109 protein-coding genes (2 of these 109 only partly in view) are annotated in these 115343 nt (G+C 52.4%); 43 read left to right on the top strand and 66 right to left on the bottom strand.

Features of this window, described 5'->3' with window-relative positions; translation table 11 throughout:
* Together ABLV11_RS00880 and ABLV11_RS00885 are read right to left on the bottom strand one after the other, a co-directional pair.
* Positions 1-349, bottom strand: the beginning of a protein-coding gene (locus ABLV11_RS00880) for a SmdA family multidrug ABC transporter permease/ATP-binding protein (protein WP_017146492.1). Its footprint begins 1424 nt before the window's first position; the window shows 349 of its 1773 coding nt (coding positions 1-349); it begins with the start codon at positions 347-349; its stop codon lies beyond the left edge, outside the window.
* A gap of 42 nt (positions 350-391) precedes the next feature.
* Positions 392-850, bottom strand: a complete 459-nt coding sequence (locus tag ABLV11_RS00885) for an Lrp/AsnC family transcriptional regulator (RefSeq protein ID WP_004099567.1) — start codon at positions 848-850, stop codon at positions 392-394.
* Positions 851-965: 115 nt separating this feature from the next.
* Between ABLV11_RS00885 and ABLV11_RS00890 the strand changes: the two genes are divergently transcribed.
* On the top strand, positions 966-2018 hold the full coding sequence (locus tag ABLV11_RS00890; protein ID WP_004099565.1) for a PLP-dependent cysteine synthase family protein: 1053 nt from the start codon (positions 966-968) through the stop codon (positions 2016-2018).
* A gap of 46 nt (positions 2019-2064) precedes the next feature.
* Here the strand turns inward: ABLV11_RS00890 and cof are convergent, their stop codons facing one another.
* Positions 2065-2883 carry an HMP-PP phosphatase gene (gene cof / locus ABLV11_RS00895; RefSeq protein WP_126488633.1) on the bottom strand — a complete coding sequence of 273 codons (819 nt, stop codon included), beginning with the start codon at positions 2881-2883 and terminating at the stop codon, positions 2065-2067.
* 126 nt (positions 2884-3009) lie between these two features.
* Between cof and ABLV11_RS00900 the strand changes: the two genes are divergently transcribed.
* Positions 3010-4710: an SgrR family transcriptional regulator gene (locus ABLV11_RS00900; RefSeq protein ID WP_049095964.1), complete on the top strand. Its 1701-nt coding sequence runs from the start codon at positions 3010-3012 to the stop codon at positions 4708-4710.
* A 66-nt stretch (positions 4711-4776) separates the two neighbouring features.
* Entirely contained in the window at positions 4777-5472 is a 696-nt protein-coding gene (gene queC, locus ABLV11_RS00905; protein WP_115239937.1) for a 7-cyano-7-deazaguanine synthase QueC, read from the top strand.
* Positions 5473-5736: 264 nt separating this feature from the next.
* Here queC and ABLV11_RS00910 read toward each other — a convergent pair whose 3' ends face one another.
* The 9 genes from ABLV11_RS00910 to bolA all read right to left on the bottom strand — a co-directional run bounded on the left by ABLV11_RS00910 (position 5737) and on the right by bolA (position 16182).
* On the bottom strand, positions 5737-6138 hold the full coding sequence (locus ABLV11_RS00910; RefSeq protein ID WP_024273845.1) for a YbgC/FadM family acyl-CoA thioesterase: 402 nt from the start codon (positions 6136-6138) through the stop codon (positions 5737-5739).
* 110 nt (positions 6139-6248) lie between these two features.
* The gene (locus tag ABLV11_RS00915) at positions 6249-6617 is read right to left on the bottom strand and encodes a helix-hairpin-helix domain-containing protein (protein WP_064344877.1); all 369 of its coding nucleotides are present in this window, start codon (positions 6615-6617) and stop codon (positions 6249-6251) included.
* Positions 6618-6765: 148 nt separating this feature from the next.
* A complete protein-coding gene (ppiD, locus tag ABLV11_RS00920) occupies positions 6766-8640 on the bottom strand; it encodes a peptidylprolyl isomerase (protein ID WP_016808683.1) in 1875 nt (624 codons plus the stop codon).
* 213 nt (positions 8641-8853) lie between these two features.
* Entirely contained in the window at positions 8854-9126 is a 273-nt protein-coding gene (gene hupB / locus ABLV11_RS00925) for a nucleoid-associated protein HU-beta (protein ID WP_002444653.1), read from the bottom strand.
* A gap of 208 nt (positions 9127-9334) precedes the next feature.
* A complete protein-coding gene (gene lon, locus ABLV11_RS00930) occupies positions 9335-11689 on the bottom strand; it encodes an endopeptidase La (RefSeq protein WP_004099539.1) in 2355 nt (784 codons plus the stop codon).
* Between the two features lie 183 nt (positions 11690-11872).
* On the bottom strand, positions 11873-13147 hold the full coding sequence (gene clpX / locus ABLV11_RS00935) for an ATP-dependent protease ATP-binding subunit ClpX (RefSeq protein ID WP_004099538.1): 1275 nt from the start codon (positions 13145-13147) through the stop codon (positions 11873-11875).
* Between the two features lie 132 nt (positions 13148-13279).
* Positions 13280-13903: an ATP-dependent Clp endopeptidase proteolytic subunit ClpP gene (gene clpP, locus ABLV11_RS00940; protein ID WP_003021624.1), complete on the bottom strand. Its 624-nt coding sequence runs from the start codon at positions 13901-13903 to the stop codon at positions 13280-13282.
* 315 nt (positions 13904-14218) lie between these two features.
* Positions 14219-15517, bottom strand: a complete 1299-nt coding sequence (tig, locus tag ABLV11_RS00945) for a trigger factor (RefSeq protein ID WP_004099537.1) — start codon at positions 15515-15517, stop codon at positions 14219-14221.
* A gap of 347 nt (positions 15518-15864) precedes the next feature.
* On the bottom strand, positions 15865-16182 hold the full coding sequence (bolA, locus tag ABLV11_RS00950) for a transcriptional regulator BolA (RefSeq protein WP_004133447.1): 318 nt from the start codon (positions 16180-16182) through the stop codon (positions 15865-15867).
* A gap of 305 nt (positions 16183-16487) precedes the next feature.
* Between bolA and ABLV11_RS00955 the strand changes: the two genes are divergently transcribed.
* From ABLV11_RS00955 to ABLV11_RS00990, 8 genes are all read left to right on the top strand, one after another.
* The gene (locus ABLV11_RS00955; protein ID WP_004111021.1) at positions 16488-17066 is read left to right on the top strand and encodes a lipoprotein; all 579 of its coding nucleotides are present in this window, start codon (positions 16488-16490) and stop codon (positions 17064-17066) included.
* A gap of 45 nt (positions 17067-17111) precedes the next feature.
* A complete protein-coding gene (ampG, locus tag ABLV11_RS00960; protein ID WP_004099531.1) occupies positions 17112-18587 on the top strand; it encodes a muropeptide MFS transporter AmpG in 1476 nt (491 codons plus the stop codon).
* 480 nt (positions 18588-19067) lie between these two features.
* Positions 19068-20015 carry a cytochrome o ubiquinol oxidase subunit II gene (cyoA, locus tag ABLV11_RS00965; protein ID WP_004099529.1) on the top strand — a complete coding sequence of 316 codons (948 nt, stop codon included), beginning with the start codon at positions 19068-19070 and terminating at the stop codon, positions 20013-20015.
* Between the two features lie 19 nt (positions 20016-20034).
* Entirely contained in the window at positions 20035-22026 is a 1992-nt protein-coding gene (cyoB, locus tag ABLV11_RS00970) for a cytochrome o ubiquinol oxidase subunit I (protein WP_004099527.1), read from the top strand.
* Positions 22016-22627 carry a cytochrome o ubiquinol oxidase subunit III gene (locus tag ABLV11_RS00975; protein WP_004099525.1) on the top strand — a complete coding sequence of 204 codons (612 nt, stop codon included), beginning with the start codon at positions 22016-22018 and terminating at the stop codon, positions 22625-22627. Before cyoB ends, ABLV11_RS00975 begins: the two co-directional genes overlap by 11 nt.
* Positions 22627-22956, top strand: a complete 330-nt coding sequence (locus tag ABLV11_RS00980) for a cytochrome o ubiquinol oxidase subunit IV (protein ID WP_004099523.1) — start codon at positions 22627-22629, stop codon at positions 22954-22956. The genes ABLV11_RS00975 and ABLV11_RS00980 overlap by 1 nt, the downstream gene beginning before the upstream one ends.
* Positions 22957-22967: 11 nt before the next feature.
* Positions 22968-23855: a heme o synthase gene (gene cyoE / locus ABLV11_RS00985; protein ID WP_004111018.1), complete on the top strand. Its 888-nt coding sequence runs from the start codon at positions 22968-22970 to the stop codon at positions 23853-23855.
* Positions 23856-24322: 467 nt separating this feature from the next.
* On the top strand, positions 24323-24655 hold the full coding sequence (locus tag ABLV11_RS00990; RefSeq protein WP_070557192.1) for a hypothetical protein: 333 nt from the start codon (positions 24323-24325) through the stop codon (positions 24653-24655).
* 100 nt (positions 24656-24755) lie between these two features.
* Here ABLV11_RS00990 and ABLV11_RS00995 read toward each other — a convergent pair whose 3' ends face one another.
* A complete protein-coding gene (locus ABLV11_RS00995) occupies positions 24756-25514 on the bottom strand; it encodes an IclR family transcriptional regulator C-terminal domain-containing protein (RefSeq protein ID WP_348855116.1) in 759 nt (252 codons plus the stop codon).
* Positions 25515-25667: 153 nt separating this feature from the next.
* Here ABLV11_RS00995 and ABLV11_RS01000 point away from each other — a divergent pair, with 153 nt between their 5' ends.
* From ABLV11_RS01000 to ABLV11_RS01045, 10 genes are all read left to right on the top strand, one after another.
* Complete coding sequence (locus ABLV11_RS01000) at positions 25668-26489, top strand: shikimate dehydrogenase (protein ID WP_126488625.1); 822 nt, start codon at positions 25668-25670, stop codon at positions 26487-26489.
* Complete coding sequence (locus tag ABLV11_RS01005) at positions 26486-28186, top strand: FAD-dependent oxidoreductase (RefSeq protein WP_126488623.1); 1701 nt, start codon at positions 26486-26488, stop codon at positions 28184-28186. The genes ABLV11_RS01000 and ABLV11_RS01005 overlap by 4 nt, the downstream gene beginning before the upstream one ends.
* Complete coding sequence (locus tag ABLV11_RS01010) at positions 28176-28496, top strand: NIPSNAP family protein (RefSeq protein WP_126488621.1); 321 nt, start codon at positions 28176-28178, stop codon at positions 28494-28496. The genes ABLV11_RS01005 and ABLV11_RS01010 overlap by 11 nt, the downstream gene beginning before the upstream one ends.
* Positions 28497-28506: 10 nt before the next feature.
* On the top strand, positions 28507-30210 hold the full coding sequence (locus tag ABLV11_RS01015) for an FAD-dependent oxidoreductase (protein WP_126488620.1): 1704 nt from the start codon (positions 28507-28509) through the stop codon (positions 30208-30210).
* 64 nt (positions 30211-30274) lie between these two features.
* Positions 30275-31093 (top strand): TIM barrel protein, encoded by an 819-nt coding sequence (locus ABLV11_RS01020; RefSeq protein WP_126488618.1) that lies wholly within the window; start codon positions 30275-30277, stop codon positions 31091-31093.
* Positions 31094-31103: 10 nt separating this feature from the next.
* Positions 31104-32468, top strand: a complete 1365-nt coding sequence (locus ABLV11_RS01025) for an aromatic acid/H+ symport family MFS transporter (RefSeq protein ID WP_004099507.1) — start codon at positions 31104-31106, stop codon at positions 32466-32468.
* 404 nt (positions 32469-32872) lie between these two features.
* Complete coding sequence (locus ABLV11_RS01030; RefSeq protein ID WP_126488615.1) at positions 32873-34273, top strand: MFS transporter; 1401 nt, start codon at positions 32873-32875, stop codon at positions 34271-34273.
* An 89-nt stretch (positions 34274-34362) separates the two neighbouring features.
* Complete coding sequence (locus tag ABLV11_RS01035; RefSeq protein ID WP_105889803.1) at positions 34363-35541, top strand: Gfo/Idh/MocA family oxidoreductase; 1179 nt, start codon at positions 34363-34365, stop codon at positions 35539-35541.
* Between the two features lie 156 nt (positions 35542-35697).
* Positions 35698-37083 carry an MFS transporter gene (locus tag ABLV11_RS01040; protein ID WP_105889802.1) on the top strand — a complete coding sequence of 462 codons (1386 nt, stop codon included), beginning with the start codon at positions 35698-35700 and terminating at the stop codon, positions 37081-37083.
* 794 nt (positions 37084-37877) lie between these two features.
* Positions 37878-38204: a hypothetical protein gene (locus tag ABLV11_RS01045; protein WP_016808674.1), complete on the top strand. Its 327-nt coding sequence runs from the start codon at positions 37878-37880 to the stop codon at positions 38202-38204.
* 150 nt (positions 38205-38354) lie between these two features.
* Here the strand turns inward: ABLV11_RS01045 and ABLV11_RS01050 are convergent, their stop codons facing one another.
* From ABLV11_RS01050 to ABLV11_RS01135, 18 genes are all read right to left on the bottom strand, one after another.
* The gene (locus ABLV11_RS01050; protein WP_126488613.1) at positions 38355-39341 is read right to left on the bottom strand and encodes a hypothetical protein; all 987 of its coding nucleotides are present in this window, start codon (positions 39339-39341) and stop codon (positions 38355-38357) included.
* Between the two features lie 10 nt (positions 39342-39351).
* Positions 39352-40284: an ACP S-malonyltransferase gene (locus ABLV11_RS01055; protein ID WP_023320443.1), complete on the bottom strand. Its 933-nt coding sequence runs from the start codon at positions 40282-40284 to the stop codon at positions 39352-39354.
* A gap of 9 nt (positions 40285-40293) precedes the next feature.
* Positions 40294-41682 (bottom strand): hypothetical protein, encoded by a 1389-nt coding sequence (locus ABLV11_RS01060; protein ID WP_126488611.1) that lies wholly within the window; start codon positions 41680-41682, stop codon positions 40294-40296.
* Entirely contained in the window at positions 41679-42407 is a 729-nt protein-coding gene (locus ABLV11_RS01065) for an outer membrane lipoprotein-sorting protein (RefSeq protein WP_348855129.1), read from the bottom strand. The genes ABLV11_RS01060 and ABLV11_RS01065 overlap by 4 nt, the downstream gene beginning before the upstream one ends.
* Positions 42408-42475: 68 nt before the next feature.
* Positions 42476-43786: an ABC transporter permease gene (locus ABLV11_RS01070; protein ID WP_126488607.1), complete on the bottom strand. Its 1311-nt coding sequence runs from the start codon at positions 43784-43786 to the stop codon at positions 42476-42478.
* Positions 43787-44431 (bottom strand): hypothetical protein, encoded by a 645-nt coding sequence (locus ABLV11_RS01075; RefSeq protein WP_126488605.1) that lies wholly within the window; start codon positions 44429-44431, stop codon positions 43787-43789.
* The gene (locus tag ABLV11_RS01080) at positions 44415-45122 is read right to left on the bottom strand and encodes an ABC transporter ATP-binding protein (protein WP_004099494.1); all 708 of its coding nucleotides are present in this window, start codon (positions 45120-45122) and stop codon (positions 44415-44417) included. The genes ABLV11_RS01075 and ABLV11_RS01080 overlap by 17 nt, the downstream gene beginning before the upstream one ends.
* A 13-nt stretch (positions 45123-45135) precedes the next feature.
* Positions 45136-46098, bottom strand: coding sequence for an ATP-binding protein (locus ABLV11_RS01085; protein ID WP_115239945.1), 963 nt, complete (start codon positions 46096-46098; stop codon positions 45136-45138).
* Positions 46099-47319, bottom strand: a complete 1221-nt coding sequence (locus ABLV11_RS01090; protein ID WP_126488603.1) for a beta-ketoacyl synthase N-terminal-like domain-containing protein — start codon at positions 47317-47319, stop codon at positions 46099-46101.
* 4 nt (positions 47320-47323) lie between these two features.
* The gene (locus tag ABLV11_RS01095) at positions 47324-49885 is read right to left on the bottom strand and encodes a beta-ketoacyl-[acyl-carrier-protein] synthase family protein (RefSeq protein WP_148407741.1); all 2562 of its coding nucleotides are present in this window, start codon (positions 49883-49885) and stop codon (positions 47324-47326) included.
* Positions 49886-49969: 84 nt separating this feature from the next.
* Complete coding sequence (locus ABLV11_RS01100) at positions 49970-51130, bottom strand: aminomethyltransferase family protein (RefSeq protein WP_148407742.1); 1161 nt, start codon at positions 51128-51130, stop codon at positions 49970-49972.
* Between the two features lie 31 nt (positions 51131-51161).
* Entirely contained in the window at positions 51162-51443 is a 282-nt protein-coding gene (locus ABLV11_RS01105; RefSeq protein WP_004099489.1) for a phosphopantetheine-binding protein, read from the bottom strand.
* A 19-nt stretch (positions 51444-51462) separates the two neighbouring features.
* A complete protein-coding gene (locus ABLV11_RS01110) occupies positions 51463-52011 on the bottom strand; it encodes a 3-hydroxyacyl-ACP dehydratase FabZ family protein (protein WP_148407743.1) in 549 nt (182 codons plus the stop codon).
* A 3-nt stretch (positions 52012-52014) separates the two neighbouring features.
* On the bottom strand, positions 52015-52770 hold the full coding sequence (locus ABLV11_RS01115) for a 3-oxoacyl-ACP reductase family protein (RefSeq protein ID WP_126488601.1): 756 nt from the start codon (positions 52768-52770) through the stop codon (positions 52015-52017).
* An 18-nt stretch (positions 52771-52788) separates the two neighbouring features.
* Complete coding sequence (gene acpS, locus ABLV11_RS01120; protein WP_126488599.1) at positions 52789-53157, bottom strand: holo-ACP synthase; 369 nt, start codon at positions 53155-53157, stop codon at positions 52789-52791.
* An 18-nt stretch (positions 53158-53175) separates the two neighbouring features.
* Positions 53176-54822 (bottom strand): ShlB/FhaC/HecB family hemolysin secretion/activation protein, encoded by a 1647-nt coding sequence (locus ABLV11_RS01125; protein WP_126488597.1) that lies wholly within the window; start codon positions 54820-54822, stop codon positions 53176-53178.
* 64 nt (positions 54823-54886) lie between these two features.
* Positions 54887-57613, bottom strand: a complete 2727-nt coding sequence (locus ABLV11_RS01130) for a filamentous hemagglutinin N-terminal domain-containing protein (protein WP_224329857.1) — start codon at positions 57611-57613, stop codon at positions 54887-54889.
* A gap of 1181 nt (positions 57614-58794) precedes the next feature.
* Positions 58795-59286, bottom strand: a complete 492-nt coding sequence (locus ABLV11_RS01135; RefSeq protein ID WP_004099480.1) for a YajQ family cyclic di-GMP-binding protein — start codon at positions 59284-59286, stop codon at positions 58795-58797.
* Between the two features lie 142 nt (positions 59287-59428).
* Here ABLV11_RS01135 and panE point away from each other — a divergent pair, with 142 nt between their 5' ends.
* The gene (panE, locus tag ABLV11_RS01140) at positions 59429-60340 is read left to right on the top strand and encodes a 2-dehydropantoate 2-reductase (protein WP_004099477.1); all 912 of its coding nucleotides are present in this window, start codon (positions 59429-59431) and stop codon (positions 60338-60340) included.
* The gene (yajL, locus tag ABLV11_RS01145) at positions 60303-60896 is read left to right on the top strand and encodes a protein deglycase YajL (protein ID WP_004099475.1); all 594 of its coding nucleotides are present in this window, start codon (positions 60303-60305) and stop codon (positions 60894-60896) included. The genes panE and yajL overlap by 38 nt, the downstream gene beginning before the upstream one ends.
* 29 nt (positions 60897-60925) lie before the next feature.
* On the opposite strand, the gene ABLV11_RS01150 is transcribed toward yajL, so the two are convergent.
* Positions 60926-61558, bottom strand: a complete 633-nt coding sequence (locus ABLV11_RS01150; protein WP_126488594.1) for a hypothetical protein — start codon at positions 61556-61558, stop codon at positions 60926-60928.
* A 23-nt stretch (positions 61559-61581) separates the two neighbouring features.
* The gene (gene thiI, locus ABLV11_RS01155) at positions 61582-63030 is read right to left on the bottom strand and encodes a tRNA uracil 4-sulfurtransferase ThiI (RefSeq protein WP_024273832.1); all 1449 of its coding nucleotides are present in this window, start codon (positions 63028-63030) and stop codon (positions 61582-61584) included.
* Between the two features lie 198 nt (positions 63031-63228).
* Here thiI and xseB point away from each other — a divergent pair, with 198 nt between their 5' ends.
* The 4 genes from xseB to ABLV11_RS01175 are packed head-to-tail and all read left to right on the top strand — an operon-like array spanning position 63229 to position 67286.
* The gene (gene xseB / locus ABLV11_RS01160; protein ID WP_004099468.1) at positions 63229-63471 is read left to right on the top strand and encodes an exodeoxyribonuclease VII small subunit; all 243 of its coding nucleotides are present in this window, start codon (positions 63229-63231) and stop codon (positions 63469-63471) included.
* Positions 63472-64371, top strand: coding sequence for a (2E,6E)-farnesyl diphosphate synthase (gene ispA, locus ABLV11_RS01165; RefSeq protein WP_004099466.1), 900 nt, complete (start codon positions 63472-63474; stop codon positions 64369-64371).
* An 18-nt stretch (positions 64372-64389) separates the two neighbouring features.
* Positions 64390-66252 carry a 1-deoxy-D-xylulose-5-phosphate synthase gene (gene dxs / locus ABLV11_RS01170; protein WP_004099465.1) on the top strand — a complete coding sequence of 621 codons (1863 nt, stop codon included), beginning with the start codon at positions 64390-64392 and terminating at the stop codon, positions 66250-66252.
* A gap of 59 nt (positions 66253-66311) precedes the next feature.
* Positions 66312-67286 (top strand): aldo/keto reductase, encoded by a 975-nt coding sequence (locus ABLV11_RS01175; RefSeq protein WP_004110982.1) that lies wholly within the window; start codon positions 66312-66314, stop codon positions 67284-67286.
* Between the two features lie 504 nt (positions 67287-67790).
* Here the strand turns inward: ABLV11_RS01175 and pgpA are convergent.
* The 6 genes from pgpA to nrdR all read right to left on the bottom strand — a co-directional run bounded on the left by pgpA (position 67791) and on the right by nrdR (position 71895).
* A complete protein-coding gene (pgpA, locus tag ABLV11_RS01180) occupies positions 67791-68306 on the bottom strand; it encodes a phosphatidylglycerophosphatase A (RefSeq protein WP_004099462.1) in 516 nt (171 codons plus the stop codon).
* On the bottom strand, positions 68287-69261 hold the full coding sequence (thiL, locus tag ABLV11_RS01185; RefSeq protein WP_004099460.1) for a thiamine-phosphate kinase: 975 nt from the start codon (positions 69259-69261) through the stop codon (positions 68287-68289). Before thiL ends, pgpA begins: the two co-directional genes overlap by 20 nt.
* Before the next feature lie 74 nt (positions 69262-69335).
* The gene (gene nusB / locus ABLV11_RS01190; RefSeq protein WP_004099457.1) at positions 69336-69755 is read right to left on the bottom strand and encodes a transcription antitermination factor NusB; all 420 of its coding nucleotides are present in this window, start codon (positions 69753-69755) and stop codon (positions 69336-69338) included.
* Positions 69756-69774: 19 nt separating this feature from the next.
* Positions 69775-70245 (bottom strand): 6,7-dimethyl-8-ribityllumazine synthase, encoded by a 471-nt coding sequence (gene ribE, locus ABLV11_RS01195; protein WP_003021575.1) that lies wholly within the window; start codon positions 70243-70245, stop codon positions 69775-69777.
* Positions 70246-70338: 93 nt separating this feature from the next.
* A complete protein-coding gene (gene ribD / locus ABLV11_RS01200; protein ID WP_017146519.1) occupies positions 70339-71442 on the bottom strand; it encodes a bifunctional diaminohydroxyphosphoribosylaminopyrimidine deaminase/5-amino-6-(5-phosphoribosylamino)uracil reductase RibD in 1104 nt (367 codons plus the stop codon).
* A 3-nt stretch (positions 71443-71445) separates the two neighbouring features.
* Complete coding sequence (gene nrdR, locus ABLV11_RS01205) at positions 71446-71895, bottom strand: transcriptional regulator NrdR (RefSeq protein ID WP_004099449.1); 450 nt, start codon at positions 71893-71895, stop codon at positions 71446-71448.
* A gap of 147 nt (positions 71896-72042) precedes the next feature.
* On the opposite strand from nrdR, the gene ABLV11_RS01210 reads away from it, so the two are divergent.
* Both ABLV11_RS01210 and ABLV11_RS01215 read left to right on the top strand, forming a co-directional pair.
* Complete coding sequence (locus ABLV11_RS01210; protein ID WP_004099446.1) at positions 72043-72585, top strand: DUF3251 domain-containing protein; 543 nt, start codon at positions 72043-72045, stop codon at positions 72583-72585.
* A gap of 295 nt (positions 72586-72880) precedes the next feature.
* Complete coding sequence (locus ABLV11_RS01215) at positions 72881-73765, top strand: nucleoside-specific channel-forming protein Tsx (RefSeq protein WP_049127581.1); 885 nt, start codon at positions 72881-72883, stop codon at positions 73763-73765.
* A gap of 43 nt (positions 73766-73808) precedes the next feature.
* Here ABLV11_RS01215 and ABLV11_RS01220 read toward each other — a convergent pair whose 3' ends face one another.
* From ABLV11_RS01220 to queA, 8 genes are all read right to left on the bottom strand, one after another.
* On the bottom strand, positions 73809-74498 hold the full coding sequence (locus ABLV11_RS01220; protein WP_004099434.1) for a YafY family protein: 690 nt from the start codon (positions 74496-74498) through the stop codon (positions 73809-73811).
* A gap of 14 nt (positions 74499-74512) precedes the next feature.
* Positions 74513-74878, bottom strand: a complete 366-nt coding sequence (locus ABLV11_RS01225; RefSeq protein ID WP_004099432.1) for a VOC family protein — start codon at positions 74876-74878, stop codon at positions 74513-74515.
* 64 nt (positions 74879-74942) lie between these two features.
* Entirely contained in the window at positions 74943-76334 is a 1392-nt protein-coding gene (locus tag ABLV11_RS01230) for a M24 family metallopeptidase (protein ID WP_126488591.1), read from the bottom strand.
* A gap of 117 nt (positions 76335-76451) precedes the next feature.
* Positions 76452-77423: a protein translocase subunit SecF gene (gene secF, locus ABLV11_RS01235; RefSeq protein ID WP_004099428.1), complete on the bottom strand. Its 972-nt coding sequence runs from the start codon at positions 77421-77423 to the stop codon at positions 76452-76454.
* 10 nt (positions 77424-77433) lie between these two features.
* Positions 77434-79281, bottom strand: coding sequence for a protein translocase subunit SecD (gene secD / locus ABLV11_RS01240; RefSeq protein WP_071530320.1), 1848 nt, complete (start codon positions 79279-79281; stop codon positions 77434-77436).
* A 27-nt stretch (positions 79282-79308) separates the two neighbouring features.
* Complete coding sequence (yajC, locus tag ABLV11_RS01245; protein WP_004099423.1) at positions 79309-79641, bottom strand: preprotein translocase subunit YajC; 333 nt, start codon at positions 79639-79641, stop codon at positions 79309-79311.
* A 22-nt stretch (positions 79642-79663) separates the two neighbouring features.
* On the bottom strand, positions 79664-80791 hold the full coding sequence (tgt, locus tag ABLV11_RS01250; RefSeq protein WP_004099421.1) for a tRNA guanosine(34) transglycosylase Tgt: 1128 nt from the start codon (positions 80789-80791) through the stop codon (positions 79664-79666).
* 196 nt (positions 80792-80987) lie between these two features.
* The gene (gene queA, locus ABLV11_RS01255) at positions 80988-82052 is read right to left on the bottom strand and encodes a tRNA preQ1(34) S-adenosylmethionine ribosyltransferase-isomerase QueA (RefSeq protein ID WP_004110978.1); all 1065 of its coding nucleotides are present in this window, start codon (positions 82050-82052) and stop codon (positions 80988-80990) included.
* Between the two features lie 258 nt (positions 82053-82310).
* On the opposite strand from queA, the gene acpH reads away from it, so the two are divergent.
* From acpH to fba, 7 genes are all read left to right on the top strand, one after another.
* Positions 82311-82892, top strand: a complete 582-nt coding sequence (gene acpH, locus ABLV11_RS01260) for an ACP phosphodiesterase (RefSeq protein WP_023320426.1) — start codon at positions 82311-82313, stop codon at positions 82890-82892.
* Positions 82893-83062: 170 nt separating this feature from the next.
* On the top strand, positions 83063-83665 hold the full coding sequence (locus tag ABLV11_RS01265) for a peroxiredoxin (RefSeq protein WP_348855119.1): 603 nt from the start codon (positions 83063-83065) through the stop codon (positions 83663-83665).
* Positions 83666-84123: 458 nt separating this feature from the next.
* Positions 84124-84567: a PTS sugar transporter subunit IIA gene (locus tag ABLV11_RS01270; protein WP_126489690.1), complete on the top strand. Its 444-nt coding sequence runs from the start codon at positions 84124-84126 to the stop codon at positions 84565-84567.
* A 5-nt stretch (positions 84568-84572) separates the two neighbouring features.
* Positions 84573-84860, top strand: coding sequence for a PTS sugar transporter subunit IIB (locus ABLV11_RS01275; RefSeq protein ID WP_004099415.1), 288 nt, complete (start codon positions 84573-84575; stop codon positions 84858-84860).
* Positions 84861-84880: 20 nt separating this feature from the next.
* Complete coding sequence (locus tag ABLV11_RS01280; RefSeq protein WP_004099414.1) at positions 84881-86272, top strand: PTS ascorbate transporter subunit IIC; 1392 nt, start codon at positions 84881-84883, stop codon at positions 86270-86272.
* A 68-nt stretch (positions 86273-86340) separates the two neighbouring features.
* Positions 86341-87303 (top strand): PfkB family carbohydrate kinase, encoded by a 963-nt coding sequence (locus tag ABLV11_RS01285; protein ID WP_004099413.1) that lies wholly within the window; start codon positions 86341-86343, stop codon positions 87301-87303.
* A gap of 29 nt (positions 87304-87332) precedes the next feature.
* Positions 87333-88193, top strand: a complete 861-nt coding sequence (fba, locus tag ABLV11_RS01290; RefSeq protein WP_224329855.1) for a class II fructose-1,6-bisphosphate aldolase — start codon at positions 87333-87335, stop codon at positions 88191-88193.
* Between the two features lie 74 nt (positions 88194-88267).
* Here fba and ABLV11_RS01295 read toward each other — a convergent pair whose 3' ends face one another.
* The 3 genes from ABLV11_RS01295 to ABLV11_RS01305 all read right to left on the bottom strand — a co-directional run bounded on the left by ABLV11_RS01295 (position 88268) and on the right by ABLV11_RS01305 (position 91532).
* Entirely contained in the window at positions 88268-90136 is a 1869-nt protein-coding gene (locus ABLV11_RS01295; RefSeq protein ID WP_004110974.1) for an amidohydrolase, read from the bottom strand.
* 24 nt (positions 90137-90160) lie between these two features.
* Positions 90161-90706 carry an antibiotic biosynthesis monooxygenase gene (locus ABLV11_RS01300; protein ID WP_004099408.1) on the bottom strand — a complete coding sequence of 182 codons (546 nt, stop codon included), beginning with the start codon at positions 90704-90706 and terminating at the stop codon, positions 90161-90163.
* Between the two features lie 184 nt (positions 90707-90890).
* Positions 90891-91532 (bottom strand): hydrolase, encoded by a 642-nt coding sequence (locus tag ABLV11_RS01305; protein WP_004099407.1) that lies wholly within the window; start codon positions 91530-91532, stop codon positions 90891-90893.
* A gap of 291 nt (positions 91533-91823) precedes the next feature.
* On the opposite strand from ABLV11_RS01305, the gene ABLV11_RS01310 reads away from it, so the two are divergent.
* Positions 91824-92726, top strand: a complete 903-nt coding sequence (locus ABLV11_RS01310) for a LysR family transcriptional regulator (RefSeq protein WP_004099406.1) — start codon at positions 91824-91826, stop codon at positions 92724-92726.
* Here ABLV11_RS01310 and malZ read toward each other — a convergent pair.
* From malZ to phoB, 5 genes are all read right to left on the bottom strand, one after another.
* Positions 92723-94540 carry a maltodextrin glucosidase gene (malZ, locus tag ABLV11_RS01315; RefSeq protein ID WP_224329858.1) on the bottom strand — a complete coding sequence of 606 codons (1818 nt, stop codon included), beginning with the start codon at positions 94538-94540 and terminating at the stop codon, positions 92723-92725. The two genes, ABLV11_RS01310 and malZ, sit on opposite strands and share 4 nt — an antisense overlap.
* 153 nt (positions 94541-94693) lie before the next feature.
* Complete coding sequence (gene proY, locus ABLV11_RS01320) at positions 94694-96064, bottom strand: proline-specific permease ProY (RefSeq protein WP_126489689.1); 1371 nt, start codon at positions 96062-96064, stop codon at positions 94694-94696.
* A 123-nt stretch (positions 96065-96187) separates the two neighbouring features.
* Positions 96188-97507: a branched-chain amino acid transporter carrier protein BrnQ gene (gene brnQ, locus ABLV11_RS01325; RefSeq protein WP_004099403.1), complete on the bottom strand. Its 1320-nt coding sequence runs from the start codon at positions 97505-97507 to the stop codon at positions 96188-96190.
* A gap of 418 nt (positions 97508-97925) precedes the next feature.
* A complete protein-coding gene (gene phoR / locus ABLV11_RS01330) occupies positions 97926-99215 on the bottom strand; it encodes a phosphate regulon sensor histidine kinase PhoR (RefSeq protein WP_004099402.1) in 1290 nt (429 codons plus the stop codon).
* Between the two features lie 21 nt (positions 99216-99236).
* Complete coding sequence (phoB, locus tag ABLV11_RS01335; protein WP_004099401.1) at positions 99237-99926, bottom strand: phosphate response regulator transcription factor PhoB; 690 nt, start codon at positions 99924-99926, stop codon at positions 99237-99239.
* 304 nt (positions 99927-100230) lie between these two features.
* On the opposite strand from phoB, the gene sbcD reads away from it, so the two are divergent.
* From sbcD to ABLV11_RS01350, 3 genes are all read left to right on the top strand, one after another.
* Entirely contained in the window at positions 100231-101433 is a 1203-nt protein-coding gene (sbcD, locus tag ABLV11_RS01340) for an exonuclease subunit SbcD (RefSeq protein ID WP_017146527.1), read from the top strand.
* The gene (gene sbcC, locus ABLV11_RS01345) at positions 101430-104564 is read left to right on the top strand and encodes an exonuclease subunit SbcC (RefSeq protein WP_126488587.1); all 3135 of its coding nucleotides are present in this window, start codon (positions 101430-101432) and stop codon (positions 104562-104564) included. The genes sbcD and sbcC overlap by 4 nt, the downstream gene beginning before the upstream one ends.
* A gap of 305 nt (positions 104565-104869) precedes the next feature.
* Complete coding sequence (locus ABLV11_RS01350; RefSeq protein ID WP_105889782.1) at positions 104870-105232, top strand: NUDIX hydrolase; 363 nt, start codon at positions 104870-104872, stop codon at positions 105230-105232.
* A 48-nt stretch (positions 105233-105280) separates the two neighbouring features.
* Here the strand turns inward: ABLV11_RS01350 and mak are convergent, their stop codons facing one another.
* Complete coding sequence (gene mak / locus ABLV11_RS01355) at positions 105281-106186, bottom strand: fructokinase (RefSeq protein WP_004110967.1); 906 nt, start codon at positions 106184-106186, stop codon at positions 105281-105283.
* Positions 106187-106276: 90 nt separating this feature from the next.
* Between mak and rdgC the strand changes: the two genes are divergently transcribed.
* The gene (rdgC, locus tag ABLV11_RS01360) at positions 106277-107188 is read left to right on the top strand and encodes a recombination-associated protein RdgC (RefSeq protein ID WP_004099396.1); all 912 of its coding nucleotides are present in this window, start codon (positions 106277-106279) and stop codon (positions 107186-107188) included.
* Between the two features lie 42 nt (positions 107189-107230).
* Here the strand turns inward: rdgC and ppnP are convergent, their stop codons facing one another.
* The 4 genes from ppnP to aroL all read right to left on the bottom strand — a co-directional run bounded on the left by ppnP (position 107231) and on the right by aroL (position 109328).
* Positions 107231-107515, bottom strand: a complete 285-nt coding sequence (gene ppnP, locus ABLV11_RS01365) for a pyrimidine/purine nucleoside phosphorylase (protein ID WP_004099395.1) — start codon at positions 107513-107515, stop codon at positions 107231-107233.
* 87 nt (positions 107516-107602) lie between these two features.
* Positions 107603-108283: an AroM family protein gene (locus ABLV11_RS01370; RefSeq protein ID WP_029496867.1), complete on the bottom strand. Its 681-nt coding sequence runs from the start codon at positions 108281-108283 to the stop codon at positions 107603-107605.
* A 254-nt stretch (positions 108284-108537) separates the two neighbouring features.
* Positions 108538-108729: a protein YaiA gene (yaiA, locus tag ABLV11_RS01375; RefSeq protein WP_004099393.1), complete on the bottom strand. Its 192-nt coding sequence runs from the start codon at positions 108727-108729 to the stop codon at positions 108538-108540.
* 71 nt (positions 108730-108800) lie between these two features.
* Positions 108801-109328, bottom strand: coding sequence for a shikimate kinase AroL (aroL, locus tag ABLV11_RS01380; RefSeq protein WP_004099392.1), 528 nt, complete (start codon positions 109326-109328; stop codon positions 108801-108803).
* 334 nt (positions 109329-109662) lie between these two features.
* Between aroL and ABLV11_RS01385 the strand changes: the two genes are divergently transcribed.
* Complete coding sequence (locus ABLV11_RS01385) at positions 109663-110361, top strand: DUF2076 domain-containing protein (protein WP_004099391.1); 699 nt, start codon at positions 109663-109665, stop codon at positions 110359-110361.
* Here the strand turns inward: ABLV11_RS01385 and ABLV11_RS01390 are convergent.
* Positions 110358-110816 carry a YaiI/YqxD family protein gene (locus tag ABLV11_RS01390; protein WP_004099390.1) on the bottom strand — a complete coding sequence of 153 codons (459 nt, stop codon included), beginning with the start codon at positions 110814-110816 and terminating at the stop codon, positions 110358-110360. The two genes, ABLV11_RS01385 and ABLV11_RS01390, sit on opposite strands and share 4 nt — an antisense overlap.
* 115 nt (positions 110817-110931) lie before the next feature.
* Between ABLV11_RS01390 and proC the strand changes: the two genes are divergently transcribed.
* The gene (gene proC, locus ABLV11_RS01395) at positions 110932-111741 is read left to right on the top strand and encodes a pyrroline-5-carboxylate reductase (RefSeq protein WP_004099389.1); all 810 of its coding nucleotides are present in this window, start codon (positions 110932-110934) and stop codon (positions 111739-111741) included.
* 46 nt (positions 111742-111787) lie between these two features.
* Here proC and psiF read toward each other — a convergent pair whose 3' ends face one another.
* The 5 genes from psiF to ABLV11_RS01420 all read right to left on the bottom strand — a co-directional run.
* A complete protein-coding gene (psiF, locus tag ABLV11_RS01400; protein WP_004099387.1) occupies positions 111788-112108 on the bottom strand; it encodes a phosphate starvation-inducible protein PsiF in 321 nt (106 codons plus the stop codon).
* Between the two features lie 90 nt (positions 112109-112198).
* On the bottom strand, positions 112199-113629 hold the full coding sequence (gene phoA, locus ABLV11_RS01405; protein WP_024273826.1) for an alkaline phosphatase: 1431 nt from the start codon (positions 113627-113629) through the stop codon (positions 112199-112201).
* 88 nt (positions 113630-113717) lie between these two features.
* The gene (gene iraP / locus ABLV11_RS01410; protein WP_004099385.1) at positions 113718-113978 is read right to left on the bottom strand and encodes an anti-adapter protein IraP; all 261 of its coding nucleotides are present in this window, start codon (positions 113976-113978) and stop codon (positions 113718-113720) included.
* Between the two features lie 229 nt (positions 113979-114207).
* The gene (locus ABLV11_RS01415) at positions 114208-115200 is read right to left on the bottom strand and encodes a substrate-binding domain-containing protein (protein WP_004099384.1); all 993 of its coding nucleotides are present in this window, start codon (positions 115198-115200) and stop codon (positions 114208-114210) included.
* A gap of 66 nt (positions 115201-115266) precedes the next feature.
* Positions 115267-115343: the end of an MFS transporter gene (locus ABLV11_RS01420; protein WP_004110963.1), read on the bottom strand. Its footprint extends 1213 nt past the window's final position; the window shows 77 of its 1290 coding nt (coding positions 1214-1290); its start codon lies beyond the right edge, outside the window; the stop codon is at positions 115267-115269.

A 115343-nucleotide genomic window follows, 5' to 3' on the forward strand; every position in this document is an offset into this window, starting at 1 on the left:
TGAGATCGCCGGTACGGTGGCGCAGGTAAAAGGCCGGATGCTGGCGGCTGAGCTGGCGATAGAAATCCTCACGTAGCTCGACGGCCAGCTGATACGATGCACCGAACAACAGCACGCGCCAGACATAGCGCAGCAGATAGACCATCACCGCAATAACGACCAGCAGGCCAATCCACATCCACACCTTTTCCGCGGTGTAATGTTGTTTTGTTACGCCGTCAACCACGATGCCCACCACTTTCGGCGGCACCAGTTGCAGGATGGCAATAATAATCAGCAGAGCAATAGCGCCGAGGTAACGGCGCCACTCCCGGCGGAAATACCAGCTAAGTTGGGCAAATAATCGCAAGCAGTTAAATCCTGAGTGTGTAATTCGTAGCGGCTGCTGCCGTTAATCAATAGGCAAGGCTGTGGTGTATTTTATCTGTTCCATGGCAAAACTCGAAGTGACATCCGAGAGTCCCGGCACGCTGTTAACCAGACGTTTATAAAAATCATCATAGTTCTTCATATCCGCCACCTGGACCCGCAGCAGATAGTCATACTCGCCGGCCATACGCCAGAAGCCGAGGACTTCCGCCATCTGCGAGACCTCGCTGACAAAGCGGCAATACCAGTCGCTACTGTGGTGCTGAGTCTTAATCAGTACAAACGCCGTCAGCCCAAGCCCGACCTTTTCCGCATCCAGCAGCGCGACGCGCCCGCGAAGAATACCTTCGTCTTCCAGCCGCTTCAGCCGCTTCCAGCAGGGCGTGGTGGTCAGATTAACGGCATCGGCCAATGCCTGCAAAGAGAGGGTGCAGTCGGTTTGCAGTAAAGAAAGCAGCTTACGATCAATTTTATCTAACATTGGGCGCCTCAGGAGAAAAATTTACTCCTTTTATTGTAATTGAAAGGCTAAATGGCAACAATTTTTCCTTCGATTTCCGCTAAGCTGGGCACAAAATGACAAACAGGAATTTGAGATGAACAGCGCCTGGGTAAAACACGCGATTAGTGAAATTAATGCCGATTATCAGCGTTCCGCCGACACGCACCTTATACGTCTGGCGCTGCCAGCGTTCCCTGGGATCCAACTCTATCTGAAGGATGAAAGCACCCATCCAACCGGTAGCCTGAAGCATCGCCTGGCCCGCTCGCTGTTTCTGTATGGCTTGTGCAACGGCTGGATTAAAGAAGGAACGACGATTATCGAATCCTCTTCCGGTTCGACCGCCGTCTCTGAAGCTTACTTCGCTCGTCTCTTAGGCCTGCCGTTTATCGCCGTGATGCCTTCCTGTACGGCAAAGCGTAAAATTGAACAAATTGAGTTTTACGGCGGTCGCTGCCATTTCGTCGACAGCGCCTGTGAAATCTATGCCGCCTCCGAAACGCTGGCGCGCGAGCTGAACGGTCATTATATGGATCAGTTTACCTTTGCCGAACGGGCTACCGACTGGCGAGGGAATAATAATATCGCCGACAGTATCTTCCGTCAGATGAGCCATGAGCCGCATCCGCAGCCGTCGTATATTGTGATGAGCGCGGGCACCGGCGGTACCTCTGCGACTATCGGACGCTACATTCGCAGTCAGGGTTACGATACGCAGCTGCTGGTGGTTGATCCGCAAAACTCCGTGTTTTTGGACTACTGGCAAAGCCGCGACGCCAGCCTGCGCAGCCCGGTCGGCAGTAAAATTGAGGGCATTGGCCGGCCGCGCGTCGAACCATCGTTTATTCCCGACGTGGTCGATGAGATGCTGCGGGTACCGGATGCCGCCAGCGTCGCCACCGCGCTATGGCTGGAAACGCTGCTTGGGCGCAAGGTCGGCGCCTCAACCGGCACCAACATGTGGGGCGTACTGCAGCTGGCCGTACGGATGCGCGAAGAGGGACGCACCGGCTCTATCGTCACGCTGCTGTGCGACAGCGGCGAACGTTATCTGGAAAGCTACTACAACCCGCAGTGGGTGGCGGCCAATATCGGCGACGTCTCTCCCTGGCAGGCGCAAATTGCACAAATGCTGCAGGCAAAATAAAAAAAGCCAGATATCACAGGATATCCGGCTTGCTGGCAGGGTCTCTTTATTCGGGGGAATAAGGAAGATCAGGATAATCCAGCCAATGAGTCAAAAAATGGGAAACGGCCTGATGACGGCAGTCGCCAATAACCGGTAGATGCGGAAGTTCAAATTTCAGCTGTTCCATCGCGTTGCCCATGATCACGCCGTGCCCGACGCTGCCTAGCATTTCCCGATCGTTCATGGCGTCGCCGAACGCCATGCAATCCTGCAACGTCAGGCCCAGATGCTGGCTTAATATCGCCAGCGCCGCGCCTTTGTTACAGCCCCCGGGCAAAACTTCCAGGCAATCCATCGCTGAAAAACAGAGATCCGCTCGGCCGCCGAGCGCTTCACTTAGTTGCAGCCTTAGCCGCCGGAGATCGTCATGATCGCCGCAGAAGCAGATTTTGGTGACCTGATGCGCCGGCATTCGCTTTGGGTCGTATAGCTGATAGCGAAAACCGCTAAAGACGTGCGCTTGCAGAATTTCTGGAATCTCCTGCCCGGTATACCAGCCGCCGTCGTTGAAAAAATGCATACTCGCCGCGGTATCCCAGGCGCTATGCAGCACTTCTTCCGCCACATCGGGAGCCAGATCGCGGCGATACAGCTCTTCACCTTCCAGGGAGTGAATGCGCGTTCCGTTGCCGGTGATTAAAAACGCATCCAGAGAGAACTCGCCGATAACGTGGCGCATTTCCAGAGCATGACGACCGGTGGCGAAAGTCAGGGTGATATCGCGATCGCGCAGACGTTTGAGCGTCGAAAGCGTTTTTTCTCCCAGACGATGGTCAGGCATCAGTAGCGTACCGTCCATATCGAATGCAGCCAGTCTGGCCATGTCCTGTTCCCCCTATCGTGGTGGATTTTGCTTGTGTTGCAGTATTGCCTGAGATATACGGAAGTAATAGTGAATAGATAAATTTTTTTGTTCCGGGTTTATCATCTACCGCAGGACTAAACAGCGATGAGGCTATTAAACCGTCTGCATCAGTATCAGCGACTCTGGCTACCCTCTTCCGGCGAGCCGCAGCAGGTGACCGTCGGCGAGCTGGCCGAGCGCTGCTTTTGCAGCGAACGACATATCCGAACCCTGCTGCGCCAGGCGCAAGAATCCGGCTGGCTAAGCTGGAAGGCCAGCTCCGGTCGCGGAAAGCGCGGGCTACTCCAGTTTTACAAAGCGCCGGAAACGCTGCGCAATGAAATGATGGAGCAGGCGCTAAGTAAAGGACAGCAGCAGAACGCCCTCGAACTGGCCCAGCTGGCGCCTGTAGAGCTTAAAGCGCTGCTTTCCCCCTTTCTCGGCGGCCAATGGCAGAACGATACGCCTACCCTGCGCATTCCTTATTACCGTCCGCTGGAGCCGCTGCGCCCGGGTTTTATGCCGGGACGCGCGGAGCAGCACCTGGCAGGGGAGATATTTTCCGGCCTGACCCGTTTCGATGCGCAAAGTACCTGCCCGATAGGCGATTTAGCCCATCATTGGGAGGTGTCGCCTGACGGTCTGCGCTGGCACTTTTATATTCGTTCCACCCTGTTCTGGCATAACGGCGATCCGATAAAAACCTCACAGCTGCAGCAGCGCCTTCTGATGCTGTTGCAGCTCCCCGCGATGCGTACGCTGTTCGCCAGTATCAGCGAGATTAGCGTCACCCACTCTCAGTGCCTGACTATCACCCTGCACCGCGCCGATTACTGGCTACCGTTCCGCCTTGCCAGCTACTGCAGCGTGCTGGCGCATCCGGACGATCCGGCGATCGGCAGCGGGCCATTTCGCCTGAAACTATTTACTCAGGAACTGGTGCGGCTGGAAAACCATCAGCGTTATCATCTCACCCATCCGCTGCTGCAGGCCGTTGAATTCTGGATCACGCCGCAGCTGTTCGAACAGGATCTGGGCACCAGCTGTCGTCATCCGGTACAGATAACTATTGGCGACCCTGATGAGCTGACCAGACTGCGCCAGGTCAGCAATAGCATCAGTCTTGGATTTTGCTATCTGACGCTACGCCAGAGCCCCCGCCTGAATAAAGCGCAGGCCCAAAGACTGGTTTCGCTGATTCATCGCTCCGGTCTGTTAGAAACGCTGCCGCTGGATGAAGACCTGATCGCGCCGAGCAACGAAGTATTGCCGGGATGGACTATTCCGCAGTGGCCAGAAAATGGTGATACACCGCTGCCCGAACGGCTAACTCTGCTCTATCACCTTCCCGTAGAGCTACACGCCATGGCGGAGCGCCTTCGGCAACGGCTGGCAGAACTCGGCTGCGAGCTGACGATAATTTTTCATGACGCGAAAAACTGGGATGGTTGCCAGCAGTTTGCGAAGGCGGACCTGATGATGGGCGATCGCCTGATTGGCGAAGCGCCGGTTTATGCGCTGGAGCAGTGGCTACGCTGCGATGCCCTGTGGCCTAATTTGTTGACCGGGGCGCAATATGCGCATCTTCAGGCAACGCTGGATGCCGTTCAGGTATTACCGGACGAACGCAGCCGCAGCGAAGCTTTGCGCAACGTCTTTAACACACTGATGGACGATGCCATCATGACGCCGCTGTTTAATTATAATTATCGCATCAGCGCACCGCCTGGCGTCAACGGGCTGCGCCTGAACGCGCGAGGCTGGTTTGATTTCGCCAGCGCCTGGCTACCGGCTTCGACGCCGTGACGGGGCTGGTGGTCATCTTCATCAGGCGCTACCATATGCGCTTCACTTCGATTGTCAGGAATTACCATGAAACGCGCCGTAGTTGTCTTCAGTGGAGGACAAGATTCGACGACCTGCCTGGTGCAGGCTCTGCAACAGTATGATGAAGTGCATTGCGTCACTTTTGATTATGGCCAACGTCATCGCGCGGAGATTGACGTTGCTCGCGAACTGGCGCTAAAGCTGGGCGCCGTTGCCCACAAAGTCCTTGATGTCACGCTGCTTAACGAACTGGCGGTCAGCAGCCTGACCCGCGATAGCATTCCGGTTCCGGATTATGAACCGGACGCCAGCGGCATCCCCAACACTTTCGTGCCCGGTCGCAACATTCTGTTCTTAACCCTGACGGCCATTTACGCGTATCAGGTTAAAGCGGAAGCTATCATCACCGGCGTTTGCGAGACCGACTTTTCGGGCTACCCGGACTGCCGCGATGAGTTCGTCAAAGCGCTGCACCAGGCCGTCAGTCTGGGAATGGCGAAAGATATTCGCTTTGAGACGCCGCTGATGTGGCTGAATAAAGCCGAGACGTGGGCCCTGGCCGATTATTGGGGCCAGCTGGACCTGGTACGCCATGAAACCCTGACTTGCTATAACGGCATTAAAGGCGACGGCTGCGGGCAGTGCGCCGCCTGTAACCTCCGCGCCAACGGGCTGCGCCAGTATCTGGGCGATAAGGTTGGGGTGATGACGGTCATGAAGCAGAAAACAGGACTGCAGTAGCCGGTTATTTCCCGGCTGCGTGGCGGGATCGCAGGCGGCTCACGATGCATAGCCCGGTCTGATACGCAGCAGCGCCTTCGGGGATAGTTCTGCCCCTTTCTGTGCGCTTGCTCCCGGGGGCGGCGCGATGCGCCTGCCCGGGCTACCGGATCGCAGGCTGCTGAGGACGCGTAGCCCGCGTTACCAGATCGCAGGTGGTTGTGGAGAAGTAGCCCGGACAGGTGCATCGCGCCGCCTCCGGGACATCCCCCTCCGGCTGGCCTGTTAGCGAGGCTCAAGCTGCTCCAGCTTCTCCCGCAGTTCGCCCTCAAGCGGCAGCGCTTTCTGCGTTTTTAGATCAATGCAGACAAAAGTGATAAGCGCATCGGCGACCACCTCGCCGTTAGGGTTAAGGGTAATCACCTGGCTTAGCGTCCCGCTTTTTCCGTTCAGCTGTTCGAGCTTACTGGTGACGGTTAATACATCGCCCAGTACCGCCGGTCGGCGATAGTTGATATTGATATTGACCACCACAAAGGCGATGTTGCGAGCGGTCATCCAGTGAAAGGCCGGGCTGCTTTCCAGGCCATCCCAGCGCGCCTCTTCGAGAAACTCCAGATACCGCGCGTTATTGACATGCTGATAGACGTCGAGATGATAGCCGCGAACTTTGATTTGTGTCTGCATAGCGCAAATGCCTTATCTTTAATTGTTGTTTTGAGGTCAGAGGTCACACCACTGGTGTGACCTCTTCAGTCTGGCAAATAATAACGACTGTGCAAACTTGTGAAGAAAATTTACAGCTTCAAATGTGACAGATTTCTCTCTACCAGCGAATTGCCCATCCCCGGCACCTGCTTAAGATCGTCAACGGTTTTAAATGGCCCATATTCTTCACGATAGCTGACAATAGCCTGCGCCTTCTTCAGGCCAACGCCGTTCAGCCCCTTCGCCAGTTCTTCGGCGCTGGCGTTATTGATACTCACCCTGGTACCTTCGCTATCGGGCGCGTTCAACGCATCAGGTGCCTTTGCCTGCGGCGTCTGCACGCTCTCCTTTGTTGCCGGCGACGTCTTCCCGCTGGAAGGCGCGGCAAAAGCGCCCTGACTTCCCGCTGCGCAAACCAGTACGGCGACGGTAAGAAGCGTTTTAAATCCTCGTTTCATGCTGTTATCTCCTTGTTTGTAGACAGCAAGGTCACGATAGCGATGAGGGAAAAAGAGTACAAAAGGCAAAATGCAGAAATGGAAAAGGCCGCGAAAGCGGCCTTTGATAATTGCATCACGTTACTTGCTTTTGCGAAGCAGCACGTAATTATTGTTGCTGATCGATAATGTCGCCGAGCTTAATTTTCGCCGCTTTACGCAGGTTACTCATCAGCGCTTCGAAGGCGATCTGTGCGTTATTCTGGGTGATGCCCTGAATCATCGCCTTTTTCTGCTCTTCCGGCATCGTACCCGCTTTCACTTCATCCAGCGCCAGCAGTACTACATTACCCTGCATGTCCGTGCCCACGCCGTAGCTGGGCTTACCCGCCTGCGGCAGCGGTAGCGCAAAGACAGACTGGATCAACGCTTCCTGACCGGTACGCGACAGCGTCTGCGGCGCTCCGAAGCTCAGGCCCGCCGCTTTCATCGCTTCATCGCCTTTACCCTCTTTCAGGGCCGTCAGCAGCTTATCGGCATCCAGCTTCGCCTGCTGCTCCGCTTTGTTGTGCTTAACAATATCGCTCACCTGCGCTTTCACCTCCGCCAGCGGTTTGACCGCCTCCGGTTTATGCTCGCTGATGCGCAGAACAAACGCGCGATCGCCGTCGACGGTGATGATATCGGAGTTGCTGCCCGGCGTACCGTTTTCGCCAACCAGACCGCCGTTGAAAATAGCGTCAGAAACCGGTTTGAAATTCAGCTCCTGCGGCAGGTTATCGCGACCAAACCAGCCGGTTTCAACCACTTTCAGACCGGCAACCTGAGCCGCGCCAGCCAGGGATTCGTTATCGTTGCTCGCCGCGTCGCTGACTTTTTGCTGCAGCGCATAGTAAGCATCCAGAGCTTTCTCCTGCTTCACTTTAGCCGCGATATCATCGCGAACGTCAGCCAGCGGTTTTACCTGAGCGGGCTGAACGTCATCCAGACGCGCCACCAGGAAACCGACGGAAGATTTAATTACGCCTGAAAGCTGGCCTTTTTCTTTCAGACCGGCCTCTTTCAGCTCCGGCACGGTAGCCGCATCTTCCAGCCAGCCCATATCACCACCGTTGCGGGCAGAGATAATATCGGTTGATTTTTCTTTGGCCAGCGCGGCGAAATCAGCGCCTTTTTTCAGCTCATCAAGCACCGCCTGAGCATCCGCTTCGGTTTTGGTCTGGATGATGCTGTAGCGATTACGCTGCGGCTGAGTGAACTGATCCTGATGCTGGTCGTACCATGACTGAATTTCCTGGTCAGAGACGTTTTCCTGCATGCTCGCAGCATCCATCTTGATGTAGCTGACGCGGAACTGCTCAGGCGCCATAAAACGCGCCTGGTTCTGCTGGTAAAACGCGTTGATTTCATCGTCGGTGGCGGTTTGCTTCGCCGCCAGCGCGTTTACGTCAATCGTCGCTTCACGGACGACGCGCTGTTGCGACACCAGCGCCGCCAGCTGGTCGGATTCGCCCGGCAGCATAAAATCGGTACCGGCAACGGCGTTAATCAGTTGCTGAGTCGTCAGCTGATTACGTAATGCCTGAGCGTACTGGTCCGTCGTCATCCCCATTTGATTAACGATACGGCTGAAGCGCTCGTTATCAAATTTGCCATCCGCCTGGAAAGCCTGGGTCTTGAAGATAGCCTGCTTGACCTGGTCGTCGCTGATATTAAGGCCCAGTTCACGGGCGTACTGATCGAGCAGCGCCTCGTCAATCAGACGGTTCAACACCTGCTGACGCATGGTCTTCATGTAATTTTCATTGGCCGCCAGTTCAGAAAACTGATCGCCAAGCTGCTGCTGCATGCGGTTACGCTCGCTGGCAACGGCATTTTCAAACTGTGCGCGACCAATCTCCTGGTCATTAACTTTTGCGGCATAGTTGTTTCCACCGCCAATCAGGTAACCACTCACCCCGGTCAAAATGAACGAGACGATAATGATACCGAAAATAATCTTGAGCACGACGCTGTTGGCGGCCGTGCGTAGGTTGTCCATCATGGTGTAACAACGCTCCGCTGTAGATGACTTTTGCTCGCGCAGCATAGCATGTGATGGCCGCCGCGCGTGAGGACGTATTTTGACAAGAAAACGGGGTGATTGTCAGCCCACAAGTGCGTATAAAGTCACATTAAGTCTCATTCTGGCAAATAAAAAAGGCACATCTTGCGATGCGCCCTTGTACTTCGTCACAGACCCCAGTGGGGAAGTCGATCAGTTTACCGCGTCTTTCAGCGCTTTACCTGCACGGAAACCCGGTACTTTAGCAGCAGCGATGGTGATTTCTTTGCCTGTTTGCGGATTGCGACCGGTACGGGCAGCGCGCTCTTTAACAGCAAAAGTACCAAACCCTACCAGCGCAACGTCATCCCCAGCCTGCAGAGATTCAGTAACAGAAGCGATTAAAGCATCTAACGCACGTCCAGCTGCGGCTTTAGAAATGTCCGCACCGGCAGCAATTTTGTCAATCAGTTGAGATTTATTCACTGTTCTCTTCCTCTCTTTATAATTTATATCGCACCAGAATCCTTCGTGGCGCGACCGCGCAGCAGTTATATCAGGACTGTCATGCCCTTACAACAGAGTTGTAATTGACCCCCCTGCCAGCGATCTAAGTTAGCTACACAAAAAAAGGCTGGCAAGTACGAATTTACTTACCAGCCCTATTTTTCTTAGCGCTATTTGCGCGAAATCACTATTTTGCCGTGACGACTTCCATACCAAACGGCTCGTTCTGCAGTGCAAGTGCCAGAACTTCCTCGATTCGTTTCACCGGATGGATATCTAAATCGGCGATAACGTTATCTGGAATTTCTTCAAGGTCACGTTTATTTTCATCAGGAATCAGAACAGTCTTAATGCCGCCACGGTGTGCAGCCAACAGTTTTTCCTTCAGACCACCGATTGGCAAAACCTGACCGCGGAGGGTGATTTCCCCGGTCATCGCCACATCGGCGCGCACCGGATTACCCGTCAGGCAGGAAACCAGTGCGGTACACATCGCAATACCGGCGCTTGGGCCATCTTTCGGCGTTGCGCCTTCCGGTACGTGCACGTGGATATCGCGTTTTTCATAAAAGTCTGAGTTAATACCCAGCTTATCCGCACGCGAACGCACCACGGTCAGCGCAGCCTGGATAGATTCCTGCATAACCTCACCCAGTGAACCGGTATAGGTCAGCTTTCCTTTACCCGGAACACAGGCGGTTTCAATGGTCAGCAGATCGCCGCCCACTTCCGTCCACGCCAGGCCAGTCACCTGACCCACGCGATTTTCACTATCCGCACGGCCATAGTCGTAGCGCTGCACGCCCAGGAAGTCATGCAGGTTGTCGCCGTTAATCTCAATATGCTTCAGCGACTTATCCAGCAACAGCTGTTTGACCGCTTTACGACACAGTTTCGAGATTTCGCGCTCCAGACCACGCACGCCCGCTTCACGAGTGTAGTAACGGATAATGCCGATAATCGCGCTGTCATCAACCGTCAGCTCGCCTTTTTTGAGCGCATTACGCTCTATCTGTTTTGACAGCAAATGGCGTTTGGCGATGTTCAGCTTCTCATCTTCGGTGTAGCCGGAGAGGCGAATCACTTCCATACGATCCAGCAGCGGCGCCGGAATATTCATGGAGTTAGAGGTCGCGACGAACATCACGTCGCTGAGATCGTAATCCACTTCCAGATAGTGGTCGTTGAAAGCCACGTTCTGTTCCGGATCCAACACCTCCAGCAGCGCCGATGCCGGATCGCCCCGCATGTCCGAAGACATTTTGTCGATCTCATCCAGTAAGAACAGCGGGTTTTTAACGCCCACTTTGGCCATTTTCTGGATCAGTTTGCCCGGCATTGAGCCAATGTAGGTACGGCGGTGACCGCGGATTTCCGCTTCGTCACGCACGCCGCCCAGCGCCATACGCACGTACTTACGTCCGGTTGCTTTGGCGATAGATTGACCCAGCGAGGTTTTACCAACCCCCGGAGGCCCAACCAGGCACAGGATTGGCCCTTTGAGCTTGTTAACACGGCTCTGCACCGCGAGGTACTCAAGGATGCGATCCTTCACGCGCTCCAGACCGTAGTGATCGGTGTCGAGGATCTCCTGAGCCTGACGCAGGTCTTTTTTAACCTTGCTGCGGGCGTTCCACGGTACCTGCACCATCCAGTCAATGTAGCCGCGAACGACGGTTGCTTCCGCCGACATCGGGGACATCATTTTCAGTTTTTGCAGTTCCGCTTCGGTTTTCTCTTTTGCCTCTTTCGGCATTTTCGCCGCGTCGATCTTACGCTTCAGCGCTTCGTTCTCGTCAGGGGCGTCGTCCATCTCGCCGAGCTCTTTTTGAATGGCTTTCATTTGCTCATTCAGGTAGTACTCGCGCTGAGATTTCTCCATCTGCTTTTTCACGCGGTTGCGAATACGCTTCTCAACCTGCAGCAGATCGATTTCTGACTCCATCATCGCCATGAGATATTCCAGACGTTCGTTAACGTCGGACATCTCCAGCACGGACTGTTTGTCCGCCAGCTTCAGCGGCATATGGGCTGCGATGGTATCCGCAAGGCGCGCCGGATCGTCGATGCTATTCAGCGACGTCAGCACTTCCGGTGGGATTTTCTTGTTCAGCTTGATGTAGCCTTCAAACTGGCTGATAGCGGTACGAACCAGCACTTCCTGCTCGCGTTCGTCAATCGCCGGCGATTCGAGATATTCAGCTTTCGCCGAAAAATGCTCGCCGTTATCAGATAGCGCAGAGATGCGCGCGCGCTGCAAACCTTCGACCAGCACTTTGACAGTACCGTCCGGTAGCTTCAGCATTTGCAAAATAGACGCCACGGTCCCGACGGTGAAAAGATCGTTTACACCCGGCTCATCCGTCGAGGCTTCTTTCTGCGCAACCAGCATGATTTTTTTATCATGATCCATGGCTGCTTCGAGACAACGGATAGATTTTTCCCGCCCTACAAACAGGGGTATGACCATGTGCGGATAAACCACCACATCGCGCAACGGCAATACGGGGATTTCAATGCGTTCAGAACGCTCAGGATTCATAGAGCTCTCTCTTAGTTTAAAGTCCGCCAGGTAGCCGACGACGCAACTCAACGACGCGTCGCCGTTAATATGTAAACCAGTATATGGGGATGTATTCCATACATTCAACGGCGGGAATGCAGGAAAAATAAAAGGGGAGATAAAATCCCCCCTTTTTGTTAACTGCTTGAGCAAATTGGTTAATTATTCACCAGATGCCTGCTGCGCTTCCGGTTTGCCGTAAATCAGCAGCGGCTTGCTCTGACCATCGATAACCGAGGCATCGATGACCACTTTTTCCACATCTTCCATTGACGGAAGATCGTACATGGTATCGAGCAGCGCGGCTTCAACGATAGAACGCAGGCCGCGAGCGCCGGTTTTACGCGCCATCGCTTTCTTAGCGATAGCATCCAGCGCTTCGTCGCGGAACTCCAGCTCAGCGCCTTCAAGGCTGAACAGCGCCTGATACTGCTTGGTCAGGGCGTTTTTCGGCTCTTTGAGGATCTGAATCAGCGCTTCTTCGCTCAGCTCGCTCAGGGTCGCCACCACCGGCAGACGCCCGATGAACTCAGGAATCAGACCAAACTTAATCAGATCTTCCGGTTCAACCTGAGACAACAGCTCGCCTTCGCTGGCCTTGTCGGATTTAGCCTTAACCGTCGCGCCGAAACCGATACCAGAACCGGTTTCAACACGGTGAGAAATGACCTTATCCAGTCCTGCAAAGGCGCCGCCGCAGATGAACAGGATCTTAGAGGTATCAACCTGCAGGAACTCCTGCTGCGGATGCTTACGCCCGCCCTGCGGCGGAACCGCGGCAACGGTGCCTTCAATAAGCTTCAACAGCGCTTGCTGCACGCCTTCGCCGGAGACATCGCGGGTGATCGACGGGTTATCCGATTTACGGGAAATTTTGTCGATTTCATCAATGTAGACGATACCGCGCTGGGCTTTCTGTACGTCGTAGTCGCACTTCTGCAGCAGCTTCTGGATGATGTTTTCAACGTCTTCACCCACGTAACCGGCTTCGGTCAGAGTGGTGGCATCCGCCATGGTGAAAGGCACATCCAGCAGGCGCGCCAGCGTTTCCGCCAGCAGCGTTTTACCGGAACCGGTCGGTCCGATCAGCAGAATGTTGCTTTTACCCAACTCTACGCCGTTGCTGGTGTCGCCATTGCGCAGACGTTTGTAGTGATTGTATACCGCCACCGCCAGCACTTTTTTCGCCGGCTCCTGGCCGATAACGTAATCGTCCAGATGGTGGCGAATTTCGTGCGGAGTCGGCAGCGCGCTGCGCTCGCGATGCGGCGCGACTTCTTTAATTTCTTCGCGAATGATGTCGTTACATAAATCAACGCATTCGTCGCAGATATACACGGATGGCCCGGCGATTAGCTTACGCACTTCATGCTGGCTTTTGCCGCAAAAAGAGCAGTACAACAGTTTGCCCGAACCATCTTTGCGTTTATCTGTCATGAGTCCAAACCTCTTATTAAGTTCTTTGTGCCGCACACGACGACGCAAATGCCATTCTCAGGCGCAAACCGCTATGAAGCGTTGTGCCGCCCTCTTACAACCAAGTATAGCGGCACCCTTGCGCCAGGGGCATCAATTACGATGAGTCAAAATGGAGTCGACGAGGCCGTATTCCACTGCTTCTGAGGCAGACAGGAAGCGATCGCGCTCGGTGTCACGCTCGATCTGCTCAAGAGATTGACCCGTATGATGTGCCATCAGTTCATTCATGCGACCTTTCACCTTCAGGATTTCGCGGGCGTGGATTTCGATATCCGTCGCCTGGCCCTGGTAGCCGCCCAGCGGCTGGTGAATCATCACGCGTGAGTTCGGCAGGCAGAAACGCTTGCCTTTCGCCCCGGCGGTGAGCAGGAATGCGCCCATAGAGGCCGCCTGGCCCATACAAATGGTGCTCACGTCTGGCTTAATGAACTGCATGGTGTCATAGATAGACATCCCGGCGGTAATCACGCCGCCCGGAGAGTTAATGTACAGATAGATATCTTTTTCCGGGTTTTCCGCTTCCAGAAACAGCATCTGCGCCACGATCAGGTTAGCCATGTGATCTTCTACCTGGCCGGTCAGAAAAATGACGCGCTCCTTGAGCAGACGGGAGTAAATATCAAATGAACGTTCGCCGCGTGAGGTCTGTTCAATGACCATCGGCACCAGGGCCATATGGGGTGCAAAGTTGTCTCGTTCGCCACTGTATGACATTTCCGTCTCCTGGATTAATTTGAAAAAAACCGCTGCACTGATTGTAACCTTACGGACGGATTATCAGCCAGAATTTCTGCTGTCGGGCAGAAGTGCATAGATGCACGCTTCATTACGGCGCATGATTATGCCAATGCAGTTACGTCTCCCGGTTATGGGGATGACGTCGCCATAATTCAAGCATAACAATCTTTTGCCGTAACGCTATCACTGAAATCGCCTTTTCGCACTCATCCTAAGGCTATCATTGCAATAAAAAAACCCGCAGCCTTTCGGCAACGGGTTTTTACTCAAACCTTAAACCTTGAGGCGAAATTACGCCTGCTGGTTCATCAGTTCGCTGAAGGAAGTGGCTTTTTCAGACACTTTAGCTTTCGCCAGCACGGCTTCAACGGCCTGCTCTTCCAGCGCAACGTTGCGCATGTTGTCCATCAGCTCTTTGTTCTTGCTGTAGAACTCGACCACTTCTTTCGGATCTTCGTAAGCGGAAGCCATCTCTTCGATCAGACCTTTTACGCGATCTTCGTCAGCTTTCAGCTCGTTGGTACGAATCACTTCGCCCAGCAGCAGACCAACAACAACGCGGCGTTTAGCCTGCTCTTCGAACAGCTCACGCGGCAGTTCCAGAGCCTGTTTCTCGTTACCGCCAAAACGCTGAGCAGCCTGACGACGCAGAACGTCGATTTCGCTGTCGATCAGTGCAGCCGGTACGTCGATATCGTTAGCTTTTACCAGGCCTTCGATAGCCTGAGACTTAACGCGGTTACGCACGGCGCCTTTCAGCTCGCGCTCCATGTTTTTACGCACTTCAGCGCGCAGACCGGCTACAGAACCATCTTCAACGCCGAAACGTTTGATGAACTCTTCAGTCAGTTCTGGCAGTTCACGTTCTTCAACTTTTTTCAGGTTGATAACGAACTTCGCCGCTTTACCTTTCAGGTTTTCAGCGTGGTACTCTTCCGGGAAGGTCACGTCGATGGTGAACTCTTCGCCAGCTTTGTGGCCTTTGATACCCTCTTCAAAACCCGGGATCATGCGGCCCTGGCCCATCGCCAGGACGAAGTCAGAGGCTTTGCCGCCTTCGAACTCTTCGCCGTCAACGGAACCAGTGAAGTCAACGGTAACGCGGTCTTCAGCATCAACTGCGCCGTCTTTTTCTTTCCAGTTAGCCTGCTGCTTGCGCAGAGTATCCAGCATGGTATCAACATCGGCGTCGGTCACTTCAACAACCGGTTTTTCAACTTCGATCGCTTCCAGACCCTGCAGCTCAACTTCCGGATAAACTTCGAACTCTACCGCGTAGGTGAAATCTTCACCCAGCTTGTATTCGCCCGGAACATAGTTCGGCGCGCCGGCCGGATTAATTTTTTCTTTGATGATCGCGTCAACGAAGTTGCGGCTCATCAGATCACCCAGCACGTCCTGGCGAACAGATGCGCCATAACGCTGAGCAACAACATTCATCGGCACTTTGCCTTTACGGAAGCCGTCAATGCGAACTTTTTTCGCTACGTTGACCAGCTCGCTTTTGACAGCATTCTCGATGCTGTCAGCGGCGATAGTAATCGTTACACGGCGCCCAAGGCCCTGAGTGGTTTCAACTGAAACTTGCATCTTGTTACCTCAAAAAAATCACAGTGCTCGGTCAACTCTGGAAGCGCGAACTGGTTGCTTCGCAGAACCGGGATGCCCTCTTCAAATCAGAAACACATTCCCTGTCGTCAGAATCATCCCGAAGACATTCATAATAAAAGACGCGGCATTATAGCGGCATCACTTTTGTGAGTCGAGAACGGTTGTCGCCCACTGCTGCGGCTTTTTTCACATTTCCCGAGCAAATTTGCCTGCCAAAACGCGCGCATCGCACAATTTTCAGGCAAAACAAAACGGCCCGCAGGCCGTTTTCTCATAAATCTCCACGCAACATACTGGAAAAGCTCCAGCGGTTGCAAATGTGATTTCTACGCGATACTTCCAGCTCCGCGACAAGGAGGAGAAGCAAAGACGGTATCCTGTAGCCCTTCCCACTCTTTGATTGTGTAGGTATGCAACGCCAGAGCGTGCACGGTGCTTGATAGTTCCTCAGTCAACGTTCCGTAAATCATACGGTGACGATTAAGAAAACGCTCGCCAAGGAAGCGATCGCTTACCAACACCACTTTAAAATGACTTTCAGAGCCCGCAGGAACGTTGTGGCGATAGCTTTCATCCACGACTTCAAGATACACCGGGTCGAACGCTGCCCTAAGTTTTGCTTCGATCTGTTCACGTATCATCATGAATTTTCTCCTCCGACAACGCTGTATTGCCGCCATTCCCTTTAAATGTTAGCCGCTTTTACCGCTTCCATTGGGCGAAAACAACAAAAAATTAGCATTCCTCTGATATTTTGCGGCAAAAGTATCAGGTTTACTGATTCTGTCTCGCTGAAGCCCCGCCCGGAAGGAGATAACCGATATGGCAAGGCCAGAAAACGCACAAGACGATGAATTTACATGCGTTGCCACTTCCCCTTGCCGTTGGCGATGTTATGATGGCGGGAATTTTCCTCATTACCACTCCACCATGCGTTGAGACCCTGAACATGTTTAAGAAAATTCTCTTTCCTTTGGTCGCGCTGTTTATGCTGGCCGGATGCGCCACTCCGCCGACCACTATTGAGGTATCGCCGAAAATCACGCTGCCGCAGCAGGATCCGAGCCTGATGGGCGTGACCGTCAGCATTAACGGCGCCGATCAGCGTCCGGATCAGGCGCTGGCGAAAGTCACCCGTGATAATCAGCAGGTTACGCTAACCGCCTCCCGCGATCTGCGTTTCTTGCTGCAGGAAGTGCTCGAGAAGCAGATGACCTCGCGTGGCTACATGATTGGTCCAAACGGCGCGGTTGACCTGCAAATCATCGTCAACAAACTGTACGCCGACGTTTCTCAAGGCAACGTACGCTACAACATTGCGACCAAAGCGGATATTGCGATTATCGCGACCGCCGCCAACGGCAATAAGATGACGAAAAACTACCGTGCCAGCTACTCTGTTGAAGGCGCCTTCCAGGCCTCGAACAAAAATATCGCCGATGCGGTAAACAGCGTCATGACCGATACCATCGCCGACATGGCGCAGGACACCAGCATTCACGATTTCATCAAGCAAAACGCGCGTTAATTTGAGTTGCAGACCCGGCCTCGCGTCGGGTCTGCACGATATGCTATGTCCAATCATTATTTACGCATTTTCACGCAGCCAAAATCAGCTATCCTGCTGATTCTCGGTTTCGCCTCTGGATTACCGCTAGCCCTGACCTCCGGCACGCTACAGGCGTGGATGACCGTTGAAAACATCGATCTCAAAACCATCGGTTTTTTCTCGCTCGTCGGGCAGGCCTACGTCTTTAAATTCCTCTGGTCGCCGGTAATGGACCGCTATACGCCGCCGTTTCTTGGTCGTCGACGCGGCTGGCTGCTGGCGACCCAGATCTTGCTACTTATTGCCATTGCGGCGATGGGATTCCTTGAACCTTCCACGCAACTACGCTGGATGGCGGCGCTGGCGGTCGTTATCGCCTTTTGCTCCGCCTCGCAGGATATCGTGTTTGACGCGTGGAAGACCGACGTGCTGGCCGCTGAAGAGCGAGGCACCGGGGCGGCAATCAGCGTGCTGGGCTATCGTCTGGGGATGCTGGTTTCCGGCGGGCTGGCGCTATGGCTGGCCGATCGCTGGCTGGGATGGCAGGGGATGTACTGGCTGATGGCCGCACTGCTAATCCCCTGCATTATTGCTACTCTGCTGGCCCCGGAACCCAGCGACGTCATTCCGGTGCCGAAGACGCTGGAGCAGGCCGTCGCCGCACCGCTGCGCGACTTCTTCGGCCGCAATAATGCCTGGCTTATTCTCTTGCTTATCGTCCTTTATAAGCTTGGCGACGCGTTTGCCATGAGTCTGACCACCACCTTCCTGATTCGCGGCGTCGGTTTTGATGCGGGCGAAGTGGGCATGGTCAATAAAACGCTCGGCCTGTTCGCCACGATTGTCGGTGCGCTTTATGGCGGCGTGCTTATGCAGCGCCTGACGCTTTTCCGCGCGCTGCTGATTTTCGGCCTGCTGCAGGGGGTATCCAACGCCGGGTATTGGCTGCTCTCAATTACCGATAAACACCTTTTCTCCATGGCGACGGCGGTGTTTTTCGAAAACCTGTGCGGCGGAATGGGCACGGCGGCATTCGTTGCGCTGCTGATGACGCTGTGCAATAAGTCATTTTCAGCCACCCAGTTCGCTTTGCTCTCAGCGCTCTCCGCCGTTGGGCGCGTATATGTGGGGCCTATCGCCGGCTGGTTTGTCGAAGCCCACGGATGGCCTGCTTTCTATCTCTTTTCCGTTGTTGCTGCGGTACCGGGGATTTTGCTGCTGTTAATTTGTCGCCGTACGCTTGAACATACTCAACGTTCGGAGAGCTTTATGCCGCGCACGCTTTTTCCTCAGGCCTACGGGCTGGCATTAGTTATTCTGGCGATTGGCTGCCTGATGCTGGCGATATGGCTACTGCTGCTGGTCCTCAACGCGCTGGATTACACCACCTTTTCCTTCCTCGCGGGCCTGCTTGAGGTTGCCGTTCTTACCGCCGTTGCGGGTATTTTGCTCGGCGCGTTCCTTGACTACCTCGCATTGCGCAAAACCGAGTTGATTTAAATCAGCGCAAGAACGTAAATGGACGTTGTAATTACCAAACGTAATTATAACGTCTTATTAACGATTTTATATTCAATGTACCTGATTTGTTGTTTTGTGCGTTTTAGATTTCTGGAAATTATTGACAATTTTTATGCGAATCTATAAATAATTTAACCGATTCAGCTCAGCTGGTTTTATTTTCGGCTTTTATGATGTCTTTAATTTGATAATTAATTGTTAATTATTTGTGTTGTTTTGCAGGTGGTTATGCTCATTCTCTTATAAACCCTTTCGTTCTTATCCCTTTCGTTATCAATCCCGCGTAAATCAAGGTTTGCAAGCTATAATGTCACACTCCGTAACATATGTGACAAGGCAAGCAGAAGCCGCTAACATAGAACAGACACAGCTCCAACTATGTTTACAGTAATGCAACCTTCCCGTAAAATGCCCGTACACTTTAAGCGCCACCAGATTCCGTGGAATTGAGGTCGTTCAATGAGACTTAGGAAATACAATAAAAGTTTGGGATGGATGTCATTAATCGCAGGCACTGTATTACTCAGTGGTTGTGATTCTGCACTCCTCGACCCAAAAGGACAGATTGGACTGGAGCAACGCTCTCTGATTCTGACGGCCTTTGGCCTGATGATGATCGTCGTTATTCCAGCCGTCTTGATGGCAGTAGGATTTGCCTGGAAGTATCGTGCGAGCAATAAAGATGCGAAGTATAGCCCGAACTGGTCACACTCCAACAAAGTTGAAGCTGTGGTCTGGACGGTTCCTATTCTGATCATCCTGTTCCTGGCCGTTCTGACCTGGAAAACAACTCACGCATTAGAGCCGAGCAAACCGCTTGCTCACGATGAAAAACCTATCACCATCGAAGTCGTTTCGATGGACTGGAAATGGTTCTTCATCTATCCGGAACAAGGCATTGCTACCGTCAACGAAATCGCCTTCCCGGCGAACGTACCGGTACACTTCAAAGTGACCTCCAACTCCGTGATGAACTCGTTCTTTATCCCACGTTTAGGTAGCCAGATTTACGCAATGGCCGGGATGCAGACTCAGCTGCACCTCATCGCGAACGAACCTGGTACTTACGACGGTATCTCCGCCAGCTATAGCGGCCCGGGCTTCTCAGGAATGAAGTTCAAAGCTATCGCCACGCCGGATCGTGCAACCTTCGATCAGTGGGTAGCGAAAGCCAAACAGTCTGCGAACGCTATGGACTCCATGGAAACGTTCGACAAACTGGCTGCGCCTAGCGAATACAACAAAGTGGAATACTTCTCTAACGTGAAACCTGATTTGTTTAAAGATGTGGTGAACAAATTTATGTCTCACGGTAAGAGCATGGATATGACCCAACCCGAGGGCGAGCATGCAGCGCACGAAGGAATGGAAGGCATGGACATGAGCCACGCGGAAACCGCTCACTAAGGGGCCGAGGAAGAAAACGATGTTCGGAAAACTTACACTGGATGCAGTGCCCTACCATGAACCCATTATTGTGGTTACGGTGGCTGCAATTATCATTGGGGGGCTGGCGCTTCTGGCTGCCATCACTTACTTCGGTAAGTGGTCCTACCTTTGGAACGAGTGGCTGACTTCGGTTGACCACAAACGTCTCGGTATCATGTACGTTATCGTAGCAATCGTCATGTTGCTGCGTGGCTTTGCTGACGCCGTTATGATGCGTAGCCAGCAGGTGCTGGCCTCGGCCGGGGAAGCAGGCTTCCTGCCGCCTCATCACTACGATCAGATCTTTACCGCCCACGGCGTTATCATGATCTTCTTCGTAGCGATGCCGTTTGTTATCGGTCTGATGAACCTGGTGGTTCCGCTTCAGCTCGGTGCGCGCGACGTTGCCTTCCCATTCCTTAACAACCTGAGCTTCTGGTTCACCGTTGTGGGCGTGATTCTGGTTAACCTTTCTCTGGGCGTCGGTGAATTCGCGCAGACCGGTTGGCTGGCCTATCCGCCGCTATCGGGAATCGAGTACAGTCCAGGCGTCGGGGTCGATTACTGGATCTGGGCTCTCCAGCTATCCGGTATTGGTACAACGTTAACTGGTATTAACTTCTTTGTTACGATTATCAAGATGCGTGCCCCTGGCATGACCATGTTCAAGATGCCGGTATTTAGCTGGGCATCTCTGTGCGCCAACATCCTGATTATTGCCTCTTTCCCAATTCTGACCGTCACCGTCGCGCTGCTGACCCTGGACCGCTACCTGGGCACCCATTTCTTTACCAACGATATGGGTGGCAACATGATGATGTACATCAACCTGATTTGGGCCTGGGGTCACCCGGAAGTGTACATTCTGGTTCTGCCGGTATTCGGCGTCTTCTCCGAAATCGCCGCAACCTTCTCGCGTAAGCGTCTGTTTGGCTACACCTCGCTGGTATGGGCAACAGTATGTATTACCGTTCTGTCGTTCATCGTTTGGCTGCACCACTTCTTTACTATGGGTGCGGGCGCGAACGTAAACGCCTTCTTCGGTATTACGACCATGATCATCGCTATCCCGACCGGGGTTAAGATCTTCAACTGGCTGTTCACCATGTACCAGGGCCGCATCGTCTTCAACTCAGCAATGCTGTGGACGATTGGCTTTATCGTGACCTTCTCCGTAGGCGGTATGACCGGCGTTCTGCTGGCGGTACCGGGCGCAGACTTCGTGCTGCACAACAGCCTGTTCCTGATCGCGCACTTCCATAACGTCATCATCGGTGGCGTAGTGTTCGGTTGCTTCGCAGGTCTGACCTACTGGTGGCCGAAAGCCTTTGGCTTCACGCTGAACGAAACCTGGGGCAAACGCGCTTTCTGGTTCTGGATCATCGGTTTCTTCGTGGCGTTTATGCCGCTGTACGTGCTGGGCTTCATGGGTATGACCCGTCGCCTGAGCCAGCAGATTGACCCGCAGTTCCATCCGATGCTGGTTGTTGCAGCCTGCGGTGCGGCGCTGATCGCCTGCGGTATCCTCTGCCAGCTGATTCAGTTCTACGTGTCTATCCGCGATCGCGAGCAGAACCGCGACCTCACCGGTGACCCATGGGGCGGCCGTACGCTGGAGTGGGCAACCTCTTCTCCTCCGCCGTTCTACAACTTCGCTATCGTTCCTGTCGTTCACGAGCGTGACGCGTTCTGGGAAATGAAAGAAAAAGGCGAAGCGTATAAGAAACCGGCTGGCTATGAAGAGATTCATATGCCGAAAAACAGCGGCGCGGGCATTGTCATTGCAGCTTTCGCAACGTTGTTTGGTTTCGCAATGATCTGGCATATCTGGTGGCTGGCGATTGCAAGCTTCGTCGGCATCCTGGCGACCTGGATCATTAAGAGCTTTGACGAGGACGTGGATTACTACGTGCCGGTTGCAGTAGTCGAAAAACTGGAAAATCAGCATTTCGATGAGATTAACAAAGCAGGGCTGAAAAATGGCAACTGATACTCTTGCGCATAACGCCCACGCGCACGAACACGGGCACCATGATACAGGACCGATGAAGGTATTCGGTTTCTGGATCTACCTGATGAGCGACTGCATTATCTTCGCCACTCTGTTCGCTACCTATGCCGTTCTGGTGAACGGCACGGCGGGCGGTCCGACCGGTAAAGATATTTTTGAACTGCCGTTCGTTCTGGTTGAAACCGCGCTGCTGCTGTTCAGCTCCATCACCTACGGCATGGCGGCTATCGCCATGTACAAAAACAACAAGAGCCAGGTCGTTTCCTGGCTCGCGCTGACCTTCCTCTTCGGGGCAGGATTCATCGCGATGGAGCTCTATGAATTCCATCATCTGATTGTTGAAGGTATGGGTCCGGATCGCAGCGGCTTCCTGTCAGCGTTCTTCGCGCTGGTCGGCACCCACGGTCTGCACGTGACTTCAGGTCTAATCTGGATGGCGGTGCTGATGGTTCAGGTTTCCCGCCGTGGGCTGACCAGCACTAACCGCACCCGTATTATGTGCCTGAGCCTGTTCTGGCACTTCCTGGACGTCGTGTGGATCTGCGTGTTCTCTGTTGTTTATCTGATGGGGGCGATGTAATGAGTCATTCTACCGATCATAGCGGCGCTTCTCACGGCAGCGTGAAGAGCTACATGACAGGATTTATTCTGTCGATCATTCTGACGGTTATCCCGTTTGCAATGGTGATGAGTGGCTCCGCATCGCATGCGGCAATTCTGGGAACCATCCTGGTTACTGCAGTTGTGCAGATTGTGGTACACCTCGTGTACTTCCTGCATATGAACAGTAAATCGGACGAAGGTTGGAACCTGACCGCATTTATCTTCACCGTAATCATCATTGCTATCGTAGTCGTTGGCTCCATCTGGATTATGTGGAACCTGAACTACAACATGATGATGCACTAAGAGCGGCGAGTATGTTTAAGCAATACCTGCAAGTAACGAAACCAGGCATCATTTTTGGCAACCTGATCTCCGTGATTGGCGGTTTCCTGCTGGCCTCCAAAGGCCACATCGACTACCCGCTATTTCTCTGGACGCTCCTCGGAGTATCCCTGGTGGTCGCCTCGGGTTGTGTTTTCAACAACTATATCGACCGTGATATCGATCGTAAGATGGAACGGACGAAAAACCGGGTGCTGGTCAAAGGGCTGATCTCGCCAGAAGCTTCGCTGGTATACGCCACCGTGCTGGGTATTGCTGGCTTCATGCTCCTGTGGTTTGGCGCTAATCCCCTGGCCTGCTGGCTGGGGGTGATGGGGTTCGTGGTTTATGTCGGCGTTTACAGCCTGTACATGAAGCGCCACTCCGTCTACGGCACGTTGATTGGTTCTCTCTCCGGCGCTGCGCCGCCGGTGATTGGCTACTGCGCGGTTACCGGTGATTTTGACAGCGGTGCCGCGATTCTGCTGGCGATTTTCAGCCTGTGGCAGATGCCCCACTCCTACGCTATCGCGATCTTCCGCTTTAAGGATTATCAGGCAGCGAATATTCCGGTTCTGCCGGTGGTGAAAGGCATTTCAGTCGCCAAAAATCATATTACCGTTTACATCATCGCCTTCACCGTGGCTACGCTGATGCTCTCTCTGGGCGGCTACGCCGGATATAAATATCTGGTTGTCGCTGCGGCCGTGAGCGTCTGGTGGCTCGGTATGGCGCTGCGCGGCTATAAAGTGGCGGATGATAAAGTCTGGGCGCGTAAGCTGTTCGTCTTTTCGATTGTCGCCATTACCGCGCTGTCGGTGATGATGTCCGTTGACTTTATGGTGCCGGATTCACATAGCCTGCTGGCTTATGTCAGCTAATATCGCTTAATGGCGTATCGTTCGATACGCCATTTTTTTCACCTTACTCTTTCTTAATCACTCCTCTATTTCTTACGTTCTGACTAATTCAGGTGAATGTTTGCACCGCGTCATGCAGCACAAGGCCCGGCGTAAATAGAGTCGTTCAATAAACCCCGCGATCCGCTGGCGAAACACAGCCGATCAGTTTAATCCACGAAGGTAGATAAATTACGTGCAGACTCAATATAAGTCCTGCGCCCCTCTTGTCTGGCTTCATACTCGCTTCAGAATAGCCGCTACAATATTCATAATTTGAAATGAGCTGGTTTATCTTCGTCTCTATTCCCACTGATTTAAATTGATATAAAAATTCAACAATTCACACGCCTGGACAGCTAGCCTGCCGTAATTCGTCAATGGTAGTCTTGCGCCGTGGGTACAAGACCCACTAATAAAAATTTATTCAATTAAACAAGGATATACCAATGAAAGAATTAACTATTGGCGAAATGGAATCTATTTCTGGCGGTTTTAATCTGGTCGATTTTGCGACCAGCATTACCAGCCTGGTTGTCAACGCCGGTAGCGGCTTTAGCGATTTTATCACCACCGCTGGTACCACCATCGCCAACGCCATCATTAACGGTACCGTTGAGCTCGGCAAATTCCTGACCGGCGCATCTGACTGGAGCGAATATCTCTCCGCAAGCCATGCAGGCTTGAATGATGCCCTCAGCGCCCTTTCCAACAGCTGGTCCTCTTTCGCCGGTGAGATGGCAGCAGACTGGGGTGCCTTCTCTAAGAACCTGACCGCTTAAGTCAGTCTCAAACGATCTTAAGGCAGGGTTAGCCCTGCCTTTTTATCTGCGCGGTATTATGATGCCTCCCCTTCCCTTGAATCAGTCCATGGATATTATCTCACCCCACCAGCATCGCCTGGGCGCTATAGAGTAAATCCAGATGGTCGCGACACAGCGCCTCCAGCGACGTTCTCGACTGATGGCTGGTTAAGCTCAGCGCCCCCCAGTAGAGCCCTTCCCTGTCGGATAGCGGCACCGCCAGCACCAGCATGCCAATTTCAAACTCCTGCTCAATCGCGGCATAGCCCTGCCGACGCACCTGAGCGATCTTTTCCATTAAAGCCGCTACGTCCGTTACCGTATAGGGCGTGCGCTGTTCGCGGCGGATCCGCTGCAAAACGGTTTCACATTCATCTTCCGCTAACGAAGCCAGCCAGAGCCGCCCTCCGGCGGTACAGTAAATCGGCACCCTTTCTCCCAGACGCACTGAAGTCGAGTTAAACGGCGTATGCTTGCTGCGGGCAATATAAACCAGCTCATCGTCATCAATCACACCTACCGAAGCATGCTCTTCCGTTCGGCTGGCGATGTACTCCACGATCGGTCGCACCATCCGCGGAAACTGCGCCGAATCCACATACGCCTGCCCCAGCCTTAACGCTTTGGGCGTCAGCCAGTAGTGACGTCCGTCGGTCTGCAGATAGCGCTCATGCAGCAGCGTGAGGAAAAAACGGCGTGCGGCGCTAGGCGTCAGACCGCTCATTTTCGCCGCCTGCGGCACCGTGAGACGCGGAAACTCTTTCGAAAATAGCTGGATCAGCGCCAGCCCCTTTTGCAGGCCGACGATTAGATCGTGGGAATGAATCTGGTTTTGCATAGCTGTTCACACTTTCGCAACAATACGATCAGTTTAGCGCGATTATCGCAGTGGTGGTGCGATTAACAACCAGTATGGCCGAATTCTGCGTTGTCGCTTCCAGCTTCCGCTGAAATACTTTCACAACATTCATTTAACAAAATGAGGTTGGAAATGGTCAGTGGATTCACTCAGGTCGTTGCCGTTATCGGCCACCCGATTACCCAGGTTAAATCGCCGGAGAACTTCAACCGCTACTTTGCCGAACGACAGATGGATAGCATCATGATCCCGGTGGATATCGCTCCGCAAGCCGTTGCTGATTATCTCAATACGCTACGCGGCTGGCACAACATGAGCGGCGTGCTGGTTACCGTTCCGCATAAACAGCGTGCCGCTGCCCTGGTTGATGAGTTAACGCCGCGAGCCCGACACCTGAATGCCGTCAATGTCATCCGTAAGCTGGCCGATGGCCGTTTGCAAGGCGATATGCTGGATGGCGTCGGCTTCCAGCTTGCCGCAGAGGCGCATGGATTTAATGCCGCGGGTAAAAAAGCGCTTCTCTCCGGCTGCGGCGGCGTCGGCAGCGCAATTGCCTGGGGATTATGCGAAGCGGGCATCCTTCAGCTGGCCCTGCATGACCAGAATCCCGCTACCCTTCAGCAACTGCATAACCGACTGGCAGCCCATTTTCCCCACGTTCAGCTCAGCGACCTGCCCGCTACCCTTACTGGTCTGGATTTAGTGGTGAATGGCTCTCCAGCGGGAATGACCGGTTTCGCTTCTTTACCGCTGCCGCAGGCGCTGCTGGAAACCCTTCCCGCAGCAACGCATGTCGCTGACGTGGTAACCGCGCCGATCGTCACCCCGCTTCTGGCCTTCGCCCGCGATCGCGGCTGCACTATCCAGACCGGGCCGGAGATGGCGCTGGCGCAGATGAAACTCATGGGGCAGTTCATTGGCGCCATTCCGCAGGAACAAGGAGCGGCAGCATGAAAAGCTGGGATGTCATCGTTATCGGCAGCGGCGCAGCAGGCTTTGCCGCGGCGGTGACCGCCTGCTGTAAAGGACTGTCGGTGCTGATGCTGGAAAAAGCCCCGCAGTTTGGCGGCACCTCCGCCATTTCCGGCGGCGCGGTATGGATCCACGATAGCGATCAGGCGCGAACAATGACTACAGACGATAGTCAGCAGGCAATCAAAACCTATCTGCGGACCATCATCGGCGAGCCCAACTATCGTCAGGATCTGATCGAAGCTTTTATCTCTTCGGGACGCGAGGCGCTGGCGTTTCTTGAAAAAGAGGGGGCGGTGAAATATAGCCTGCGTCCGCTTTCTCCGGATTATTACCCGGATGAACCCGGTGCCGTCGACGTCGGCCGGGCGCTGGAGGTGGTGGAGTTTGACGGGCGCAAGCTGGGCGAACATTTCCGCGATCTCCGTTCTCCTCCGCCGGGGATGCTGCTATTTGGCGGAATGATGGTTAATCGGGTCGATATCCAGCACTTTCTCGATCTGCGCCGCTCCCTGCGCTCTATCACCCACTGCGGCAAGCTGCTGCTGCGCTACGGCCGCGATCGGCTCAAATACCCTCGAGGAACACGACTGGCGATGGGTAACGCGCTGATAGCGCGCATGGCGACGCTCGCCTTTCGCAAAGGAATGCAGCTCAGGCTCAACGTGAATGTGCTTTCGCTAAGCGAACGCAATGGCGAAATAACCGGTGTGGAAATCGAGAACGATGGGCAGCCACAGCTCCTCGAAGCCCGCTGCGGCGTGGTGCTGGCGGCGGGAGGTTTTGCCGCAGGCAAACTGGCTGAACGCTATCGCCCTGCTACTCGCGAGCACTACACCATGTCGCCCGCCGCCAACGACGGCGCCGCGCTGCGCCTTGCCGCCGCGGTCAATGCCCGCGAAGGCGCCGATCTGCCGTCTAACTTTTTCTGGGCGCCGGTCTCGGTTTTACGGCGTCCCGACGGCACGCAAGAGCGCTTCCCTCACCTGGTCACCGACCGCGCGAAACCCGGCATCATTGCCGTTAACCAGCGAGCGGTTCGCTTCGTGAATGAATCAAATTCTTATCACCATTTCGCCAGCGCCATGCAAAGCCGGGCAGAAAACGCCCCCTGCTTCCTGATTTGTGACGCTCTGGCCATGAAGCGCTATGGCCTGGGCCTTGCGCGCCCTGCTCCGGTGAATAACGACGCGCTGGTGAAGGCGGGCTATCTGCACCAGGCCGAAACGCTGGCGGAACTGGCGCAACAGCTCGGGCTGGACCCGCAGACGTTGGCAGAAACGGTGGCACGCTATAACCGCGATGCCGCCCAGGGCCACGACCCGGAGTTCGCCAAAGGCGGCAACAGCTATAACCGCGCGATGGGCGATCCCGGCCATCGGCCAAACGCCTGTAACGCTCCGCTGACCAGCCCGCCGTTTTACGCCATTACCCTCTATACCGGCGATCTCGGCACCTCGCGCGGCCTGGTCACTACCGCCAATGCTCAGGTCATTAACCAGCAGGGGCGCCCCATTAAAGGGCTCTATGCCGTCGGTAACGATATGGATTCGATTATGGCAGGCACCTATCCCGGTCCAGGCATTACTCTCGGCCCGGCGCTCACCTTCGGCTATCTCTCAGCCAGCCATATGGCGCAACAACACACACTCTCAACAGGAGAAAATTATGATCTATGAAAAACGTACCTACACCATTAATCCGCTGAAAATGGCCGACTGGCTGGCGTTATATAAAAGCAATGCTTACGTCGTACAAACCGAACATCTCGGCAAACTCATCGGCTTTTTCTTTACTGAAATTGGGGTGGTTAATCAGGTGGTGCATATCTGGGCCTATGAAAGCCTGGACGATCGCCTGGTGCGTCGGGCGCGCATGGCGCAGGACGAACGCTGGCTGACGTTTTCACGCAAGAACCGCGAACTGGCCGCCGTTGAGCGCCTGGAGTCGGTTCTTCTGCGCCCTACTGATTTTTCACCGCTGCAATAAGGAGTCGGTTATGAGCGGGCAGATGAACGTGGATGTTCTGGTGGTCGGCTCCGGCGCGGCAGGGCTCTCCGCCGCCGTCACTGCCGCCATTGGCGGCGCCAGCGTGCTGGTTGCGGAGAAAGAGTCGGTGATTGGCGGCACCAGCGCCTGGTCCGGCGGCTGGCTGTGGATCCCGCATAATCCGCTGGCGCGTGAAGAGGGGATTAAGGAAGAGCCCAACGCACCGCTGGTTTATTTGCAGCATGAAATGAACGGTGAACCGGCCGATGCGCGCCTGCTTGCCTACTTACGGCACGGACCGGAGATGATTGACTTTTTCCGCCGCCATACTGCCGTGCAGTTTCTTTCCGGCAGCAAAATGCCCGATTTTCATCATTCGCCGGGATCGGCCGCCGGAGGGCGCTCGGTCACGGCGCAGCCTTTCGATGGGCGGCTGCTCGGCGACTGGCTGCATCGCCTGCGCCCGCCTCTGGAGACTATCAGCCTCGCGGGGATGGGCATTGCCGGCGGCACGGATATGGCACACTTTTTCAACGCCACTCGCTCGCCGCGATCGGCGCTGTATGCCAGCCGTCGCCTGCTGCGCCACGGCTGGCAGCGACTGCGCGCCGGACGCGGACAGCATCTGGTTAACGGCAACGCTTTGGTTGCCCGGCTGCTGCGCTCGGCGCTGGATGCAGGAGTGACTTTTCAGCTTAATGCGCCGGTTGAACGGCTGCTCGCATCCGGGAACGGAGTAAAGGGCGCGATATTACGCAGCGACGACGGCCGGATAGAGGTTCGGGCCGGTGCGGTGATCCTCGCCTGCGGCGGCTTTCCTCACGACAGACAGCGCCTGGCCGAAAACGTGCCGCACGCCGCCAGCGGCTATGGCCACTTCTCCGCCGCGCCTCCGGGTAATCAGGGGGAGGGCATCCGCCTTGGCGAAACGGTCGGCGGCCAGTTTGATACCACGCTCAGGCATGCGATGGCCTGGGCGCCCGTTTCGCGCGTGACGCAGGCCAGCGGTCTGCAGCTGGTCTTCCCACATCTGGTTGAGCGCGCCAAGCCCGGCTTTATTGCCGTACTGCCCAACGGTAAACGCTTTACCAATGAGGCTGATTCCTACCACGATTTTATCGCCGCGCTGCTGGAGGTCACGCCGCCTGGCGAAGCGCCACAGGCGTGGCTGATTGGCGATAGCCGTGCGCTTCGGCGCTATGGGTTAGGCCATGCCCGCCCTTTTCCTTTTGCCCCGGAGTCCTGGCGACGCACCGGCTATCTGTACGTCGGCGAGACGCTGGAAGCGCTGGCGAAAGCATGCGCTATCGATTCGCAGCAGCTGGCGAAAACGATCGCCCGTTTTAACGGTTTTGTAGACCAGGGGGAGGATAAGGATTATCAGCGCGGCGCGTCGGCATACAACCGCGCGCAGGGGGACGCCAGCCGTTCCCCTCACCCTACGCTTGGGAAACTCAGCCGCGCGCCTTTTTATGCGGTACGCATTCTGCCCGGTTCGCTGGGCTCCTTCAGCGGTTTAATTACCGATGAGAATGCGCGCGTTCTCAACGCGCAGCAGCAGCCGATTCAGGGCCTTTACGCCATCGGCAACGATATGTCGAGCGTGATGCGGGGATTCTATCCCAGCGGCGGTATCACGCTTGGTCCGGCCATGACCTTTGGCTACATGGTCGGTAAAAAACTGGCAGAAAACATTAATAAAGCAACGCAGTAAAGCATTTTACCAGGGACGGCAATACGCATAACAACAATCACCTGCAACTGTACTGGAGTCCTTTATGAACATGCGAACCCTGTCACTCGCCGCGCTTACCCTACTCGACGTCCCGCCACCGCAACAGGTGCGGATCGCGGCCCAAACCGGATTTACTCACGTCGGCCTGCGCCTGCTTCCCGCCACGGCGACCGACCCTGACTATGGCATGCTGGGCGATACTGCCGCTGTCCGCGATACCCTGGCAGCGCTGATGGAAACCGGTATTCGCGTCTCGGACGTTGAGATAGTCCGCCTGACGCCAGATTTTTCGCTGGACGCTCGTTTGCAGCTCTTTCTCCATACCGCCGCGCGTCTGGGCGCCAGACAGGTTTTAGTCGCCGGAAATGATGACAACCGCGCTCGCAGCGCGGAAAATCTGGCCCGGCTTGCCGAAGCTGGCCAGGAGTATGGTTTAACCATGAACCTGGAGCCCATGCCCTGGACACAGCTGCGCACCATCGCCGAAGCCCAGGTGCTTATCGCCGCCAGCGGCCGCCAGGATATCGGTATTTTGATCGACGCGATTCATTTCTGGCGCTCAGGCGAGTCGCTGTCTACGCTCGCCGCGCTGCCGAAAAACTGCCTCAATTATATGCAGCTTTGCGATGCCTCGCCGCAGATCCCCGCGGATGAACAGGAGCTGATTTACCAGGCCCGCGCCGCGCGTAAGGTGCCCGGCGAAGGCGGGCTCGATCTGCATGGACTGATGGCGGCGCTTCCGGCGACGCTGCCGGTTTCTATCGAGGTTCCGCTAAGCGGCGAACGCGGCGCGCTGCCGGCGCTCACTCGCGCTCAGTTGCTGTTTAACGCCGCGCAGTCCTACCTGCGCCCTTGCGCATAAGGAGCATCCCATGACACAGACTCAACGCCTGGACGTCAGGGAGTTAATCAACGCCAATCCGCTCAGCCGCTTTCAAAAACTGGTGGTGTTTTTAGGCTTCTGCGTGATTGCGCTGGACGGCTTTGATATCGCCATCATGGGATTTATCGCCCCGACGCTGAAGCAGGAATGGGGAGTAAGCAACCATGAACTCGGTTTTGTCATCAGCGCCGCGCTGATAGGCCTTGCGCTGGGCGCTATATTCTCCGGGCCGCTCGCCGACTGGCTGGGGCGGAAAAAAATCATTATCAATAGCGTCTTCTTCTTCGGCTTCTGGACCATTGCCACCGCCCTTTCGCAAAACATCGAACAGATGGTGCTTTTTCGTTTTCTGACCGGGCTCGGATTAGGCGCCGCCATGCCGAATATCGGCACTCTGGTGTCGGAGTATGCGCCTGAGCGTCAGCGCTCGTTTCTGATTACGATTATTTTTTGCGGCTTCACCTTTGGCGCCGCGGCGGGAGGATTCTCCGCCTCATGGCTAATCCCGAAGTTTGGCTGGCACTCGCTGATGCTGCTCGGCGGCATCCTCCCGCTGCTGTTCGCGCCGCTCCTGATCTGGCTGTTACCGGAGTCGGTGCGTTTTCTGGTGGTTAAGCGCGCGCCAGCCCGACGTATTCGGCTGATTTTACAGCGCCTCTATCCGGGCCAAATCGCCGATGATGCTGAGTTCACTCTCCCAGCCCAGCCCGTGCAGGCAAATGCAATGCGCATCGTCCTCTCCCGCCAGTATCGCTTCGGTTCAATGATGCTCTGGCTGGTCTATTTTATGGGGCTCTTTCTGGTCTATCTTCTCGGTAGCTGGTTACCGACGCTGGTGAAAGAGGTGGGACTAACGGTTGGCCAGGCGGCGGTGATGACCGCAATGTACCAGGCGGGAGGAACCATTGGCTCGCTGTTTGCGGGCTGGCTGATGGACCGGATCAATCCGCATCGGGCGCTCGGAATGATTTACGCCGTTGGCGGCCTGTTTACGATGGCAATGGGATATGCTGCGGCAAGCTTTGCGCTCATCTGCCTGCTGGCGTTTATCAGCGGAGCCTGTTTAAACGGCGCCAATACCGGTATGAATGCGCTTTCCGCCCGCTACTATCCTACCGAAGCGCGGGCTACAGGTTCCAGCTGGATGCACGGCGTGGGCCGCATGGGCGCCATCCTCAGCGCTTTTGCCGGAGCTGAGATGCTGGCGCTGAATATTAGCTTCGAAAGCGTTTTTCTGATCCTTGGCATCCCCGCCGCGATCACCGTCGCCGGGCTCGCGGCCAAAGGAATTTTCGCGGCTGACTCGGCGCCAAAATCCACCTCCTCCACCGCCGCGTTCGGCAATACCGGTTAAATGCGTTAATCAGTCGGGCATGCTGCACCATGCCCGACCACAAAAAAAGAAAAATTAATTTCAATTTAAATTTAAAATGAAAAATAAAAACCTAATGCCTTATCGATTCACTTCACAAAATCAGCACTCAAAATCACAAATAGCATATACAAGATAAATCAATGAGCGTCAAAAAAGGCAGCAAATAACCTTATCAATCAGAATGACTTGATAACTCCCCGTACCACATCGGAAGCACAATCTTTTCTATTTTTCGATCCGCCTCTCATATGCAGAAATTAAATTTCATATAACCATTGAAACGAAGCAAACATTTCATTATGTTCTGGCTGACATCAGGATAAGGTAGTGCCGGTGGAACTGGCGCTGAGGTCCTTACTTGTCCCCCGACAAAGGAATAGACCATGAGTGAACAGCAGATCCTTATTTCTCCCGTAGCATCACGCGGCGATAAGTTAACCTGGACGACCCGAATAGCCTATGGTGGAGGCGATACCGCCTGTAACGTCGTTTTCGGCATGATCGGCACAGTTTTAACGCTTTTCTATACGGATTATGTCGGCATCAGTATCGCCACGGTCGGTCTGGTAATGCTGATCTCACGTCTGTTTGACGGTGTTTCCGATGTCATTATGGGTCTGATGGTTGAGCGCACAAACTCTCGCTGGGGAAAATCACGCCCCTGGCTGCTGTGGATGAGCGTCCCCTACGCCGTATCGGCGATTCTGCTGTTTACCGTGCCCCAAACCACCGGAACGCTGCAGTTTCTCTACCTGCTGGTAGCCTATAACTTCTGTACCACCGTGTGCTACACCGCGATCAATCTCCCCTATGGCAGCCTCTCCGCGATGATGACCCGGACCTCCTGGGAAAGGGATATGCTTAGCATCACCCGCATGTCGATGTCGCCATTTGGCCGCATCCTCGCCGTAGCTTGTACGTTGCCGCTGGTGAAGTATTTCGGCGACGATCAGGCAGCATGGATTAAAACCATGGCCATCTGGGCTTTTCTGGCGCTGTTGTTACTGCTGTTTTGCTTCTACAAATGTGAAGAAAAAGTGGTTATCAAAGCGCGTGAAAAGCAGGGAAACGTAGCGGTAAAAACGCAGCTTTACGCCCTCTTCCGTAACCAGTACTTCTGGGCCAGTGCGATCCTCTGGACAGCCCAGAGCGTTTATTACACCGTGGTTGGTATCGCGCTACCTTACTACTGCCGCTACGTGCTAGGCGACGATACTTTCTACAGCTCCATTTTCGTGGCCGAAACCGCCTGCATCATTATTTTCACCTTCCTGAGTTCCGTCCCCATTCGAAAATACGGTAAACGCAATGTGGCCCTTTGCGGCATTGTGCTGGCGACCATAGGCCAGGTGCTGTTTATGTTTAATTCTGACGACTACCACTGGGCGCTGGCCAACGCCATTATTCGCGGTATCGGCTTCGCGCCGCTGAATGCCGTGCTATTCGGCTTCTGCGGCGACGCCGTCGAATATGGCCAGTGGAAAACGCGCGTCCGCCAGGAGGGAATGATCTTCTCTGCGGGGTCTGTCGGTACGAAGCTCGGCGCAGGCATTGCCGCCGCGGTTATCTCCGGCCTGTTAAGCATCTCGGGCTACGTCAGTTCCAGCAGCGGATCCGGCGTTCAACCGCAAAGCGCTATCGACATGATTAATAACGTTTATCTCTACGGCTCATTCTTCCTGTGGATTGTGGTCATCATCACCTTGCTGTTTTATCGGCTGGATAAACAGTACCCACAGATTATGCAAGAGCTGAAAGAGCGCGAGGCGCGTGGAGAAATGTAAAGCCCGAAACCCGGTCCGCGCTCTCCGGGTGCGGGCTATCCAGAAGAACATCTGAAATCCGAAGTCTCTATTTAGAGGAGTGCATCATCATGTTAAACGGCATGAAACCCTTATCTCGCTCCCTGCGCTGGGGAATGGTCGGCGGCGGCGGCACCAGCCAGATTGGCTACAGCCACCGCTGTGCAGCGCTGCGCGACAATGTCTTTACCCTGCTGGCCGGCGCGCTCGATATCGATGCCGAACGCGGCCGTCAATTTGGCGAGCAGCTCGGAATCGCCCCCGAGCGCTGCTACGCCGACTATCAAACGCTATTTGCAGAGGAAGCCAAACGCCCTGACGGCATTGAAGCCGTTTCGGTCACTACGCCGAACAATACCCATTTCGCGATCACCAAAGCAGCGCTGGAAGCGGGGCTGCACGTTATCTGCGAAAAACCGCTGTGCTTTACCGCCGCCGAGGCCCGCGAGCTGCTGGCGCTGAGCAAAAAGCAGAACAAAATAATCGGCGTTACCTACGGCTACGCCGGGCACCAGATGATTCAGCAGGCGCGGCAGATGATCGCGGAGGGTATGCTCGGGGAGATCCGCATTATCAATATGCAGTTTGCCCACGGTTTTCATAATGAAGCCGTTGAACTGCAGGCTGAATCTACCCGCTGGCGGGTAACGCCCAAATATGCCGGCCCTAGCTACGTGCTGGGGGATCTGGCGACTCACCCGCTATTTATTGCGGAAACCATGGTGCCAAATCTGAATATCACCCGGCTGATGTGCGCACGTCAGAGCTTCGTCAAATCGCGCGCGCCGCTGGAAGATAACGCCTTCGTGCTGATGGAATATAATAATGGCGCCGTCGGTTCACTGTGGACCAGCGCAGTCAACAGCGGCGCTATGCACTCACAAAAAGTCCGCGTCATTGGCGAAAAAGCCAGCCTTGAGTGGTGGGATGAGCGCCCAAATCAGCTCAGCTATGAGGTGCAGGGCGAACCCGCGCGCGTTCTTGAACGTGGAATGCCCTATTTAAGTCCGCAGGCGCTGGCAGACGACCGCATCGGCGGCGGCCACCCGGAAGGGCTGTTTGAGGCATGGGCCAATCTTTACCGCCGTTACGCCATCGCTATCGATGCAATGGATCGCGGTGACCAGGCGTTTCTGGATAACTTCTGGTATCCGGACGTCGAAGCCGGGCTCCACGGGGTCTACTGGGTTGAGCAATGCGTCAAATCCGCCGATGCAGGCGGCCAATGGGTTGATTTTAACTGCCAATAATCTCCGCTAGCCGGCGGAGCCCGCTCCGCTGGTCTCTTTTTGTCTACCGCCCTCACCTCATCGTGCAACACAGCAGTAATATCTGTTAAACAAACATCTATTTACGCTTCTGGCTCCCCCCACTACACTAGGCGCAGTTTTTAGATTGAGGTGGTAATGAACGATAACAAAATGACGCCAGGCGAACTGCGCGCGACCTGGGGTCTGGGGACCGTTTTCTCTCTGCGCATGCTCGGCATGTTTATGGTCCTGCCGGTTCTGACCACTTATGGCATGGCGCTCCAGGGCGCAAGTGAAGCCCTTATTGGCCTGGCTATAGGCATCTATGGACTGGCGCAGGCAATATTCCAGGTTCCTTTTGGCCTCCTCTCCGATCGCATTGGCCGTAAACCGCTTATCGTCGGCGGCTTGTTAATCTTCGTTCTCGGCAGCATTATCGCCGCGCTTTCCGAATCGATCTGGGGCATTATTCTTGGCCGGGCGCTGCAAGGCTCCGGAGCGATTGCCGCAGCGGTAATGGCGCTGCTTTCCGACTTAACCCGCGAACAGAATCGCACTAAAGCCATGGCGTTTATCGGCGTCAGCTTTGGTATTACCTTCGCCATCGCCATGGTCCTCGGACCTATTATCACCCACCAGTTAGGCCTGCACGCCTTATTCTGGATGATTGCCGCTCTGGCGACGCTCGGGATTCTGCTTACGCTGTGGGTTGTGCCAAATAGCCATAATCACGTGCTTAACCGTGAATCCGGTATGGTGAAAGGCTGCTTTAGCAAAGTGCTTGCCGAGCCAAAACTACTGAAGCTCAATTTCGGCATTATGTGCCTGCATATTATGCTGATGTCCACCTTTGTTGCCCTGCCGGGTCAGCTGGAAGCTGCCGGTTTTCCCGCAGCTGAGCACTGGAAAATCTATCTGGTCACCATGCTGGTCTCTTTTGTTGCCGTGGTGCCGTTTATTATTTACGCCGAAGTAAAGCGCAAAATGAAGCGCGTTTTTCTGCTCTGCGTTGCCATTTTACTGATCGCCGAGATCGTACTTTGGGGAGCGGGAGGCTATTTCTGGGAACTGGTTGCCGGCGTTCAGCTATTTTTCCTCGCGTTTAACCTTCTCGAAGCGTTACTGCCTTCGTTAATCAGTAAAGAATCACCTGCCGGCTACAAAGGAACAGCGATGGGGATTTATTCTACCAGCCAGTTTCTTGGAGTAGCGATTGGCGGATCGCTAGGCGGCTGGGTAGACGGCTTTTTTGATTCACAAACCGTTTTCCTGCTTGGCGCCCTGCTGGCAATGCTGTGGTTACTGGTGGCCAGCACCATGAGCGAACCGCCTTACGTTAGTAGCCTGCGGGTCGAGATCCCTGCCGACGTGGTGGCGGATGAGATGCTACAGCAACGGCTACAGGCTCAAGCAGGAGTTAAAGAGGTACTGGTAGTTAGCAACGAACATTCGGTGTATATCAAAATCGACAGTAAGGTGACTAACCGCTTTGAGATTGAGCAGGTGATTAAACAGGGGGCAGTTCAGACCGTTCCCGCGTAAGGTGGTTAAGCAGTCAGGGACATGGTACGTGGCAGGTATGATGTCCCTGCTGCCTACTGGCGAAAGCTTGCGTGACGGTCTCCCCTCCCAATTCTCTTCGCCGCTTTAAGCGTTGGTTTCGCGTTATCCCTCTCATCTTCTTTAAGCTAACGCTACGTTTCAAATCCCCACTTCACCTCACCATAAGAAGGCTGAGCCCTGGCAGACAAGCAGAAAGCGCCATGAGCAGCTACGCAATAAACGCCCCGGGAGGATACCAGCGCCGCTAAGTCTCTGGGATTATCACCGTGCAGCTGTTCTGACCAGGTGATAAACTTCAAAACAGCTTCATTGAAATTGGTAAAGGGCAAACATGAGCTGCCTGAGGGATTATCTATATTAGAACGAAGAAAGCGACGGTGAATTATAGATAGCTTATTTTTATGGATAGCAGTATATGGCCATTCACATAAAACAATCTAACATCACTATGTGAATTCATAATACCCGCAGCATAAAATTTAAAAATTACGTTCAAAAATGCCACATAGCCATTACTTTCAGTAAGAGAGATAAAAGATTGGTAGTAAACCCATAGCCATAAAATATAAAATCAATCAATTATAAAAAACGCAATTATTCGGAATTTTTATTAGAAGCACGAATTTATCATCACGTTAACTATTCATAATGAATTACCGGTTCATTTAAATATTCACTATTATCAAAACAAAGCCCTGGTTAATATTTACGAGGGTGTACTTAGCTTGCCCGCAACTAAGTAATTATAAATAGTAATAGCACAGGAATAAAAAATGAAAGAATTAACACAATATGAAATGGAAAATATCTCGGGTGCTGGCCTCTTTGACCTGCCTTGTGCCCTGGTTGATTTCACTATTCAATCCGCACTTGGGCTGATGAAAGTCGGCTTTGATGGCTCCCTTACCATTGCCAAAACGGCGCTGGAAACCTCTCTGGATATGCTTAGCAACTTGCTGAGTGGCTCCCCATCCAGTATTGGTAGCATTCTGGCAGATCACCTGAATTCAATGATGTATGAAAAATCAGGTATCTGGTCAAACTTCGTCTATGATGCAGCGACGAACTGGGGCGACGTGATCTCTTCTTTACAGAAATAAAAAACCAAGCCAGTCAGGGAACTGACTGGCTTTATCCATTCAACAATACATCCTTTAAGATTAATATTCACATATACTCTACATCCGCTCATTCAAGTCTGTAAACTGAAGTGCTGTCGTGCATATCTCCTTAGTAAGCTTTATTTCATTTTAACGTTCAATTCGATCGCAACGAAAATACATATCACATGCGACGATATAATCATTGTGCCAATGCCAGTAAGCATGTAAATAGAAATAAAAAAACGAAGGCAGAGAGCAGAATAAAAAATAAAATTCAAAATAAACACTCAATCCCGAAAATGCCAAAAAAACATTGAGCAAAACTATCCAAATAAACTGAATAATTAAAACCAGGAATAATCTAAGCCACATCGCTTTATTATAGAGCCATAGCCAGGGGATTGACTTTGATAGATGGAAGTCAAATTCCCTCAGGAACAATCGCCCGAGAAAAATGTAGCGTTTCGATGGGCGGATGAAGATCATATCTAAAAACAAAACAATAATGCAAAGAATAAACATCGCTATCATTAATCTGGCTGAAAAAAAACCACCGGCCAAAGAAAAATCATCCTCATTGGCTAACGGGCTGACTATCAAGCTATTCATTAAAAAGGTGATAAAAAGATTAAAACCGACGTAATGATGTAAATTGCGCCAGACTACCTTTTGAGCAGTAAAATCCTTCATTCGCTTCACGTAGCTATAACGTGCATATTTAAACGCCAGATAAATAGCCATTGGCGAAATAATAGCAATACAAAGTAGTGCAGGACCCGATGACATAAACGACAGGCAGTTCGTAATGAGAAGATAAAACATCGCAAAGTATGAGAAGGTAACGACTGCCGGATGCCACAAAAACGCCTCATGCGAGGATATAGCTTTCCCCTGAAAACAGGAAAAATCAATATGCTTCATGACACATTTATAACCCCAATAGTTTTTCAGCTCGTAAATAAAAGAAAAGACAATTAATGCCAGGATAATGCTCAGGCTCAATACATTACTCGGCAGTAAGTTATAACCATTGTTTTTCCAGAAAAGGAAAAGTAAAAACATAGTTAAAAGATAAAGATAAATAATCACTCGTTTATCCTGATAACGAGTAAATGTTAAATAGTCAGGGATCATAGCACCTCCATTACAAGCCAATCAGCTTTCTACAATGCACGACATTTTCTGGCGCGAAACGCCGGAAGTCATAAAGGAGTTGTCCTAAATAAGCTTTATTGCTGAACTCCAGAAAAGTTACCGGCTGAGAATTCTGTAAATGAGCCGTAAGAGATTTTGTCCATTGCACCGTATGCGTCAGATGTAGAGCCAGATTTTCTTTGATCTGCTCAGGAAGGAATTCTGCATGCCCGGTAACATTCATCAGCACGCTATATTTAGGCGAACAAATATCGATTTTTTGCAAAAAATCGCGCATCAACTGAACACCATCGGCCATCAGACGCGTATGCCATGGGCCGCTAACCCCCAGTTTAACTACCTCTAAACCGGCACCATTAAGGATCTGTGAGATACGGCCCAGATCAGCAGTCGTGCCACCGATAACCTGCTGACGACAGCTGTTATCACAACTCACCTCGACAGGTATACCAGATGCGGAAATCATGTTAGTTAAGGTTTCAAAATCAGTGCCCTTAACCGCGAGCATAGCTCCTTTATGAATTTTACTTAAATCATTCATAATCTTTGAACGGGTATGTATCATCCTAAAAAGCGCCTCCAGGTTAAATGCACCCGCAGCGAAAAGCGCGCTGTACTCGCCAACGCTATGCCCGCAAGAACCCACGATTGGCAAATCAGGCATTTTTTCCAGACAGAGGCAATAGAGCGTCACGTTAATAGCCGTAACGGCAACTTGCTGAGCCGTTGTCTGGACCAGGCGACTCATCGGCCCGCGCTCGCATAAACGGCGAATATCAATTTGGGTAATATCGCTCGCGCAGTCCCAAATATTTTTTGTCACTGCATTCAGATCCCACAAATCAGACCCCATTCCAATAACAGGGTTACCTTGTCCTGCAAAGATAAGAGCGACAGAAGGTGTTGATAGCTGTGATACCATAAAATATCCTTATAAATAGTATTTAAAACCGACATAAATGCTAAGCGTTTCACCAAATAGCGCAAACTCTGATTCAGGACCTCCCAGGGAGCTGTATGCTCCGGCATATAACTCAAACGGCGCCCACTTTCCTTGCAAGGGTTTAATAAAATGGGCCCCAAATAATACGCTGCCATCCGCTATATTTATCATTGCATAGGGTTGCAGGGTGGACTGGTCATGATTACGCAGACTAAAATAGGTATTAAAGTAATGTTTGGATAACAGCATGCCTTTATTTGAAGTGTTACCAATCTCTGAGGCCATAAGATACTTATAACTATCAAACGCCCGGTCTAAAAAATCGTAGCCAGTCCTGTATCCCATCAAGCGAATGAAATCAATCTGCTCCTGCCAGGCCTTTTTCGAATATCCCTCACTCTGGAAATAGTATTCTAAGCCGAATACGCTAAAGCTATCAGTTGTATACTGCCCGCCAAGCGCAAACTCAACGCCTTGTTTATCCTCCACAGAATAGAGTGAGGATGGAAATGCGCCAGCCAGTACGGCCTCTTTTTTATCATTTGAGAAGTGACGCCACTGCTGGCCTTTATGCCAGGAAAACTCAGCATTAATTAAAAACTGTGATGTATAATTATATAGTTCTGATAATGAAAACGCCGGATTATCGCCTAATAGTAAATTAGCGGACAGGCGATGACTAGCTAGTCGGTAATCATTATAGGTTAATAGGTAACGCTCTTCGCTATTTGAGCGTTGTGCTGCAGACCAGTTGCCTGATGATTCATAGTACTTATCGATACTGCTCAATCTGGGAGCTAGCGTAAGTAAAAAATTATAATCCTGATACTCTTTAGATAATGTGGCCCCCCAAAATGATTCGCTATAAGCTGATTCCATTGCTGGCCCATATATTCGGGTTGTTTTAAAACCGGAATAATAATTTGTCAGCAATGTAGCGGGGGATCTTAAGAAAAAGGCCCCTTTTGAAGGTCTCAGCTTCCCACCTTCCAGGCGTGTTGTATCAGATAAAGCATAGGTAAAACGCAGTCGATCTATCATTATCCTTGCACGATTTTTATCTTTTTCAAAGACTCCGGGACTGCGAATCGGATAATAACCTAAAGAATAAAATGAAAAATCCATATTGAGATTATTATCCACTAGATCGCAATGACCTTTTATACCTAACGCAATATCATTATAAACATTGTCGGCCACGTACGGATTGCGACCATCAATTTTCCAGATTGACGGTTCTTTATTTACATATGAAATCTGCGCTGCCAAAGTAACATCCATATTATCTTGCAACGCACTTGCGGACAGACAGTGTCCCTGAACCAGGGCAGAGACTAAAGTAAAAAAAGGAATAAGAACGTAGAGAGATATTTTCATTGCCCCCCCCTTAACATCGCCTCTTTTGTAAAAAAATACTCAGGTAATTTTTCCAGTCTTACGTTACTATATTTCATCACTGAATAGCCTTTTGCATATCGAGCACTCTGTACGACAATTTCAGATGGCCGATATTTACCTAAAATTATCTGGTAATTTTTATATGAGACTTTTTTGAGCAATTGATTATCAAGGGAGTAATAAGATGCTTGATAAGGCCTGAAATCGTCTCCTTGTTCTACAAGGTATATCACCTTTGGATAAGTTACCTTATCCGATTTGCGTATCAGTGATAGTCTATAACAGACTTTCTGTCCGCAAGGTTCAGTACCTTCGATTGTAGAATCGTAGGCGTACTCAAAATTAGTGACGATAACGTCTGCATTTGAGATTTGGCCACTCAGCCTTTGTGCCGGTGAAATAGGTATCGGTTTTCGTAGTTCAGGTGTATAAAACCAGAGATCGTACCAATCAGAAAGCATAATCTTCCCTTTATCCCGTGGAGGATAAATAAACCGGACTAAAGAACGCGCATCTGCCTGCGAGCCTTTTTCAGGTTTCATAAAACGCATTGACACATCGAGAATTTGTTTACTCTCCGGTTGCTCGCCACCCTCTTTATATTCAAGAACAGTTACCGTATAGCGGAAAGGTACATTAGGCGAACGTATATCATCAGCCAAACGTATAATCTCTATAGCCTGAGGTGCCGGAGTCTCGGCTATTACCCAGGACGAAGAAAAAAAGCAATAAGAATAAGTAAGCGCAGTTTCAGGGGTTTCATACTCATTCCTCAGGAATATTTAAACGCAGCAGAAATATTGAGCCGTGATGCGCGATACGAAGGAAGAACAGACGCAAGAGCTGATGTTAAAATCGGTAAAACCAGCGTAGTCCAGAAAAGCTCGACATTATCGATCTTAATAAACGCAGTATATCCTATCGATTGACCCGGGGATGGCGGCATAGCAATCCCATAAACATTGATCATCGCAGCCAAACAATATCCCACCAAAACACTCCCCATGGCACCAAACACGCCAATAAAAACACCTTCCAGCCAAAATAATAATGTCACATGGGAGGCCTCAAGACCAATGGCTCTCAGGGTGGCTATTTCACGCGTTCTCTCAGCAATATTCATCGTTATTGAATTACCAATCATAAACACGACAATAAGCGCGACAATAAGTTTGATAAAGAAATATATGCCTGAGAGCATTCCCTCGACCTGTTGATAAAAAATAGATGTTTCTTTCCAGTCCTTCACAATCAGCGGCAACTTATTGTCAACAATATATTTATTCAACTTAACTATAAATTCATCAACATTATTATTATTCAGCAATATAAGTACTTTACTCACGCCATCGGTGCCCATAATCCTTTGTGCTGTATCTAGCGGAACCTTCAATGCTACATCATCATAATCTTTAATACCGGATGCAAATATCCCACGCAATTTTAACGATAAAGCTCCCTGGCCACCTGACGTATTCACTACCATCACATCAAGCCAGTCGCCATAACCCGCGGCAAGAGTTTTTGCCAGCCCGTTGCCTATTGTAATTTCATTACGTTTTACACGCGATAAATCACTGCCTAAAATTATTTTATCAAAGGCACCTAGTTTCAGGGCAGGTAAAGGCTCGACCCCCTGAGCAGAAAAATAGCTTGAGGTTTCATTTTCATATTGAGAAATAATTCCTGTAAACTCAAGATGCCCTGAAAGGGTGGATATATCATTAGCTAGCGACGAATTATGCATAATATCATTTTTTAGAGCAGCATAATTATTGATGAGATGTTTACTCTTGTTTGCAGTATCAAAGTACTCCTTGTTATAAACTTGTACATGACCAATGTTTGTGCGGATTGTTTGCTGTTGGAGAATCCAGAAAGAATAATTAATAAAGCCGCCATATAAAAATATAGCAACACCGCCAAGAATTATCGCACAAATTGTTGACAAAGTTCTTCTGCGATGCCTTAATAAATTCAAAAAAGAAAACTTAGCATCACGGAAGCGGAAAACGGCACAATAGATGAGAAATAAAGCAATTATAAGCACAAAACCATTTACGAAGATCATATTCATTGACATTTAATTGGCCCTCATAAGGGGTATAATAATTTGCGTAACTTCATCAAGATCCCAGGTAGATGAACCGTTATAAGCCATATCAATTTTTTTATTTGGATTATCCACCTGTAATATTGATAATAATTGGCCAGCCTGTTGATAAAGTTTACAGTTATAAAATGCTCTGTAGCGCATATCATTGACGTTATCTCGAATTCTGCTACTTAATTTTTGTTTTAGCAGTATGTCTGTATCCTCGAGGGTAATAACGCAGCGTCCCAACTCGGCGGGTAGGTTCGCATCGACCTTGGCACGCAGATATCTGATGAGTGGTATGTTTTGATTTAAATCCACAGCTTCATCGAGATAAAAGAAGCCTGTTTTTGCATACTCTGAAGCCTTAATAATATCATTAGTGGCCAAAAAATAGTTTGCTTGCCTCAACATCCCGTAGGCATAAAAAACCAGCGAAGCAATATTTCCGGTCTTTTTGAACTCATCGGATAGAGATTGAGTAGTTTTTGCTAACACGTCAGGCTGAGTTGGAAACCCATTATGGAGTATGCTTTCAACTACAGGCGTATAAGTGGGAGCCGCCGTGACGGCTACAATAACCAGAGACAGGCTCAGGCATAGTAACCTGAAGAAATTATTCATATGAATCATAAGCTAATTCTCCATCACGGATTTCCACCACTCGTCGCGCACGCTCCGTTAGCTGGGTGGAGTGGGTCGATATAATAAAAGTGGTGCCCGTTTGATGATTGATATCTAGTAAAAGATCCAGAATTGCGTCTCCCGTCGCCAGGTCGAGATTTCCTGTTGGTTCATCTGCAACGACAATCTGAGGTTCATGTGCGAGTGCTCTTGCTATGGCGACACGCTGTTGTTGCCCGCCAGATAGCTGCCCCGGTTTCCGGTCTTCCAGGCCGGATAAACCCACGCTATTCAGAAAATGGAGGGTTCGCTCCTTTGCAGTTCTGGCATCGAAATGGCCATTAAGTATCAATGGATAAAAAACATTATCAAACACGTTAAGTACCGGGATTAAATTAAAGAACTGGAAAATAAATCCCAGATGCTTACTACGTATTGCTGCGAGATTTCTCTCTGACAATGCATTCATATTTTTATTGAGAAAGAAAACATGCCCTGCGGAGGGTTTATCAATTCCGGATAATATATTTAACAATGTGCTTTTACCACTACCAGAAGGCCCACATAAAGCCATAAACTCGCCAGCAGCGATATCAACATTGATATTTTTAAGCGCAACAACCTCGTTCTCGCCCATTCCATAATTTTTATAAATACCATGCAAAGAAATAGCTGGCAATTCTTTAATATTAGCTCTCACTGTGGCCTCATGGTTAATACCAGGTATCAAAATAAGTTAATCCGCCATTATAACCGGGCAAAATTGTTCTCATGCGACCGCCCTTAAAAGCGTGCTGAAAAATATAATGCCAGCTCAAAGCAGGCGTTATACAGCCACTAGAACCATATTTCTTTTCAAGATCGAGTAATTTTACAGGATGGTTAAAAAATGGCGTTATCGAACTGGCTCTGCCGGAAAATGCAACCAGATCAATATCTGATGCATAATTTTTTTGATACTGTGATGAGTCTGCGCTAAAATAGGGCCCGCAGTTTACTTTTAGATCACCAGTTGTCTGACTGAAAATAAAACATCCTACTCGTTCGATTGATAAATTCATCCCGGGAATTTTTCGAGATTCTTTCATTTTACTACGAGGATTAATATTTGTTGCGGTAAACGCTAACAATGGTATGGCACGATAACCACCACAAACAATGACAAAATCAAAGATATCCCAGCTTAAATAGTCTTGCGCCAGGCGCATTGCCTGAATCAGCGCATTTTTTTCCCCGCGGATTTTGCATGTCACATTATCTACAGAAAACTTTTTTACTAAATTTTTTGGTAGTGTATCAATGGTAGATAAATGCAGCGTACTTATATCATATTCAAAGCCAGCCGCTTCTCCCCATGAGTCAACATAGATAAAGGCAGTTCGTGATTTCATCAATAGCATACGTTCCTTCTGAGGCAGCGCCTGCATTGCGGCATCGGATACTTTTTCTAACGCGGAGATATACGCCATGTAATTAGTTCTGTTCACTATTTCTTTGTCATAGGCATCTGCGCGAGTACCAAATCGTTTAAAAGCCCAGCTATTTGTATCGGTATTTTTCAAAGCCATATCATAGGAATGTGCTTCCCAAACATTTAGCCAACTGGGACTATATAAAAATAAAGGTGCCTCGGGCTCCATAAGAGACAACGATAATAAATGCATTGCATCATCCATTTAGCTAGCTTCCCTGGCGGTATTGGACAGCAAAACTGCGATAATAGAACCATCTACCCCTAAGCCGGTTTTAAGTAAATGGCTTTTGTGATGTTTTATTACTCCCGGCCCGATAAGAAAGTGGTGAGCTATACCATTAATAATGGGTTCATTAATTACCGATTTTATTAACTCATGACAACTTACTGAATGATGACCAATTATTAAATCTACCAATCCAGAACCAGTAGCGGTATAACCTATTTGCCCTTTGTAAGCGAGGACTGGTAGCATATTCTCCCCTGCCAGAATAGCAATAGCTTTCGCTTCAATGCTGTCACTGAACGCTGTACCATTACCATGAGGGATAAAAGCGCACACGTCCTCAATTTTAACTCTCGTATCATTCAAGAGTTGGTTGACTAGTTTTAATATACAGGTACTCTGCCAGTAAACATCGTTACTTCTACTGGCATTAATCTGTTTATAAGCCGTCTTGATACTCACTCCATCAACAAGTTGTCGAGCCAGGCGATGATGGTCACTTTCAAGTACCAGAACGCTATAACCTTCAGCAAAGATCACCCCTTTGCTATTTACACCAAACGGTTGAACAAGATCCGTATCCAACATTGATTGAGTTGAGAGAAACCAAATATCCTGAGATTTTACCTGGGATATATTAATAATGAGAGCAAGCTCTATACCACCGCGCTCAATTGCATGGCTTGCCAGATGAACGGCTGTAAGCCCGGAGTTACTGGTGCAATTAATATTCGGTGGTAGATACCGCAAACGATATTTTTTAGCCAAAAGCTCTGCGATTATATCCTGAGACATATTTCTGGCGCATAAATTGGTTATTGAAGGAGTCAGCGCAAGATCTTCAATATCATTATAAGTAGCGAAAGAACGATAATCTATAGCATCAACTCGAGGCCCTATACCAGTAATATAGACTCTGATATTATCTTCTCGAAGACAATTCTCATCCAGCATTGACTGCTTTAAGGCCTCATCAATTAGGCGATAGAGTAATTCAGGAATGCTATCATTGCTATATTTCATCTTTGCAGCATTGACATTACCACGAAGCCCACATTTAATAGCTTCATCATTCGACTTGAACCAAGGCGCGGTTTTGACACGCTTTCCCTGTTTCAGATTTGCAATGAGCTGCGAACTATCATCGGCAAATGGTAAATGAACGCTATAACCAGAAATAATAGACTTCCTGTCCATCGTATTATCCTTTGATAATAATTGCGTAATAGTTTCCGCCTTCCGTCGCCCCTACCAGCAATACATATTTAATTTTGATATTCAGAGGCTGACGCACAAAATTTATACGCTGATCAACAAAGTCGCTGGTATACGGTATAGCGGGAACTGCCTGCTTTTTAATACAATCAAGAAGTATGATCAGATTCAACAAGCCTGCACACGAGGCCACGAAGCCAAAAAAGGCGTTGTAGTTGACTACCGGGACTGTTGGATTAACCTGACGAAATGATTCATATATGGCATTCAACTCGATTGTTGAATTGTCAATGCTTCCGTTGCTGGTGCCACACACCAAATCGATATCTCTGGCACAAATTCCTGCATCATTAAGCGCGCGTTCGATGGCTAAGGCCATTGCGCTGGATTTTTCATCAATTTGAGTAACATCAAAATAGCTGTTGTTGCATGATTTACCATACCCGACAACTTCCGCTAAAACCTCAGCGCCGCGTGCAGCGGCCGCAAGCGGATCTTCGAGCATTAACATACAGGCGCCTTCACCAGGTACGTAGCCCTTCGCTTCTTTAGCATAGACCTGATAGTCCCTGACATCAGATGCCGCGTGAATCTTCTGCGTCACCCCATCCATGTATAGAGACATGGATGGGAAATACTCATCAGCGCCCCCGACAATGACTTGCGGTTGAAGCTGCTGGCGAATGATTTCATAACCATAAGTTATTGCACCAAGAGCCGCATTTTCACCGGTTGCAAGAGTAGTGGTGTACCCTTTTACCCCTTCAGAAATACCGCAAAAAGTTGCAATCGCATTCATCAGTGAACCAGGAAACTCCGACGTACGTACCTTTCCAGGGTCTGGCTTCAGACTCTGTAAATATTTATAAGTCGTCTCTTGTGGCCCGCGCGCCATGCCCATAACCAGACCGAGTTCTTCTCCATCGCGCTTAATACGTCGCTTAGCCATATTTAGCGCTTCCGTAAGCGCAATTAGCGCAAAAGTACCGCCGCGAGTAGCCTTACGCGAATCGAAGCGACGCAGGTGTTTACGCGGCTCAAGCCCTTTGACCTGGAAAGTTTTAAAGGTGGATGGTTCATGCGATGCTTCACAGCTGGCAATGCCATAATTTTCCCCAAAAAGCTCCTCAAACTGCCTGCTCTTTATTAAAACATGCAGCAGCTCTTCAGCTTCATTTAATACATCTTGAGGGAAAACGATCTCCTCAAGCTCGACGGCGCTGCTTTCAATTTGACTAATGTTCGCAAGTATTTCATTGATACGATGCCCAATAGCGGATACAGCTCCTATGCCAGTTATCGCTACCCTTTTGGCCTCATATGAAGTCACCGGAACCGAACCCGGCCTGGTGCTTACGATCATGCAGCAGTTGTTACCCCCAAATGCATAGTTATTTTTCATAAAGATATTAATATCTTTTTTCACGAACTCATTCGGGACATAATCCAGATCGCAGTTAGGCCGTGCCTCAGTGAAATTAAGGGTAGGTAGTACCTGTTGGTCAGGCAAAGTGACCAGGCAAGCTATAAGTTCAACGATTCCGGCAGCGCCAATATTATGGCCAAAGTAGGATTTCGTAGAACTGATCGGAATATTTTCAATGTTGCGAAACACTTTCTTCATCGCCAACGTTTCGATTTGATCGTTAGCTTCAGTACCCGTGCCGTGCGCATTAATATAATCAACCTGATCGGGTGTAATCCCCGCATTAGCCATGGCCCTTAACATAACCTGTACTGCTCCGCTGGCTCGCGGATCGGGCCCTGTTTCGTGGTAAGCGTCGCAGGATGTGGCATAAGAAAGAATCTCGCCATAGATGGTAGCGCCGCGTGCAATGGCGTGTTCATACTCTTCCAGTACAATAGCCCCCGCCCCCTCGCCAATTGACATACCGGATTGGCCGGAGAAAGGTGAACAGGATACGGGATGCATGACATTGAGAGCATAAAAGCCAGCAAAGGTCGGTAAATAGATCGGTTCCGTCCCAACTGCCAGCATAGCGCTACTCTTGCCATTCTGAATATAATCGAATGCCATACCTACGGCATTAGGGCTCGCTGTACAGGCCGTGGCAACCAGTTCGACCCCACCTTTCAGCCCTAACAATGTCGAAACGCTGGAACAACAGGAAGAGAAACCACCGGAATACAGCGCCTTACGCAAGGAAAAGTCCTGAATTCGCTGCTCGAAAAGCGGCAGGAAGGCTTCTGTACCCGCAGAGGAAACGCCAACTACTAAGCCCATCTCATCAAGGCAACGAGGGCAGTTAACCAGGTCGGCCTGTATCAACGCGTCCCTGCCAACCTTATATGCCCACAGCGCAGCGTTATCGAGCGAGGCAATAATCTCCTCAGATAATTCAGGACAATCGATTTCATGTAGTACCTCGGCCGCCCGTGCGTTTTCAAACCATTCCGAGAAACGCGCGCTATCAGTAATACCATTTTCCTTCTGTAGCAGGGCTAGCCTGAAACCCTCAATATTATCCGCAAGAGATGACAGGATGCCCATCCCTGTGATAACTACCCTTTTCCTGTTTGTTTTCATAATATCCGGAAAACCCTTGATTTAAACAGCAAATAAAAAAATAACGACCGCGTTTAGCAAGTTAAGTTTAATACTCTCTATGCTTTATAAAACACTTTTCGCTTTCGATGGGTCAATATAGCTATGCGTTGTCGGGTTAACCAGCAAACTGAAATTATATATGAATGGTAAGGTTTTTGTTTTTGCCGCAATATCACCGTGCGCAGTTTTTATTATATAACCGTCTATATCTGATAGTGCATAAGGGGTATTAATAAACGCCAACGCTATCCAACTTTGCTCAGCCGGAGAATATACAGCATTAATAATAAACCCCACAGTCTGCCCATTAACAAGGATTTTATCATCCTTGCTAAGCGACGCGCAATTAACGCACGGAACAATGCCAACAACTTTGCGAGCAGCACTCTGGGCAGACATCAGCTCAACAGCAGCTTTGCCGATGAAATCTTCCTTGTCATACTGGATAGCCCACTGCAATTGTAATTCGACAGGGTTTGTTGAATATTCTGCGTAAATGCTTTTATCCCAGCCAGGATTCTCTACGCGAACTATACGCTGGTAATCCAAACCGCCAGTTTTAAGTAAGTACTTAACTCCAATCCTTTGTAATTTACCCCATAGTTCAACGAGTAAACTTTGAGGGCCAATTACTTGATAGGCAAACTCCCCATGCTTACCGCAGCGGAAGATAATTAAGTCATCTTCAGTATTCATGTATTCGCAATAAGGAAGACCGATGATATCATATCCATAGATCTCGGACATCAACTCCCAGGAATATGGCCCTTCAAGCATGATAGCCCCCCAGTTATCGTCTTCCATGGATTTTATTTCCGGGATCTCCTGAATACCTAAATCATCATATTTTTCCGCTGCTACCTTAAGGACTTCTATAATCCTTTCAACAGAAATATTTTCAGACAATATATAATAACCATCCATGGCGCATAGCACATACATATCACCCAGGATAGTCCCGTCGTCATTCAAGGCGAGTGAATAAATTCCTTGTTCATCTCGTACAATTGAAATGTCAGCAGAGGCAATGTGATTTACAAGAATCCATGCATCTTCGCCTGTTACGCTAACAATGGCCATATGAGAGTAATCGACCAGCAAAGCATTCTCTCTCACCGCTTTATATTCATCTAAAATATCATGATAGGATGAAGGTATGCTCCGGTTGTTATAATTGCCCATCACAGCATTATTTTTTAAATGTAAATCGAAAAGCGAGCTCATAAAACACCTTTATAAATTAGCATTATTGACATCAGGAATGTTTTTTCTGAATAATAAATGAAGCAAGACTATTAATACTTCTCATATATGATGGATCATCCCCTTCTTGCACTTGAATGTTAAAAGCCTTATCAAGCATGACGATAATCTCCGTCGCATCAACAGAGTCCAGCTTCAGTCCATTGCCAAACAAAGGAGTATCGTCATCAATTTGATGCTCTTCACGTTGAATATTAAGCCGATGAATAAGCTCCGCTTTTATAGTCACAAGTATTGATTTTCTTTGATCGATCTTCTCATTAATATCAGTCATAACCTTCCCTTACGATAAGTTATAAAACTTCCCGAAAATTGATAATGGTGCCCTGGCTAATAATTTTCTTTCCTACATTGGCAATTACCGAGTAATGCTTAAAGCCATGATTGTCAGAAAACGTGAGTTTACTTACCACTTCAATAGTATCCCCCGGATAAGCTGAGGCTTTAAACTTCAAATTTTGTGCAGCCAGTACTCCACGTACCTGTGCCCGACGCTTATGTATAACTTCAAGCATATCAGGTTGATCTATATATGTATGGATATCACGCAGAGACAGAAATTCTCGCCCTGTGCGTAGTTGATAAATATCGCAAATATCACACAAAAAAGAGAAATATTCACTAGCCTGGCCAAATATCTCTGAAATAATAGCCCCTGGCATGATAGGATCTTCAGGAAAATGGCCAAGAAGATACGGTTCATTATAAGTGATATGCTTTATCACTTTAACATACCCATTCTCGCCATACTTAAAATCATCGATTCTATCTACCATTAACAATGGCTGGCGCCACCCACCCATAGCCAGAAAAACTTTTGTCGGGATCTTAAATTTTGACATATATCACCGCATAACCATACCACCATCAATGACGATGGTTTGCCCGACAATATAACTTGAAGCAGAAGAGCTCAAATAAACAATAGTATTTGCAACTTCTTCACATTTCCCAAGGCGCTTAAGCGGAATTGAATTAGTGACTTCACGCACTACCGTACGAGACACTTTTTTAACCATTTTTGATTCGATCATTCCCGGCGCAACGGCATTTACTCGTACGCCCCGCGGCGCAAGCTCAGCGGCCAGCGTTCGTGTGAAACTTAAAATGGCACCTTTGGAAGCGCTATAATTAACCTGACCAATACTCGGAACAATAGCAGCAATAGATGCAACATTAATGATTGTAGGATTCTGGGCCGACCGTAACAAAAGTAAGACCTCTTTAGTCATACGAAAAAGCCCCAGAAGATTAGTATTAATAACAGAGCTAAAATCATCAAAAGTCATAGCAGCAAAGAGGTTATCTTTCACTATTCCTGCATTGTTCACTAAAACATCCAGTTTTCCTTTATCACTGGATAATTGTGCACATATGGCCGCAACATCTTCCTGATTCGATAGATCCCCCTGCAGGAGATGAAGTTTTTTTCCAGCAGGATGATTTGATTGAAGCTCCATCAACTGCGCTTTATTCGTGCAGTAAAGTGCATAAACGACGCATCCTTGCTCAAGAAATTTGCCGCAAATAGCGTGACCGATATCACCGCTGGCGCCAGTGACTAATACGGTTTTATCAACGAGGTCATTATAATTATACATATCTATTGATCACCTTAATTAACAAAGAATAGTCACTGCGATTGCATGAGTACGGCAATGAGAGATACTTAAGGAGATATTAGCAACTCCTTGCTCATCGAGGATTTCCTTCAGTCTTCCAGTTATCAAAAACGCTGGCTTTCCATATTCATCATGCGTGACCTCAATATCATGAAAACGAATTTTATTGTTAAACCCATAACCTACTGCTTTTACAATTGATTCTTTTGCCGCCCAGAACCCAGAAGCGCGCTCATAATTTGGGTCGTGCGGATTAATTTTATTAATCTCAGCATGAGTAAACACTCTCTGTAAAAAGCAAGAATTGCTGTTCGTCAAGGCCTGAACAATTCTTTCCACTTCAACAATATCCGTACCAACACGCATGATTTATCGCTACGACAGTTATAATTGGTAATTAAAATTAAATTTAACTTTATACTTATCTACATTTAAATTATCGGGGTAGACAAAAGGGCTCGATAAGGATAAATCGTACTCCAAACCATAAACAACTCCTTTTAAGCCAGTTATGCCGCCCATTATTTTTTTACTCTCAATCTCCTGTACCGGGACCTTACCGATGATTTGGCCATAATCCACACCAAAATAGGGAGTTATGTTTCTATAACCTGTAATAAGATTGAGCGTATTCTGTAGATAGAACCCTTTATTACCATAAATTCCTCCACTATCATCAAAGCCACGAACACTCCATCGGTCGCCTATAGTAAGCTGATCCTGTAGAGTAAGATTATCCGGCGTATACTGTACACCGATATTAAGTTCATAATAAGCATCAACAGGTAATGAAGTTAGCCATTTCATATAATTCACATTCAGATTCATGATCTGACTCTGGCGACTTACATCTCCATTACGCATATCTGGCGTTTCTGTACTTCCTAAGGCCTTGATAAAACGCTGCCAGCTTAAACTGGAATCTAATACGGCCCCGGTGAAATTTTTCTTGTAATTTACCCCGAGCTTCAAATTACTCATATCGCGTTTTTGTAAAACTAATTCTTCCCCCCCTAATGTATAATCATACTTGCGTCTGATGAGTTCTGCACTGGCGGAAAGCTTTGAACTCGCATCACGATGCAGCATTCGTGATCCCTTAAGGCTGAAGTACTGCGTCTTACCCACATAGTCAAAATCATAGGGACCAACATCAATACTCTGTTTTGATTTACTACTACTATAAAAAAGGCTTAATTCAGAGTATCCAAAAGGGATACTATAGTAGGTGCTAACATTTTTATACCCACCAGTCTGACTACTGGTACCGGCCAAATAAAAAATATCGCTAGATTTCGTTAAATTATAAAGATAACCGGTTGTCCCTAAGAGTTGGTTGCCAGTACTTTTATCACCAAAATTGTTATATGTTGTTCTTAAATTCCATCTTTTAGTACGCTGAGGTTTAATCTCAACTTCACTGGTACCGTTGTTAACGCCAGGTATGATATTTATCTTAACATCAACCCAAGGCGTCCTCTGTATATTTTCCAGTCCCTGTTCAATATCTCTGACATTCAGGATATCTCCTTCCTTAAAGGGCAACCCCCATGTACTTATATCATTATCAGATATAATAACTTGTGATATTCGCCCAGGAACAACTCGCAACTTTAGTTTTTTAGTCAAAAGATCCTGAGACGGTATCTCGACTCGGGTTGTTATGTACCCGGAATTAATAAAGTGATCCTGCAAAACGACAGCTGCTTTTTGTAATCCTTTGACCCCCAAACACTTACCGGCGATTCTTTTTTTAATTTTTCGGATCCAGCGATCGTTCAGGAAGTCATTTTCGAGAATAAGCTCATCGATATTATAGCAAGGCGTTTCTTGCGGAAAATCGCTATCTACTGCTATTTTCTGTACGGCTTGCGAAAAAACATCTTTTTTTTCAATCTTGCGTTCTTTGATTGATGTATTATCATTACTCTGCTGTTCTTTTATCATACGCCCGAGCGGCATGTCTGCAAATGTCTTCGAGCTGAAACTCATTAATATCAAGGCCGCGCTGAAAATATATCGAATATCCATTTCGTTTCCTGACAGGTAAAAGCAGCAATCCCTTGCTGCCTTTACCTTTTATTTAGCGTTCTATCTATTTACCAACAACAGTACCAAATATATTTGTTATATTTGCAGCTGTCTGAAGTCCTTGAGCCCCACCAAAGACAGCCCAAAAGCCAGTATTGATAACTTTTTTGGCATTGATTACTGCTTTTCCTTCGGTATAGATATTAAAATAATTATAGATATTATTTGCCGCATTCAAATTGAGTTGGGATGAAGCAACCAGGTTACCCATATTAGAGACATTATTAGCATCGACTCTGGTCGTATACCCAGTGATATTACCATTAGCATTGTTGGTCAAGTCAGTATTGGTAGTAATTGTCAATGCCTTGCCAGAAACGATATCTTTATTGTTAGCTATTGTGTATCCACTAACGTTAAGATTCCCGTCAGCATTAATGGTATGAGAATTTCTTAAATAGCCGGTACTTTTTACAGTCACATCCCCCTTGCCACTAATCCAGCCATTATTGAAATAATCACCATTAACATTTATGAAAATATCTCTATCTGAGGAAATAATGCCAGTTGCGGTATTTTTAGCGATAGAACCGTTTCCTTCTAAAGACAGCGAGTCAACATTGATATTCATGTTACCTGCACTGTAAATAGTTGAATAATCCGCGGCAACATGTTTGGCATCAATATTCATGTTGCCGGAATTAGCAACAACCTGCCCTTTGTTGTTTGTCAGGTTCCCGGAAAGATTAATATTAGTATCTCCCGACTGAGAAACAATACGCCCAGATGTATTGTTGACATTTTTTGCAGTTATATTCAGATCTTTACCGGCGATTATGCCACCTTCCTGATTGATATAGCCGAAATATTGCCCTGCATAATAACCAAACATGTTACTAGAACTAACATTAATATCGCCTTCCGCCTTTAACGTCAGATTTTCATCGGAGACCATCATTGAATACTTGCTATCCAGGTATGAGCCTGATTCAACATTGATATTTTTGGCGAGAATCAATGAGCTGTCATTAATGATTTTGTTAGCTTTAATCGATACGTCACCCTCGGTAGACGTTACCATAGCAAGACGGCTATCAAATTTGTCGCTAAGCTCGATATTAACACCTTTTATACCATTGATTCCGGCCTGGCTGGTCCGCAGCTCACGACCTTCGATTGAAATATTTTGGCTACTTTCAATTTTCCCCTGGTAGTTATCGATATCTCTAGTGGTCTTTAATTTAATATCACCGGCTGAGGCGATTGTTCCAGCATTATTAAAGACATAATCTGCAGAGATGTCTGTGCCGCTCCCAGAAATTATACCTTTGGCTTCCGCACCGGCCGGATCGAGTGATTTATTATTGTTATTTTTAACAGCTTTAGTAGTTGTTATTTTCACATTAGCTGCACTGGAGCGAATCAAGCCAGTTATATTTTCTATATTACCAGTACTATTAATCTCTACGTTTCCATCAGCATCAATAACGCCAGAGTTATTAGCCATAGAGCTATTCTTTAGATTAATATAATTGCCATGTATTTGACCATTACTATTGCTGAGTTCACCGCTCTCGATAAGTACTATTGCCGCTTCGATACCAGCGTTTTTGCTTCTTCCGGAGTTGTTCAGCTTATTATTGTTGGTATTAACCGTTAACATTCCTCCAGATGCAATCTTACCATTGGCATTATCCAGTGCACCGCTTAGAATGTTAATATCTGATGCAGCAGAAATATTTCCCCCAGTGGTATTATTGATGCTGCTTTTGGCAGTATCAATTGTAATACTTCTCCCACTGTTAATTTTACCGTTTATATTATCCAGAGCACCATTGGTATTTACAGCTATGTCGCCACTAGATTGGATCATAGCGCTGTTATTTATTAGCTTACCGTTGCTAGTGATATTAAGGCCACTGGCACCGCCGGCAATAGTCCCTTCGTTACGTACCCCAACGCCGCCTTCAGTGCTAATCAAATTAATGCGGTTGGCATACATACCGCCGAGTTTAGAGACATCCACGCCATAGGAAGCAGCTTTATCGATGGCCTCCACTGTGCCGGTGATAGAACCATCGACATCGATAACGTTGTTGCCTGCGATGACTGATAGCTCATCAACTCTCAGACTTCCGTTCACTTTGACGCTGCGGGCTAAAATTTCTGTAGGTGATTCGCTTTGGAAGTTACCAACAGTAATACTGCCGCCCTTCACGGTATAACCTGTTAATGCACCATCTTTTACATTTGGCGTACCGGTCGTCAGCGTCCCTTTTTCCGCATTGATGAAACCGCCCCCTTGGGTGGTAATCCCATTTGGGTTAGCAATGATCAGATGAGCAGAGTCGCCGGCCACTTCCATCATCCCGTTGATGGTACTTGCATTTTTTGAAGTTACTTCGTTCAAAATAACTTTCGCGGTTCCCCCCGCGAGATTAGCATTACCTTCAATCTGCCCGGCCAGAGTCGTTTGCACGGCGCTGGCGGAGTTATTGAAAATCACCCCTTCTTTGCCCACGTTCAGTGTTTCGTAAACGTTATGTGAAAGTCCTTTGCTATTTGCTTCTTTAATATTCACAACAGGAACACCGTTTGCTGACGTGACGTTCCCATTAATGATTGAGATATCAGCCTGGGCTATTACCGGTAAAAGCAGTAATATTGAAGCAGCAACAGGATTTAATTTTAGCATTCTTTTTTTATTCGCGTAATGTTTCATATAAACCTTTTCAGATAGTATTGATAGAGCACAGCCTGATGGAATTACACAATGAGCAAGCATCATCATTCACATCAGGCCATTTTTAGCACACTAATTAGTGCACCGATCCTTGTGTATAAATCACATTCAATTCATCAACATCTTGTATACAGCAACCAATATGATTTATGAAATATATGAAGCATAAACTTTAATATTTTTAAGCAAAATGTTTAGTCGATTATATTTTTATTTTATGAAAATTACCCTCTACAAAGGTTGTTATCCGTTTAAGCTTATCCCTGTTCTGCACCTTATGGTTAAGGCCGCTGCTATTATCCTTGCCCATCACAGCGATTTCATACAACGCTTTACTGACTTCGCTATACTTTCCTCGAATAGTTTAATAAACAAAAGTGAATTATTACCCATTATATTAACTTCCAGACTTTCATGATTAAGATCAAAAATGAATATTTTCTTAAAAAGAATCTGGAGGGTATCTGACATCCTGAACGTTGTGGCTACTGTTTTTTCATGCGTAATCAAAAAGAATACCCCCCTCAAAGCCGGGCTTCAACAATATGATTTTATTGGATTTTAGAAGCAACCTCAGATAAAAACACCATTCGGCCAGGCGCTATTCGTTCGAAAACTCATTTCACAATATTAATAAAGTGAGGGTTCTGGTAAACATCCGGATGTTAGTGTTACCTATCTGAAATCGCTTTAATTTTATTTTCATCTATTTCTGATACCTTATGCAATGTGTCATTGAACATTAAATTATAAAAATACCAGGCAGGTAAACAATACGCACGATGAATAAAAACATCTCCATATTCCCCTACCAGACAAATTTTATATGGCGGCAACATAGTGAAAGTCGAATAATTCAACCGACTCTTTGATGAGTAAAAGCGCTAATACGTCAATGAATAGTCTATTAAGGAGTTAGTATGGCAAAACATGAAATATATTTGAATGCAAGCTCAAGGACATAACCTTGCCGGCTATCGCCAGTATTATGCAACTGGCGTGCTGTACCGCTTACCAGTCATAATCGATATGCGGGCTTGATGTCTGAGAACAAGCCGCTGTTGCAAGGCTGAAAGGAGATTGATTAACTAAAGGGAATATTATTGTGTAGTTGAACTCATTAATTTCACATTTAAAATGTCATGATTCAGAACGTGAGTGAAAATGGGCGACGGCTTATCCGACCGTTCTAATGGGCCGGATAAGCGTGTACTATCTGAGCATACTGGCTAATCGCGGAAATTTTTGAACTGGAACGGCTGACCTAAATCACCGCCGCGTACCAGAGCCATAACCGCCTGCAGATCGTCACGAGATTTTCCAGTAACGCGAATTTCTTCACCCTGGATCTGCGCCTGCACCTTCAGCTTACTGTCCTTGATAAGCTTAACGATTTTCTTCTGCGTCGCGCTCTCAATTCCCTGCTTCAGCTTTGCATCGACAAACCAGGTCTTACCGCTGTGCACGAACTCATCCGGAACTTCAATAGAACTGCCTTCAATTCCGCGTTTAAGCAGCTTGGCGCGCAGAATATCCAGCAGTTGATTAATCTGGAAATCAGACTCACTGAGGACCTTGATGGACTCGTTCTTTTCGTTCAGTTCAAAGCTCGCTTCGACGTTACGAAAATCAAAACGCGATTCAACTTCACGGGTCGCGTTCTCTACGGCGTTTCGAACTTCCTGAAGATCGACTTCAGAGACAATATCGAAAGATGGCATCTTTTCCTCTCCTTCAGTTTCTTTTGCGTTGCATAATACCTGCAACGCGACATAACTCAACTTGTTATCCCGAAAGGATAACTGATAACGCTATACTTTAGCCATGAGCACCTGATGCAGCACTCACAGGTGAGGAGGAATAATGAAAGTAACCGTACTCGGATGCGGTGCACTGGGACAGTTATGGCTAACTGCGCTGTACAAACACGGGCATGAAGTCCAGGGCTGGTTACGCGTCCCCCAGCCATTCTGTAGCGTCAATGTCATTGATACCGACGGTAGCGTGTTTAATGAATCATTTATCGCTAACGATCCTGATTTTCTCGCCAGTAGCGACCTGTTGCTGGTCACGCTGAAAGCCTGGCAGGTCTCCAACGCGGTGAAAAATCTGAGCGCAATTTTGCCCTCATCATCGCCTGTTTTGCTCATGCATAATGGTATGGGAACCGTGGATGAGCTTAAAAGCATCAGACAGCCGCTGCTGATGGCTTCGACAACCCAGGCTGCTCGCCGCGACGGCAACGTCATTGTCCATGTTGCCAATGGCACCAGCCACATTGGTCCAGCGAAAAATTATCCGCAGGACTACAGTTATCTTGCCGATGTGCTCCAGGGCGTGCTACCTGACGTTGCCTGGCATAATAATATCTACCCCGCAATCTGGAGTAAGCTGGCGGTTAACTGCGTGATCAACCCGTTGACGGCGTTGAAGAACTGCCAGAACGGCGCCTTACGCGAATATCCTCAGGAGGTCGCTGACATCTGCTATGAAGTTGCGGCGGTTATGGAGCGCGAGGGGATGCATACCTCGCCGGAAAACCTGTTATTCTATGTTCATCAGGTTATTGAAAGTACGGCAGAAAATACTTCTTCAATGCTGCAGGATATTCTCGCCCAGCGCCATACGGAAATCGACTATATTACCGGTTTTCTGCTAAAGCGTGCTCGAGCCCACGGTATAGCCGTACCTGAAAATACCCGTCTGTTTGAACTGGTTAAGCGTAAGGAGAATGAATATGAGCGCGTCGGCACTGATTTGCCTCGCCCCTGGTAGCGAAGAGACCGAAGCGGTCACCACCATAGATTTACTCGTTCGCGGCGGCATAAAGGTCACAACCGCCAGCGTCGCCAGCGATGGCGATCTGACGATTGTCTGCTCGCGCGGCGTCAAGCTGCTGGCCGATGCGCCACTGGTGGAAGTGGCCGATGGCGACTTCGATATCATCATTCTTCCTGGCGGCATTAAGGGCGCCGAGTGCTTCCGCGACAGCCCTCTGCTGGTTGAGACCGTGCGTCAGTTTCACCTTTCCGGGCGTATCGTCGCAGCGATCTGCGCCGCGGCGGCCACCGTACTGGTGCCGCATAATCTGTTCCCCATCGGCAATATGACCGGATTTCCCGGGTTGAAAGATCGCATTCCTGCCGGGCAGTGGCAGGACAGGCGCGTCGTCTGGGATGCTCGCGTTAAGCTACTTACCAGCCAGGCGCCCGGGACGTCCATTGATTTCGCTTTAAAGATAATTGATCTGCTGGTTGGGCGTGAAAAAGCCCATGAAGTCGCATCACAGCTGGTCATGGCGGCGGGAATTTATAACTACTACGAAGCGTGAGCCAACGGCGGAAATTTCCGCCGTTACCTTCACATATGACGTTCAATAAACCTGAATACCTGCGCTCGCGGATACGCATCTAAATCAACGGGGATCCACAAAAATCCTAAGGTCCCTAAATCTAAATAATCCATTTTTCCGTGAGTTACGATCCCCTTAACGTGTCTCCACGCCAGAAAAGCCCGGTAATTTTGATTAGAGTGATCCATCCAGCTTACGCCCTCCTCCCACAGCTGAAGGCAATATCCGCTGCGAATAGCTTCATTGGCGTCATAAAAGCGACGGGACCAACATCTCTGAAATCGGCGATAAAGAAGCCGGATGGTCAACACGCCGACAATGTAGCATCCCAGAAAAACGGCTATCACCTTTGAATTGCGTAACCTGAAAAGATACTCGCCCGCCCCATCGCTAATGGACCAGGCGCTTAATCTGAACTGATAATGACCATCGCTCAATGACGCAAAAAAGGCAAAAATCAGCCACATAATAAGTGTGCTAATAAGAAATGCGGGTACAGGAGCTAAACGGCGGCGACGTTCTGGCAATGCGAGCCGGGCCAGCCTCGCTCCCCACTGGTATTGGGAAAACGACAAACACTGTCCCGGAATATAAAACGTCAACGGCACGCCATCCTGGCGTGCGGGTTGTTCAGGAATCATATAACATCCTTGTTATAAATTTGTTATGGGCGATACACCTTCACGTTCTGGAAGCCCTGCTCGCGCAGATACAGCGCCTGCAGGCGGCTCATCACGCCGCGTTCACACCACAGCAGCCAGGTTTTATTCTGGTCGAGATCGCCAAATTTGGTGCTGAGCTTATAGAACGGCAGAGAGACCACATCCACGCCTTCCACCTTTAACGGCCTGTCATCCTGTTCGTCGACAGAACGAATGTCGAGGATTACGTCGTTCGGGCCAAAGCCGCTGACGGTTTCCACTTCCACCACGTCCTGTTCTGTCTGCTGAGCAATATCGCGGATATCGATATTCGTCGCTTCCGCTACCACTCTTTCCAGGATGTCGAAATCGAAGTGCTCTTCTTCCGCCTCGATCTTCGCCTTTACCGCTTTAATGGTCGGGCTCTTCGAGATAACCCCGCAGTATTCCGGCATGGTACGGGCAAAATCTTCGGTACCGATTTCACGCGCCAGATTAATAATGTGCTCTTTATCGTGTGAAATCAGCGGACGCAGAATCAGGGTATCCGAGACGTTGTCGATCAGACGCAGGTTGGTCAGCGTCTGGCTGGAGACCTGTCCCAGCGCTTCGCCGGTAACCAGCGCCTGCACGCCGTAGCGCTCGGCGACTTTTGACGCCGCGCGAACCATCATACGCTTGAGCACCACGCCCATCTGGCCATCATCGACTTTTTCCAGAATCTCGCCAACCACGGGTTCGAAGTTAATCGCCACGAAACGTACCCGGTGGGAACTGCCGAAACGGTTCCACAGGTAGTGCGCCACCTGACGTACGCCGATTTCATGCGCAGCGCCGCCGAGATTAAAGAAGCAGTAATGCACGCGACAGCCGCGACGCATCAGCATATAGCTGGAGACGCCGGAGTCGAAACCACCGGAAATAAGCGACAACACGTCTTCCTGGGTGCCTATCGGGAAACCGCCAATACCTTCATAGCGCCCTTTAACCAGCAGCAGGCGATCGTTTTCAATCTCGAGGTTCACCGTCACATCGGGGTCGGTTAACTTCACGCGCGCCGTTTCAATATGTTGGTTCAAACCGCCGCCAACGTAGCGCTCGACTTCGATTGAGGTAAACTCATGCTTACCGCGGCGCTTAACGCGCACGCAGAAGGTTTTACCTTCCAGCGCTTCACGCCACAGCGGCAGCGTCTGCTCGAAAATATCGTGCAGGGAAGTATAAGGAACGTCCTCGACTTCAAGAATATGGTGAATACCGGGGATACGGGTCAGGGCATCGCGAATAGCCAGGCGCTGGTTTTCATCCTTTGCCCGAACCTCGATATGATCCCAATGACGAACGACGGCAAGCGTCTCATCATAGTTTTTGAGAACGTTACGAATGTTCCCGGTTAAAATTTTAATGAAGCGCAATCGCACAGATTGGCTTTTGATGGTGATTTCCGGGAACAATTTAATGATAAACTTCATGGCGACAATATTCGTTGGCAAGCCCGACGGGGCTTTAAGCATAAAAAGTTGTACAGGCGCGATCGGCGTCTGCATCCAGGGCGCGGAGTATACCACTATTGGACGCTTTTCACCTGGCATTGCGCGTTATTTGATTAACCGCGCGACTTCGTTACCATATTGATAGCCATCGAGACATAACAAGAGTCTATATTCACTATGCCAAAGAAAAATGAGGCCCCGGCCAGCTTCGAGACCGCCCTGGGCGAGCTGGAGCAGATTGTTAATCGTCTGGAAAGCGGCTCGCTGCCGCTAGAAGAAGCGCTCGGCGAATTCGAGCGCGGCATACAGCTTGCGCGCCAGGGGCAGGCAAAGCTGCAGCAGGCCGAGCAGCGCGTGCAAATTTTGCTGGCGGATAGCGAAGATGCGCCGCTGACGCCTTTTACGCCGGACGCTGAATAAATGGATTTTCCGCAACAGCTACAGTCGTGCGTTGAGCAGGCTAACGAAGCGCTGCGTCGTTTTATCGCTCCGCAGCCCTTTCAGAACACTCCGCTGGTCGAAGCCATGCAGTACGGCGCACTATTGGGCGGCAAGCGCCTGCGCCCGTTTCTGGTTTACGCGACCGGCGACATGTTTGGCGTTAGCCGCGCTACGCTGGACGCTCCCGCCGCCGCCGTCGAATGCATCCATGCCTATTCGCTAATGCACGACGATCTTCCGGCAATGGACGATGATGATTTGCGCCGTGGTCAGCCAACCTGCCATATAAAATTCGGCGAGGCGAACGCAATTCTTGCTGGAGACGCTCTACAAACGCTGGCGTTTTCTATACTGAGTGATGCGCCGATGCCAGAAGTACCGGATCGCGATCGTCTGGCGATGATTTCTGAACTGGCGCAGGCCAGCGGCATCGCCGGGATGTGCGGCGGTCAGGCGCTGGATCTGGAAGCGGAAGGTCATCAGGTTGACCTGCCGTCGCTGGAGCGTATTCATCGCCATAAGACCGGTGCATTGATTCGCGCAGCGGTACGAATGGGCGCACTGAGCGCAGGTGAAGCCGGACGCAGAGCGTTGCCCGCTCTCGATCGATACGCAGAAAATATCGGTCTCGCCTTCCAGGTCCAGGATGACATTCTCGACGTGGTAGGGGATACTGCCACCCTTGGCAAACGTCAGGGAGCCGACCAGCAGTTGGGCAAAAGTACCTACCCCGCCCTTCTGGGACTTGAGCAAGCCCGGAAAAAGGCCCATGACCTGATTACCGACGCCCGCCGGTCGTTAAACGAGCTGGCCGCGCAATCTCTGGATACCACGGCACTGGAAGCGCTCGCGAATTACATAATTCAGCGTGATAAATAAACAATAAATGAGTCTCTGATGAGTTTTGATATTGCCAAATACCCGACCCTGGCGCTGGTGGACTCCACCCAGGAGTTGCGTTTGTTGCCGAAAGATAGCCTGCCGAAACTGTGCGACGAACTGCGGCGCTACCTGCTGGACAGCGTCAGCCGCTCCAGCGGGCACTTTGCCTCCGGCCTCGGCACGGTAGAGCTAACCGTGGCGCTGCACTACGTCTATAACACGCCTTTCGATCGCCTTATCTGGGACGTCGGCCACCAGGCTTACCCGCATAAAATTCTGACCGGACGCCGCGATCAAATCGGGACTATCCGTCAGAAAGGCGGACTGCACCCCTTTCCCTGGCGCGGGGAGAGCGAGTATGACGTTCTTAGCGTCGGCCACTCGTCCACTTCTATCTCCGCCGGCATCGGCATAGCCATCGCCGCAGCCAAAGAAGATAAGCAGCGTCGCGCGGTCTGCGTGATCGGCGACGGGGCGATCACCGCCGGGATGGCGTTTGAAGCGATGAACCACGCTGGTGATATCAAACCCGACCTGCTGGTAGTGCTCAACGATAACGAAATGTCGATCTCTGAGAACGTCGGCGCGCTAAACAATCATCTGGCGCAGCTGCTTTCCGGAAAACTCTACTCCACGCTGCGCGAAGGCGGCAAAAAGGTCTTCTCTGGCGTACCGCCGATTAAAGAGCTGCTCAAACGCACCGAGGAACATATCAAAGGGATGGTGGTTCCGGGGACGCTGTTTGAAGAGCTGGGCTTTAACTACATTGGGCCGGTGGACGGCCACGATGTTATCGGTCTGGTTAACACGTTGAAGAACATGCGCGACCTGAAAGGTCCGCAGTTCCTGCATATCATGACCAAAAAAGGCCGCGGCTATGAGCCCGCCGAAAAAGACCCGATTACCTTCCACGCGGTGCCGAAGTTCGATCACACCAGCGGCGTGCTACCTAAAAGCAGCGGCGGCCTGCCAACTTACTCGAAAATCTTCGGCGACTGGCTGTGCGAAACCGCCGCAAAGGATGACAAGCTGATGGCCGTTACCCCCGCGATGCGCGAGGGTTCAGGAATGGTCGAGTTTTCGAAAAAGTATCCCGGCCAGTATTTCGACGTGGCTATCGCCGAACAGCATGCGGTCACCTTTGCCGCTGGCCTGGCGATTGGCGGCTATAAGCCGGTGGTGGCGATTTATTCAACCTTCCTGCAGCGCGCCTACGACCAGGTGATCCACGATGTCGCTATCCAGAAGCTGCCGGTGTTGTTCGCTATCGACCGCGCAGGAATCGTTGGCGCTGACGGTCAGACCCATCAGGGCGCATTTGATATCTCCTTCCTGCGCTGCATCCCGGATATGGTTATCATGACGCCAAGCGACGAGAATGAATGTCGCCAGATGCTCTATACCGGCTATCACTACAACGACGGCCCGAGCGCAGTGCGCTATCCGCGTGGCTCCGGTACCGGTGCTGCCTTTGAACCGCTGGCATCGCTGCCTATCGGTAAAGGCGTGGTGAAACGCGAAGGCGAGAAGATCGCCATCCTTAACTTCGGCACGCTGCTGCCGCAGGCCGCCAAAGTCGCGGAGAAGCTTAACGCCACTCTGGTGGATATGCGCTTTGCCAAACCGCTGGATGAAGCGCTGGTGCTACAGCTGGCCGCAGAACACGAGGTGCTGGTTACGCTGGAAGAGAATGCCATTATGGGCGGCGCGGGCAGCGGCGTGAATGAGCTGCTGATGTCTCGCCGTCGCGCGGTGCCGGTGCTGAATCTCGGCCTGCCTGATTTCTTCATCCCGCAGGGAACCCAGGAAGAAGCGTATGCCGATCTCGGCCTCGACGCCGCAGGAATTGAAGCCAAAATCCACGCCTGGCTAGCATAATTGCCGTCACCGCTCCTGCTATGCTTAAGGGATACTTTTATCCGTAGCAGGAGCGCACTATGCACTATATCCCTCTTGGCGATACCGATCTCCGCGTTTCCCGGCTCTGCCTTGGCTGTATGACCTTCGGCGAACCGGACCGCGGCAACCATGCATGGACCTTACCGGAAGAGAGCAGCCGCCCACTCATTAAATACGCCCTCGAAGGCGGGATTAACTTTTTCGACACCTCCAATAATTACTCTGACGGCAGCAGCGAAGAGATCCTCGGCCGCGCGCTACGCGAATATGCCCGACGCGATTCCGTAATCGTCGCGACCAAGGTTTATCATCAGGTGGGCGATCTGCCGCAGGGACTGTCGCGGGCGCAGATCCTGCGATCTATTGACGACAGCCTGCGCCGTCTCGGCATGGAGTATGTCGACCTGTTGCAGATCCATCGCTGGGATTACACCACGCCCATTGAAGAAACCCTCGAGGCGCTCAACGACGTCGTCAAGGCGGGTAAAGCCCGCTATATCGGCGCATCGTCGATGCATGCGCGCCAGTTCGCGCAGGCGCTGGCATTGCAGGAGCAAAATAACTGGGCTCGCTTCGTCACCATGCAGGATCATTACAATTTGATTTACCGTGAAGAAGAGAATGAGATGCTACCGCTGTGCAGCCGCGCAGGGGTCGCGGTAATGCCCTGGAGCCCGCTTGCGCGCGGTCGTCTGACGCGTCCCTGGGGAGAAACCACCGCCCGCCTGGTATCGGATGAATTCGGTAAGTCGCTCTATAATGCCATGGATGAGAATGACGAGCAGATTGCCGCAAACCTTGCTGAGGTCGCGGAAGAGCTTGATGCCGAGCGCGCTCAGGTCGCGCTGGCCTGGCTATTGAGCAAGCCCGGCGTGGCCGCGCCGATTATCGGCGCGTCAAGGCAGGAACAGCTGGATGAACTGCTGCATGCGGTCGATTTAACGCTGACGCCAGAGCAGATTGAGAAGCTGGAAGCACCGTATAAACCGCACCCGATCGTGGGGTTCAAGTAACCCGCCGTCCCTACCAGATTCCCGGCTCGCGCTGCGCTTAGCCGGGCTACAGATTCACCAATATCTGCGGACAACGGGTTGACCACCGCCTCCGGGAAATTATGCCACTCTGCGCTTTGCTCCCGGGGGCGGCGCAAAGCGCCTTACCGGGCTACGAGTTTTCCACCGTCTGCGGGACAGTAGCCCGGACAGGTGCGCAGCACCGCCTCCGGGAAATTACGCCACTCTGCGCTTTGCTCCCGGGGACGGCGCAAAGCGCCTTGCCCGGGCTACGAGTGCTTCACCGTCTGTGGGACAGTAGCCCGGACAGGTGCGCAGCACCGCCTCCGGGAAATTATGCCACTCTGCGCTTTGCTCCCGGGGGCGGCGCAAAGGGCCTTGCCCGGGCTACGAGTTCTCCACCGTCTGCGAGACAGTAGCCCGGACAGATGCGCAGCACCGCCTACGGGAAACGCCGGCTTACGCGAACTCCTGACGGTACACGCCAGGCGGGCCGCACGGCCTTTAGAAAAGCCCAATTGGCCAGTGGTGGCCAATGACGTACAGCACCCCGGCGGAAATCACCCCGGCGACGATATCATCCACCATGATCCCCATCCCGCCGTGGATATTGCGGTCGAACCAGCGGATAGGCCACGGCTTCCACATATCAAAGATGCGAAAAATCACGAACCCGGCGGCAACCCACTGCCAGTCCATCGTCGGCAAAGCCATCAGCGTAATCCACATCCCGACAAACTCGTCCCAGACGATACTGCCGTGATCGTGGGTACCCATATCTTTCGCCGTACGGTGACAAATATAGACGCCGATGCAGATACTCATCATCACCACCAGCGAATAGAGCTGCCAGGGAATAAAGGTCAGCAAGTACCAGAAGGGAATCGACGCCAGCGACCCCATCGTGCCGGGGACCACGGGGCTAAGACCGCTGCCAAATCCCGTTGCCAGCAGATGCCAGGGGTTGCTCATCTTCAGCCGGCTTTTCGCCACATCTCTACTACGCGCCAAAATGGTCATACCCCTTAACGTCCAGCGTTACCGGCTTGCCCTCACGGGTGAATTGCAGGCCTTCCGATTCAGGAACGATCTGTCCAATACAGGTAAAACGCGCGCCGAGATTGGCAAGCGCCACGTCCAGCGCCCCGCGGTTGAGTTCAGGTACGGTAAAGCACAGTTCATAATCTTCACCGCCGGCGAGCGCCCAGCGCAGCGCCTGCTCCTTATCCACCTGGCGCAGCATCGCATCCGAGAACGGCATTGCATCAAGGTCGATGCGCGCGCCGCAGCCGCTGGCGTTGAGAATATGCCCCAGGTCGGAAATCAGGCCGTCGGAAAGATCGATGGCCGAATTCGCCAGATCGCGCAGCGCCTGACCCTGCAGAACCCGCGGCAGCGGGCGCAGATGACGCGCCAGGAGGTAATCCGCGTCGGTGGCATCTTCCACCTGCAGCCGATCCTGCAAAATCGCCAGGCCAGCAGCGCTGTCTCCCGGCGTGCCGGTGACGTAAATCCAGTCGCCATGCTTTGCCCCGGAACGCTTCAGCGCGCGTCCCGTTGGCACATAGCCGTGAATACCCAGCGTCATCGCCAGCGGTCCGCGAGTAGTATCGCCGCCAATGAGCTGCATATCGTAATAGTTAAGCTGTACGAACAAGCTGTCGCTAAAGGCTTCAAGCCAGGCTTCGTCCGCTTCCGGCAGGGTCAGAGCCAGCGTTAACCACGCCGGTTCGGCGCCCATCGCCGCCAGATCGCTTAAATTTACCGCCAGCGCTTTATAGGCGAGGTCGGCAGGGTCGATGTCGGGTAAAAAATGGTTTCCCGCCACCAGGGTGTCGGTGCTGATTGCCAGCGTTTTTTTCTCGGGGATATTCAGGAGCGCGCAGTCGTCGCCAATGCCGGTTTCAACATCAAGACGTGCGCTTTTTACGCGATCAAAATAACGGGCAATCAGGGAAAATTCGCCGCATGCCATACGTTATGCCTCAGAAAAAGAAAAGAATAAGGCCGGTTTGCAGAAGTGAGACTCTGCAAATCCGGCCCTGGAGTTTACTTTTTGTTGGGACGAATTACCGGAGCAGCTTTGTCCAGCACGCCGTTGACAAACTTGTGGCTATCTTCAGCGCCAAAGGTTTTCGCCAGTTCAATGGCTTCGTTAATCGCAACTTTGTACGGTACATCGCTACGCTTTGACAGCTCAAACAGCGCGATACGCAGGACCGCCTTTTCCACCTGACCCAGCTCATCGAGCAGACGAGAAAGGTACGGCTTCATCAGGCCGTCGAGATACGCGCTGTTAGTCGCCACTCCGGACAGCAGCTCGCGGAAATACAGAACGTCGACATCTTTTACATCCTGTTCCGCCAGGAACTGGTATTCGACATCAGCAATGTCGTTTTTGGACAACTGCCAGGAGTAGAGCGCCTGGACAGCACACTCACGGGCGCGGCGACGAGCAGCAGGTTTCACGGAATTCCCCTTACAAAAATCAGGCCTTGATGGCTTTCAATACGTTAATCATTTCCAGCGCGGTCAGCGCTGCTTCAGCGCCTTTGTTACCGGCTTTGGTGCCAGCGCGTTCGATGGCTTGTTCAATACTTTCTGTGGTCAGAACACCGAAGGCTACCGGGATTCCGCTGTCCTGAGCGACGTGCGCCAGGCCATTGCTTGCACCGCCAGCCACATATTCAAAATGCGCAGTGCCGCCACGGATAACGGTACCCAGCGCAATCACCGCGTCATACTTACCGGTTTTCGCCAGTGCGTCAGCCGCCAGCGGCAGTTCGTACGCGCCTGGAACCCAAACAACGGTAATGTTTTCATCTTTAACCTGGCCAATACGCTTCAGGGCGTCAATCGCACCTTCCAGCAGGCTGTCGTTGATAAAGTTGTTGAAACGCGCAATGGTGATGGCGACGCGAGCGTCCGGGGTAGCAACGTTAGCTTCAATAATGTTCATACTCTTCCTTCGGGTTCAGTTCATTTGGCCCCGCAAGGGGGGCGGATTCTATCATAATAATCGGCGCACTGCTTTCCCTTTTGATCGGGGAAATCAAGCGTTCACTAAATGCAGGCAAATATCCGGGCCTACATGACGTATCTCGTTGAATTTGAAATGGGGTGCTTGCGCTAGTTTCTCAAGCCCCGGCAGCGCGCATAATCCGCGTGCATCGCTGCCTAACAGTTTAGGCGCAATATAGACGATAAGCTCATCCACCAGCCCGGCTTGCAACAGCGCGCCGGCAAGCGTTGGCCCGGCCTCTACCCAGATCGAGTTAATTTGCTGTTTGCCCAGCTGCATCATCAATAAAACCAGATCCAGCCGACCGTTATGCTCCGGCACCAGCAGAGTACGTACGCTCTCCGGCCACTGCCGTTCATCTTCACGGGTGCGGGCAAACAGCGTTTCGCCCGCCTGCTGCACGATACGGTGCTGCGGCGTGACGCGATTGTGGCTATCAATAACGATGCGTAAAGGCTGGCGCAGATTTTCCTGCGGGTACAGCGCCTGGGTTTCAGCGTTGAGCTCGTCCCAGCGTACGGTCAGCGCCGGATCGTCCGCCAGCACCGTCGCGCTGCTGGTCAGAATAGCGTGGCTTTGCGCGCGCAGGCGCTGGACATCACGCCGCGCCTGCGGTGAGGTGATCCACTGGCTCTCTCCGCTGGCCATCGCCGTGCGGCCGTCCAGCGATGCGCCCATTTTTAGCTGGATCCACGGAAAGCCGGTGCGCATGCGCTTGAGAAAACCTTTATTCAGCGCTTCGGCTTCATTCATCATCAGCCCGTGGCTGACGTCAACGCCATCCTGCTGCAAGCGGTACAGACCGCGCCCCGCGACCTGGGGATTGGGGTCCTGCATTGCGGCAACGACGCGGGTTACCCCTGCGGCAATTAGCGCTTCGCAGCACGGCGGCGTACGCCCGTGATGGCTACAGGGTTCCAGCGTCACGTACGCCGTCGCGCCCTGGGCTTTTTCGCCCGCCATGCGCAGCGCATGCACCTCCGCGTGCGGTTCACCGGCGCGATAGTGAAAACCTTCGCCGGCGATCTCGCCATCTTTGACAATCACGCAGCCGACATTCGGATTTGGGTGAGTCGTGAAGCGTCCGCGCGCAGCCAGCTTCAGCGCTCGCGCCATGTATATTTCGTCCTGCATGGATCAGTCCTGTAAGCGGGCGATCTCTTCGCCAAACTCTTTGATATCTTCGAAACTGCGATAGACGGAAGCGAAGCGGATATAGGCCACTTTATCGAGCTTTTTCAGCTGTTCCATCACCAGATTGCCGATCATTTTGCTCGGCACTTCACGTTCGCCAGTTCCGCGCAGGTGGGTTTTAATGTGGTTAAGCGCCATTTCGACGTCATCTGAGCTGACCGGACGCTTTTCCAGTGCTTTAAGCATGCCGCTGCGCAGTTTGTCCTCATTAAAAGGCTCGCGCACGTCGTTGCTTTTTACGACTCGCGGCATCACCAGCTCCGCCACTTCAAACGTCGTAAAGCGTTCGTTGCAGACCAGACACTGGCGGCGACGACGCACGGAAGAGCCTTCGCCCACCAGACGTGAGTCGATAACCTTGGTATCTACGGCGAAACAGAAAGGGCAATGCATAGCGCGTCCTGACAAGTAGTTAAACTAACAGGTAGTTTACCGCGAAGTGACCCGACAACAAAGAAAGAGCTTTTGAGACAAAGGATCTATAGTGCGTTTAGCCGAACGATCTACCATTAAGCATCCTCTGTTAACGGAATCTCGACTATGACAAGACGTTATTTAAAGCTGGCCATTGTGGGTAGCATTTTCACCCTTAGCGCCTGCGCGCAGCAAAGCGAAATTCGCCAGATGAACCAGAGCGTGAGCACTCTGAGCAAAGAGATGACCCAGCTCAATCAGCAAACGGTAAAAATTACTCAGCAAAACGTTCTGAACGCGAAATCAAACAGCGGCGTATACCTGCTGCCGGAGGCGAAAACGCCAGCTCGCCTGAAAAGCCAGATTGGTACCCTGCGCATGTCGCTGCTCAATATCGCCCCGGATGGCGACGGTACCCGCCTCACCCTGCGCATTCAGGGGGAATCAAACGATCCGCTGCCGGCCTTTAGCGCGACGGTCGCCTCCGGGCAGATCAGCGGCACAACCGATAGCTACCAGGAGGTTAATGTACAAAATCAGCTCATTAGCGCTCCGGCAAGCGTCCTGGCGCCGAGCGATGTCGACATTCCGCTGCGCCTGAATGGCGTGACGCCAGAGCAGGTTGGCTTCGTTCGCATCCACGATATTCAGCCCGCCAGTATGCAGTAATGCCGTCTGCCGGATGCGTTCAACATCCGGCATTTTTCCGCTGTGCAAATCCACTTACAGATTTCCCGATCGGTTCACTAAAAATTGACAGGAATTATGAATTTCGGTGGCATTTCGTCAAGAAATGCATAAAATCGTGAACGCAATCGATTACCTATGTCTTCGTTATGTGAAACAACACATATTTTTGTGAGCAATGATTCCTATAATAGACGCCACAGAAATACGAAATATTTAGAAACGCTACGGCGATTCTTTTAACGCCTTCAGGCTTAATTTAAACAGTGGCATCATTATGAAAAAAACATTACTGGCAGCTGGCGCAGCTCTGGCGCTCTCCGCATCTTTCTCTGCCAGCGCGGCAGAAAACGACAAACCGCAATATCTGTCTGATTGGTGGCACCAGAGTGTGAACGTGGTGGGCAGCTACCACACTCGTTTTGGGCCGCAGATTCGTAACGATACTTATCTGGAATATGAAGCGTTCGCTAAGAAAGACTGGTTTGATTTTTATGGCTATATGGATGCGCCGGTATTCTTCGGCGGCAACACCGACGCGAAAGGTATCTGGAACCACGGTTCTCCGCTGTTTATGGAAATTGAGCCGCGCTTCTCTATCGATAAACTGACCGGTACCGACCTCAGCTTCGGCCCGTTCAAAGAGTGGTATTTCGCCAACAACTATATCTACGACATGGGCCGCAACAAATCCGGTCGTCAGAGCACCTGGTATATGGGTCTGGGTACCGATATCGATACCGGCCTGCCGATGAGCCTCTCCCTGAACGTCTATGCGAAATATCAGTGGCAAAACTATGGCGCATCTAACGAGAACGAATGGGACGGTTACCGTTTCAAAGTGAAATACTTTGTGCCGCTGACCGATCTGTGGGGCGGTTCACTGAGCTATATCGGCTTCACCAACTTTGACTGGGGCTCCGATCTGGGCGATGACAACTCTTATGATTTGAACGGTAAGCATTCACGCACCAGCAACTCCATCGCTTCCAGCCATATCCTGGCGCTGAACTACGATCACTGGCACTACTCCATCGTGGCGCGTTACTTCCACAACGGCGGCCAGTGGGCGGATGACGCGAAACTGAACTTCGGCGACGGCGACTTTAACGTCCGCTCTACCGGCTGGGGTGGTTATTTCGTGGTCGGTTACAACTTCTAATCGGCCCGATTATCCCCGGCAAATGCGCCGGGGATAATTAAAGCTAACGCTCTTCGCACCTTACCTTACGCAAGAAATCACTCAATGAACGATCGGCTCGTTCGCTGAAATGACGCCCGGTGGCGGAAATCTCCAGACAGCGGTCGAGACGGAAACAGCGATAATCCTCACGCAGCTCGCACCAGGTCACCAGCAGCCAGCGCTCGCCCCAGAAAAAAAGCCCCAGCGGCAGCACTTCTCGCTGCGACTGATTTCCCGCTTCATCACGATAGCGCAGCGCGAGCGCCTGCTGAGCGGAGACCGCCCGATGCACCAAATCAAACTGATCTTTGCTATAGCCCTGGGAACCAAAGTCCGGTGCGAACAGCCGCGACTGCTCGGCCTTACGTCGGCTCTCCGCGGGCAATATCGCCAGCACCTTTTCCTGCGCCGATTCCAGCGCCCGGGACAGCGACGCGCCGCCCCAGGTTTGCAGTAGCCGAATAGCGGCTATCAGCGCTTCCGATTCCTGGGTTGTCAGCATTAACGGCGGTAGATCATAGCCCGCCAGCAGCCGATAGCCGCTTCCGGCCTCTCCCTCAACCGGAACCCCGGAAAGCGAGAGATCGCGAATGTCGCGGTAAATAGTGCGCTCTGACACGCCAAGCCGTTCGGCCAACAATCCGGCGGTGGTTAATCTCCTCCCCCGCAGGATCTGCACGATTTGAAAAAGACGGTCGGCGCGTCGGCTCATTTTTGTTATCTCATTTATGCGGGTTGATGCAAACCAATCCGATTCCCCTCACTATCGATAAACAGGGCAATCGTGCCGATATCGTCCGCCAGCTCAAAGGGGCCAAAAACGCAGCTTCCGCCCGCAGAGTTGACGCGTTCTAGCGTGGCCGTCAGATTATCGGTATGCAGATAGATAATGCATCCCTGATCGGAGGGCTTAACGCTATCAAACTTTGCCAGCGCACCGCCGGGAGCCGGGTCCTGATAAGGAAATACGGCCATTTCGGCACACTCCATATTTTCCCGTTTCAGCGTGACCTGCATCACCGGCTCGTAAAACGCCACGGCACGATCCATATCGGCAACCGGGATCTCAAACCAGTTAATGACGTTGTTCATACTTCCTCCTGTCCATTGTTTGGGTTCAGGAGGAGTGTATGACAGGCCTACTGACAGCATTGTGTCAGCATGGTGCGCAGACCAGCGCGCGCTCCGGGCTAAGCAGCCACGGACGCAGGTAGCCGACGGTACTGGAGAAAGGCAGCACCTCTTCAGGAAGCGCAATGCCAAGCCGATTGCCGATATACGATCGTCTGGCGACAATGCGCTGCCAGAGCTCGGGGTAACTTTGCGCCAGCTCCCGACGCAGCGCGCTGTCGGCAAGCGCCACGGTATCTTCAATGCTTGCGCCGCCGTAGCCCGCTCGGGAAGGAATAATGTCGATCTGCAATATCATTCCGCTTTGCAGACAGGCGGCTGAATGGGGGCCAATGGGCGAGCAGAGCCACTCTTCATCCGCGACCAGATGCCCCGGATTCAGGTGCCAGTGATATTCCGCCTTCGGCAATACTCGCTCGATCAGGGCATACATATCGCCGCCGCGCATGCCGATGCGCAGATTTTCCAGCCAGTTCACCACCGCGTTGAAATAGGGCTTCGCCACTACGTCCAGATAATCAGCCACCTCAGGCGCCAGTTCACTCTCATCGGCCACCACGTAGGCGGCGCGGCTGCTCAGGCCGCCTTTAAAACTGGTGGTGAGCGAGAATTTATCTCCACGCTGGATAGCTTTATCGCTGGGGTAGAGATTCGCTCCGGCAAAGCGATCGCCGGTGGCGGCAATCATCACCACGCTATTCGCTTGCCCTTCCGCCGCCAGCAGCGCGCCGATTTGCTTTTCCGTTTTTCCCGGCGCAATGGCGTTAAGCGCGGTCAGAATCGCGGTTGAGGCGAGATTAGCACCGTACTCATAGTGCGCCAGCTCGTTGGCATTATTGGTGATTCGCGCTCCGCTTGCCGGGTCGATAAAAATGCCGGTGGCGTTGGTTATACTTGCCTGCGGCCCGGCTGCCTCGCGAATAGCGTCAACGATAAAGGCGGGCAGATCGAACATCCGCGCGCGGTCATCAACCGCGCTGGTAAAGAGCTTCCAGCCCGCGAGGCCAATTCTTTTTCCCCCCGCAACGCCCGCCTCCTGAAACAGCTGAGCCAGCGTTTTGCGGGATTCCATCGGTTGATTGGGCAGCGAAAACCACGGGGCGTGAATCACACGATTTTCCAGCCGCGCGTAGCTTGCCAGCTTCAGGTTCTCGTTACCCAGTACCAGCACCGCCTCACCGTCCCGATGCACTACCAGTAGCGCCTCTTCGAAACGGGGAATAAAACCGGTGAGATACTCAAAGTTGCCGCCGTGCTCTTTATCGGCATAGATGATAAGCGTATCCAGCCCTTGCTGCCGCATATTCGCCAGCACCTTCGCTTTGCGCTGGCGCAGCGTGTCGTCGTTAAGCGTGACGGAAGGCACATCGTACCAGAGCGGGGGTTGAGGAACGGTGGAAAGAGTTACGACAGCCATCGGCATTTCTCCATGTCATTTAGCGCTGATACGGGAGAGTAACCAAAATCCGGCCGGTTGTAATAAAAAAAAATCCCGGCCTTGCGACCGGGATTCGTTTATCAATGCACGATTGCCTTACGGCAGAATTGACGGCTGATCCGCCCCTTCTTTCTCGACTTTCTGCTGCAGCATGTGCTCGCGCTTCATGCCCAGCTTGAGCGCCAGCGCGGACGCAACGTAGATAGAAGAAGCCGTACCGATGGAGACACCGATCAGCATGGTCAGCGAGAAGCCTTCCAGAATCGGGCCACCGAAGAGATACAGCATCAGGATAACCATCAAGGTCGTCCCGGAGGTGATCAAAGTACGGTGCAGGGTCTGCGTCAACGACACGTTAAAGATTTCGTACGGCGTACCGCGGCGAATCTTGCGGAAGTTTTCACGAATACGGTCAGATACCACGATACTGTCGTTCAGCGAGTAGCCGATAACCGACATCAACGAGGCCACAATGGTCAGGTCGATCTCGATATGCAGTAGCGACAGCACGCCCATGGTGATCACCACGTCGTGCGCCAGCGCAATAACAACCCCTGCCGCCAGGCGCCACTCAAAGCGGAACCCTACGTAGATCAGGATACACACCAGCGCGGCTATCAGCGCCAGCGCACCGGTCTGCGCCAGGTCTGCGCCGACGCTCGGCCCCACAAACTCAATACGCTTGACCGTCGCATTCTGGCTGGTCGATTCGTTAATCACGTTAACGACCTTGCTGCCCAGCTCCTGGCTGCCGTTGGCGTCATGTACCGGCGGCATACGCACCATGATGTCGCGGCTGCTGCCAAAGTTTTGCAGCTGCGGCTCTTCGAAGCCCGCCTTCTGCAGCGACTGGCGCACCTGATCCATATCGACAGGCTTTTCGAGGGTGATCTCAATCACCGTACCGCCGGTGAAATCCAGACCCCAGTTAAACCCGCGCACGCCAATGATAATAATGGACAGAATCAGCAAAAAACCTGAAATGCCGAAGGCCCAGTAGTCCCAGCGCATAAAGTCCCAGACTTTACGGCCGTGGTTCAATTGTTCAACAGTATATTCCTGTGCCACAACGCACTCCTCAGATAGACAGCTTTTTAACGCGCTTGCCGCCGTACAGCAGGTTCACGATGGCACGGGTGCCGACGATAGCGGTAAACATTGAGGTCGCAATACCGATACCGGTGGTAATCGCAAACCCTTTAATGGCACCGGTACCGACCGCGTACAGGATAATGACTTTGATAAGCGTCGTAATGTTGGCATCAAAGATGGAGCTAAACGCGCCGCGATAACCTTCGTCAATCGCCTGCTGCACGGAACGCCCGTTGCTCAGCTCTTCTTTAATACGTTCGTTAATCAGAACGTTCGCATCGACCGCTACCGCAAGGGTTAACACGATCCCCGCAATCCCCGGCATAGTCAGCGTCGCCCCCGGAATCAGGGACATAATGCCGACAATCAGCACCAGGTTGGCAATCAGCGCCGAGGTCGCAATCAGGCCGAACTTCTTGTAGAAGAAGATCATAAACAGAATAGAGACCACCAGACCGGCCAGACAAGCTTCCAGGCCCTGTTTGATGTTCTGCATCCCCAGGGTTGGGCCGATAGTCCGTTCTTCAACAATCTGAATCGGCGCAATCAGCGCACCTGCACGCAGCAGCAGAGAGAGCTGACGCGCTTCGGTCGCATTGCTGATGCCGGTAATACGGAAGCTGTTACCCAGACGAGACTGGATATTGGCGATGTTAATCACCTCTTCCTCTTTCGCCAGAATCGCACGACCGTTGGCATCTTTCTTACCGCTGTCTTTGTACTCCACGAACAGGGTCGCCATCGGTTTACCGATGTTGTCCTTGGTGAAGTTAGACATGATGTTGCCGCCAGCGCTATCGAGGGAGATGTTAACCTGCGCCTGGTTGTACTCATCCATGCTCGATGTCGAGTCGGTGATGTGGTCACCGGTGAGGATCACGCGCTTGTACAGCACAACCGGCTGGCCTTCGCGGGTATATTTCACTTCAGAGTCGCCCGGAACGCGACCGGAAGCCGCTGCGGCGCTATCAACGTTAGTGTTAACCAGACGGAACTCCAGCGTCGCGGTCGCGCCAAGAATCTCTTTGGCTCGCGCCGTGTCCTGGATACCCGGCAGTTCAACCACAATACGGTCGGCGCCCTGACGCTGAACCAGAGGTTCGGCAACGCCCAGCTGGTTTACACGGTTACGCAGGATATTGATGTTCTGCTGTACGGCGTATTCGCGGGCTTCTTTCAGACGGTCGTCGGTCATCACGGCTTTCAGGCCAGTGCTGCCCTGAGCGGAAATAACCAGATCGCGATGACGAGGGCTAAGGTAGGAGATAGCCTGGTCGCGCGCGGCGCTATCGCGGAAGGCGATGCTCAGGCCGTAGTTGTCTTCTTTACGCACGGTCGCGTAAGGAATGCCTTTATCACGCAGTTCGCTGCGCAAGCTGTCGATGTTTTGTTCCTGCAGCTTGCTCAGCGCGGTATCCATGTCGACTTCCATCAGGAAGTGCACGCCGCCGCGCAGGTCAAGACCCAGCTTCATCGGCTCGGCATACAGGGCCGCCAGCCAGCGCGGGGTTGCCGGAGCAAGGTTAAGCGCCACGACGTATTTGTCACCCAGCACGCCCATCAGCGCTTCGCGCGCGCGCAGCTGGATATCAGTGGTGTCGAAGCGCGCAAGAATTGCGCCCTCTTCCAGTGCCACAGACTTCGCGGTAATTTTTTCTTCTTGTAGTGTTTTCTGGACCTGGATCAGCGTTTGCTCACTGGCGGCGACGCCGCGCGCGCCAGTGATTTGAACGGCCGGATCCTCACCATACAGGTTGGGAAGCGCATACACTAAGCCGACGACAATAACGACGACCAGCATGACGTACTTCCACAAAGGATAACGGTTTAACACGGCAGTTCCCTTAGGGAAAATGGGTAATTACAGCGCCTTCATGGTGCCTTTCGGCAGAACGGCAGCTACGAAGTCACGTTTGATAACCACTTCAGTGGTGTCGTTCAGTGCGATAGCGATGTATCCGCTTTCGGCAACTTTAGTGACGCGCCCAACCAGGCCACCGTTCGTCAGCACTTCATCGCCTTTAGCGATGGAGTTCATCAGGTTTTTATGTTCTTTGGTGCGTTTCTGCTGTGGACGCAGGATCATGAAGTAAAAAATCAGACCAAACACCACCAGCATCAGGATCAGAGACATCGGACTGCCCTGCGCCGCGCCACCGGTTGCTGCTACCGCATCAGAAATAAAAAAGCTCATTGAAATTCCCTCATTATTAAAATTAGTCAACGTTCAAAGGTGGAACGGTTCGACCCTGACGTTGGTAAAAATCGGTCACGAAGCTCTCTAATTTACCCTCTTCGATAGCCTTGCGTAAACCAGCCATTAAGCGCTGATAGTATCGCAGGTTATGAATGGTATTGAGACGCGCGCCCAATATTTCGTTGCAACGGTCGAGATGATGCAAGTAAGCGCGTGAATAGTTGCGACACGTGTAGCAATCGCACTCCGCATCCAGCGGCGAAGTATCGCTCTTATGCTTCGCGTTGCGGATTTTCACCACGCCGTCGGTGACGAACAGGTGGCCGTTGCGCGCGTTGCGCGTCGGCATGACGCAGTCGAACATATCGATCCCGCGGCGCACCCCTTCGACCAAATCTTCCGGCTTACCGACGCCCATCAGGTATCGCGGTTTGTCGGCCGGGATTTGCGGGCAGACGTGCTCCAGAATACGATGCATATCTGCCTTCGGCTCACCGACAGCCAAACCGCCGACAGCGTAGCCATCAAAGCCAATCTCTACCAGACCTTTAACAGAGATATCACGTAAATCTTCGTAAACGCTGCCCTGAATGATACCAAACAGCGCGTTTTTGTTGCCGAGGCCGTCAAAACGGTCGCGGCTGCGCTTCGCCCAGCGCAGGGACATTTCCATTGAGCGCTTAGCGTAGTCCCAGTCCGCCGGATATGGCGTACATTCGTCGAAGATCATCACGATGTCGGAGCCGAGATCGTACTGAATCTCCATTGATTTTTCCGGATCGAGGAAAATCGGATCGCCGTTGATCGGGTTACGGAAGTGCACGCCCTGCTCGGTGATTTTGCGAATATCGCCAAGGCTGAAGACCTGGAAGCCGCCGGAGTCGGTGAGGATCGGCCCTTTCCACTGCATAAAGTCGTGCAGATCGCCGTGCAGCTTCATGATCTCCTGACCAGGACGCAGCCACAGATGGAAAGTATTACCGAGGATGATTTGCGCGCCGGTCGCTTCGACTTCCTCCGGCGTCATCCCTTTTACGGTGCCGTAGGTGCCAACCGGCATAAAGGCTGGCGTTTCAACGACGCCGCGCTCAAACACAAGACGGCCGCGACGCGCGCGACCATCGGTAGTATCTAACTCAAATTTCATTATCACTCCTGCGTCAGAAAAACAGTCTGACGTTTAACGATTCGCTACGGAATGATTCCATAGCTAATAAATTCCTGAAGGCGTCATCGGCGCAGCCAGTTTGCAATCGCTCAGCGCACAGCCACCGGAGCGTACGCCATGTCCGTGAGAATGGCGATTACTGCCTGGCGTCAAAATGGCGAGTGAGATCGCCTTCTTAGGGACGCTCAAAAATAGCCTGCGGATTGTACGTGATAAACATCGCGTCACCGTAGCTAAAAAAGCGATATTTTTGTTCTACCGCAGCCTTATAGGCGTTCATCGTATGCTGATAGCCGGCAAAAGCAGAGACCAGCATAATCAGCGTCGATTCAGGCAGATGGAAGTTGGTCACCAGCGCATCGATGACTTTGTACTGATAGCCCGGGTAGATGAAAATCTGCGTATCGTTGAAGAAAGGCTCAATCAGGTCGTTTTTTGCCGCCTGCGCCGCGCTTTCCAGCGAACGCACCGACGTCGTCCCGACGGCAATCACCCGGTTGCCGCGCGCTTTTGCCGCCAGCACCGCATCGACCACCTCCTGCGGCACTTCGGCATATTCAGAGTGCATGATGTGATCTTCAATGCTGTCTACGCGCACCGGCTGGAAGGTTCCGGCCCCAACGTGCAGCGTGACGAAGGCCATCTCCACGCCTTTTTCACGAAGCTTCGCCAGCAGGGGCTCATCAAAGTGCAGGCCGGCGGTTGGCGCGGCAACGGCGCCCGGTTTTGCGCTATAGACGGTCTGATACAGCTCGCGGTCGGCGTCTTCGTCAGGACGATCGATATACGGCGGCAGCGGCATATGGCCGATAGCGTTGAGAATATCCAGCACGCTGCGCGCGTCATCGAACTCAACTTCAAACAGCGCGTCGTGACGTGCAACCATGGTCGCTTTAATACTTTCATCGTCGCCGAGCAGCAGTTCTGCGCCCGGTTTCGGCGCTTTCGAAGCGCGAATATGTGCCAGAATACGCTTATCATCGAGCATGCGCTCAACCAGCACTTCAATCTTGCCGCCGCTGGCTTTACGGCCAAACAGACGGGCCGGGATCACGCGGGTATTATTAAATACCAGCAGATCGCCAGGGTTGAGCTTATCGAGTAAATCAGTGAAAGTACCGTGCGTCAGCGCGCCTGTCGGCCCGTCTAAAGACAGCAAGCGGCAGCTGCTGCGCTCAGGCATCGGATAGTGGGCAATCAGGGATTCAGGTAATTCAAAGGAAAAATCGGCAACGCGCATGACGGTAACTCAGACTTAATAAAGAGGCGGGTAGTCTAGTGCCGTGAGGTTATCCCTGCAACCTTTACCCCTCGGGATGAATAACATAATCTATACACAAAATCATTCAAGATGCATCGAAACAGCAACTGAGTGAGTGACAAGTCTGTCAGGAACAGATTTGAACGCCGCGCAGCGGCGGCCCGTAAGGGCCAGTCTCATGGATGAGACGAGTAACTCAGCAGCCAACAAAGAGGCAGTTTGAAGGATGAAGTTTATATGAATTTTCTCGCGCACCTGCATCTTGCTCATCTCGCCGATAGCTCCCTTTCCGGCAATTTGCTGGCCGATTTCGTTCGCGGCAACCCCGCTGATGAGTGGCCGGCTGACGTCGTGGAGGGCATCTTTATGCACCGCCGGATCGATGTGCTGACCGATAACCTGCCGGAAGTCACCGAAGCCAAAGCGTGGTTCCGCGCCGAAACGCGCCGGGTTGCCCCCATTACGCTGGATGTGATGTGGGACCATTTTTTGTCACGCCACTGGGCGCAGCTGTCGCCGGAACTGCCGCTGCCGGAGTTTGTCCGCTACGCTCACGCCCAGGTCACGCCGATCCTCCCAGCCTCCCCGCCGCGCTTTATCAATCTCAATGACTATCTGTGGTCGGAGCGCTGGCTTGAACGTTACCGGGATATGGATTTTATTCAGCGCGTGCTGAACGGGATGGCCAGCCGCCGCCCGCGACTCGATGCCCTGCGCGACTCCTGGCAGGATCTGGATACCCACTACGATCGCCTTGAGCGGCAGTTCTGGCGCTTTTATCCGCAGATGATGACGCAGGCGGAAAAACGCGAACTATAAATGATTGCGCTTTTGGCGGAAAAGGCTATTCTGAAAAGCGCTTTTAAATAACGATTGATAGGCAAAAACTATCTCAGCGATTGTCAGCGTCGCGTTGAGTTCCCCCGCCCCTCTCCCTATACTTGCCCGCGTTGCGTTCCAATTAACCTTAGTATTAACAGGAGAATCATATGGTTCTGGTTACTCGTCAGGCTCCGGACTTCACCGCGGCAGCAGTTTTAGGTAACGGCGAAATCGTTGAGAAATTCAACTTCAAACAGCACACCAGCGGTAAAGCGACCGTTCTGTTCTTCTGGCCGATGGACTTCACCTTCGTTTGCCCGTCCGAACTGATCGCTTTTGACAAACGCTACGAAGAATTCCAGAAACGCGGCGTCGAAGTGGTTGGCGTTTCTTTTGACTCCGAGTTCGTCCATAACGCATGGCGTAATACTCCAGTGGACCAGGGCGGCATCGGCCCGGTGAAATACGCGATGGTTGCGGACATCAAACGCGAAATCCAGAAAGCGTACGGTATCGAGCACCCGGACGAAGGCGTTGCCCTGCGCGGTTCCTTCCTGATCGATGCCAACGGCGTTGTTCGCCACCAGGTCGTTAACGACCTGCCGCTGGGCCGTAACATCGACGAAATGCTGCGCATGGTTGACGCGCTGCAGTTCCACGAAGAGCACGGCGAAGTTTGCCCGGCGCAGTGGGAAAAAGGAAAAGAAGGGATGGCCGCTTCTCCGGAAGGCGTGGCTAAATACCTGTCCGAGAACGTTTCCAGCCTGTAATCGGCAAACGTTCAGTAAAAGGCTCGCAGATGCGGGCCTTTTTTGTTTTTACCGCCTGGAGTTACCCACTCGCCACAGCTTTTTAACTCATCAGCATACAAATATTGATGTCACGAATAAGTAAGATCCTCCGTCAGGGCCTTTTTTGCTATCTCGTTCAAACTTTGTAAAAAAAACCGCCCAATATTTGTGATGAGTATTACATTTCTTCATTTAAAATTCAGCGATTTAACCATTGGCTCCTGCTCCCATTTTCTTACCGGCAAAAAGAAAAAACACAACCAATTGATATTAAACAAGATAATAAAAAACCTCAGAACCGATAAAGTAATTCACTTTTGCCGTCAGTGTGATCTACTTCAATATTTAAAAATCCATCTGTGATCTAACCCATAATTTTTATTGATATATTTGGTCATGATCGAGTTCAAGAATATGAACCCAGTAAGGATTGGATGATGGATATTATTTTTAACGCTGAACTGGTTGCGCTTAAGCAGGATATTTCCAACGCCGTACAGGGTATCGAATTCGCCGGAAAGCTGCTGACTCAACAAAATATATGTCATCCGGAATATGTGAATGAAATGGTCGAGGTCTATCAGGATTTTGGTCCCGCCATTGTTATCGACTACGGCCTGGCGATACCTCATGCCCGGCCAGAAAAAGGCGCCTTGCGCACGGGCTTCTCTTTAGTCACCAGCAGGCAGCCAATCGTCTTTGGCCATGAGGAGTTTGATCCGGTTAACGTCATCATCGCCATCGCCGGCGCGGATGCCGATAGCCACATAAAAATGATTCAGCTAATAGCCTCGCTGATTGAGTCCGACATTGTGACCTTCCTTCAGCAGGCCAATGATATCGATTCAGTATTACATTTCATCCAACAACAAATGGAGTAGTCATTATGTTAGTTATCAGAACAGTTTGTGGTAACGGTATTGGCAGTTCATTAATGGCTGCGAATAATGTCAAAAAGATCTGTGATGAATTGGGTATTAAAGCCGACGTCGCCTCCGTTGATTTTGCCAACGCTGTTGGAGAAAAAGCTGACCTTTACGTCACAATTAAAGAGCTGGCAAACCAATTTCCTGCGCATTGTAATGTCGCCATTATTCGCAGCTATGTGCATAAAGCGAAAATCGCCGAGGATATTACCGAAGCACTCACCAAAATTGCTGCGACTCACTCTTAATCATTATTGAGGGAACGATCATGCAGGCTATTCTTAGTTTCTTATCGGAAATATTTAGTCAACCCGCATTTCTGATGGGGATTATCGCATTTGTCGGTTTAGTGGCGCTGCGCTCCCCCGGAAATAAATTACTCACCGGCACCTTAAAGCCTATCCTGGGCTATTTAATGCTAAGCGCCGGCGCAGGGGTTATCGTTGCTAACCTCAATCCGCTGGGTGGGATTATCGAAGCCGGGTTTAATATCCGTGGCGTTATTCCTAACAACGAGGCCATTGTCTCCGTCGCCCAGAAGGTGCTGGGCGTAGAAACCATGAGTATTCTACTGTTAGGTTTTATTTTTAACCTGCTTATTGCCCGCTGCACTAAGTATAAATATATCTTCCTTACCGGCCATCACTCTTTCTTCCTCGCCTGTCTGTTCTCAGCGGTGCTACAGGCGGCGGAATTCCGCGGCTGGATGCTGGTGCTCATCGGCGGATTCCTGCTCGGCTCATGGTCGGCGATTTCTCCGGCCATTGGCCAGCGCTATACCAAGCAGGTCACCGAAGATGGCGGTATTGCGATGGGACATTTTGGTTCTCTGGGCTACTACATTTCAGCGTGGATCGCCACCAAAACCGGCAACCCGGCGAACTCGTTCGCCGATACCGAAATCTCAGAGAAATGGGGCTTTCTGCGCGATACCACGGTCACCACCGGGATCGTCATGTTCGTCATCTACTTTGTATGCAGCGCCGTCGCCGGTAGCGAGTATCTCAGCACCATTACGGATCAAAATATGCTGATCTTCTCTGTCCTGACCGGCCTGCAGTTTGCGGTTGGCGTCGCTATCGTCTACAACGGCGTGCGGCTGATCCTCGGCGATCTGGTACCGGCGTTCCAGGGAATTAGCCAGAAGCTGATCCCCAACTCCATCCCCGCCGTTGACTGCGCGGTATTCTTCACCTTTAGCCCGACCGCGGTCGTCGTCGGCTTTATCAGCTCGTTCATTGGCGGACTGGTCGGCATGCTTTTTCTTGGCGGATTGGGTATGGCGCTGATTATCCCGGGCATGGTGCCGCACTTCTTCTGCGGCGGCACCTCCGGTGTTTTCGCCGATAAGCTGGGCGGTAAACGCGGCTGCATCATCGCCTCATTTATCGGCGGTATCTTCCTTGCTTTCCTTCCGGCGATGCTGCTGCCGGCTCTGGGTAATCTGGGCTTTGAAAATAGCACCTTCGCCGACTTCGACTTCGCGGTTTGGGGCATCATCATCGGCAACGCTTTCACCCAGTTTGGCCAGATTACTATCTATTTGATTTGTCTGGCACTGATCGTCGCACTGCTGGTGCCATTCTGCTTTCGTTCAGTTCGCGTGGTCGGTGACACGCTCAGCTATGAGGAGCTCACTGCGGATAAGAAAAATGAATAAGCGGTTTCATTTTTCCCTGCGGGAAGGAACCTCTCTTCCCGCAGCTGACAAAATAATCAGGAGTGGTTATGGCTATCTTGTCCATCGGGTTTTCATGTTTTGATCAGTTTTTCTTTTTAAATGAATGGCCGCAGGAGAATACCAAAAATTTCTGTCACGACTTTATTGAAAGCGGTGGCGGGCCGGCAGCGAATGCGGCATGGCTGTTGGGGCTATGGGGGGAGGATGTCTATTACATCGGCCATCTGAATCAGGATCTTTACGGCCAGCGAATTATTGCTGAATTTGCCGAAGCGGGCGTTGATACCAGTCAGGTGGTCTTTTCTGATGAAATGATCACCCCCCTGGCTTCGGTGCTGGTCAATCGCCTGACGGGTTCGCGGACGATCATCACCCGTAAAATGCAGACGCCGCCGTCGCTGACCTACGATCAGAAGCTCAAGCTCGATGATTTAGCCGAACGGCTCATCGCCGCTGAAGAACCGGTAACGCTATTAGTGGATGGCCATGAAGCCGAGATCAGCGAGTATTTAATTAAGAAACTGCCAAACGCTCGGGTAGTCATGGATGGCGGCTCACTACGCGCCAGTAATATTAAGCTGGCGGCCTGGACCGATTATTTTGTGGTCAGTGAACATTTTGCCCGAGACTATATGGGATATCGCGCCCTGAGTACAGAAGCAGAAATTAAGGCGGCGCTCATTGAGCTTAATAAAATTTGCCGCGGCGAAGCCTTTATTACCCTTGGTGAAAAAGGCTGCGCATTTTTAAAGAGCGGGATGCTGCAAATAGTTCCCTCCTGGCTGTGCAATGCTGTTGATACCACCGGCGCGGGAGACGTATTCCATGGCGCTTTTACCTACGGCGTTCACTACTCCTGGCACATTGACAATATTATTTTATTCGCCAGCCTCACCGCCGCTATTTCTATTGAGAAAAAAGGTGTACGTGAATCGATGCCGGATCTTGCCGTCGTTCACAATTCTTTAAATAGCTATGAAAGAAACTTAAAGCAATATTTTGATGAATGATTACTATTAATTAATAACACGAGGTGACTATGTTAGTTTCTATGAAGGACATGCTTCAGCATGCCCTACGGGACGGTTATGCCGTAGGGCAATTCAATATTAATAATCTTGAGTGGGTCGGCGCTGTATTAAGTACCGGACAACAGCTGCGCTCGCCAATTATTTTAGGCGTTTCCGGCGGTACGGTGAAACATATGCTGGGATTAAAATGTATTCATGACATCGTGGTCAATGCCATGGATTATTTACATATTGATATTCCGGTGGCTTTGCATCTGGACCACGGTACCACCCGCGAGGCCTGCGAGGCGGCTATCGAGGCCGGATTCAGCTCCATTATGTTTGACGGCTCGCATCTGCCGTTCAGCGAAAACCTCGCCATCACTCGCCATCTGGTTGCGCTGGCGCACAGCAAAGGCGTCTCCGTCGAGGCGGAGCTGGGGACGATTGCCGGAAGCGAAGATGGCATCGTCAATTCGGCGGTCATCTACGCCGACCCTGAGGAGTGCTACACCCTGGTGAAAGAAACTCAGGTTGACTGCCTGGCGGCGGCGCTGGGTTCGACCCATGGACTGTATAAAGGCAAAGCCAAACTGGGTTTTACGGAGATGAAAGCCATTTCTGAGCGAGTCAATGTTCCGCTGGTCCTGCACGGCGGTACCGGTATTGCCGATGACGACATGCGTAAAGCCATCGCCTGCGGTACGGCCAAAATCAACGTCAATACCGAAAATATGTACGCCTGGTGTCAGGAGGTGAAAGCCCTGTTTGCCGCCGATACCGGTCATGACGTGAACGACCCGCGCAAAGTGATTAATCAGGGACTGAAACCAGTACGCGAAATGATTGCGCGGCGCATCGCGCTTTTTGGTTCACAGAACCGCTATTAAAAAACGGAAAGACAAGCGCTTTCGTCAGGAAGGGAACCCGCCGCCGGACAATACCGGGGCGGGTTGAGCTGGTGCTAAAACGCAAAGCAGGAGCAGCCGAGTACGCCCCAGAACGCCTGCTCATCGGCAACCGGAATCGCCGACTGGCGCGCAATATCATGCTGATGCCCGTGTACGCCGCAGCTGCCGCAGCACTGGTGCATCTGAACTATCGCGCCGATTTTCGCGGCGGTCGGCGGCGCGGAACGGTAATGACCCGGCACCTTCACCACCGGTGACCACTCTGGCAGCACCGGAATGGGCGGCGGCGCCAGCGGCGAAAAGTGTCCGGCGGCGTACACCACCTTGCCGTCAACGACCGTCAGTACCGACTCGATCCCCTTAATTTCCTCTTCCGCGACGCTGAAATAGTCTTTCGACAGCACCACCAGATCGGCAAGCTGGCCTTGTTCAATGCGCCCTTTCTTACCCTGCTCGCTTGAGAACCACGCGCTTCCCGCCGTCCACAGCTCCAGCGCCACGTCGCGCGGCAGGCGGTTGCTGTCGTCGTACATCGCCATTCCGCCGACGGTACGTCCGGAAACCAGCCAGTAGAGCGCGGTCCACGGATTGTAGCTCGCCACGCGGGTAGCATCCGTCCCCAGCCCTACCGGAACGTCCAGCTCGAGCATTTTCGCCACCGGCGGCGTATGTTTGACCGCATCTTTACCGTAGCGGTCGACAAAATATTCGCCCTGGAAAGCCATACGGTGCTGAACCGCTATGCCGCCGCCCAGCGCTTTGACGCGTTCGATATTGCGTTCGGTGATGGTTTCCGCATGATCGAAGAACCAGTGCAGACCATTGAACGGAATTTCGCGATTTACCTTCTCGAAGACGTCGAGCATCCGGCTGATGGATTGATCGTAGGTGGCGTGCAGGCGAAACGGCCAGCGGTGCTCTACCAGGTGGCGCACCACCCGCTCCAGCTCATCTTCCATTCCCTCCGGGAGGTCCGGACGCGGCTGCAGGAAATCTTCAAAATCCGCCGCCGAGAAAACCAGCATCTCCCCGGCGCCGTTGGCGCGGTAAAAGTCGGTGCCCTGTCCCGGCTTGAGCATATCGGTCCAGCGCTCAAAATCTTCCAGCTCCTGCTTAGGTCGCTGGGTAAACAGGTTATAGGCGATCCGCACGGTCATCTGCTCTTTGGCGTGCAGCTGTTCAATAATTTCATAATCTTCCGGGTAGTTCTGGAAACCGCCTCCGGCATCGATAGCGCTGGTTAGCCCCAGACGATTCAGCTCGCGCATAAACTGGCGCGTTGAGTTGACCTGCAGTTCCAGCGGTAGCTTCGGCCCTTTGGCCAGCGTTGAGTAGAGGATCATCGCGTTGGGTTTGGCAATCAACATGCCGGTAGGATTACCGTTGCCGTCGCGAACGATCTCGCCGCCCGCCGGATCCGGCGTCTCTTTGGTGTAGCCCACCGCCTTCAGCGCCGCGCGGTTCAGCAGCGCGCGATCGTACAGGTGCAGGACAAATACCGGGGTATCCGGCGCCGCATCGTTAAGCTCCTCGAGCGTCGGCATCCGCCGTTCGGCGAACTGAAATTCGCTCCAGCCGCCGACCACCCGCACCCACTGCGGCGACGGTGTGCGATCGGCCTGATCTTTCAGCATCCGCAGCGCATCCGCCAGCGAGGGAACCCCCTCCCAGCGTAGCTCCAGGTTGTAGTTCAGACCGCCGCGGATCAGGTGCAGGTGGGAGTCGTTAAGACCGGGGATCACCGTATGACCTTTAAGATCGATAATTTGCGTCCCTTCCGCGGCAAAGCTCATGATCCGATCGTGGCTACCGGCGGCGAGGATTTTACCGTCAGCGATCGCCACCGCATCGGCCAGGGGGTTTTGACGATCGAGAGTATGAACCCGACCGTGGGTCAGGATCAGTGTGGCAGTTTGCGACATAACGTTCTCCTACAGGAGGCTGGCTCAGTTTTTCTTTAACCAGCCAGCAAACAGACGGGTCACGATGGGCATCCAGAACCAGACCACCAGCGCGACCACACAGGCATCATTGATGAGGTGCAGTAGCAGGCTTCCCTTCAGCGAGGGCAACAGCATTCCGGTTATCGACGGCACCAGGTTAGTACTGGGGAAAATCACCAGCAGGGTGATTAAAAATTGCTTCCAGCGTCGCGGCTGGCGCACGTTCGCCGCAGGCGGCGTAAACCAGAAGGCCGGTTCAGTCCGGACTTCGGTGCGATCGCCTTCGCTCAGCAGCGGTGCGATTTCCGCCACCAGTTCGCGGCGGGTTTCCGACTGGGTCCAGGCGTAAAGATGCTCAATGGTGTCGAAGCGAATGATAATGCTCCATAAATTCTGCCCGGGAGCCGGGCGAATCACGTTTGCGCCAAGATGACCGGGAAATTCAGCCGCAATCGGCATAATTTTGCCCAGCCACGCTTCATACCGTTGGCCATGCTCCGGGTCGAGCACATGACTGATAACCAGGGTCACCGATTTCTGCTGCGCCATTAAGAGTTCCTTGCTTCAGGGGAATGGCGGGATATCCCCGCCATTAGCCATAAACAACAATGCACAAAATCATTCATGCTGCGTCGAGGCGGCAAGGTTGTTCGTCCCCGGGAGCTGACATGAGTCAGTGACCGGGGCGGGCAAACGAAGCCAACAAAGAGGCAGCTTGAAGGATGAAGTGTATTTAAGCTTTACGCTCTGGCGCGCCATGCACCATCGTATAAGCGTAATCCACGCCCATGCCGTAAGCGCCGCTATGCTCGCGCACTAGATCCATCACCGCGTCATAGGTCTCTTTACGCGACCAGTCGCGCTGGTACTCAAGCAGCACCTGCTGCCAGGTCACCGGCACCGCACCGGCCTGCACCATACGGTCAATGGAGCGTTCGTGGGCATCAACCGAGGTGCCGCCGGAGGTATCGGTCACCACGTAAACTTCATAGCCCGCATCCAGCGCCATCAGTGCCGGGAACGTCAGGCAGACTTCAGTCCACAGAGCAGAAATAATCAGTTTCTTGCGTCCGGTCGCCTTTACCGCTTCAACAAAAGCCGCGTCTTCCCAGGAGTTCATCGAGGTACGTTCAATGGGTTTCACATCAGGATGGACGGCCAGCAATTCCGGCCAGATATAGCCGCTGAAGCTTTTGGTTTCGACGGAAGTATAAATTACCGGGACATTAAAAATTTTGCCTGCTTTGGCTAAAGCAACCGTATTATTTTTCAGGGTCTGGCGGTCAATATTTGCCACGCCAAAAGCCATTTGTGGCTGGTGGTCAATAAAAATAAGCGCCGAGTTAGAGGGATCAATCAGTTCACGAATAGACATAACATATCCTGTTAATCAATGAGTTAAAAAGATACTACCGTTGCCGTTGAGCTGTCTGGATCCTGACTGATAAAGCATGGTGAGTATAGTCAGTAATTTCTAACGAGTTATTAAAGATTTTTTTCTAATTTATTTCCAAAGCGAAAAGTTATGGCGATTAGATTAACCATTACAAAACGAGCAAAATTATGTTTATCAAATTTTTACGGTTAACCGTTCTAAATTATTCACTGGAATTGAACAGGGCGCTCCGGTAAAACGGGGGCACTCATTTTTACCGGAATCTGACGCATGCGCCTGAACCTTGATGTCCTGTTAATTCTCGACGCGCTGGACAAACATGGCTCTTTTGCCACCGCCGCCGAATCGCTATTTAAGACCCCAGCGGCGCTGAGCTACATGATCCAAAAGCTGGAAAACGATCTGAATATCACGCTGCTGGATCGCTCCGGCCACCGGGCTAAATTTACCGATACGGGCAGAATGATGCTGGAGAAGGGGCGATTGCTGCTGAATGCCGCTAAGGATCTGGAAAAGCAGGCGGTGCAGCTCAGCGCCGGTTGGGAGCGGGATCTGGCTATCGCGCTGGATGACTCTTTCCCGTTTAGCGCGCTGCTGCCGCTGATCGATGCTTTCTACGCCCAGCACCCGCAAACCCGGCTTAACTTTACCCACCATACCCTCGCGGGCTCGTGGGAAGAGCTCACCCACAACGGCGCGGATATTATTCTTGGGGCGATCAATGAACCGCCAACCTCCGCCGAGTGGTCGTGGAAAATGCTCGGCGCCATGGACAATATTTTCGTCATCGCGCCGGGGCACCCGCTGGCGCAAACGACCCAACCGCTGACCAACAAGCAGCTCAGCCTGCACCGCGCGGTCGTGATCAGCGACAGCGCCCGCTACTGTCATCCGCTCAACAGCAACCTGCTCGACGAACAGCCGCAAATCCGCGTGGATGATTTCGCCAGTAAAGTTGAACTCTTACGCGCCGGGCTGGGCTGCGGCTTTTTACCGCGCCATATTGCCCGGCGGTGGCTGGAAAGCGGCGAGCTGGTCGAAAAGGCCGTCATCTCGTGCCGCGAGAAAGATATTACCTATATGGCCTGGCGCAGCGGTAATGACGGACTGGCCCAGCGCTGGTGGCGCGAGGCCATTTTGCAGAGCGAGAGCCTGAGCCAGCTCTATGACTAACGGCTAAACCACACGCTGGCGGAGATCGCCGGCAGCGTTAGCAGGCTCTCGTACAGCTCACCGGCGCCCTCTTTCAACTGCCAGCCGTGAACGTCCAGCAGCGGCGAATCTTCTACCACCACCTCGCAGGCCGCGCCGCGGTTAATCGCCACCAGCACACGCTGTTGCTTATAGACTCGCACGAACACCACCACGTTCTCTTCGGCATAGATAACCTGACAGCCGCCGTAGCGTAGCGCCTGATTAGCCTTACGCAGTTTGCTCATGCGCTTGTACAGATCGAGCAGTTCGCCATCCTGCAAAGCCGGATCCCACGGGAAGGGTTTACGGCAGAACGGATCGTTATTGCCGTCCACGCCCACTTCATCGCCGTAGTAGATGCACGGTACCCCAGGCCAGCTGAACAGCCACACCACCGCCAACGGCAGACGCGCAACATCTTTACCCAACAGAGACTTAAAGCGCGCAGTGTCGTGGCTATCAAGCTGGTTGAACATCCGCAGCTGCTGCTGATGCGACAGTCCGGCACGATAGTTGTCCATCCACGCCATGCAGGTTTGCGCATCGATTTTCTGCGGGTCGTAGGAGATATCGGTATTGGCGAGAAAGCCCCATAGCGGGAAGGTAAAGCCGCGGTAGTTCATCGCCGAGTCTTCCACGTCGGCCTGTAGCCACTGGCGCGCGTCGCCGAAATGCTCCCCGAACACGAAGGCTTCCGGCCGCTCCTGCTTCGCTGCCTGGGTAATGCCGGCGATATGGCGCAGGTTATTACGCGCCCCGCCGTCTTCACCGAGCATATGCACGACATCCAGACGCCAGCCGTCCATGCTCCACGGCGCTTTCAGCCAGTGGCGCACCACGCTATCTTCTCCACCATAGATCTCATCGATCAGCGTCGCCGACCGGTAGTCGAGCTTAGGCAGACTGGCATATCCCAGCCAATCGTGGGCAATGCCCTCGGGAGAAAAATTATACCAGTCGCGCCACGGCGAATCGGCGTTGTGGCAGGCGCCGCCGCTACCGCGCTGATGGCGGTCGAACCAGGCATGCGAATCGCCGCTGTGGTTGAACACGCCGTCAAGGATCAGGCGTATCCCCTCTTTTTGCGTGTTGTGACGCAGGCGCAGCAGCGCCGCATCGCCGCCAAACTGCGGGTCAACGCGACGGTAATCCTCGGTATCGTATTTATGTACGCTGGGAGCGACAAATACCGGGTTCAGATAAAGCGCCGTGACGCCAAGCTGCTTCAGGTACGGCAGTTTTTCGCTGATCCCATCGAGATTGCCGCCGTAGAAGGTGGAGCCGCCCGCCTCGCCGGTTAGCGGCTCATCCCACGCCTTGCGCACGATATCGTGACCGGCGGCATGGTGGTAATATACGTTATCCTGCCCGGCGTCGCGTGACTGGCTGCGGGCGAAGCGGTCAGGGAAGATTTGGTAAAACACCTGATCGGCCACCCACTGCGGCCCGCTGTCCGGCATATCAACCGCAAACTGCTCCAGCCGCGCCGGCGGAAAGCGATTGAACCCCTGCGGTGTGAACCACAGCTGGCGGTCGGCCCACAGCAGCTTGAAACTGTAGCGGCGACGCGGTAGCCCGTTGACGAGGCTGATTTCCCCGCGCCACGCCACCACGCCCGGATGCGGTTCCTGCCGCAGGCGGCGCATCGGCAGCGACAGCTCCTCGTTATCTTCTTCCGCGCGTAGCGTGACCCGCGGCGGCAGATCCTCGCCGCTTAACCATAGCGTGATAATCAGTCGTTCCGGCTGCTCCTTAATAAACGGAGCAACCGGGAGGTGCCATGCCTTCAACATCATTATTCCTCTCTTTGCAGAATGGGCACACCTTGCCATAGCGTACTGGCGTATGACTCATCGTCGGCAGAATTATTGGGGGAGGATGGCGGGGGTGGAGGAACGGCTTGCCGGATAGCCCGTGCGTATCCGGCAAGAAGAGAACGAAAAGGACTAGGCTTTCGCCAGCTTACGCTCGCGGCGAGTTTTAAACTGCCAGCCAATCAGTAACAGAATAATCCACGCAAAGCCCACGTACAGCGAGATGCGCGTGTCAGGATGGTAGCCAATCAGACCGATAATAAAGACCAGGAATAGCAGGCCAATCACCGTGGTCATTACTCCACCTGGCACCTTAAACTTCAGCGCCTTCGCCTCTTCCGGCGGCAGACGGCGACGGAAGGCGATCTGCGACAGCAGGATCATAATCCACACCCAGACGGTGGCGAATGTCGCCAGGGAGGCGATCACCAGAAAGACGTTCTCCGGCATAATGTAGTTAAGGTAAACGGCGAACAGCAGCGCGATAGTCATTACCATCACGGTTACCCACGGCACCCCGCGACGGGACGTTTTGGTAAACATCTTCGGCGCGCTGCCCTGCTCCGCCATACCGTGCAGCATACGCCCCACGCCAAAGACATCGGAGTTAATCGCCGACAGCGAAGCGGTCAGCACCACAAAGTTCAGGATGCTGGCGGCAAAGGTAATACCCAGATGCTGGAAGGTCAGAACGAAAGGACTGCCGTTAGTTCCAACCTGGTTCCACGGATAGATAGACATAATCACGAACAGCGTACCGACGTAAAACACGAGGATACGCATCGGCACCGAGTTAATGGCGCGCGGAATGGATTTCTCCGGATCTTTCGCTTCACCGGCGGTGATGCCGATGATTTCAATCCCACCGTAGGCGAACATCACCATCTGCAGCGACATCACCATCCCCAGCCAGCCGTTGCTGAAGAAGCCGCCGTTGCTCCACAGGTTGTGGATACCCGTCGGCTGCCCGCCGTTGCCGATCCCCCAGATAATGATGCCGAAACCGGCGAGGATCATGATGATAATAGTGGCGACTTTGAAGAAGGAGAACCAAAACTCCAGCTCGCCGAAGACCTTGACGCTCATCAGGTTGACGGCGCAGATAATCAGCACCACGCTGAGTACCCAGATCCAGTGCGGCACCGCCGGGAACCAGACCCCCATATAGATGCCGAAGGCTGTGACGTCGGCTATGGCGACAATCAGGATTTCAAAACAGTAGGTCCAGCCGGTGATATAGCCCGCCAGCGGGCCAAGGTAATCCTGGGCATAGCGCGAGAACGAACTGGCGGCCGGGTTGTGTACCGACATTTCGCCCAGCGCGCGCATAATAATGTAGGCCGCGACGCCGCCGATAATATAAGCCAACAGAACGCTCGGCCCCGCCATTTTAATCGCGTCAGCCGAACCATAGAAAAGGCCGGTACCGATTGCCGACCCCAGCGCCATAAAACGAATATGCCGGGTACTTAGCCCGCGCTTAAGCTTGTTACTACTTTCCATCATGTTCCATGCCGTTTTTCTCCTCTGGCCTTCGCGGGGGCAAAGCACCGGGGAGGATGACCAAAAAAACAAAAAACCACGGGACCTGAAGTCCCGTGGTTAAACACCTGTGTAAAGCGTCGGTTAGTGCGCGCTGGAGGCCACCTGACGCCCTGCTGCGCGATCCCAGATAACGGCCAGAATCACCATCACGGCGGTTGGCATCAGCCACGCCAGCCCTTGCTCCGCCAGCGGCAGGCGCGCGGTCCAGGATGGCAAAATCTCTGCAAACGCCGACGCTTTAATGCCGTCAATGATACCAAACATCAGGCTGATAAACATTGCCGGGGCAATAACGCGGGACGAATTATGCCACCAACTACGGGTAAAGCTTAATACCACGAGTGCGATACACGGCGGATAGATAGCCGTCAGCACCGGAATCGAAATCTGAATCAGGTGGCTCAGGCCAAGGTTGGAAACCGCCATCGAAAACAGGCCAAGGATAAAGACCAGCGTACGATAGGAGAACGGCAGATACTGGGCAAAAAACTCCGCACAGGCGCAGGTCAGGCCTACCGCCGTCACCAGGCAAGCGATGAAGATCAGCGCTGCCAGCAGGAAGCTCCCCGCGCCGCCGAAGGTGTGCTGGACATAAGCGTGCAGAATCGCCGCGCCGTTAGCGGACTGCTCCACCAGCGTGCCGCTATCGGAACCTAAACGGAACAACGCCAGATACAGCAGCGTCAGGCCCACGCCGGCCATCAGGCCAGCCCAGACAGTGTAACGGGTCAGCAGGCGGGCTTCAGTCACGCCGCGAGAACGCGCCGCGTTGACAATCACGATCCCAAAGACCATCGCCCCAAGGGTGTCCATGGTCAGATAGCCGTTGACGAAGCCGTTGGAGAATGGCGCGGTACGGTAGGCTTCCATCGCGTGGCTCAGCGGACCGGCTGGCCAGACGATCGCCGCAACGGCGAGAATAATCAGAGCGATGATTTTCAACGGCGCGAGGAAATTCCCGACGGTGTCCAGCAGCTTGCCCGGATAGAGCGAAACGAGGATCACCAGGGCAAAATAGATAACGCTGTAAATCAGCAGCGGCAGCGGGCCGTCGCCGGTCAGCGGAGCAATCCCCACTTCAAAAGAGACGGTGGCGGTACGCGGAGTCGCAAACAGCGGCCCAACGGCAAGGTAGCAGACCACCGCCAGCAGGATACCGGCAACTTTACCAATCGGCGTGCTCAGGCTCTCTACGCCGCCGCCGACTTTCGCCAGCGCCACAACCGTTAGCACCGGCAGACCCACGGCGGTAATCAGAAAGCCAATAGCCGCGGTCCAGACGTGTTCGCCGGCCTGTAAGCCAACCATCGGAGGAAAGATAATATTGCCTGCGCCGACGAACAGCGCGAAGGTCATAAAGCCCAACGCAATGATGTCGCGAGATTTTAACTGATGGGTCATAAATTCATTACAGCCTGTGGATGTGGTGTTGTAAAAACGGATAAATACCGCGCCTTTCCCCTGGGGATGATACAGCGGCCATTGTCAGTAAACTCAGCGGGATATGCTCCCAAAGCGGCGTGGAAAAGAATTGTTTTTTGAATTACCACGCAAAAACAGTCTGTCTGCGACCGTAGGGGGGCAATTTAAACGCTTATAACGTTTTAAAGCAAGGAGGGATCGCAAAAGCAGATGATTATGCTGACTCTATTTTAATGCGTAGAATTATTTACCTGATGGATGGAAAACATCTGGCTTATCATGCGAACAAAAAAGCAGCTAACGTTCGTTAATTACTCAACTTCGATTTTACTGCAAACGAAAATGACCAGCCGAAGCTGGTCATTGGCAAGTTATGCTGACACCCACATGCAGGCGTTCAATTTTTGGCAATTAAACGTTCCGGTAACAGGAAGCTAAAGCGGGTGCCTTTACCCAGCGTACTCTCAATTTCGAGGCGGCTATCGTGATGGCTGACCGCATGTTTGACAATCGCCAGCCCCAGACCGCTGCCGCCGGTCTGTCTCGAGCGCGCTTTATCCACCCGATAGAAACGCTCGGTCAGGCGCGGTATATGTTCCGGCGCGATGCCCGGCCCGTTATCTTCGACGCTGAACATTGCCCCGTGCGGCGCTCGCTGCCAGCTTACGGTAATATCCGTTCCCGGCGGCGTATGATTGACCGCGTTATACACCAGGTTGGAAATCGCACTGCGCAGCTGTTCTTCATTACCCAGCACTTTCAGCGATTCATCAACCGAAAAATGCAGCGCATGTTTCTGCTGGCTTAGCGTTTGCGCTTCGCGCTCAACGACCCGCAGCATCATCGGCACATCGATTTTATCGTTCATCGCCAGGACCGGCGCGGCTTCGATTCGCGACAGCGTCAGCAATTGTTTCACCAGGCCTTCCATTCGCTGAGTTTGCTCGCGCATGGTGTGCAACGCTTTTTCGCGCGTCCCCCCTTCCAGCACCTGCTCCTGCATCATCTCCAGATACCCCTGCAGCACCGTCAGCGGCGTACGCAGCTCATGGCTGACGTTAGCGAAAAAGTTTCTCCGCGCCCCTTCCAGCTGGTGCATCTGCGTAACATCGCGCGCAACCATCAGCAGCTGTTTATCGCTGTAGGGCATCACGCGAATCTCCAGATGGCGACCGTTATTCAGTACCAGGTTGAGCGGTTTAGAAAAATCCCTGTATTTCAGGTAATTGGCAAATTCAGGATAGCGCAAGAGGTTAAGGATGTTCTGCCCGTTATCGTCAGGCCAGCGCAGATTCAGGATCTGCTGCGCCAGGCCGTTACACCAGAACATCGCGCCTTCTTCGGTGGTCAGCACTACCGCATCCGGCAGAGACTCCGCCCCGCTGCGAAAGCGCTTAATCAGGTTGCCCAGCTCACGGCGACGCTTTTTATTACGCATCTGCATTTGATGCAGTCCGTACAGCAGCGGCTCCCAGCTGCCGCTACCCGGCGGAGGCGTCATGCTGCGGTCAACCCACAGCCACCATGACAGGCGCATCAGATTCCAGAAATGCCAGATAAGAAGACCGGTCACTGCCGCCAATAAAAACCACGGCAGATGACCTAAAAACGCCCCGAGGATCAGGGCCGGGATACAACACAAGAAAAGCTCAAGCGCCAGCCTTTTCCATGACAGCCGTTCCAGCACGGTTCACACTCCTGTCAACATTCAGAATCGGGCGGAGAAACGATATCCCGTACCGCGAACCGTTTGTACCATCCGGTCATGGCCGCTATGTTCCAGCGCTTTGCGCAGACGGCGAATATGCACGTCTACCGTTCTGTCTTCGACATAAACGTTGGTTCCCCAGACGTGATTCAGCAGCTGTTCGCGGCTATAAACCCGTTCCGGGTGGGTCATAAAGAAGTGTAATAGTTTAAACTCCGTCGGCCCCATATCCAGCGGATTTTCACCGGTCATGACCCGATGCGAAGAGGGGTCGAGGCTCAGCCCCTGCATTTCAATCACCTCTTCCACCGCCATCGGCGAAATGCGCCGCATCACGGCTTTAATTCGCGCCACCAGCTCTTTCGGGGAAAACGGCTTAGTGATGTAGTCATCGGCGCCGGTCTCCAGACCGCGGACGCGATCTTCCTCTTCGCCGCGGGCGGTGAGCATCACCACGGGAATATCGCGGGTCATCGCTTCACGCTTGAGCTGTTTAATAAACTGCAGACCCGACCCACCCGGCAGCATCCAGTCGAGGAGGATCAAATCCGGCCAGGGTTCATTGAGCTGATTAACCGCGCTGTCAAAATCTTCCGCCTCGACAGGCTGAAAGCCGTTTTGCTCCAGAACAAAGCAAACCATCTCGCGGATTGGAGCTTCATCTTCAACGACCAGAATTCTTCTCGCCATTATTTACCCTGTATTTTTTAGCCATCAGTATAGAAGTGCGCGGCCATTATGCGTCAGATTTATGACAGATTTATGAAAAAAATGACCGCCGGATGAACGCGGATTTCGAATTGTGACACGGACTTATCGCGCCTGAGAGCAGTCTTATCCCCGTAATAATTCGGCTTGCTTAAAGGCAGCAAGGGCGTAAGTCCCAAAAAAGAGATAACGATGCGACTGGGTGGGCGCGGGTAGCCAACGCATAAGCAACTTGAAGGATGACGGGTATATAATGCCGCTTTCGCTTTTACGCTATGGAACAACTATGCGCATCCTTCATACCTCTGACTGGCATCTTGGGCAAAATTTTTACAGTAAAAGTCGCGCCGCCGAACATCAGGCGTTTCTCGACTGGCTGCTGGCCAGCGCGCAGGAACATGACGTCGATGCCATTATTGTCGCGGGCGATATTTTTGATACCGGCTCCCCGCCGAGCTACGCGCGCGAGCTGTATAACCGGTTTGTCGTTCAGCTGCAGCAAACCGGCTGTCGGCTGGTGGTGCTGGCGGGCAACCATGATTCGGTCGCCACCCTCAACGAGTCGCGAGACATTCTTGCGTTCCTGAAAACCACGGTCGTGGCCAATGCCGGCCACGCCCCCTTTATTCTGCCGCTGCGCGACGGTTCGCCGGGGGCGATTTTTTGCCCGGTGCCGTTCCTGCGCCCGCGTGAACTGGTAACCAGCCAGGCCGGGCACTCCAGCGGCGAAAAGCAGCAGCAGCTCCTGAGCGCCATCAGCGACTATTACCAGCAGCAGTACCAGCAGGCCTGCGAACTGCGCGGCGACCGGGCGCTACCGATTATCGCCAGCGGCCATTTAACCACCGTCGGCGCCAGCAAAAGCGACGCGGTGCGCGAAATCTATATCGGTACGCTGGACGCCTTTCCGGCGAGCCGTTTTCCGCCTGCCGACTATATTGCGCTCGGCCATATTCACCGTGCGCAGGTGGTGGGCGGCTGCGAGCATATCCGCTACAGCGGCTCCCCCATCCCGCTGAGCTTTGATGAAACAGGGAAAAATAAAAGCGTCAATCTGGTCACTTTTACCCACGGGCGTCTGGCGGATGTCACGCCGCTTATCGTTCCCGTCACCCAGCCGCTGGCGGTGCTAAAGGGCGATTTCGCCAGCATTAGCGAGCAGCTAAACCAATGGCAGGATAGCGCCCTGCAGCCCGCAGTGTGGCTGGATATCGAAATCACCAGCGACGAATATATGCATGATATCCAGCGTAAAATTCAGGCGCAGACCGAAACGCTGCCGGTGGAAGTCCTGCTGGTGCGCCGCAGTCGCGCCCAGCGCAACCGCATTCTGGCCGGCGCTCAGCGAGAGACCCTCAGCGAACTGCAGGTGGAGGATGTCTTTGCCCGCCGTCTGGCGCTGGAAACGCTGGAAGCCGCGCAGCAGCAGCGCCTGGAACAGCTTTTTAATGAAACGCTGCATAGCCTGAACGGTGAGGATCGCCTGTGAAAATACTCAGCTTACGCCTGAAAAACCTCAATTCACTGAAAGGTGAATGGAAAATTGATTTCACCGCTGAGCCGTTCGCCAGCAACGGTCTGTTCGCGATTACCGGGCCGACCGGCGCCGGAAAAACCACGCTGCTGGATGCTATCTGCCTCGCGCTCTATCACGAAACCCCGCGCCTGAGCAGCGTGTCGCAATCACAAAACGATCTGATGACTCGCGACACCGCCGAATGTCTGGCGGAAGTGGAGTTCGAAGTCAAAGGCATCGCCTATCGCGCCTTCTGGAGTCAGAACCGGGCGCGAAACCAGCCGGACGGCAACCTGCAGGTGCCGCGCGTCGAGCTGGCGCGCTGCGAGGATGGCAAAATCCTCGCCGATAAGATCAAAGACAAGCTGGAAATGACCGCCTCGCTCACCGGCCTGGACTATGGCCGCTTCACCCGCTCGATGCTGCTATCGCAGGGGCAGTTCGCCGCCTTCCTGAATGCTAAACCGAAAGAGCGCGCCGAGCTGCTGGAAGAGCTGACCGGTACCGAAATTTACGGCCAGATTTCCGCGCAGGTCTTTGAAAAGCATAAGCAGGCCCGCGTCGAGCTGGAGAAAATCCAGGCTCAGGCTTCCGGCGTCCTGCTGCTAAGCGACGACCAGCAGCAGGCGCTACAGCAAAGTTTGCAAGCGCTTACTGATGAAGAAAAACAGAAGGTTAGCGAACAAAGCCGTCTGCAAAATGCCCGTCAGTGGCTGGTACGCCGCGCAGAGCTGACAGCAGAAGATCTGCAGGCGCAGAGCGCGCTACGCGAAGCCCAATCTGCGCTGGAGCAGGCGCAGCCGCAGCTGACCGTGCTGCTGAATGCCCAGCCTGCAGAGCACTTACGTCCACAGTGGACGCGTCAGCAGGAACAAACCACCGCGCTGGCGCAAACCCGTCGCCTGAGAGAAGAAGTAAATACTCGCTTACATGAAAGGCTGCGGCGGCGAGCGGGGATTCGCCTCGCTGCCCGCCAGCAGTCTGAACGCCTGCAGAGCCACCAGCAAACGCTCTCCGCATGGCTAAAAGAGCATGACCGTTTTCAGCGGTTGGGCAATGCGCTGGCGGGCTGGCGGGCGGCTTTCCAGCAGCAGACTCGCGATACCCAGCAGCAAGCCGCCCTGCAGCAACGTCTGGCGGAAACCCGTCGCAGACTGGCAGACCTGCCGCCCGCCGGGCTCACGCTGGACGCCGAACAGGTCAGCGCCGGGCTGGCGCAGCACGCCGCTGCTCGCGCCCTGCGCCAGCAGCTCTCAGCGCTACATAGTCAACTTCAGCCTCTGGGCCAGCGCCTGATGCAGCTCAACGCCGCCGGGCAGGCCACAAAGCAGGAGCAGGAAAAACTGGAAGCGATGCTGACTCAGCGCCGTCAGGCTTATAAAGAGAAGAATCAGCAGCTGAGCGATGTGAAAGCCCTGTGCGAAATGGAAGCGCGCATTGCCGGTCTTGAGGCCGAGCGTGCTCGCCTGCAGCCCGGTACCCCTTGTCCGCTCTGCGGTTCCGCGCAGCATCCGGCCGTCGCCGAATATCAGGCGCTGGTTCCCGGCGTTAATCAGGCGCGGCGCGATGCGCTGGAGCGCGAAGTTAAACAGCTGGCGGAGGCTGGCGCCCTGGTGCGCGGCGAGCTGGACGCCCTGATTAAGCATCAGCAAAAAGAGGCGGCTGAGAAAGCATCGCTTCTGCAGCAGGAGCAAGCGCTTACATCACGCTGGCAGGAGACGATCGGCGGATTAAATATCGACCTGACGCCAAAGGATGATATTCCGGGCTGGATAAATGCGCAGCAGGAGCATGAACAGCGGCTCTATCAGCATCAGCAGCGTCTGGCCTGGCAGGCTCAGCAGCTGGAGTGCCAGCAGCAGCTTCAGCAGCTACAGCAGGAACAAGAGCAGCGCAGCGCCGCGCTGGCGGCCGAACTGAGCGCCTTTAGCCTGAGCCTACCGGCTGCAGAGCAGACCGCGAGCTGGCTGGCGCAGCGGGAAGAAGAGACCCGCAACTGGCAGGCCAAACAGAATGAACTGCTCGCCCTGCAGGAACAGCTCCAGCAGCTGACCCCGCTTCTGGAGACCTTACCAGAAACGGACTTAGCAGCAGAACCCGCACCGCTCGACGGCTGGCGTCAGGTACACGATGACTGCCTCGCGCTCCAGAGCCAGTGGCAAACTCTGGGGCAGCAGGAGAGCCAGCAGCAGGCTCAGCTGAAAGAGAGCGAAGCGCAGTTCAGCGCAGCGCTGGCCGCCAGCCCCTTCGCGGACCGGCAGGCATTTCTCGACGCGCTGCTTGATGAGGAAACGCGCCAGCGTCTCGAAAACCTGAAACAGACGCTGGAGAGCAGGCTACAGCAGAATCAGGCGCTGGCGCTGCGGGCTCGCGAAGCGCTCGATAACCACAGCCGGCAGCCGCCGGCGGAAATGGACTTCAGCCAGTCTCTTGAGCAGGTGCAGGAACAGCTTCAGCAGCTAACGACGCTGCTGCGGGAAAACAGCGCCCGTCAGGGAGAGATTCGCCAGCAGCTGAAACAGAATGCAGAAAACCAGCAGCGTCAGCACGCTTTACGCCAGCAGATGGAGCGCACTGCGCAGGAAGTGGAAGACTGGGGATGGCTGAACTCGCTTATCGGCTCCAGGGAGGGCGATAAATTCCGTAAATTTGCCCAGGGCCTGACGCTGGATAATCTGGTGTGGCTGGCCAACCACCAGCTTAATCGCCTGCACGGTCGCTATCTGCTGCAACGTAAAGCCAGCGATGCCCTGGAGCTTGAAGTGGTCGACACCTGGCAAGCGGACGCGGTGCGCGACACCCGGACCCTCTCCGGCGGCGAGAGTTTCCTCGTAAGCCTCGCGCTGGCGCTGGCGCTCTCCGACCTGGTGAGCCATAAGACGCGGATAGACTCGTTGTTTCTTGATGAGGGCTTCGGCACGCTGGATAGCGAAACCCTCGATACCGCGCTGGATGCGCTGGACGCGCTCAACGCCAGCGGCAAGATTATCGGCGTCATCAGCCACGTCGAGGCGATGAAAGAGCGCATTCCGGTGCAAATTAAAGTTAAAAAGATCAACGGGCTGGGCTATAGCCGCCTGGATAAAACCTTCGCCGTCGAGTAACTTTCTTCATCCTTTTCATCCCTGATGACCTCCTCCCGACAGGGGGTCATCAATCTCCTCTCAGCTCTCAAATCACGACTTATCTTGATTATGCACGAATTCGCATGATACGTTAACATTACTTTCTAATTCGGTAATTAACAGGCAGCTTCATACGCGTAAATGTCAATTCATTCTCATGAAACGCTCAATTCGTGCAAATTCGTGCATTTAGCTTTCGCACTGGCAAAGCATGTTACGGGAAAGGATGGCCGCAACTGCATTGCCCTACATTCTCCTGCAACGCATCAAGAAGGTCCTGAAAAATGAAAAAGTTACTTATTTTGATCGCCGGCCCGGTACGCAGCGGTACCCAGAATCGTCCGGAATTAATCGAAGCGAACCTGAACAACATGGCCCAGGTTGCGCTAAGCGTGTACAAAAAAGGTCATATTCCGGTCGTCGGCGAATGGCTGGCTTTGCCCATAGCCAAAGCCGCGGGTTCCACGCAAATTGGCGATGAGATTAGCGAAGCGTATCTCTACCCCGTCGCCCACCGGTTAATTAGCCGCTGTGACGCTATTTTACGCCTGCCGGGCGAATCTCGCGGCGCGGATCTGGATATTGAGGAGGGCAAAAAAATGGGGCTGTCGATTTACTACAGCCTGGAAGAGATCCCGGACCGATAATCCGCAGGGTACCCGCTGAACCGTTCAGGCCGCGCAGCGGGTTGAAGATTACAGCGGCCACAGCCAGGCTGCGCCGCGCACGCCGCTGGAGTCCCCGTGCACCGCCCGGCGAATCGGCGTCTCGCATTCACCGCCGAATACCCATGGTTTTAGCAGATTCGGCACCGTTTGATAGAGACGATCAACGTTGCTCATTCCTCCGCCAAGCACAATGACGTCCGGATCGAGAATGTTGACCACGTGAGCCAACGACTTCGCCAGCCGCATCTCATAGCGGCTCAGCGCCAGTTCCGCTACCGGGTCCCGCTCGCCGACGCGCTGCATAATCTCGCTGCCCTGTAGCCGCTGACCGCTCAGGCGCTGGTAATCGGTCGCAAAGCCGGTGCCGGAGATAAAGGTTTCGATACAGCCCTGTTTACCGCAGTAGCACGGTACTTCAGCGCGATAGCGCAGTTCATCCTCATCCATCCACGGCAGCGGATTGTGTCCCCACTCGCCCGCCGTGCCGTTGCCGCCAATATGGGCGCGTCCGTTAAGCGCCACACCTGAACCGCAGCCGGTGCCAATGATGACTGCAAATACCGTTTGCGCCCCGGCCGCCGCGCCGTCGACCGCTTCCGACACCGCGAGGCAGTTGGCATCGTTGGCCAGACGCACTTCACGTTGCAGACGCTGGCAAAGGTCTTTATCAAACGGCTGGCCGTTGAGCCACGTTGAGTTGGCATTTTTAACTACGCCGGTATAAGGCGAAATCGAACCGGGGATGCCGACGCCGACCGTGCCGCTCTGCCCGGTAGCCTGCTCGGCCATCTCGACCAGCGAGGCTATCGTCTCTATCGTCTGGCGATAATCCCCCCCTGGCGTAGGCAGGCGGTGGCGAAATAGCTGCTCTCCCTGGTCGCTCAGCGCGATGACTTCCGTTTTGGTCCCGCCTAAATCAATCCCAATGCGCACTGTGAATTCCTCTCCCGATTAACAATGCAAGCATAGCGACAATTCGCTATCATGCCCGCTGGATTTAACGACAAAGCCGTGGAAATTATCATGCTGTGGTTCAAAAATTTAATGGTTTATCGTCTCAGCCGCGACATTTCCCTGCGCGCCGAGGAGATGGAAAAACAGCTGGCCGAGCTGACATTTACCCCATGCGGCAGCCAGGATATGGCCAAAACCGGTTGGGTTCCGCCGATGGGCTCGCACAGTGATGCGCTGACCCATACGGCAAATGGCCAGATAGTTATCTGCGCGCGTAAAGAAGAGAAGATCCTGCCGTCTCCGGTGATCAAACAGGCGCTGGAAGCAAAGATCTTCAAGCTGGAAGCCGAACAGGGCCGTAAGCTGAAAAAAACGGAAAAAGATTCGCTGAAGGATGAAGTGCTTCATTCCCTGCTGCCGCGCGCCTTTAGCCGCTTCAGCCAGACCATGATGTGGATCGATACCGTCAACGGGTTGATCATGGTGGACTGCGCCAGCGCCAAAAAAGCGGAAGATACGCTGGCGCTGCTGCGTAAAACCCTGGGCTCGCTGCCGGTTGTTCCGCTGGCGCTGGAAACCCCGATCGAACTGACGCTGACCGAGTGGGTGCGTTCCGGTACCGTGGCTCAGGGCTTCCAGCTGCTGGATGAAGCCGAGCTGAAAGCGATGCTGGAAGATGGCGGCGTGATCCGCGCGAAAAAACAGGATCTGGTCAGCGACGAGATCGCCGTGCACATTGAAGCCGGTAAGGTCGTCACCAAGCTGGCGCTCGACTGGCAGCAGCGCATTCAGTTCTTAATGTGCGATGATGGTTCGATTAAACGTCTGAAGTTCTGCGACGAGCTGCGGGACCAGAATGAAGATATCGACCGGGAAGATTTCGCTCAGCGCTTTGACGCGGACTTTATTCTGATGACCGGCGAACTGGCCGCGCTAATTCAGAATCTGGTAGAAGGGTTAGGCGGCGAAGCGCAGCGCTAATCGGGTAAATTCCTTCCTGCCTGCGCAGGAAGGAAACGAACGTTACAGATAGCGGCACAGATAAGAGGTCGGCTCAGCCACCTGCAAATTAAACTCGCTATTCCCCGGAACGTTGAATACTTCCCCGGCAGCATAGACTTTCCACTCGGTTTCACCCGGCAGAAGAACGTTCAGCGCGCCGCTGACTACGGTCATCTCTTCCGGCTGCGCGGTCCCGAAGGTGTATTCCCCTTCCGCCATAACGCCCACGCTCGCACGACCGGTGCTGCTGCTGGTGAAGCCAATGGATTTTACTTTTCCGTCAAAGTATTCATTGCTTTGAAGCATAAACTCGCCCTTATGATCTTGTGTTGAAGGCACAATATAGGGGGCGCTCCTTGCCCCTGTCACGTAAAATTAACGTGTTACAACAGGTTAAACTAATAGTTCTGCCGCCAGCCGTGAAATCAGTATATTTGACAATAAAACCGGAATATCCAGCGCTTTTTGTAATATATCGCGATGCTGCTGGTGGTAACAAAGACAATCCAGCATTAATACGTCAGCGCCTTGTTCAATCAACTCCCTGCCCGCGGCCAGCAGCTGTTCTTTACTACCGTTAACCGGACTGCAGATAGCATAAAAAGGAGTATGCGTTAACACCTGCCATTTATCCCGCTGCAGCGGCAGCATCTCTTCCACCGGAACAATTACTCCCACCTGATGGCCGTCAACAATCGACGCGACCAGCGGCGGAATGATCCTTTGCGGCTCGAGCAGGATTGCATTATTTGCTTTAAATCCGCTAAAAGGATGGGTACTCATCAGTAAAATAAGGTCGTAATTTTGTTTATCGAGCATCGCAATGACGCTATGTAAATCACGTTCAACTTTCTGCCGCGAGACTTGCGCGATTTGATTATCATTGAGCAAGGTTAACAGCGCTTCATCGCCGGGTTCCACGCAGTAATCGCGCATAACCTCTTCGCGCGCCATTTTGCCTAACAGGCTAATGTGATTGATCTGATCTTCCCTGATATGTTCAGTTAAAAGCGGCAACATCTCCGCCACCGGTACCACCCCAATGGTCAAAATTGCCATCGATGCACTACTCATATCATTTACCTTTGTCACAACCGCTGTTTCAAAACAGGCTTCTATTTACGACTTCTGCCCCCTGGTGACCAAAATCAACCGTCGTGAAGCGTAGCAGGTTACGGCTAATATGGAATGTAAAGATTCCAGAAGCGCTTAAAACGCTCCTGAAAATCCGTATCTTAGTTAATCATTAGTACTGTTAATTAATTAAAAATGTGATATATGCCCGGTTACGACTTTTTCAGAGCGAATCCCGGACATTTATTGGGGAATTATGACTTATCAGGATCTTCGTAACGCCGTTTAGCGTCCAGCGCTTCCTGTTCTGTAGGGTGCTCACTGATAAGCGAGTCAGGCGTCGGATGGTCAGCGCGCAGTTCGTACCAGGTCACCGTTTGCCCCTCGGGGCCTTTCTCAACAGCGACAACGCGCGCTTCCCTTGGATATGGAGGTCTGGTCGGCATAGCATTTCCTTTTTTTACCTTAAGAGATTTAAAGTATAGGCGCTGCCGATCCGTTTACCCCAGGTAAAGTCTTAACTGGTATAGGTCTCACCGCAGACGGTCGTCATAATCTGTTCAACGACTTCATCCGGCGGGACGGTCGCGTTGATAATATGATGCGCGGCGGCCCGATACAGCGCTTCCCTCTGTGCCAGCACCTCCCCCACTTCATCGCGGATCGGCTTTCCGGTCAGCGTAGGGCGCTGTTCCGCCTTCGGATAGGCTTCAAGACGACCAATAAGGGCAGAAACCGTGGCCTCAAGATAGATCACGACGCCATTTTCCCGCATAAACTGACGATTGTATTCGCTGAGAATAATGCCGCCGCCGGTAGCGATGATCGTTGCGGGTTGAGCGACGCGTTCCAGCGCCTGCGTTTCCAGAGCGCGAAAGCGTTCCCAGCCTTCCTGCTGAACGATAGTCGCCACGCTGCGTTGTTCATGCTCCTGAAGCTCATGATCCGTATCGGCAAACTGGAAACCGCGAGCTTCCGCCAGCGCATGACCGATCGTCGTTTTACCGCAGCCGCGAGGCCCGACAAGAAAAATTAGCTGTGTCATTACCGAAGACCCCTTGGTTCCGCGTTTTGCGGATAAATGAAAGCGAAAAGAGAAACAATGGTACCGCAAACTTACCCGACGATAACCGTAAAATAAACGTTACACACCATCTGCAAACCCTTTCACCTTAGTAATAGAAAGGACTTTAAATGTAAACTTATCATTGCACGTGGTGTTATGCCAGCTTTACTTTTGTACAAAAGTTATTTTTTGTTCGCAGTCTGGCGTAAACAGTAACACATTTCTGCACAGCTTTACGCAGCCACATATTTACAACATCCGTGCTTCGGAGCGAATCTGAGGCTAATCAATCAGTATGACAGAGGTATGTAGTATGCAATCTGAAGAGCAACGCCTTATCGATGGACTGTTTTCCCGGTTAAAAGAGGCCGAGAGCCGCAGCGCATCGCGCGATTCCAGCGCCGAGGAGCGGATTGCCGGGCACATTAAAGAACAACCGTTCGCCCCTTACTATATGGCGCAAACGATTCTGATTCAGGAAGCGGCAATCAAGCAGCTCAACGAGCGGATCCAGGCGCTGGAAAGTCAGGTCAGCCAGCTGCAGGCTGCGAAGCCGAGCAGCGGTGGCTTTCTCTCTGGTCTGTTTGGCGGCGGTCAGTCTCGCGGTTCCGATCCCATTCCTGGGGCCGAGCAGTATGGTCGCCCTCAGGCCAGCGTCCAGCCTCAGTATGCTCCGCAGACGCAACAGCAGAGCTATGCGCCTCAGGGCGCCCGCAGCGGCGGCGGTTTTATGGCCGGTGCGCTGCAAACGGCGGCGGGCGTTGCGGGCGGGGTGGTGCTGGGAAACATGCTCACCAATATGTTTAGCGGCTCGCATCCGCAGGAGATCGTTAATATCATCGAAGAGAAACCGCAGCCGGATCTCAGCCAGGCGCAGGACAATAGCGTCGCTGACGATACCTTCCGCCAGGATGACAGTCAGTTCCTTGCCGACAACAACGACTATGATGCCGACTTCGACGCCGGTTTTGGCAACGATGATTTCGGCAGCGACGACGACAGCTGGGTTTAACCCTGCTGGCGCTTGACGTCCAGCAGCCATTTCTCCAGCGCGGCGGCAAACTGCTGTCGATCGCGCTGGGATAAGCTATCCGGGCCGCCGGTCTGCACGCCGCTGGCCCGCATCGTTTCCATAAAATCGCGCATCGTGAGGCGTTCGCGTATCGTCGCCTCACTGTAGCGTTCGCCGCGCGGGTTCAGCGCCGCCCCACCCTTCGCCAGCACTTCCGCCGCCAGCGGGATATCGGCGGTAATCACCAGATCCCCCGGTTCACATAAACGTACGATTTCGTTATCCGCCACGTCAAAACCCTGCGCCACGCGCAGCGTGCGAATAAAGCGCGACGGCGGGACGCGCAGCGGCTGGTTAGCGACCAGCGTCAGCGAGATTTGCGTACGCTCGGCGGCGCGGAACAAAATATCTTTAATGACGTTCGGACACGCGTCCGCATCAACCCAAATAGCCATTGCGGCTCCTGTCGATGAAAAAGAGATAACGTATTGTCGCCTGCTTTGGCCTTCCGCGAAAGCAACAAGATGATAAGCTATGTCGCTAACGATAAAACAAACAAGGGGATTGGTGATGGAGAAGAAAATCGGCTTTATCGGCTGCGGCAACATGGGCAAGGCCATTCTCGGCGGCCTGATCGCCAGCGGACAGGTTCAGCCGGGACAAATCTGGGTCTACACCCCGTCGCCGGATAAAGTGGCGGCCCTGCACGACCAGTACGGCATAAATGCGGCGCAAAGCGCGCAGGAAGTGGCTCAGGTAGCGGATATTATCTTTGGCGCCGTTAAGCCGGGCGTGATGGTGAAAGTTCTCAGCGACGTTGCCTCCAGCCTGAATAAAGACTCTCTGGTGGTTTCCATTGCCGCTGGCGTCACCCTCGACCAGCTGGCGCGCGCTCTGGGCCACGATCGTAAAATAGTCCGCGCGATGCCCAATACGCCTTCGCTGGTTAATGCGGGCATGACGTCGGTTACGCCAAACGCGCTGGTTAGCGCCGAAGAGACCGCGGATATCCTGACCATCTTCCGTTGCTTTGGCCAGGCGGAAATTATTGCTGAGCCGATGATCCACCCGGTGGTAGGCGTCAGCGGCTCCGCGCCGGCTTACGTCTTTATGTTTATCGAAGCAATGGCTGATGCCGCCGTACTCGGCGGAATGCCGCGCGCTCAGGCATATAAATTCGCAGCCCAGGCGGTGATGGGCTCGGCCAAAATGGTGCTCGAAAGCGGGGAACATCCGGGCGCGCTGAAGGATATGGTGTGCTCGCCGGGCGGCACGACGATCGAGGCCGTGCGCGTGCTGGAAGAGAAGGGTTTCCGTTCCGCCGTTATCGAAGCCATGGCGAAATGCATGGAAAAATCAGAGCAGCTGAGCCGTTCCTGATATCCACATCGGACAGCGGGTGGGGTATCCCTCACCCGCTCATTTTCTACACCTGTTTTTTCAGGCACGCGCTCATAAATTTGCTGCGATCGTCACCTTTCAGCGACTGCTGGGTCGCCTGACCGTTGCACTCGCGCATTTTTAGCTGCTGAGGCGTTAACCCCTTACCGTCCTGGGCCGCGCCCTCTTTCTTCAGGCAGCTGCTCATAAACGTTTTACGCTCATCCCCTTTTAGCGACTTCGCTGATGCTTCTTTATTGCAGACGCTCATCTTTTGCTGCTGAGGGGTCAACTCTTTTTCCGCGGCACTCACCGCTGTCATAAATACCAGGCCAAAAAGTAGGGTCACAAGTAATGTTATTTTCATCGCACCATCCTCTATGAGTGGAACACTGTAAGTCTGGTCGCTGATGGAGAAAAAACCAGCCGGTAACGAAAATTCATCACCGGCGTCCGGTTATTTCAGATTAAGTGCGGCTTTCATGGTGTAAAACAGGTCGGTCTGATCGGTTAAGCCCACCACGTTAGCCGCATGCGGGCCATAGGCGGCGATACGCAGCTGAGTACCGGTATGCTCCATCGACTCTTCTTCAGAGTTGCCGTAGCTCATCACCATCACCGAGCCATCTTTGGTGTTCAGCGCCTGCGTCAGGCCCGGCGCTTTGGTATCGGCGGGGATAATCTGGCTGGCGTGAGCGTGGTCGGCGGTGACGATAACCAGGGTGTTGCCCTCTTTTTTGGCAAATTCCAGCGCCTTCTGTACCGCTTCATCCAGATCGACGGTCTCGCCAATCTGGCCGCACGGATTCGCCGCATGATCCTGTTTATCGATGGAAGCGCCTTCCACCTGCAGGAAGAAGCCTTTCTCATTGCTGCTCAGCAGATCGATGGCTTTTTCAGTCATCTGCGCCAGCGTCGGCACCGATGCATCGCGTTTCGGGTTCGGAGTACAGGTTACTGCCGCCTTATCGATATTGCCGTGATAAGACGCCTTTGGGCCTTCCCAACGCACCGGCATATTGCCTTCCGCGAAGAGACCGAGCAGCGGTTTATCCTGATTTGCCTGGCTAATGGCGGCCAATGAGCTGGCATCGGTAACGATCTGGTAGCCGCGGGCCACCGCCTGCTCGTGCAGCGTTTTGCCCTGCCATTCGCCGGCCGTCGCGCTTTCAGCGAAGGTTTTCGCTCCGCCGCCCAGCGTCACGTCGGGACGCGCGTTCAGCAGCTGTTCGGTAATGGAACCTTTCCCGCCCTTTTCCAGCGCATTGCTGGCACATTTTTCGCTGGTCACGCTCGGGCCGTAGCATTTACGCGAAGTGACGTGCGCCACCAGCGCAGCCGGCGTCGCGTCCTGCAGTTCCGCCGTTGAGACGTTACCGGTGGCTAAACCCGCCGCTTTCGCCAGCTCAAGGATAGTCTGATGATCTTTTTCATGGATATCGACGCCCAGCGCGCCGTTATAGCTTTTTACGCCGGTGGTCCATGCGGTAGCGGAAGCGGCGGAGTCGGTCACATAATTCGGCTTGCCGGTTTTCTTATCCAGCGAATAGTGGGTGTACTGGCCAGTCAGCGGCAGCGCGTCAATCCCTTTAAAAAATCCGCCCGCCCCTTCTGCATAATTTCGCGCGGCGGTAATTTCAGAATCCCCCATCCCGTCGCCAATCAGCAAAATAATATTTTTAGCCGGTTTATTGATTAACGAAGCGCGCAGCGCCTCGGTCCGATCGCCGCTTAAACGACGCGCGCCGCCCGGCGTGGTGATATCGCCCTGGGCGGCGCGATTTTCCAGAACCGGTGCGGTTGTTGTTTCTGCGTGAATAATCGGGGAGCCCAGCAGAGGTAGCAGGGCAATAAACAGGGCGCTTAATTTCACTTTTATCGTCTCCATGTAAAAAATACTTTAAAAAACAAAACGAGGGAGACTGTATAAAAGCGATGTGACAGTAAAATGACAGCATCCATACCTTGTCACGAAACTAACTACGAGGATGCCGTAACAGCTTTTTTATATATTGCTGCAGTAGCTGGGTATCGCGGTCATCGACCAGCGGGCCGGGGCTGGCCTCGTCGATCGCCTGCTCGATATCGCTGATGAGCGCCTGCTGGGCGTCCTGCGCCATATGGCGCAGCAGAGCAGTGACCACCACTTCCAGCGCCTCGACCTGGGCCGTCAGTTCCTTCGATTCTTCTTCCTTTTGGGCGAGTTTTACCAGTAGCTCAGCAATGAGATTCTTCACAGCGCTTTATCCTTATGCGAGGTCCGTAGTCTGCTATTTATGTCATACATTAGCCGTCGGTTGCCACAATTATTTTTTTAAAATGAATCGGCTCATCGATGAATAACAAGCGAAACGTTTTGCTCTTTACACCCCGCCATCCAGGAAATGACTCAATGACGGATTAATAAGCGACATAACCAAATTTAACAAATAAGAATAAAATGGAATATCGCTATTCTATCGATAACTATAACGTATCGCCATAATATATCTGGTAGGCCAGATTAACGCTGTCCGGCGCGTCTTTTCCGGCCAGACGTGCAATAAGTATTTCGCTCGCAGTTTTACCGATTTCATAACGTGGGGTAATGACGCTGGCGATTTTTTGCAGCCGGGCGCGGCCAATTTCCAGCCCGTGAAAACCGGCAATCGCCATCTCCTGCGGGACGGTTTTTCCCTGAGCCTGGCACTCCAGCAGCACGCCTACCGCCAGATCGTCGTTGGTACAAAAGATTGCATCGATATCCGGCCGCACCTGCTGCATTTGCAGAAACATCTGCCGGCCAAGCGCAACCGAGGAGATGGTGCGCGGCGCCATATGATAGGGCTTCAAACCGTGGGCCGCCAGCGCCAGTTCGGTTCCGTGAAAGCGGCTTAAATCGCGGGGATCGTCCATTGAACCAAAAAAGGCGATCGCCCGTTTACCGCTCTCAAGAAAGGCGTTCGTCATGTCCCACGCCGCCTTTTCGTTATCGAAACCTACCTGGATATCCAGTTGCTGACCGCCAAAATCCATCAGTTCAGCAACAGGAATACCGCTGGCGCGGACGTATTGCACCATGCGATCGCTATGCTGTTTTCCGGTCAAAATCAGCCCGTCAATGTTATAAGAGAGCAGGTTAAGCACCTCGCGCTCTTCACGCTGCGGATCGTATTCGTAGTTGGCAATCAGGGTCTGGTACTGGTGAGCGGAAGTGACGGATTCGATTCCGGCCAGCACATCGGCAAAAATCTGATTGCGAAAAGAGGGAATGAGCACGCCAATCGTTTTGCTGCGGGCATTAAGCAGGATTTCCGGCGCCCGATTAGGAATATAGTTGTTCTCTTCCATGACCTTCGAAATCAGCTCACGGCTGCGCTGGGAAACCTGACCGGGGTCGCGTAAATAACGACTGACCGTCATTTTATTCAACCCCGCCAGGTTGGCGATATCCTGCAATGTCATCCGGTTGTTTTTCATCAGGTTCTCTACGACAAACGACTTATGTCCTTGCAGAGAACCTTACCACAGCAGCGGCGGTTTATGTTAACCGGCGACCTTTTTTGCCGTCACCGAGGAGGTGGCGGGTTGTGGGTTAGCGCGCACGTTGTACATCAGCACGA

The organism is Klebsiella sp. GW_Kp181, assembly GCF_040062315.1.
In the GTDB taxonomy this organism is placed as follows: Bacteria; Pseudomonadota; Gammaproteobacteria; order Enterobacterales; family Enterobacteriaceae; genus Klebsiella; species Klebsiella oxytoca.

Bases quoted from the DNA above. Each gene is read 5' to 3' on its own strand.
- yajL (WP_004099475.1), top strand. From the start codon at position 60,303: ATGAGCGCGTCGGCACTGATTTGCCTCGCCCCTGGTAGCGAAGAGACC.
- ABLV11_RS01130 (WP_224329857.1), bottom strand. From the start codon at position 57,613: ATGATGATGCTTGCTCATTGTGTAATTCCATCAGGCTGTGCTCTATCA.
- aroL (WP_004099392.1), bottom strand. From the start codon at position 109,328: ATGACACAGCTAATTTTTCTTGTCGGGCCTCGCGGCTGCGGTAAAACG.
- ampG (WP_004099531.1), top strand. From the start codon at position 17,112: ATGTCCAATCATTATTTACGCATTTTCACGCAGCCAAAATCAGCTATC.
- ABLV11_RS00980 (WP_004099523.1), top strand. From the start codon at position 22,627: ATGAGTCATTCTACCGATCATAGCGGCGCTTCTCACGGCAGCGTGAAG.
- ppiD (WP_016808683.1), bottom strand. From the start codon at position 8,640: ATGATGGACAACCTACGCACGGCCGCCAACAGCGTCGTGCTCAAGATT.
- ABLV11_RS01285 (WP_004099413.1), top strand. From the start codon at position 86,341: ATGGCTATCTTGTCCATCGGGTTTTCATGTTTTGATCAGTTTTTCTTT.
- ribD (WP_017146519.1), bottom strand. From the start codon at position 71,442: ATGCAGGACGAAATATACATGGCGCGAGCGCTGAAGCTGGCTGCGCGC.
- dxs (WP_004099465.1), top strand. From the start codon at position 64,390: ATGAGTTTTGATATTGCCAAATACCCGACCCTGGCGCTGGTGGACTCC.
- ABLV11_RS01390 (WP_004099390.1), bottom strand. From the start codon at position 110,816: ATGGCTATTTGGGTTGATGCGGACGCGTGTCCGAACGTCATTAAAGAT.
- thiI (WP_024273832.1), bottom strand. From the start codon at position 63,030: ATGAAGTTTATCATTAAATTGTTCCCGGAAATCACCATCAAAAGCCAA.
- ABLV11_RS01300 (WP_004099408.1), bottom strand. From the start codon at position 90,706: ATGGCGCAGCAGAAATCGGTGACCCTGGTTATCAGTCATGTGCTCGAC.
- ABLV11_RS01110 (WP_148407743.1), bottom strand. From the start codon at position 52,011: ATGTCAAAATTTAAGATCCCGACAAAAGTTTTTCTGGCTATGGGTGGG.
- ABLV11_RS00900 (WP_049095964.1), top strand. From the start codon at position 3,010: ATGAGGCTATTAAACCGTCTGCATCAGTATCAGCGACTCTGGCTACCC.
- ABLV11_RS01210 (WP_004099446.1), top strand. From the start codon at position 72,043: ATGACAAGACGTTATTTAAAGCTGGCCATTGTGGGTAGCATTTTCACC.
- acpS (WP_126488599.1), bottom strand. From the start codon at position 53,157: ATGCGTGTTGGTACGGATATTGTTGAAGTGGAAAGAATTGTTCAGGCC.
- ABLV11_RS01060 (WP_126488611.1), bottom strand. From the start codon at position 41,682: ATGAAAATATCTCTCTACGTTCTTATTCCTTTTTTTACTTTAGTCTCT.
- ABLV11_RS01070 (WP_126488607.1), bottom strand. From the start codon at position 43,786: ATGTCAATGAATATGATCTTCGTAAATGGTTTTGTGCTTATAATTGCT.
- malZ (WP_224329858.1), bottom strand. From the start codon at position 94,540: ATGTTGAAGGCATGGCACCTCCCGGTTGCTCCGTTTATTAAGGAGCAG.
- ABLV11_RS01045 (WP_016808674.1), top strand. From the start codon at position 37,878: ATGAAAGAATTAACACAATATGAAATGGAAAATATCTCGGGTGCTGGC.
- ispA (WP_004099466.1), top strand. From the start codon at position 63,472: ATGGATTTTCCGCAACAGCTACAGTCGTGCGTTGAGCAGGCTAACGAA.
- ABLV11_RS01270 (WP_126489690.1), top strand. From the start codon at position 84,124: ATGGATATTATTTTTAACGCTGAACTGGTTGCGCTTAAGCAGGATATT.
- ABLV11_RS01350 (WP_105889782.1), top strand. From the start codon at position 104,870: ATGAAAAAGTTACTTATTTTGATCGCCGGCCCGGTACGCAGCGGTACC.
- fba (WP_224329855.1), top strand. From the start codon at position 87,333: ATGTTAGTTTCTATGAAGGACATGCTTCAGCATGCCCTACGGGACGGT.
- phoB (WP_004099401.1), bottom strand. From the start codon at position 99,926: ATGGCGAGAAGAATTCTGGTCGTTGAAGATGAAGCTCCAATCCGCGAG.
- ABLV11_RS00955 (WP_004111021.1), top strand. From the start codon at position 16,488: ATGTTTAAGAAAATTCTCTTTCCTTTGGTCGCGCTGTTTATGCTGGCC.
- ABLV11_RS01280 (WP_004099414.1), top strand. From the start codon at position 84,881: ATGCAGGCTATTCTTAGTTTCTTATCGGAAATATTTAGTCAACCCGCA.
- ABLV11_RS01295 (WP_004110974.1), bottom strand. From the start codon at position 90,136: ATGTCGCAAACTGCCACACTGATCCTGACCCACGGTCGGGTTCATACT.
- ABLV11_RS01220 (WP_004099434.1), bottom strand. From the start codon at position 74,498: ATGAGCCGACGCGCCGACCGTCTTTTTCAAATCGTGCAGATCCTGCGG.
- ABLV11_RS01225 (WP_004099432.1), bottom strand. From the start codon at position 74,878: ATGAACAACGTCATTAACTGGTTTGAGATCCCGGTTGCCGATATGGAT.
- queA (WP_004110978.1), bottom strand. From the start codon at position 82,052: ATGCGCGTTGCCGATTTTTCCTTTGAATTACCTGAATCCCTGATTGCC.
- bolA (WP_004133447.1), bottom strand. From the start codon at position 16,182: ATGATGATACGTGAACAGATCGAAGCAAAACTTAGGGCAGCGTTCGAC.
- ABLV11_RS01115 (WP_126488601.1), bottom strand. From the start codon at position 52,770: ATGTATAATTATAATGACCTCGTTGATAAAACCGTATTAGTCACTGGC.
- cyoB (WP_004099527.1), top strand. From the start codon at position 20,035: ATGTTCGGAAAACTTACACTGGATGCAGTGCCCTACCATGAACCCATT.
- ABLV11_RS01055 (WP_023320443.1), bottom strand. From the start codon at position 40,284: ATGGTATCACAGCTATCAACACCTTCTGTCGCTCTTATCTTTGCAGGA.
- ABLV11_RS00910 (WP_024273845.1), bottom strand. From the start codon at position 6,138: ATGCAGACACAAATCAAAGTTCGCGGCTATCATCTCGACGTCTATCAG.
- ABLV11_RS01025 (WP_004099507.1), top strand. From the start codon at position 31,104: ATGACACAGACTCAACGCCTGGACGTCAGGGAGTTAATCAACGCCAAT.
- sbcD (WP_017146527.1), top strand. From the start codon at position 100,231: ATGCGCATCCTTCATACCTCTGACTGGCATCTTGGGCAAAATTTTTAC.
- ABLV11_RS00890 (WP_004099565.1), top strand. From the start codon at position 966: ATGAACAGCGCCTGGGTAAAACACGCGATTAGTGAAATTAATGCCGAT.
- thiL (WP_004099460.1), bottom strand. From the start codon at position 69,261: ATGGCATGCGGCGAATTTTCCCTGATTGCCCGTTATTTTGATCGCGTA.
- ABLV11_RS01040 (WP_105889802.1), top strand. From the start codon at position 35,698: ATGAACGATAACAAAATGACGCCAGGCGAACTGCGCGCGACCTGGGGT.
- ABLV11_RS01310 (WP_004099406.1), top strand. From the start codon at position 91,824: ATGCGCCTGAACCTTGATGTCCTGTTAATTCTCGACGCGCTGGACAAA.
- ABLV11_RS01175 (WP_004110982.1), top strand. From the start codon at position 66,312: ATGCACTATATCCCTCTTGGCGATACCGATCTCCGCGTTTCCCGGCTC.
- ABLV11_RS01415 (WP_004099384.1), bottom strand. From the start codon at position 115,200: ATGAAAAACAACCGGATGACATTGCAGGATATCGCCAACCTGGCGGGG.
- ABLV11_RS01090 (WP_126488603.1), bottom strand. From the start codon at position 47,319: ATGGACAGGAAGTCTATTATTTCTGGTTATAGCGTTCATTTACCATTT.
- ABLV11_RS01085 (WP_115239945.1), bottom strand. From the start codon at position 46,098: ATGGATGATGCAATGCATTTATTATCGTTGTCTCTTATGGAGCCCGAG.
- ABLV11_RS01000 (WP_126488625.1), top strand. From the start codon at position 25,668: ATGGTCAGTGGATTCACTCAGGTCGTTGCCGTTATCGGCCACCCGATT.
- pgpA (WP_004099462.1), bottom strand. From the start codon at position 68,306: ATGACCATTTTGGCGCGTAGTAGAGATGTGGCGAAAAGCCGGCTGAAG.
- ABLV11_RS01150 (WP_126488594.1), bottom strand. From the start codon at position 61,558: ATGATTCCTGAACAACCCGCACGCCAGGATGGCGTGCCGTTGACGTTT.
- ABLV11_RS01305 (WP_004099407.1), bottom strand. From the start codon at position 91,532: ATGTCTATTCGTGAACTGATTGATCCCTCTAACTCGGCGCTTATTTTT.
- proC (WP_004099389.1), top strand. From the start codon at position 110,932: ATGGAGAAGAAAATCGGCTTTATCGGCTGCGGCAACATGGGCAAGGCC.
- cof (WP_126488633.1), bottom strand. From the start codon at position 2,883: ATGGCCAGACTGGCTGCATTCGATATGGACGGTACGCTACTGATGCCT.
- ABLV11_RS01020 (WP_126488618.1), top strand. From the start codon at position 30,275: ATGAACATGCGAACCCTGTCACTCGCCGCGCTTACCCTACTCGACGTC.
- brnQ (WP_004099403.1), bottom strand. From the start codon at position 97,507: ATGACCCATCAGTTAAAATCTCGCGACATCATTGCGTTGGGCTTTATG.
- cyoA (WP_004099529.1), top strand. From the start codon at position 19,068: ATGAGACTTAGGAAATACAATAAAAGTTTGGGATGGATGTCATTAATC.
- tgt (WP_004099421.1), bottom strand. From the start codon at position 80,791: ATGAAATTTGAGTTAGATACTACCGATGGTCGCGCGCGTCGCGGCCGT.
- nrdR (WP_004099449.1), bottom strand. From the start codon at position 71,895: ATGCATTGCCCTTTCTGTTTCGCCGTAGATACCAAGGTTATCGACTCA.
- acpH (WP_023320426.1), top strand. From the start codon at position 82,311: ATGAATTTTCTCGCGCACCTGCATCTTGCTCATCTCGCCGATAGCTCC.
- clpX (WP_004099538.1), bottom strand. From the start codon at position 13,147: ATGACAGATAAACGCAAAGATGGTTCGGGCAAACTGTTGTACTGCTCT.
- ppnP (WP_004099395.1), bottom strand. From the start codon at position 107,515: ATGCTTCAAAGCAATGAATACTTTGACGGAAAAGTAAAATCCATTGGC.
- ABLV11_RS01265 (WP_348855119.1), top strand. From the start codon at position 83,063: ATGGTTCTGGTTACTCGTCAGGCTCCGGACTTCACCGCGGCAGCAGTT.
- ABLV11_RS01125 (WP_126488597.1), bottom strand. From the start codon at position 54,822: ATGGATATTCGATATATTTTCAGCGCGGCCTTGATATTAATGAGTTTC.
- xseB (WP_004099468.1), top strand. From the start codon at position 63,229: ATGCCAAAGAAAAATGAGGCCCCGGCCAGCTTCGAGACCGCCCTGGGC.
- ABLV11_RS01035 (WP_105889803.1), top strand. From the start codon at position 34,363: ATGTTAAACGGCATGAAACCCTTATCTCGCTCCCTGCGCTGGGGAATG.
- ABLV11_RS01230 (WP_126488591.1), bottom strand. From the start codon at position 76,334: ATGGCTGTCGTAACTCTTTCCACCGTTCCTCAACCCCCGCTCTGGTAC.
- cyoE (WP_004111018.1), top strand. From the start codon at position 22,968: ATGTTTAAGCAATACCTGCAAGTAACGAAACCAGGCATCATTTTTGGC.
- ABLV11_RS01105 (WP_004099489.1), bottom strand. From the start codon at position 51,443: ATGACTGATATTAATGAGAAGATCGATCAAAGAAAATCAATACTTGTG.
- ABLV11_RS01100 (WP_148407742.1), bottom strand. From the start codon at position 51,130: ATGAGCTCGCTTTTCGATTTACATTTAAAAAATAATGCTGTGATGGGC.
- ABLV11_RS01385 (WP_004099391.1), top strand. From the start codon at position 109,663: ATGCAATCTGAAGAGCAACGCCTTATCGATGGACTGTTTTCCCGGTTA.
- ribE (WP_003021575.1), bottom strand. From the start codon at position 70,245: ATGAACATTATTGAAGCTAACGTTGCTACCCCGGACGCTCGCGTCGCC.
- psiF (WP_004099387.1), bottom strand. From the start codon at position 112,108: ATGAAAATAACATTACTTGTGACCCTACTTTTTGGCCTGGTATTTATG.
- yajC (WP_004099423.1), bottom strand. From the start codon at position 79,641: ATGAGCTTTTTTATTTCTGATGCGGTAGCAGCAACCGGTGGCGCGGCG.
- phoA (WP_024273826.1), bottom strand. From the start codon at position 113,629: ATGGAGACGATAAAAGTGAAATTAAGCGCCCTGTTTATTGCCCTGCTA.
- ABLV11_RS01370 (WP_029496867.1), bottom strand. From the start codon at position 108,283: ATGAGTAGTGCATCGATGGCAATTTTGACCATTGGGGTGGTACCGGTG.
- tig (WP_004099537.1), bottom strand. From the start codon at position 15,517: ATGCAAGTTTCAGTTGAAACCACTCAGGGCCTTGGGCGCCGTGTAACG.
- ABLV11_RS01005 (WP_126488623.1), top strand. From the start codon at position 26,486: ATGAAAAGCTGGGATGTCATCGTTATCGGCAGCGGCGCAGCAGGCTTT.
- proY (WP_126489689.1), bottom strand. From the start codon at position 96,064: ATGGAAAGTAGTAACAAGCTTAAGCGCGGGCTAAGTACCCGGCATATT.
- ABLV11_RS00995 (WP_348855116.1), bottom strand. From the start codon at position 25,514: ATGCAAAACCAGATTCATTCCCACGATCTAATCGTCGGCCTGCAAAAG.
- ABLV11_RS01135 (WP_004099480.1), bottom strand. From the start codon at position 59,286: ATGCCATCTTTCGATATTGTCTCTGAAGTCGATCTTCAGGAAGTTCGA.
- ABLV11_RS01030 (WP_126488615.1), top strand. From the start codon at position 32,873: ATGAGTGAACAGCAGATCCTTATTTCTCCCGTAGCATCACGCGGCGAT.
- clpP (WP_003021624.1), bottom strand. From the start codon at position 13,903: ATGTCATACAGTGGCGAACGAGACAACTTTGCACCCCATATGGCCCTG.
- ABLV11_RS01075 (WP_126488605.1), bottom strand. From the start codon at position 44,431: ATGATTCATATGAATAATTTCTTCAGGTTACTATGCCTGAGCCTGTCT.
- ABLV11_RS00915 (WP_064344877.1), bottom strand. From the start codon at position 6,617: ATGAAACGAGGATTTAAAACGCTTCTTACCGTCGCCGTACTGGTTTGC.
- ABLV11_RS01215 (WP_049127581.1), top strand. From the start codon at position 72,881: ATGAAAAAAACATTACTGGCAGCTGGCGCAGCTCTGGCGCTCTCCGCA.
- ABLV11_RS00990 (WP_070557192.1), top strand. From the start codon at position 24,323: ATGAAAGAATTAACTATTGGCGAAATGGAATCTATTTCTGGCGGTTTT.
- ABLV11_RS01050 (WP_126488613.1), bottom strand. From the start codon at position 39,341: ATGATCCCTGACTATTTAACATTTACTCGTTATCAGGATAAACGAGTG.
- ABLV11_RS00975 (WP_004099525.1), top strand. From the start codon at position 22,016: ATGGCAACTGATACTCTTGCGCATAACGCCCACGCGCACGAACACGGG.
- ABLV11_RS01015 (WP_126488620.1), top strand. From the start codon at position 28,507: ATGAGCGGGCAGATGAACGTGGATGTTCTGGTGGTCGGCTCCGGCGCG.
- yaiA (WP_004099393.1), bottom strand. From the start codon at position 108,729: ATGCCGACCAGACCTCCATATCCAAGGGAAGCGCGCGTTGTCGCTGTT.
- ABLV11_RS01010 (WP_126488621.1), top strand. From the start codon at position 28,176: ATGATCTATGAAAAACGTACCTACACCATTAATCCGCTGAAAATGGCC.
- ABLV11_RS01275 (WP_004099415.1), top strand. From the start codon at position 84,573: ATGTTAGTTATCAGAACAGTTTGTGGTAACGGTATTGGCAGTTCATTA.
- ABLV11_RS01095 (WP_148407741.1), bottom strand. From the start codon at position 49,885: ATGAAAACAAACAGGAAAAGGGTAGTTATCACAGGGATGGGCATCCTG.
- lon (WP_004099539.1), bottom strand. From the start codon at position 11,689: ATGAATCCTGAGCGTTCTGAACGCATTGAAATCCCCGTATTGCCGTTG.
- rdgC (WP_004099396.1), top strand. From the start codon at position 106,277: ATGCTGTGGTTCAAAAATTTAATGGTTTATCGTCTCAGCCGCGACATT.
- panE (WP_004099477.1), top strand. From the start codon at position 59,429: ATGAAAGTAACCGTACTCGGATGCGGTGCACTGGGACAGTTATGGCTA.
- ABLV11_RS00885 (WP_004099567.1), bottom strand. From the start codon at position 850: ATGTTAGATAAAATTGATCGTAAGCTGCTTTCTTTACTGCAAACCGAC.
- queC (WP_115239937.1), top strand. From the start codon at position 4,777: ATGAAACGCGCCGTAGTTGTCTTCAGTGGAGGACAAGATTCGACGACC.